This is a genomic window from Pedobacter sp. (assembly GCF_041645105.1).
GTDB lineage: Bacteria > Bacteroidota > Bacteroidia > Sphingobacteriales > Sphingobacteriaceae > Pedobacter.
This window is the reverse complement of the sequence record NZ_JBAZQQ010000001.1, coordinates 288,357-403,699: the sequence shown is the minus strand read 5'-3', so window position 1 is coordinate 403,699 and position 115,343 is coordinate 288,357. Positions and strand designations below refer to the sequence as shown.

Genomic DNA, 115,343 nt, shown 5'->3' with positions numbered 1-115,343 from the left:
AGAGCAAAATCAAGTTCAGTAATCAAAAATGAGTTGAAACTGGATGCCGGAATAAGGCATGAGTATTATAAATATAATCAGTTAGGGATGTATAAAGACAGAACTAACTTTTATAATTATACCTCAACTTTTCAAAATATAACTTTGCTGGGCTCTGCTGGATATAGATTTAGTAATCGTATTGACTTAAATGTCGATGTAGAACAGATATTTCAAGGCAGGAATATGGGCGACTTCCTTTACGAAGCTAAAAGTAATGTATTGCTGAGTAATAAAGTAGGAAGGGTAGTATTGGGAGGGTATTTTCAAAACAAGTCACCTGAAGAAATATACAACAGATATTTCGGTAACCATTATAGCTGGCTTAACGATTTCGACCGGACCAAAACGGTTAACTTATCGTTTAAGTATCTGAATGATAAGTTGAAATTGGATGCTACCGCAAATTACTACTTGATTACCAACTACCTGTATTTTAAAAATAGAGTTACAGATGCAAATACAAGCAGTGTAGATAGCATTACCATTATGCCAGCTCAGGTTAACGGAAGTATCAATCTATTGAAGATTGCAATAGGTAAGAAGTTCGAGTTCGGCAGGTTCAATCTGGAGAGTTATATCGTATATCAGAAAACAGATAATCCATCTATACTACGAACTCCAGAGTTCTATACATTTAATACCTTTTATGTTAGACAAACCTTTTTCAAGGCACTTAAGACTCATGTAGGTTTTGATGTGCGTTACAATACGCCGTATAAGAACTATTCATATTCTCCGGCTTCAAGTCAGTTTTATGTAGGAAACAATACCCCATCTGGTTCAACACCAATTGTTGATGTCTGGGTAAAAGCAAGCCTAAGAAAAGCGAATTTGTTTGTAAAATGTGATTACGTGAATCAGGGCTTCCCTAGTAAAGGGTATTATACTATCAATCAGTATCCAATGCAAGACAGAATGCTGTTCAAATTCGGTGTGCAGTGGAATTTCTATGATTAGGTCTTCTGAGGTTTCTTTTTAGCGGCTGGAAACAATACATTATTCAATATCAATCTGTATCCCGGAGAATTCGGGTGCAGGTTTAAATCTGTAGGAGGATCGCCAACTGCATGCTGGTAATCTTCAGGATCATGTCCACCATAAAAAGTAAACTGACCTTTCCCAATCTCGCCATTTAGGTAACGTACTTCTTCGGCTCCTTTGTTTTCACCCAGTACAGTAATACTAGGTTTCACCAAACGCTTTCTAAAAGCTGTAGTTTGTCCCATGAATCCTTTAATAACCTTATCGTGGTTCTGAGTGAGCATAGTTGGTACAAGATCCCATTTGGCCGAAAAATCAAATAAGGTAAAGTAATCGTTATCCTCTTTTAATGTCCTGGTCTGGGTCACATCAATATCCGAGAACTCATAATTAGAAGGATTCAAGTCGAGCTGGAAATCTTTAAAAGCAAAAGTCCTGTTAAAGTTAAGTTTAGCCTGTGCCTGTGCGTCAGCAGGATCACCATCAAACATTCTTTCACAGATGTCAATCCCGTCAGCACTTAAAGCAATGTCAAAGCTGTCAGTCCCAGAACACATGGCAAACAAAAAGCCTCCTCCTGTACAAAACTCTTTTATTCTTTTTGCAACTGCCAGTTTCATTTCAGATACCTTTTTAAACCCATTGCGCTTAGCTGCAGCTTCCTGATTTTTTACATCTTCCCTGTACCATGTCGCATTTCTAAAGGAACTCCAAAAACGACCATATTGCCCGGTAAAGTCTTCATGGTGCAGGTGTAGCCAATCGTATCCCGAAAGTTTATCTTTCAATACCTCATCATCATAGATTATATCGTAAGGTATTTCAGCGTAGGTCAGCACAAGTGTTACGGCATCATCCCATGGTAATTTGCTTTTTGGAGAATATACAGCCATTTTAGGAGCTTTTTCCAATTTTACCATTTCCATATTAACCTGGGGATCACTGATTTCGTTAAGAATAGAAGTCACTTTGCCGTCAGGAAGTACCTGATAGGATACTCCACGGGCTTTACATTCATCTTCCACAATTTTATTATACTTAATTAAAAAACTGCCACCCCTGTAGTTTAGAAGCCAGCTCACGTCTGCCTGTTGTTTTATCCCCCAATAAGCAAGGCCATAGGCTTTGAGGTGGTTCTTCTGATCCTCATCCATATATATAAGAATAGACGACGCTCTAAGGCCAACGCTAAGTAACAAGAAAAAAAATAAAAGACTTAATCGTTTTGAATTCATAAAGCAACTTATGGAACGAATGTACTTATATAACGGTATAAAAAGAAGGAAATTATGAGAGATTAACGATGTGCCATTTTGATAAATTAGTATTGTTTTCAAAAAAAAGTATGGGATTTAGGAATTTTCAATTACTTTTATGCAAACGGTTGCATAACTTGCAATCGGAAGCTTAAAACCAACAACGTATAAATAAAACCAACACTGAGCATATGTATTTATTAGGCCTTGATATTGGCACATCTTCTATAAAAGCATCTGTGGTCGATGCAGTTACCCAAAAAAGGATTGCAACCGCTCAATACCCTGAAGAGGAAGCAGAAATTAAATCACTGAAACCTGGATGGGCAGAGCAGTCGCCTGAAGGTTGGTGGAATCATGTTATTAAAGCAATCTCTAAAGTAACAGCAGAGAAAGGCTTTAATCCTGATGACATCAGTGCCATAGGTATAGCCTATCAGATGCATGGACTGGTATTGGTGGATAAAGATCAAAACGTTTTAAGGGATAGTATCATCTGGTGTGATAGTCGCGCTGTAAAACTGGGTGATCAGGCATTTAATGCCATAGGTCAGGAGCATTGTTTACAAAGTATGCTCAATTCTCCAGGAAACTTTACCGCTTCTAAATTGGCATGGGTAAAGCAAAACGAGCCTGAATGTTACCAAAAGATTGATAAAGTAATGCTGCCTGGCGATTTTATTGGTATGAAACTGACTGGAACAATCACCACCAGTGTGGCAGCTTTGTCAGAAGGTGTTTTTTGGGATTTCCAAAAGGATGAACTATCAAAAGAATTGATGGATTATTATGGCTTTGATGAAAATCTAATTCCAGAGATAAAACCTTTGTTCTCAGTGCATGGGGCACTTACAGATAAAGTTGCGAAATTATTGGGATTGAAAGCAGGAATTCCTGTAGCTTACAAATCAGGTGATCAACCAAATAATGCATTGTCACTCAATGTACTTAAACCGGGTGAAGTCGCTTCAACAGCAGGGACATCAGGTGTAATTTATGGAGTTAGTGAAGACCTGACCTACGATTCGCAATCACGTGTAAATACATTTGCACATGTAACCTATTCCAGCAAAAAGAAACATACCGGAGTGTTGTTGTGTATCAATGGTACAGGAAGTATGTACAGATGGGCAAAGCATAATTTTGCACCTCATTTATCATATACTGAACTTAATGAGCTGGCTGCAACAGCGCCAATTGGTAGTAAAGGATTAAAAGTATTGCCTTTTGGCAATGGCGCTGAGCGTATGCTTAATAATAGATATACAGGAGCTCAGTTATTGGGTATCGATCTTAATCTGCATACTCAGGCAGATATTTTTAGAGCCGTACAGGAAGGCATCGCTTTCTCATTCCGTTACGGACTAGACATTATGCGTGAGAATGGGATGCAGCCAAAAGTAATCAGGGCCGGAATGGCCAATCTGTTTTTAAGCGAGCTATTTACACAGACTTTTGTGGATGTAACCGGAATCCCGGTAGAGCTGTATGAAAACGACGGCAGTGTAGGAGCTGCATTGGGGGCAGGAATCGGAGCTGGAATTTACAATAGCCCTGAAGAAGCATTTACTAAACATGAGCTGATCAGGTATGTAGAACCACAAAATACTGAAGCATATGAGCCGATATATGCGCAATGGAAAGAACTTTTAAACAAAGCATTATAATAGACCTAATAACATATTAAACATGACAAAAGTAGTAACAGGAGAAAAAGAGTTTTTTAAGGGAATTGACCAGATCAAATACGAAGGCTTGCAGAGTGATAATCCTCTTGCTTTTAGATGGTATGATGCCAATAAAGTAGTGGCCGGAAAAACTATGAACGAGCATTTTAAATTTGCTTGCGCATACTGGCATTCATTCAATGGAAACGGTGGCGATCCATTTGGAGGAGCTACACATATATTCCCATGGGATGAAAAGAAAGATGCTGTGGAAAGAGCAAAGGATAAAATGGATGCTGCATTTGAATTTATTACCAAAATGCAATTACCATATTATTGTTTCCATGATGTGGATGTTGTTGATTATACAGACGATATTGCCGAAAATGAGCGCAGACTGCAGACGCTGGTTGAATATGCAAAAGAGAAACAAGCCAGTAGTGGTGTGAAATTGCTTTGGGGAACAGCCAATTTGTTCAGCCATAAGCGTTATATGAATGGGGCTTCTACCAACCCTGATTTTCATGTGCTGGCTCATGGTGCAGCTCAGGTTAAAGCCGCATTAGATGCTACAATTGCATTAGGTGGAGAAAATTATGTTTTCTGGGGAGGAAGAGAAGGGTATATGAGCTTGCTGAATACCAATATGAAACGTGAACAAGAGCACTTGGCTAAATTCCTGCATACAGCTAAAGACTATGCGCGCAAACAAGGCTTTAAAGGTACTTTCTTTATTGAGCCTAAACCATGTGAGCCATCTAAACATCAGTATGATTATGATGCAGCGACGGTTAAAGGTTTTTTACAGGAATATGATTTGCTTGCAGACTTCAAATTAAACCTGGAAGTAAACCATGCTACTTTGGCTGGACATACTTTCCAACATGAGTTACAAGTTGCTGTTGATAGCGGATTGTTAGGATCAATAGATGCAAATCGCGGAGATTATCAAAATGGTTGGGATACCGATCAGTTTCCAAATGACATCAATGAACTGACAGAAGCTATGCTCATCATATTAGAAGGAGGCGGTTTACAAGGAGGTGGAGTGAATTTTGATGCTAAAATCCGTAGAAACTCTACTGATATGGCTGATTTGTTTTATGCGCATGTGGGTGGAATGGATATTTTTGCACGGGCATTGGTAACTGCTGATGCTATTCTTCAGAAATCAGATTATAAAAAGATTAGAACTGATAGGTATGCTTCGTTTGATAGCGGTAAAGGAGCCGAGTTTGAACAAGGTAAATTGAGTTTGGAAGATTTAAGGAATTTTGCTGCTGATCATGGTGAGCCTGAAGTTCGTAGCGGAAAACAAGAGTATTTGGAAAATCTAATAAATCGTTATATTTAAAGCCTTAAATAAATCAAAAACCTAACCTAACCAATTAAATGAAAGCCAATATTCTGGATACCAAGGATTACATCGTATTTCTAGTTTACTTTGTAATTGTCGCAGCCTACGGGCTGTACATTTACAATAAGAAAAAGTCCGCAGCTAGTGGTTCACAAGATTACTTTCTAGCCGAGGGTTCTTTAACATGGTGGGCCATCGGAGCCTCTCTGATCGCTTCAAATATTTCTGCAGAACAGTTTATTGGGATGAGTGGTTCAGGCTTTAAAATGGGCCTTGCTATTGCTACATACGAATGGATGGCTGCAGCTACATTAATTGTAGTAGCAGTTTTCTTTATACCGGTTTACCTGAAAAACAAAATATCAACCATGCCGCAGTTCCTTCACCAAAGGTACAACGGAACGGTAGCTATGATTATGGCTGTATTCTGGTTGCTATTGTATGTAGTAGTTAACTTAACTTCAATTCTCTACTTGGGCGCATTGGCAGTGAGCAGTATTTCTGGTTTCAGCCTTGAATTGTGTATGTATGCCATTGCAGCATTTGCTATTATCATTACCCTGGGCGGGATGAAAGTAATTGGTTATACGGATGTAATTCAAGTGTTTTTCCTGATTCTTGGTGGTTTGGCAACAACATATCTTGCTTTAAGTCTGGTTTCTGAGCATTATGGAACATCTGGCATCTTGGAAGGTTATAGTCTTATGACAGAAAAGGCATCGGAGCATTTCCATATGATTCTAAAACCAGAAAATGAGAATTATATTGACTTACCAGGGTTGAGTGTGCTGGTTGGAGGTATGTGGATTGTAAACCTGAATTACTGGGGATGTAATCAATACATCACACAGCGTGCATTGGGTGCAGATCTTAAAACTGCACGTGCAGGTATCTTATTTGCAGCGTTTTTAAAACTGTTAATGCCGATTATCGTAGTACTTCCAGGTATTGCAGCTTATGTACTATACAAAGATGGAGCTTTCCAAACCGAAATGCTACAGAACGGAGAGGTGAATCCAGATAGAGCGTATCCTGTATTGCTTAATCTTTTGCCAGCCGGATTAAAAGGGCTTTCGTTTGCAGCATTAACCGCTGCGGTTGTAGCTTCACTAGCTGGAAAAGCAAATAGTATTGCAACGATCTTTACACTCGATATTTACAAAAAGGTACTTAAACCAGAGGCATCTGAAGTTAACTTGGTTAGAACCGGTAAAATAGCTATCGTTGTATCTATGATTTTAGGTGTGCTGATCGCTCCACATTTAGGTATCGATAAAAAAGGTGGTTTCCAATACATTCAAGAATATACAGGTTTCGTATCTCCTGGTATCTTCGCGATGTTTATCCTGGGCTTCTTCTGGAAAAAATCAACCTCAAATGCAGCGCTTTTCGCTACAATAGGTGGTTTTGGTTTATCGTTACTACTTAAGTTTTTACCGGGCATGACAGATCTTTCCTGGTTGTCGGAAGTAGGATTTGCTGTTAAAAATTCAGTAGGTATTTATGAAATTCCATTTATAGATAGAATGGGCTTTGTATTTATATTCTGTATTGTTGGTATGATCATTATCAGTTTAATAGAGAATAAAGGAGAAGAAGATCCTAAAGGTCTTGAAATTGATGCTACTATGTTTAAAACAACTACTGCATTTGCAGTGGGGGCCTTAATTATAGTTGGACTACTTGTTGCCCTTTACAGCGTATATTGGTAATCTTAAAACATCATCTTTAAGAAAGATAATCTAAGAGCCTGAATCATCATATGATCAGGCTCTTTGTAGTTTGATCGTTATTAGCCGCATTCCGGTCTAAACATATTTTTATTATAATTGTACAAAATAGCTATAGCCACATCTTGAAAAAGAAAACAACGATTTACGATATTGCCAAAGAACTGAATATCACAGTGTCAACAGTATCCAGAGCACTTAGTGGTTTTCCCGCAATCAGCGAAACAACGAGGCAGATGGTAATTGAGACTGCGAAAAAGCTGAATTATAGTCCAAATAAATTGGCCTCTGCACTAAAGTCAGGTAAAACATTTATTGTAGGTGTTATTGTGCCAAGTGTGCAGGCTCACTTCTTTGCATCAGTTATTCATAGTATAGAAAAGGGGTTAAAAGACAGCGGCTATCGGATTATCCTTTACCAGTCTAACGAGTCTGTAGAAAACGAAATAAATGGAGTGAAGACTTTGCTGGAAGCACAGGTGGATGGGATTATGGCATCAATATCCTTAGAAACTACTGATGTTTCTCATTTTCAGGAAATCATAAAACAGAATAAACCACTGATATTATTTGATAGGGTCAGCACAGAATTAAAAGTGCCAACGGTTACATTGAACGATTTTAATGCTGGTTACCTGGCTACTCAACACCTGATTGATCAGGGCTATAAGAATATAGCGTTTGTAACTACTATGCATAAGGTCAAGATATTCGATGATCGTTTAGAGGGGTTTAGAGCCGCAATGAAGGCAAACAATCTACCTGTAAATGAAGAACAACTTATTCTCGGTGGACTTTCTATAAAAGATGGTAGATATGGTGCGGGCAGGCTACTACGTGGAGACAACCTGCCTGATGCGATCATTGCCGGAGATGACTTTACGGCTTTGGGTGTAATAAAAAAATTAAAAGAAGTTAATCAGGTACCACCGAAGATAGGAGTAATCGGTTTCTCAAACGAAGCATTTTCTGCTTACATCACGCCAACCCTGTCTACCGTAGATCAGCACCCTAATCAAATGGGACTTGAATGTGCGGACATGTTTTTACAGATGATTAAACAGAAAAACCCAAATGACGGTATTCGTAATGTTGTTCTGGAACCAACCATTGTAGAAAGGGAATCCACAGGACTGCCTTTACTATCCGATATTAGCATCGATTAAAACATTCCTGGGAATAAAGAAATGCTTTAATGTTCTTGGATTGGTGTACACATCTGAGTTGATTTCGAATACCTCATAGATGTTTTTGGTATTTAAGACCTCTGCAACTGTTCCATCATACCACTTTCTCCCATTTTTAAGCATAATGATCCTGTCAGCATATTGTGCTGCCAGGTTTATATCATGTAAAATACTAACGACCATAAAGCCGCGTTTAGTCAACATTTTGGCAATAGCCAGGGTTTGCTGCTGGTATTGTAAATCCAGACTGGCCACTGGTTCGTCCATCAATAACAATGCATTTGGTACATCCCAGATCTGAGCAAGTACCCTTGCTAATTGAACTCGCTGTTGTTCACCTCCCGATAAGCTGAGGTAAGAGCGTTCAGCAAGGCTTGTAATGCCTGTCAACTCCATTACTTCAGTACAGATTTCATTGTCGCCTATGGATGGATTATTACGGTAGTGAGGATATCTGCCCATCATCACAATTTCCTCAACAGTAAAGGCCATGTTTACAACATTCTGCTGGTTGAGTACAGCACGTTTTAACGCGAGAGCTGAAGATGAATAGGTGCCAAGTTCTTTTTCATGCAGCTTTACACTTCCAGAAGATGGAGGTCTGTCGCCACTTAACAAACGGAATAAGGTCGACTTCCCAGCGCCATTCGCACCTAATATAACCAGCAATTCTCCTTGTCGCAAGCTAAAAGAAATGTCTTTTACCAATGCCCGCTTACCTACCTTAAATGTTAATGAATCTGCTACCAACATGTTATAATACGAGTTTCTTTTTGTCTTTAATTAAAATATACAAGAATAGAGGTGTGCCTAGCAGTGCAGTGATTACTCCAATAGGTAATTCTATAGGTGCTATAATTGTTCTGCAAAGCATATCGGCCAGGGTAAGCATTAGTGCACCTAACAGGGCAGAAGCAGGAAGCACGTGTTTATTGTCTACCCCTATGAGTAATCTGATGGTATGTGGTACCAACAAACCTACAAAGCCAATGATTCCTGATACAGCAACGGCAGCCCCGACCGCCATAGTAGCCAAAATCACTACATTTCTTTTTATGGTATTGACTTTCAGTCCCAATTGAGCTGCCTGGTTTTCTCCAAGTGCAAAAGCATTTAATGCCTTGCCCATCCGTGGTAACAGCAATACCGGAATGATGATAAAAGGAAATACGGCCATAATATTTTCCCAGGTAGCACCTCCTAAGCTGCCAAGCATCCAGAAGGTAATGTTCCTCAATTGCTGATCATCAGCTGCAAAGGTGATTAAACCTGTAAGGGCTCCTGCAAGTGCATTAATTGCAATTCCTGCCAATAGCATGGTCGCCACATTTGATTTTCCATCTGTGCGAGAAATCTGGTAGACAATAAGCGCTGCAATACCAGCTCCGCCAAAAGCTCCGAAAGCAAGAAGGTAATAGCCAAGGATATTACTTAGTGCAGTCAGCAAACTGATTTCAAGTACAATAATGATAACTGCCATCAAAGAGGCACCAGCAGAGATGCCTATTAGCCCAGGTTCAGCAAGTGGATTTCTGAAAATGCCCTGGATTGCTGTGCCGGATATCCCAAGCGCTGCACCAACCAGTATACCAAGTAAAACTCTCGGAATACGCACGATATTCATGACCCCCTCAAATTGAACTGGGATTTCCCTGCCGCTAAATAGTCCGATCTTTTTACCAAGAATAACCATTACGTCTGTTAAAGGAATTTTTACTGCCCCCAGACTCATGGAAAAGGCTGCTGCAAGAATTAATGAAAGCGTTAATGACAGATATAATATAAACTTCTTATTTACCATTTACTATTCAATTCACTAATAGCCTCTCCTAATCTCGCAGAGAAGTTAATCAGCAACTCTCCGTTCATTTCTATAATCTTTTTATTTTTTCCGGCATTGGTTAACATTACTCCAGGCATTTTTAAAATGCTGTTGATGCCCCCTAAACTCTTATAACCAAAATCAAACATCAGAATGATATCAGGATTGGCATTTACAAGCGCCTCGGTAGTATATGGCTTAAATTTAGAAAAACCCTGAGCAGCATTTTTTCCACCCGCCAATCTGATGATTGCGTCCATACTGGTGTCTTTGCCGGCAACCATCATTACTCCGGTGCCACGGGCATATAAAAATAATACTTTAGGTGATTTAGAATTCTTCTTTACATCAGCCAGGGCTTTGTTAATACTGATCTCTGTTTGTTTTGCCAATTGTTCTCCTTTGGCAGGATTCCCTAAAGCTGCGGCAACTTGTTTGATAAAGACCGGAGCCCCTTTAGCACTGAATTCTTGTTTAATAATAACTACTTTAATCTTCGCAGATTTCAATTGATATTCCAGTGATTTAGAGATTGCATTTTCAGGAGCAAGAACCAGATCAGGGGCAAAGGATATAATTCCCTCTGCAGATACTGCACGGTCTTTACTTACTTTAGGTAATTTATTGATGTAAGCAGGGTAAGTACTGGTTACATCTACCGCTACAATCTGAGCACCATAGCCTAAAGCATCTACTGTTTCAGTAAGTGCGCCACTTAAAGTGATAATACGTTTTTGTGCCTTGCCGGATATATTGAATCCTAGTATTAATGAGAGTAAAATAACTACAAGCTTTTGCATATTAATGTGTTTATGTTCATAATTTCTTTTACAAAGGAAGGTTTATTTAAAACCATTCCAAATAATTTACAATTGTTTAACGGATTTGGTATAATTTATTATTGCTGTGGGTGATTTCTTATTCTATCTTTTTGTTTTTCTGTAATCAATTGTTCTCAAGTCTTTTATGTTGAATTGTTTTATGGCAAAAAAGACAAGGTTATCATCTCTAATTCCATAAAAACATCCCGATTCCATTAAAATATTCCCGAAATGGTTAAAAATTATTACAGGATTGTTGCTTTTATCACGACAAATGTAAGCATATTTGCAGTCTTATTTAGACTGATTAAAAATAAATGCAGTAGTAATAATGTTTCAAACAACAATTTTAAAATGGCAGTTTCTGTTGGTCTTCATCTTTGTAGCCAGCTCAGCAATTGCCAATAATATTAAAGCTGGATTGACGGGACTGGTTGTTGATGAAACAGGTAAACCTCTTAAGGGAATTACAGTTGTTATGCAACCAGATTATAAAAAAGCGGTTACTGATGCTCAAGGTAAATTCTCTTTTGATGGTAAGTTGTATACTGGGACTTACACCTTAAATATCAATGCTATTGGTTTCAAAAAATATGAACAAGAAGTAAACATTGAGGATAATAAGATTTTGACTTTAAACATCCAATTACAACGCGGAGATCAGGAGTTAAATGAAGTGAGTGTGAATGGGCTTCACCGTAATCCGGAAAATTTCATCGATATGACCCGAACTGCCATGCCATCAAAAATAATTAGCAGACAGGAAATAGAAATGATGGGAAGCCGAAGGCTTGATGAGGTTTTAAAAGAGCAGACAGGTTTGGCTATCGTTAACGATATAGGCTCTGGAAGCAGAGCTGTAGGTCTACAAATGCAGGGCTTCGACAGCGGTTATACCATGATTATGATTGATGGACAACCAATGGTTGGCCGCAATAATGGGAACTTTGATCTTTCACGTATTACCGTATCTAATATAGAGCGGATTGAAATCATCAAAGGTGCTTCTTCTTGTCTGTTCGGAAGTGAAGCCCTGGCAGGGGTAGTTAACATCGTAACCCGTAAAAACATCAATTATCCCCAGGGAATGGCTGCCCTACGCTATGGGAGTTTCAATATGCTTGATGCTACTTTGGAAGGTGAAACCCCATTCGCAGGTAAAAATGGTTCGGTTTATTTATCTGGTAACTATTACCGTACGGATGGATTTAATGCCAACCCATATCTCGATGAGGGAAAAACCGCACCGCCATTTGAAAGTTTTGCATTTCAGGGGAGAGGACGTTATCTGTTAAGTGATAAAAGCACTTTGAGCTTTAATGGAAGGTATGTTACAAGATATTCTGATAATTATATCTCTTATGGTGCGCAACCATCTAAAGATGTATTGGATGAGCAGGATCTCAATGGTTCAATTGCTTTAAATAATAATTTCAGTAACGGATTCAGCTTAAAAAGCCAGTACTACTTAACCCGCTATAAGACAGCACAGGATATTACAGATTTAAACAGCGGATTTGTTATCCCCGGTAATCGTTTCGAGCAATATGTCCATAGAGCCGAAGTACAGGCTGTTAAACAGGTATCAGATGCAGTTGAACTTACTGGAGGTGCAGGTGCGGCTTATGAATCATTAGATAATACTGCTTACAGAGGCTCAAAAAGTATGACCAATTATTTTGCCTATACGCAAGCAAATTGGCAGCTTGCTCCGCAATTTTCGGTTGTTGCCGGTGCAAGATATGATTACCATGACAAATATGGCTCAAAAGTTAATCCGAGTATAGGATTGGATTATCAGCTGTTTGACAATTTCAGGCTTAAGGCTGCGGTGGCTACGGGTTTTAAAACCCCAAATTTTCAACAGTTATACCATGCATTTACGAATCTCCAAACAGGATATACCGTTTTGGGAGCTGAAGAATTCTGGTCTGAAATAAAAATATTGCAGGATGCCGGACAGATTCAGAATGTCTTTCCATCGGCCCAAAATATCGGGGAGCTTAAACCAGAACGTTCTGTTTCATATAGTGGCGGATTTAACTATAGTCCCACGAGAAGTTTAAAGTTCGATGTGAATATATTTTATAATGACATGAAGGACTTTATTAACTACGAGCAGGTGGCAGTTAAAACAAACGGACAACTGATTTATTCTTACAACAACATCGCCAATGCATATACTACCGGAGCCGAGATAGGTTTAAGTTGGTTGGCTACCAAATCACTTTCCTTATCGGCAGGTTATCAGTTGCTGTATGCTATAGATAAGGGTGTAATAGATTCGATAAAAAATGGTACTGGTTTGTACAACTCTATATATGATACGGATCTTAATAAAGTACGACCATCAACACGTAAGGACTATTTTGGGCTGAACAATCGTTCCCGCCATATGGCTAATGTGAAGATCAGTTATGCTCATGAACCGTCTGGTATTACAGGAACTTTCAGGGTAAACTATCGTAGTAAGTATGGTTTTTCTGAAGATAATAAAGCAAATAATTTCCTTGATCCTTATGATACCTATGTACGAAGCTTTTTTTTGCTGAATGCATCGGTACAGAAATCATTTTACAATAAGCGTTTACAGGTTCAGCTGACGGCCGACAACCTGATGAATTACCGCGATCAGCTCATGCCTGCACAGCATGGTAGGACCATTCTGGCCGGTTTGAGCTGGAGGTTTTTTAAACAGGAAAACTAAGAGAATTATGTTAATCAATAAATTAATAAAATGATGAAATCTAACTATTTAAAACAAGCATTAGTACTGGCTTTTGTAGCTGTGTTCAGCATTTCTTGTACTAAAGAAGAATTGAAACCTCAATTGGAAGATGGTAAAAGCACCGTGGTAAAAGATGTTGAAGGTGATGTCGGCAATACTGTTGGTGGAGGTGAGGCATTTGAAACGTTTTACTTCAGCTTTAAGACCAATAGTAAGGTAGGTAAAAGCAAGGTTCTTACTGCCGAATGGGACATCGCTTTTGCTAATGAATACAACTCCTATATATCACCAAATAGTGCTACGAATAACCAAAGTTTCGGTTATGGTGGTGTTGGAAAGGGAGCCTTGATGGTGGTAAACCAGGCTTATGATGCAATAAAGACAGCACCCTCTGATGCAGAATTTGCGAGCAAGGGTGTTAATACTTCGGGATTAGACCTTGGAGATGGAAATGGCTGGTATTTCTATGAAATGAATACTCATATCGCAATTCCGGTAAAAAACCGGACTTATATTTTAAAGACTGCTGATGGAAAATATGCAAAACTGCAATTGATCAGCATGTACAAAGGAGCCCCGGCTGTCGTGAGTGATATCAACTGGCCTGCGCCATATCTGACCTTCAGATACTTTGTGCAGGAAGATGGTAGTACAAATCTTTCAACCAAAGACTAAATCAATGTATTATATATTTTTTATCCATTTAACAATTAAATAATATGAACTATCTAAATTCAAAAACTATTAAAATTTTCAGTTTATTAATGCTGACGGCAGGAGTACTTTCGTCTTGTAAAAAAGATAAAGAACCTCAACAAGAAGAGCCTACTCATTATTATAAACTGGAGCGTATAGAAAACTTTGCGCCTGCTGTTACTGGAGCAAAGACTTTCTATTTCAATTTCGAAACTAAAAAAGAAATTGCAGAGTCACAGGTGAAGTCGGCCGATTGGGACTTGGCTTTTGGTGGTACAATGACTTGTATGCTTAGTGGCAATAATGGTAATGATGAAGCTAATTATGGGGTAGGAAGTACTGCTAAAGGTGGTATTCTTATATTAGAGAAACCATTTGAAGAAGTGAATGATGTACCTGCTGATGCGGATTTCAAGACCGGAAAGAATTTAATTGGTCTTGATGCAGAAGGAGTTTATGGTAGTGGAATAGGATGGTGCTTATATGACAGTAAAGGAACAATAAGGGGTGATGGTTCTGCAGATAAGCAACATGTGATTTATGCTATGCCAGAAAAACGTACTGTAATCATTCGCACAGCTAAGGGCGACTATGCAAAAATTAAAATGATTAGTGGCTATAAAGATGCTTTTACTGCAGATAAATGGTTCATGAATACACCTCACATGTTTTATACGTTTGAATATGTAGTTGTACCAAAAGGAAGTACCAAGTTTCAAATTAAATAACCTTATTTTAACCCATTAAATTTATAGATATGTTAAGTACCTCAATTAAAGAAGCGACCAAAGAAGCACACTTAAATCTTGAAAAAAAGGTAGTGCAAAAAATGAAAGCCATCCGTAGTGATGCAGACTATGCAGATTTTTTAAAGCATTTCTATGCTTATTTCAACCAGGTTGAAAAGGCTATCGCTCCATATATCACAAATGAATTATTACCAGATATTGCTGAGCGTCGTAATTCTTCTCATATCAAACAAGATATTGAAGAGTTGGGAGCAAATGTAAATGATCTGCCTGAAGCAAATGCGCCTCAAATAGATAATACCATCCAGGCTCTTGCAGCATTATATGTAATGGAAGGCTCAATCATGGGTGGACCAATCATCGTGAAAATGTTGGAGAAGTTTGGTATTACAAAAGGATTCTCATTTTTCTCTGGTTACGGAGCCGAGACTGGACAAATGTGGGGTAAATTTGTTGCCGTATTAAATGCTAATGCAAATAATGAGGAGGAAGAACAACAAGCAATTGCTACCGCTAATGAAACTTTTTCTAACTTCGGAGAAGTATTTGGTGAGGTAAGTGTAGCTTAATTTCATTATAATAAGATAGAATAGATACACTCCTATGAAGATAAAATCTAAAATAGAGGGGTCGGACGATTGGCTGTTTATCGAAGAAATAGCGGATAACTATACGCCCAATACCCCACTTTCAGAAAAGAGTGTAAATATTAAAAGTCTGCCTGCACAAAAGCTGGTAAATTATCAGCTTAGTGCAGGTGGGCTATTTCTCGTGCACTCTACCATGCAGTTTAATAGCAATGTAAAAGTATTCTCTGAGGTGGAAGGTGAAACCATTACTTCACAGTTTATTTTCTACGATACGCATCCTAATCCTGAGAAAAAGGATTTGAAAAATAATAGAAGAACAGGCAGCAGACATAATATCCGTTACATCCCTTCCATAAAAGGGAGTTATCCTATGGTGCCTGATATAGAGTATAAGTATTTCTTATTGGTGCTCTCAAAACCTTATTATTTTCATTTAATAAATCAGCATTCTCTGTTACATACAGATTTTGTGCGGGAGATTTTAAAGGGAAAATACACTTCTTTTTCTGCTAAAGATTTACCTGTGACCACTGAAATGAAACGGGTGATCAATGATATCTGTGAGTGCAAAAGAACAGGTGAATTAAAACGTATGCATACTGAATCGAGGATTTTGGAATTACTGATGCTTCAACTTGAACAAATGCAATCTGGTGTTGAAGAAGTTGATAAATATGTAATTAAACAGGATGACCTGCGTAAGCTTGAACATGCAAGAGATATTTTAGATGCACAATATACTTATCCCCCAACTATCATTGAGCTTTCAAAGCAAATTGCGCTAAATGAGTTTAAACTTAAAAGAGCTTTTAAAGAATATTTTGGAACTACAATTTATGGTTATGTAACAAGATTGAGGATGGAAGAAGCCCGAAGGTTGATTCTGGAAGAGAAAAAAACAGTAGGGCAGGTAGCCTCCGCAGTTGGATTTAATCACCAAAGCCATCTTACAGATGCTTTTAAACGCTATTTTGGGATTTTACCAAGCGAAATAAAGTTGAGCGAAGAATAGTAACTTTATTACATTAAACTCCCCAGCTCTGTTTTTGCATATCAGCGCAAATTTCTCTAAGTTTGCCCTCTACAAAAATTTTATCATGAGCAAAGCAATAATTAAAACAGATAAAGGTGATATGACCGTACAATTTTACGATCAGGATGCACCAAATACAGTTGCTAATTTTTTAAAGTTAGCTAAAGATGGTTTTTATAATGGCGTAACATTTCACAGGGTAATTCCTAATTTCGTTGTTCAAGGTGGTGATCCAACTGGTACTGGTGCTGGTGGCCCAGGTTATAAAATTGATTGTGAGCTAACAGGCGAGAACCAATATCATGACCGCGGTGTTTTATCTATGGCTCATGCTGGTAGAAATACAGGCGGATCTCAGTTTTTTATCTGCCATAGCAGAGACAATACTGCACACTTAGACAGAAATCATACTTGCTTCGGTAAAGTAGTGGAAAATGTTGATGTTGTAGACAGCATTAAACAAGGTGACAAGATTATAGGAATTGAAGTAATAGAAGATTAATTCTAATCTACTCAAAAATAGACAATATGAATTTAAGAGGAATTGTAGCAGTATCTGGAAGACCAGGTTTATTTAAACTTGTTGGTCAGAATAAAGCAGGATATGTTCTTGAAAGTCTGGATGCTCAAAAAGTTAAAATTGTAGCTAATATGACTACAACTAAACTTGCATCGCTAGAAGATATTACAGTATATGGTGAGGATGATGATTTAAAATTAACCGATGTTTTAGCAAATATGGTAGCCTCTAAAGGTAATGTTCCTGATGCAAAAGCTGAATCTGGTGTTTTAAAAACATTCTTCAAAGAAGTGGCCCCAGGTCATGACGAAGAAAAAGTTTATGCTTCTGATATGAAGAAAATCGTAAGCTGGTATCATATCCTTAAAGATCTTCCTCTGTTTACAGAAGAAGCTCCTGCTGTTGATGATGAACATGATACATTGAAAGCAGATGATAAATTAGATAAAAAACCAAAGGCTACGCCTAAGGCATCAAATGCAAAAGTGCCTAGTAAAACTACACAGCCAGCTAAAAAGGCTAATATGACCAGTAAAAAAGGCGTTTAATTAAGCCTGCATTTTTATAAGCTATTAAAAGGGCATCCCAAAAGGATGCCTTTTTTTATGGGCACAATTTTATAAATGTATATAAAAACCAGATGGATTCTGGTACTAAAGCCATATTGTAATTCGGATATAGTGTATGATAACTCTATATTTAATGTATAATGAATTCATAATAAATCCATGTATTTATGCTAAAACATGGACTTAACATGTAGGTACTATGAACTTACTATGGACTTACTATTTAGAATGACTAAAGAATTCATTAACTTGAGTCATTGATATTCTGGCTTTTGTCCGATTTTTGGTGTTTTTCGCTGGCGTTTAAACTAGAAACCAGATGGCTAAAAAAGCTATAATTGAGATAACGATAGCAATGATATAAGATAGCCGGTCTTTTTTACTATCAGTCTTGAATTTGTAGTTTCTTTTATAATCTCCGGGTAACATAATATCCTCCTTTTATTAAATGATGCTTGCGGAACATAATTTCCACAATGATTTTAAAATTATTCGTGATGGTAAGGTTCTCCTTTTAAAATGCTGAAAGCACGATAAAGCTGCTCCACAAAGAATAATCTAACCATTTGATGGGAGAATGTCATGTCTGATAGCGACATACTTCCGTTCGCTCGCTTATAAATGCTTTCATCAAACCCATAAGGCCCACCAATAATAAATACTAAATGTTGAACACTGCCAATCATTTGTTTGTTTAAATAATTTGAAAACGCAACAGAAGTATATTTTTTTCCTTTCTCATCCATTAAAATAACAGTATCCAGATTGCTGATCTGCTTATGGATCAGTTCAGCCTCCTTAGCCTTTTGCTGTGCCTCGCTAAGATTTTTTGTGTTTTTAATCTCAGGAATAACCTGCAGCGTAAAGCCAATGTAATGTTTTAATCTGTTCAGGTATTTTTCAATCCCTTCAATCAGGTACTTATCTTCTGTTTTACCTACAACCAGTAAAGTGATCTTCATTTATTTTATCTTTATCATCTAAACAATTCGTAACATCTCATACATACCGGGGTCAAAGTTTAAATGCCCCCTCAATTATTCAGGAATTCAAATATAATGGTAAATACAAAACATAGCATCTTAACCAGGTATCAAAATAACGTAGAATCACAACAAACAGTCATCAATCAGCTTAAACGGAAGCTAAATGGGATCTCTTTTTCAAGATTAGGGCTTTTTATTGCCGAAATCGCTATTGTTGCCCTGATCATAAATTTTGGTTTCGAATGGTTTTTTGCAGTTTTGGCTTTTCTGCCATTAGTATTGTTCTTGTTTCTTGTAAAGAAACAGGTTAAAGTACAAAAGGAATTGGTCTACGCTGAGAAACTGTTATGGGTTTATAAAAATGAGATAGCTCAACTTAAGGAAAGTAAGAATGGTTATAGTGACGGGACTGTTTATGCGGATGAGTATCACCCATATAGTTCCGATCTTGATATATTCGGCCCAGGCTCACTTTACTCGTTTGTTAACCGTTGTAATACACAGGAGGGGCTTGATATTCTAGCCAGAAGCTTAACCGAGCCAGGAAATCAGCAAGAAATTGAACAAAGACAAGAAGCTATTGCCGAATTAAAGGAACATATCGACCAGACTTTCCATTTTCGTGCGGAACTTCAAAATCATAAACCAGGACAACTAAAAGTTATTATCCGTAAACTTCAGGAGCAATTGCCGGAACAACTTGCATTCACACGTAAAGCCTCATTGCGTTTATATATAAAGGTTGTCCCTTTTATCATGATTGTCTTATTTGGTATGGGGATTTTCTTTGGTACCTGGGCATGGCAGCTTTTTGGAGTATTTGCTGTTATCAATATGGCCCTTACCTTTTTTAATTTTAAATCCATCAATCAGGTATATTATGGTTTTAGTGGGGAATCGGCAATGCTGAGCGCTTTTGCAGGTAGTATTAAGTGGACAGAAGATGTGACATGGAAAAGTAAGTATATTAAAAATTTTTTCACTCATAATACTCACCCAGTTCCAATCAGCAAACAGATCCGTAAGTTGTCGACAATTATACAGGCTTTTGATGCCAGATTGAACGTGATTGTAGGTGCTTTTCTGAATATTTTTATGGTGTGGGACATCCGTTGCTCTATATCGCTATGTAAATGGTATGATGAATCGGCTCAGGAGACTATTGAAGGAATGACCAGAATTAGTCGTTTCGAAGAACTCATATCTTTTGCAACACTAGCCTATAACCAGACCGATTGGAATTATCCTGTTATAATGCCATCATTTGAATTTAAAGCAACAGAATTGGGGCATCCGTTGATTCCTGAACAGGTAAGGGTGTTAAATACTTTTGAAGTTAAGGATGTGCCAACAGTGGATATTGTGACAGGTTCCAATATGGCAGGAAAAAGTACTTTTTTAAGAACTGTGGGGATTAACATGACATTAGCTTTTGCTGGTGCACCCATATGTGGCCAACAGATGTCATTGTCTATCTTTAAGGTGCTTTCTTATATGCGTATTAAGGATTCATTAAATGATCAGACTTCTACCTTTAAAGCAGAACTGAATAGGTTAAAAATGATTTTAGATGCCATACAGGCCAATCAGAATTCTTTTGTATTGATTGATGAGATGTTAAGGGGTACGAATAGTAAGGATAAATACCTGGGATCAAAGGTGTTCATCGAAAAACTGATTGAACAAAATACCCCTGCATTATTCGCAACGCATGATTTGCAGCTGTCAGAAATGCAGGAGGATTATCCTGAAAAGGTTCGTAATTATCATTTCGATATACAGATTACAGAAGGTGAAATGGAGTTCGATTATAAATTGAAAGAAGGACCTTGTAAAACCTTTAATGCAGCTTTATTATTGAAGCAGATTGGCTTATCATTAAATTGATTCTGCAAGTGTATATAATTCCTGATTTGTAAAATCAGGAATTATATGCTATTAATCCAAGTTGCTATTTTATGGAGTACAGCGGGATTAATCGTTTCTTCAATTTTTTCATATTCAGCCCCGTATCCGGTGATTGCTTTTTGAAATAAATGATTTAAGCCTTCCATCGGAACAATTTCAAAATTTTTGTTTCCTGCTTTTTCTAATCCGGCTTTAATAGCAGCAAGGTTTTCTTTGGCCGAGACTTGGTAGTCGAGCTTACCATTGATGGCCAATACCGGACATTGAACTTTAGTTAGGTATTCAGCAGGATCAAAAGCAATGAAATACCTGAACCAAGGCATTTTTAGACTGTTAATTGTTTGTTTGAAGTTTGCTTCTATAGCAGCACTGTCTGGCTTAACTATCGTTTGCTGACTCAATTCTTTACGATAGATTTGCTCAACCTCTGTTGATGCTTGATCAAGTGGAAGGTTCTTTGTGTTTTTAATTGTAGCAAAGATCTTTAAATTTATCGCTGCCTCTTGTGCTGCTTTAGCTGCTGACATACCTGATTGCTTCTGCAAACTTTCAAGTTGTTGAGTAAAAAGTTGGAATATAGGAATAGCAGGTGCAGCCATAGAAACAATAAATTTTACATTTGAATTGCGACTGGCAACCATAGGGGCAATCATACCACCTTCGCTGTGTCCGATTAGTCCAATGCTCATCTCTTTAAGCTCAGGGCGCGATAATATATATTTTACTGCAGCTTCTGCATCATCAGCAAAATCGGCTGAAGTGGCCATTTGGAATACGCCGGTCGATTTACCTACGCCGCGGTCATCATATCTGAGTACCGCAATCCCTTGCCGGGTTAACGCATCACTAAGTACAAGGAAGGGACGATGATTTAGGCCTGGTGATTCTTCATTTCTATCCTGAGGACCAGAACCGCTAATCAATACTACTATCTTACTGGCTTTACCATCGGCAGGTAAGGTTAATGTTCCTGCTAGCGTATGACCTCCATTGGCATTTGTAAAGGTTATCTCTTCTTGTTTGTATGGGAAGTCTTTAGGATCCTGAGGTCTTGGGCCGGATTTGACCAGTAAATTTGTATTGGGTTTGTTGCTTAGCGTTAAGGGAGCCCGTGTTGGCCCTTGTTCAAAAATCCCATTTATTTTGTTGCTGTCAGGCATAAATACACCTGTGTATTTCATTCCTATATTGGTAGCCTCAATGGTTAGAATATTAATCTCTAATGTTGTTTTACTGGTAGGCATACCTATAGCACGTTGATTAGGACTATCCATCTTTGTGCTGTATTCAGTTCCATTCTTTGTAATGTGAAACACCAGGGGTAACTGTAAACCTTTAAGGTTTAGGTTGCCATACCATGTGCCTACTGGTTCCTGAGCAAATAAAAAACTACTTATTAAGACTAAAGCTATGGTTGAATAAATTCTTCTCATGATCAAATTTAATATATAAGATGGTAATAGGAGTATGTTTCTGATGTTAAGTTAATTAAAATATTAAGGGTTTGTAAGTTTAACAGTAACTTCATAAATGATTAGCATATTGCTCATTATTAGGATATATGATCAAAGCATCTGATTTTGGGAATGATTTTTTATGGGGCGTAGCTACCGCTGCAGCGCAGATTGAAGGTGCAGCTGAGAGTTATGGCAAGGGTTTATCCATTTGGGATACTTTTTCCCGAAGATCTGGCAAGATTAAAAAGGGGCATCAGTTAACGACTGCTTGTGATTTTTATCATAGCTATAAGGATGATATTGCCCTTGTAAAATTATTGGGATTCAAGGTATTCCGTTTTTCAATCTCCTGGCCACGTATTTTGCCAACCGGAAAAGGGAAAGTAAATAAAGATGGGATTCTTTTTTATCATCAGGTGATCGACGAATGTTTAGCCCAAGAAATTGTACCCTATGTTACTTTGTATCATTGGGATCTACCGGATGCACTTGAGGATGAAGGGGGCTGGACTGCCTTCTCGGTAAATCATAGTTTTAATCAGTTTGTAAGATTGTGCGCAAAAGAATATGGCGATAAAGTAAAGAATTGGATTGTACTCAATGAACCTTTCGGTTTTACATCTCTGGGGTATATGTTAGGAGTTCATGCACCTGGCAAAACCGGGTTGACGAATTTCTTTTCTGCTGTTCATCATACGGCTATAGCACAAGCTGACGGAGGAAGGATATTAAGAGCAGAGGTTAAGGATGCAAACATAGGTACAAGCTTTTCATGCTCGGAGATTATCCCATATACAGAACGTGAATCAGATTTACTTGCAGCAAAGCGGGTAGATTGTCTGATGAATAGACTATTTGTTGAACCTCTGCTTGGAATGGGCTATCCTACGGCCGACTGGGAGGTATTGGAGAAGTTTTCTATTCAGCATTCGACTTGGAGACATACCGAACGCTTAACTTTTGATTTCGATTTTATCGGTATTCAGAATTATTTCCCCCTCACTATAAAGTACAATGCCTTTGTTCCGGTGGTACAGGCATGGGAGGTAAAAGCTAAAAGTCGGAAAAGGCCACATACAGCTATGGGTTGGGAAATCAATCCCAATAGCTTTTATAATATTATTAAGCAATTTTCAGCCTATCCAGGAATCAGAAATATAATGATTACAGAGAATGGGGCGGCCTATCATGACAAAGTAGTCGGTCAGAAAGTTAATGATCAGGAAAGAATAGATTATTTTCAACAGTATTTGGCTGGGGTGTTAAAGGCAAAGCAGGAGGGACTTAATATTACTGGTTATATGGCTTGGACATTGATGGATAATTTTGAGTGGGCCGAGGGTTTTAATGCGCGCTTTGGTTTGGTCTACAATGATTTTAAAACACAGCAAAGGATCATCAAGGATTCGGGGCTTTGGTTCAAAGATTTCTTAAATCGCTGATTTTTCCTTATATTAATGTCCAAGCACAGAAAGAATGGACAAGATCGTAGTATTTGAGACTTATTATAACCCTATTGAAGCCAATATTATAAAATCAAGGCTGATGGATAGTGGTGTGCAATGCTTTCTATCCGATGAGAATATGATTACCATTAATCCGCTATATACCCAGGCTTTGGGAGGGATAAAGCTACATTTGTTTGAGAAAGATGTGAATACAGCAAGAAGTATTCTTCAAGATGAAGATGTTCAGATTGCTTTAGGAGAAGCAACGGTAGATGTACCGGAATCTCAGAATAATGATATACAGAGTGATCATGTTTGTCCGAACTGCGGATCTTCCAATGTTGGTTATGTTCAGGCTACAAAAAAGCGTTTTAGTATCTTAACCATGATTGTGTCTATACTATTATTGGTTTATCCTTTTGCAGCTAAGAAAACCAATCATTGTTTTGATTGTGGATATGAATTTGAATAAAAAAAGGGGTTGCACTATGCAACCCCTTTTAATATAATCAGTTATTGATTAATCATTTTTCGCAGCAGCTTCTCTGCGAATTATGTTTAATGCACCACCTGCTTTAAACCATTCGATTTGCTGAGCATTATAGCTATGGTTAACAGAAATCTCTTCTTTAGATCCATCAGCATGGTTTAATACCAATGTTAAAGGAACATCTGGGGAGAAAGTGGTTAAGCCAATGATATCGATGCTATCATCTTCCTGAATTTTATCATAATCATCTTTGTTCGCAAATGTTAAACCAAGCATACCTTGTTTCTTAAGGTTGGTTTCGTGGATACGGGCAAAAGATTTTACCAATACTGCACGTACGCCTAAATGACGAGGTTCCATTGCTGCGTGCTCGCGGCTTGAACCTTCACCATAGTTTTCATCACCAACTACGATAGAGCCAATTCCTGCTGCTTTGTAAGCGCGTTGTGTTGCAGGTACCGGGCCATATTCGCCAGACAATTCATTTTTAACGTTATCAGTTTTATCGTTGAAGAAGTTTACAGCACCGATCAACATGTTGTTAGAAATGTTGTCTAAGTGACCACGGAACTTCAACCATGGACCAGCCATAGAGATATGATCCGTTGTACATTTTCCTTTTGCTTTGATCAACAATTTTAAGCCTTTAAGGTCGGTGCCTTCCCAAGGTTTAAATGGATCAAGCAATTGCAGCCTGTGTGAAGTTGGAGAAACAATTACTTGTACACCACTTCCATCCTCTGCTGGTTGTTGATAACCTGCATCCTCAACAGCGTAACCATTTACTGGTAGTTCATCGCCTTTTGGTGCATCCAGTTTAACCTGCTCACCTTTACTGTTGGTTAAGGTATCAGTTAAAGGATTAAAGCCAAGATCACCTGCAATAGCAATTGCTGCTACAATTTCCGGAGAAGTTACAAAAGCAAATGTATTTGGGTTACCATCAGCACGTTTAGCAAAGTTTCTGTTAAACGAGTGTACAATTGTATTTTTCTCTTGTTTCTCTGCACCAACTCTGTCCCACATACCAATACATGGTCCGCAAGCATTGGTAAAGATTTTAGCATTCAGGTCTTCGAAAGTTTTCAATAAACCATCACGGTTCGCAGTGTAACGTACTTGCTCAGAACCTGGGTTAATTCCAAATTCAGCTTTAGTTACCAAACCTTTATCAATCGCCTGTTTAGCAATAGATGCTGCTCTTGATAAATCTTCGTAAGAAGAGTTTGTACAAGAACCAATTAATCCCCATTCTACTTTAGTTGGCCATCCGTTAGCAGCGGCAACTTCTTTCATTTTTGAAATTGGTGTAGCCAAATCAGGAGTAAAAGGACCATTCAGGTAAGGCTCAAGCTCAGAAAGATTGATCTCAATCAGTTGGTCAAAATATTTTTCTGGTTCTGCATAAACTTCAGCATCACCTGTTAAATGTTCTTTTACTGTATTTGCAGCATCAGCTACATCAGCTCTGTTTGTTGCACGTAAATAACGCTCCATGCTCTCATCATATCCGAAAGTAGAAGTTGTTGCACCGATTTCAGCACCCATATTACAGATGGTACCTTTACCTGTACAGCTCAGGTTTTGTGCACCTTCACCAAAATATTCAACAATTGCACCAGTACCACCTTTTACAGTTAAGATACCTGCAACTTTAAGAATTACATCTTTTGGAGATGTCCATCCATTAAGTTTTCCTGTTAATTTAACACCAATCAGTTTAGGGAATTTAAGTTCCCATGGTAAGCCTGCCATAACATCACAAGCATCAGCACCACCAACACCGATAGCAATCATACCTAAACCACCTGCGTTTACAGTGTGAGAGTCGGTACCGATCATCATTCCACCTGGGAAAGCATAGTTTTCTAAAACAACCTGGTGGATAATACCTGCACCCGGTTTCCAGAAACCAATTCCATATTTGTTGGAAACTGAAGCAAGGAAGTCAAATACTTCTTTACTTTCTGTATTTGCTGCAGGTAAATCAATTTCTGCACCAAATTTGGCTGTAATTAAGTGATCACAGTGAACTGTAGAAGGAACAGCTACCTGTGGTCTGCCTGCCTGCATAAATTGTAACAAAGCCATTTGTGCAGTAGCATCTTGCATGGCCACACGGTCAGGAGCAAAATCTACATAGTCAACACCTCTGTTGTAAGAAGTATTCGTGTTTCCCTCCCAAAGGTGGGTATAAAGTATTTTTTCTGAAAGTGTTAAAGGTCTGCCTACTAATTTACGAGCCGCCTCTACACGGGGACCGAAGTTTGCATACACCTTTTTGATCATTTCTATATCAAAAGCCATATTTTTTAAAGATTACAGTCAGTAATAAAACAAACTAAATTAAACAATTTCTGACGGTTTTTTTGAGAATTGTTTAATTTAAAACAATTCTATGTGTGTTTTCTCATACATAAATCAAGAGGGTATCCGACACATCGGATACCCTCTTGATATTAATAACAAAATATGTGATTATTTGTTTCTTATTGTTTTGTAGAAATAGGGCTGAACTTTGTTAAATTGATTCCTTCTACAGCTACTTTGTATTCTTCTATACTCGGAATACGGCCTAAGATTGCAGAAAGAACAACTACTGGCGTAGAGGCCAATAAGGACTCTCCTTTTTTACCATCTCTATCTTCAACCACACGACCTTGGAACAAGCGTGTAGAAGTAGCCATTACCGTATCACCTTTAGCTGCCTTTTCTTGGTTACCCATGCATAAGTTACAACCTGGGCGCTCCAGATACATGATATTCTCATATTCGGTTCTTGCCGTGCCTTTAGGTAATGCATCGCTGAATTCAAATCCAGAATACTTTTGGAGGTATTCCCAATCGCCTTCTGCTTTTAATTCATCGATGATGTTGTAAGTTGGAGCAGCCACAACCAATGGCGCTTTAAATGACACTGTGCCAGTTTTTTGCTCTACATTTCTCAACATTTGAGAAACGATTTTTAAGTCGTCTTTATGTACCATACAAGAACCTACGAAACCAAGGTCTACTTTTTTATCGCCACGATAGAAAGTTAAATCCCTTATGGTATCGTGGGTATAGCGTTTAGAAACGTCTGCATTATTTACATCCGGATCAGCAATCATTGGTTCTTCAATCAAATCCAAATCAATAATTACTTCCGCATAGTATTTTGCATTATCGTCTGGCATTAGAGCTGGCTTAATACCAGTTTTAATTTCTTCGATACGTTTGTTTGCTTTATTAATCAATCCTTGAAGCACTTGGTTATGGTTGTCCATCCCCTTGTCTATCATGATTTGAATACGGCTTTTAGCAATCTCTAAAGATTGAATTAGGGTATCATCCAGAGAAATACAGATAGAAGCCTTTGCTTTCATTTCTGCTGTCCAATCGGTAAATGTAAAGGCCTGATCTGCTAATAATGTACCTATGTGTACCTCGATGATACGACCCTGGAATACGTTTTCACCATCAAATTGTTGCAACATTTGCAATTGTGTAGCATGAACAACGTCACGGAAATCCATATGTTGTTTCATCTCGCCTTTGAATGTAACTTTTACCGATTCGGGAATTGGCATGGAAGCCTCACCAGTTGCCAATGCTAACGCCACTGTACCAGAATCGGCACCGAAAGCTACGCCTTTAGACATACGAGTGTGTGAGTCGCCACCGATAATGATTGCCCATTCGTCAATTGTGATGTCATTCAATACTTTGTGAATAACGTCTGTCATTGAATGATATTCGCCTTTAGGATCACGAGCAGTAATTACACCAAAGTCATTCATAAATTTCATCAATTTAGGAATGTTTGCCTGTGCTTTTTTATCCCAAACAGACGCAGTGTGGCAACCTGATTGATAAGCCCCATCAACAATTGGAGAAATAACTGTAGCAGCCATCGCCTCTAATTCTTGAGCAGTCATTAAGCCTGTTGTATCTTGAGAGCCAACAATGTTTACTTCTACGCGAACATCAGAACCAGCATGTAAAACTTTACCAGGAGTTAGGCCTACAGCGTTTCTGTTAAATATTTTTTCTGCAGCCGTTAAGCCTTGACCTTCGATAGATACTTCTTTCGCTGGAGCAAATACTGTTGGCGCTTCGATGCCTAAAGTTCTCGCTGCAAAAGTTTGAATTTTTTTACCAAATACGATAGCATAAGAACCGCCAGCTTTGATAAATTCCATTTTTTGAGGAGTCAGTGCTTTTGAAATATTAATCAGCTCTTGATCTCCATTGTATAATTTCTGAGTCTTCGTATTGATCGTAAGAACAGTTCCGGTTTCGATAGAGTAAACTTCCTCTAAAATTGGCTCATCTTTTTCATTACGAACGACATTACCATTCTCGTCTGTTTTCTTTACCCAGTTTTTAAGGTCGATACCGATACCACCAGTTACATCAACAGTTGTTAAGAAAATTGGAGAAATACCATTGGTACCCCCAACAATTGGAGCAATGTTTACAAATGGGATATAAGGGCTAGATTTTTTTCCTGTCCAAAGTGCTACATTGTTCACACCCGACATACGTGAAGAACCCACACCCATGGTGCCTTTTTCAGCCACCAACATCACACTTTTATCTGGGTGTTGTGCTTGCAATGCCTGGATTTCCTCTTGAGCCTCGGGAGTGATCATGCACTTGCCATGCAATTCACGATCTGAACGCGAGTGAGCTTGGTTACCTGGCGACAATAAATCCGTAGAAATATCTCCAATACCAGCGATAAAAGTTACCACTTTGATTTCTTCTGGTACTTCAGGAAGTTTGGTGAAAAATTCAGCATTTGCGTAACTCTCCAATATTTCTTTAGCGATCTCATTGCCATTATTGTAAGCTTCTTTCAATCGATCTGTATCGGCATCGTACAAGTAAACTTGCGTCTTAAGAACATCTGCAGCTTTCTTAGCTTTATCTCCATTGTCAGCCAATGCGATGTCTAATAAAACTTTAATAGATGGTCCACCTTTCATGTGAGACAACAACTCGAACGCAAAATCAGACGTAATTTCTGCAACAACGGCTTCGCCTAAAATAATCTCTTTTAAAAATTGTGCTTTTACAGCGGCCGCTGCGGTAGTGCCAGGTAGGGTGTTGTATATGAAAAAATTAAGAGATTCTTCTCTGCTAAGATTGTTTACACTTTTGATTTGAGTGATGATTTCACTCAATAATTCAGCTCCATCAATAGGTTTAGGGTGAAGACCTTGAGCTTTTCTGTCTTCAATCTCCTGGATATAATCGTTATAAATACTCATCTTGGTTTGTTTATTTTTCTGCGAAAACTTTGCGGATCAAAATATCCACCAGTTCTTCACAAAAAGAATACTATTTTTGGCGTATTAACTCGTGATTTTTGGACAAAAAAACGAATTTTTTGTTTAAAACAAAAATAGCAAAAAACAACCTTTAAGTGCAATTTAGGCAGGCGATTAAGTAATTTGGAATCGTTCTAAATTGTGCTTATTGGATGTGAATCGTTCAGTGCTATAATGTTAAAAAACTGAAACCTTTATCAGTGAAATATTGTAGAAATCGTGGCAGTGCATATTCCAATCTATCGAATGCTTTTAAACTATCGTGAAAAACAACAATTGAGCCGCTGGTAGTGTGTTTAATTGCATTCCGATAACATTCCTCAGGAGAAAGATTGAGGTCGAAATCACCGGTGATGACATCCCACATAACAATTTGTAGTTTAGCGTTAGCAGTTTGAACTGGAAACTGACAATTGGAAATGGCCAACTGAATAAGTTTTATCTGTGATTTTTTTATCCTTCCATAAGGCGGACGGAATAAATTGGTTTGGGTCAATTCCTGACACATTTTAAAATTTTCAAGATAAGTCTTATCCTCAGTCTTCCAGCCTTTAAGGTGATTGAAAGTGTGATTTCCTACTTGGTGTCCTTCCTCTTTTAACTGTTTAAAAATATCAGGATGCTTCCTGATATTGTCGCCAATACAGAAGAATGTAGCCTTTGCATTGAAATCTTTTAAAGTTTTTAAAACAAAAGGTGTAACATCGGGGATGGGTCCATCGTCAAAGGTTAAATAAATAACTTTTTCTTTTCGGGTTTTATTCCATGTTAAAGAAGGGTAATACCATTTTAATAAAAATGGAGATTTGACCAGGTACATGTTCAAATGTAAGTTGTTTATCTTAATATTGTGAAAAAATTCTATGAAGACAGTCATCTCCTATAATACCTTTCCAAAGCTTCTTCTGGCTTTAACATTTGGTTTTGTCACCACTTTTGCACAAGAAACAGTTGCTCAGGAGGTGATTACAGTGCAGAGAGCAATCGAAATTACACTTCAGAATAACCTTCAGGTAACTAAGTCAAAATTGAACGAAGATTTAGCAGAAGAGAATTTAAAACAGGCGAAACTGGCCAGGTATCCGACTTTAAGTGCTGGAATTGATCAGGGGATGAGATGGGGTCGTAATAATATCAGCTCCGGAGTTTATGAAAATACACAGACTTATAGTATGAGCCCTGGAGTAAATTTTGGTGTCGATTTATTTGCTGGTTTTTCTAAACTCAACCAGATCAGGCAAAACAAAATCTTATTGGATGCAGGGAAACTTGGTACAGATAAGGTAAAGAATGATCTGATATTGCAGGTTGTGACGTCTTACATGGATATTTTATATAATAAGGATAGATTAAAAGCTGCAAAAGAACAGTTGGAAGTTGCTCGTAAACAATTAACTCAGCAGCAAGAGCTTTTGGAGGTAGGGAATAAAACACTGGCTGACCTGGCAGAGTCGAAATCGCAGGTAGCAACGGCTGAATTAGATGTTACTACAGCAGATAATGCACTGAATATATCCTTCATTTCTTTAGCCCAATTAATGGATATCCCCTCATCTACAAGGTTTCTTGTTCAGGCGCCTGATGTAGCTAAATACAGTCGTCCAACAAATGTATATGATGCTGAACAGCTTTATAAAGAGGTAATGGCAATTTTTCCTGATATCAAATTAGCAGCCTTACAAACCGAAGCCGCTAAAAAAGGAATTGATGTTGCAAAAGGTAATTTGTATCCTAGATTATCTTTTAGTGGAAGTTATGGTTCTTCTTATATTTATAGCTATAATTTACCGAGTTTTGATCCCAATAGAGCACCAAACATACCTCAGAATTTTCCATTTAAAACCCAGATAGAAAATAATGTTGGTAAAGGATTGGGATTGACTTTGAGCATTCCAATCTTTAATGGTTTGCAAGCCAAATCGAGTGTTAAAAAAGCAAGAATCAATTTATTGCAGACGCAAGCTGATGAGCAGATTACCAAAAATAATTTGAGTAAAATTATTTACCAGTCAGTAGCAGATTTAAAAGCTGCTGAAAGCACTTATGCTTCGGCTACCAAAGCATTTGAAGCGCAAAAGGAAGCTTTTTCAGTAATCGAACAACGTTATAATGTTGGATTGGTTAATTCTCTTGACTACAGCACTTCGCTAACTAAAAAGAATACAGCCGAGATCGATATGATCAGAGCACGTTATGACTTACTTTTCAGAGCTAAAGTGATTGATTATTATTTAGGTAAACCAATTGTTTTTTAACATCCATACAGATTCACATAATATATACAAGAATGAAATTAAAAACCATATTAATCATAGTAGGTGTTGTCATTGCCCTTCTTGGACTGGGAGTTTACACGGGAAAGATTGGAGGAGATAAGAGTGAGAAAGTAAGCACAGAAAAAGTTGCGAACAGAAAGGTTATAGAAACGGTTACCGCTAGTGGAAAAATACAACCTGAAACAGAAGTGAAGCTTAGCTCGGAGGTGTCAGGTGAGGTAACGGAGCTTTTAGTGAAAGAAGGCGATATTGTAAAAAAAGGACAATTGTTAGTTAAAGTCCGCCCAGATGTGCTTAAGTCGGGTTACGACCGTGCAGTTGCTTCTTATAGCTCTCAGAAAGCTAGTGTTGCAGGTGCAGCGCAAATGCTTAAACAAGCTGAAGCTAATTTTATAAATGGAGAAGTTACTTACAAGCGTAATGTTGAGTTGTTTAATAAAAAGGTAATTTCGGCTTCGGAATTTGATGCTGCCAAAGCAGCTTTTTTAACAGCAAAAACAAATTTGGGTAGAGCAAAAGAAGAGCTAAGTGCAGCTAAGTTTAACCTGGAGCAATCTGGTGCAAATGTACAGGAGGCAAGTGCAAATCTTGCTAAGGCTACAATATTTGCACCTGTTGATGGTGTGATTTCAAAGCTTTCTGTAGAATTGGGAGATCGTATTTTAGGTACAGTTCAAAATGCTGGAACGGAGATTATGCGTATCTCGAACCTTTCGTCCATGGAAGTAAATGTAGATGTGAACGAGAATGACATCAATAGGGTTAAGGTAGGCGATAATGCAACTATTGAAGTTGATGCATTTGCTGATAAAAAATTTAAAGGTACAGTTACTGAAATTGCGAGTTCTTCTAAAGATGTTGGTACTGCAACAAGTTCGGTAGATCAGGTGACTAACTTTGTTGTGAAGGTTCGTATTCTTGCCGAGTCTTATGATAAAATTACCAGTGGAGCTAAGGATCTTCCTTCTCCATTCAGACCAGGCTTATCGGCTACTGTTGATATCGAAAGTGATATGGTTGATGGTTTATCCATTCCTATCCAGTCTGTCTTTACAATTGACAAAAAGAAAGATGATAAGAAACCTGAAAATGATGATAGCCAGGATAAACAAAAAAGCAAGCTGACAGATAAAAAAATCAAGCAATATGTTTATCTGTACAATAAGGATGAAACTGTTAAACAAGTTGAGGTAACTACAGGCATTCAGAATGATCAGTTTATCATCATTAAAACAGGACTTAAATCTGGACAGGAAGTCGTGACAGGTCCATATTCTGCTATTCAGAACAAGTTAAAGGATGGTATGAAGGTAAAGAAAGTCTCTAAGGATCAGTTGTTTGCTGAGCCTGGTAAGAAGTAGGCTTTATCAATACTTTTTAAATGAGTAAATTAGTCCCGGTTTAAAACATTAAGCCGGGATTTTTTATTTATAATGTATGATACCTAAAGTCGCAATGATTGGTGGGGGTAGTTGGGCTACTGCTATTATAAAAATGCTCACGGATAACTTTTCTGCAAAAGAGATCTACTGGTGGATGAGGAATCCTGAAGCCATTTCACATCTTCAGAAATATAAGCATAATCCAAACTATTTAAGCTCAGTTGAAATCCGTGTCCCTGAAGACAATATCTCTAATGATATTGCTTTTGTTATTAAAGAGGCGGATTATATTATTCTGAATGTGCCGGCTGCTTTTTTAAAGGAAACGTTAGAGCATGTCACACCTGATCAGCTTCAAGGTAAAAAGATTATATCGGCAATCAAAGGTATTGTGCCGGAAGAAAATCAGATCATTGGTGAATTCCTTCATCAAAAGTATGCGGTGCCCTTAGCGGATATTGTAGTGATTAGTGGCCCTTGTCATGCTGAAGAAGTAGCTTTAGAGAAATTATCTTATCTAACAATTGCTTCGATAGATGTTGGCTTAGCTGGTTTTTTTGCCAATCTCTTAAATACAAGATATATCAAAACGAATGTTTCTGATGATATTTTTGGGACGGAATATGCTGCTGTGCTGAAGAATATTTATGCTGTGGCCAGTGGTATTTGTCATGGTGTTGGTTATGGTGATAACTTTCAGGCGGTATTAATTTCCAATGCTATTCGTGAGATTAAACGGTTTGTAGATGCAGTTCATCCTATTTCCAGAGATATCATGGAATCAGCTTATCTTGGCGACTTGTTGGTAACAGCATACTCGCAATTTAGTCGTAATCGAAATTTCGGGAAAATGATTGGTAAAGGTTATACAGTGAAGTCGGCCCAGTTGGAGATGAATATGGTTGCTGAAGGTTATTATGCTGTAAGCTGTATGCATTTCATTAATAAGAAGTATAAAGTTGATATGCCGATCAGTCGTGCAGTGTACGCTATCCTATATGAAAAGCATTCGCCTCAGATTGAAATGCGTCTACTTACCGAGCAATTGAATTAAACGCAAACAATATCTTGTCTTCTATTGTTATCTGGTTGATATTAAAATCATTTGACTATGAAAACAAAGTATTTTTTAGGGTTATTGGTCTTGGCTATTTGTGCTTCACTAAGCTTTAATGTAAGTGCACAGGAGAAGAAAAAAGAGACTGAAGTAGGTAAGGCATTAGATCATACCGGAAAAGCAATTAGTAAAACAGCCACAAAAGTTGGGAATAAGACTGCAGAAGTAGCTGTAAAAGGTACAGCAAAAGTTGCAGATCAGACTTTTAAAGGTAAAATGGCTCCTGATGGTTCCGATGTATATATTGATGGTAAAAACAAAAAGTATTACATCAATAAAAAAGGTGCAAAAGTTTATTTAGAGGCATCTCAGATTAAAACAAGACCTATAACAAAAAACTAAATAGGGGTAAAAAAGAAAAGCCTCCGGAATTTCCGGAGGCTTTTTAGTATGTATTGATTGCGATTAAGATCTACGTCTTCTGTCTCCGCCGCCATATCCGCCTTCGCGTCTGCCAGCACCAGCACCAGATCTTTCTTCACGGCTTCTTCCAGAGAAATCTCTGAAACCACCACGATCTCCGCCTTCACGTCTGTTTCCGCCACCATAGCTTTTGCGTTCACCGCCTTCGCGTCTTCCGCCGTATCCGCCTTCACGACGACCACCGCCAGATCCACCACGACTACGACCACCGCCGCCACCATCGCTATCAGATGTTTTTTCGATTCTTACACCGCGGTTGTTAAATTCAACACCTTTAAAGTTGTTGAATAAAGATTCCACAGATGCATTTTCAACTTCGAAGAATGAGTAAACACCTTTAAGGTCAATTTTACCAATTCCTTTTCCGCTGATTTTACCGTTGTTGCATACAAATGATAATAAATCACCTCTTGTGAAATCATCAACAGAACCAAGGTTTATGAACAGACGAGTATAACCTTCGCTAGTTCTTGGGCCTCTTTCTCCGCGCTCACCACGTTCTCCACGCTCACCTCTATCGTCAACATTGTTCAGATCCGGTGCATTTTTGTAATACTCTAAAAAGCGGTTAAACTCTAAAGAAGCAAAACGTTTGATCACTTCATCTTTGCTTAGTTCAGCAAACTCATCCATAATGCGCGGCATGTACTGCTCAATCTGGCTTTCGTTAACTTCTACATTGTGAACTTTGTGTACCAAAGCAAACAATTGTTTTTCACAAACATCAAAACCAGTAGGAAGAGTAGCTTTAGTAAACTGTTTTCCAATGATTCTTTCAATCTGACGGATTTTACCTAACTCTTTTGAGTTTACGATACAGATAGAGATACCAGTTTTTCCGGCACGACCAGTACGGCCACTACGGTGGGTATAACTTTCAATTTCATCAGGTAAAGAATAGTTGATTACGTGAGTAACGTTGTTTACGTCGATACCACGAGCTGCAACATCAGTAGCAATTAATAATTGCATGTTACGTTCGCGGAAACGTTGCATTACTTTATCACGTTGTTGTTGAGATAAATCTCCGTGTAAAGCATCAGCATTGTAACCATCTTTAATCAAGTGTTCAGCAACATCTTGTGTATCCAATTTAGTCTTACAGAAAACTACTGCAAAAATTTCCGGATTGAAATCCACGATGCGCTTTAAAGCAGCGTATTTATCTCTTGCGCGTACTGTATAGTACTCGTGTTCGATATTTACGTTACCAGTGTTTTTGGTACCCATGGTTAACTCAACTGGTGAGTCCATGTAGTTTTTAGCTATTCTTCTTACCTCAGGAGGCATTGTAGCGGAGAATAACCATGTTTTTTTATCGTCAGGTGTAGTAGACAAAATATCATTAATGTCTTCCTGGAAACCCATGTTCAACATTTCGTCAGCTTCATCAAGAACTACAAACTTCACGTTACTGAAGTCTATAGCCTTACGGCCAATAATGTCTAACATGCGGCCCGGTGTAGCCACTACGATTTGTACACCGTTTCTAATTTCACGCAGCTGCTGCATAATGTTTGCGCCACCGTAAACGGCAACGACATTTGCACCACTGATGTTTTTTGAGAAATTCTTGATGTCGCTAGTAATCTGCAAGCAGAGCTCTCTGGTTGGGCATAAAATTAATGCCTGAGGCTTATTGCTCTTGAAGTCTATCAATTCTAACAGCGGCAAACCAAATGCGGCTGTTTTTCCTGTTCCTGTTTGGGCCAAACCAACAAAATCGTTATTGCCCTCTAACAGCACAGGAATACTTTGTTCCTGAATAGGTGTTGGATTTTCGAAACCTAAATCCTTTACAGCATTAACAACGTCATCACTTATCCCCAATTTACTAAATGGGTTTATCATGTATTATAATTTATTAAGCCGCAAAGGTAAGTTTAATTTTTGGTATTTTATTTATATGTAACTAAATAAAAATCAATCAATTAATTATCTGAGCCTGTCAGCCGACTTCAATAATTGCTCATCTTTCTTAATTCCGCTTATTGCAAGCATTGAAAAAATGATAGCAATTAAAGGCAAAAATGTCCCGGGTTCAGGAGATATTCCTGCCATCCCACCAGGTAATTGCTGCGTATTGATGCCACAAAGTACACTTAATGCAATAATTATTAAAATAGCTACCAGGATTACCTTTTTTTGCATACTCCTGTTTCTGAATAGGAATATACTGGCAAAACAAAATAATGCAGCTGCAATATTTAGCGCCATTGGAACAATAGATATTTCTGTTTTTATACCTTCAGCAGTTCCTACTTTTACATGTTGATGCAGACTAGTAGTATAAATGCGGTACTCTATATTGTCAACAGTTTTTGTTAACAGAGGTAAAAATAATAAACAAATCAACGTCAAAGTCGCCAATAAAAGCCATATAGATTGTACTCTTTGTATCATATCAGTTCAATAATTTCAACAAATATATCAAAACAGAGATACTTACCAATCCGATATCCGATTAAAAAGATAATTTTGTAAGATTGAACATGCAACGGTATTTTATCGAATTGTCGTACGACGGCACCACTTATCATGGTTGGCAAATACAGCCCAATGCATTTACTGTACAGGAATGCCTTGACAAAGCTTTATCAGTTTATTTCAGGCAGCCCATTGTTACGATGGGCTGCGGACGAACAGATAGCGGGGTGCATGCAACGCAGTTTTATGCACATTTTGATTTAAATATTGAAGTTCCCGCAGTAGAAGGAAAGCCTGTTGCTAAAGTGCCGGATCCTCTAAATGCTGTTACAGGGATCAATTCATTGCTACCTTACCAAATATCGGTAAAACGGGTATTTGAAGTAGAGAATGAAGCTCATGCGCGATTTGCTGCTACACAAAGGGCTTATCATTATCATCTCCATTTTCATAAAGATCCTTTTAAATTAAATCGTTCTTGGTTGTATAAAGGGAAACTAGATATGGAAGCAATGAATGAAGCTGCAAAGCTTTTATTGGTACATACGGATTTCTCCTGTTTCAGTAAATCTCATACGCAGACTTTTACGAATAACTGTAAAGTAGTTGAAGCTTACTTTCAGGAAAAAGATGAAGGTTTGTTATTTACCATCAGGGCAGATCGTTTCTTGAGAAATATGGTTCGGGCCATTGTTGGTACTTTGGTGCTGGTCGGTAAAAAAGAATTGAACCTGCAGCAATTTCAAGAGATTTTAGAGAGTAAAAACCGAAGTAGTGCCGGACAATCTGTACCTGCTTGTGGTTTGTATTTAGTAAGTGTTGTTTATCCTTTTGTGAAATAAAAATGTCTAAAATAACTGGTGATGCATTTAATGTTAGCTTATTGAAAAGAGTTTTTCAATATGTAAAGCCTTATCGCAGAATCTTTATTTTATCTATAATCTTAACCATATTACTGGCACTGATTGCCCCCGCAAGACCTTTTCTTATTCAGCATACTTTGGATAATTACATTATGAAGGGGCATTATAATGGTTTGCTAACGATGACCATTCTGATGCTTGTTTTGTTAGTGCTACAGGCTGGAATACAATTTAGTCACACACTACTCACTAATACTCTTGGGCAGTCTGCCATTCGTGATTTGCGGATTAATGTATTTAATCATATTTCTAAATTGCGTTTAAAGTACTTCGATAATACCCCGATCGGACAGTTGATTACGCGTACTGTTTCTGATCTTGAAACCATTGCCGAGATTTTCTCCGAAGGTTTAATTGTCATTATTGGTGATATTTTGATGGTAATTGTGATTATTGGGGTGATGGTTTATAAAGACTGGGCGCTAACCCTGGTTGTTTTATTGCCAATGCCTTTATTGATTGTAGCTACCTCCATTTTTCAAAAAGCTATCAAATCTGCTTTTCAGCAAATCCGTACTGAGGTATCTAACCTCAATACTTATTTACAGGAACATATCTCTGGGGTATCAATCATCCAGTATTTTGCGAGAGAAGAGCAGGAGTATAAGAAGTTTGTAAAGATTAATGCCCGTTATCGCGATGCAAATATTCGTTCTAACTGGTACTATTCTATATTCTTCCCGGTTGTAGAGATCATCTCGGCCATGTCATTAGGCCTGTTAGTTTGGTACGGCTCAAGAAGTATATTAGCTAAACCTTTGGATGTGACTCCTGGAATTATCGCTGAGTTTATTCTATATATCAATATGCTGTTCCGTCCAATTCGTGAACTCGCAGATAAATTCAATACCCTACAAATGGGGATGGTAGGGGCTGAGCGTGTTTTTAAAGTTTTGGATACAGATGAGTTAACGGAAAATAAGGGTTCTTTTGTTCCTGAAAAAATGAAAGGGGCAATTTCCTTTGACCAGGTATGGTTTGCCTATATTGATGAGAACTATGTGTTAAAGAATATTTCCTTTACTGTACCGGCAGGAAAAACGATTGCATTGGTCGGTGCTACCGGGGCAGGTAAGTCATCCACTATTAACATCTTAAATCGTTTTTACGAAATCCAAAAAGGAGAGATCAAGATAGATGGAGTTAAAATTCAGGATTATGAGCTAAATTATCTGCGTAGGAATATCGCCACTGTTTTGCAGGATGTATTCCTGTTCTCTGATACCATTTTTAATAACATTACACTTAATAACCCTGACATAACAATGGAAGAGGTAGTTGATGCCGCTAAGAAAGTAGGTGCTCACGATTTCATTGAACGTTTACCTGGAGGTTATCATTATAATGTGATGGAAAGAGGAGCTACGCTTTCTGCTGGACAGGCTCAATTGATTTCTTTTATCCGAGCATTGGTTTATAACCCATCTATTTTGGTATTGGATGAGGCTACGTCTTCAGTTGATACTGAAACTGAAATGCTCATTCAAAGGGCGATTGAAAACTTGATGCAAGGTAGAACCTCTATTGTAATTGCCCATAGGTTGTCGACTATTCAGAAAGCAGATCAGATTTTGGTACTGGATAAAGGCGAAATCAAGGAAATGGGAACCCATCAGCAATTGCTTAAATTGGATGGTTATTATAAAAAGCTGTATGATTTGCAATTCAACTCTACCGGAGTAGAAAAATAAACAAAAGGGGTTCGTAATAGAACCCCTTTATATTAATTCATGCGTGCTGCAGGAATTGATTTTTTACTCAGATTTTCAAGTCCGATAGCATAGCTGTCGAATTCTGCATTTAATTGCGCAGTTAAAGCTTTTTTAGCCTCCTCATTACCTTGTACCTTTGCTCTCCACATTACACTTGTTTTGCTGTCCTTAGCTTTAATGAATATGGCATATTCAGCTGATTTAATTCCTTTAGGCAGATGCGTATCAGAAAGACTTATTGCAATTAGCTTATTGTGTGCTTCACTTTGTGTAATGTTTTCAAAACGATTTCCTCCGTTTGAAAAGGTTATTTTCCTAGACATGGGGAATTTCGGATCTACAACCTCTATGGCACTTACATAACCATTTGAGGCTTTTTGCAATTGTTCATTGCTAGTGAAAATGTCCCATACCATATCCATTTCCATATTGATTTCAACATTTTTTTCTACATCCCATTTTACTTTTTGAGCGGCAGCCATTTGGGCATAGCTTCTAGTTGCAGATAAACTGGTCAGGATTAATAATGATAATAATATCTTTTTCATTTTGATAAGGTACTTAATTGTTACTTGCCAAATATTTTTTCAAGGGCTTTATCTAATGATTCGCCACGAACGTTTTTCTCAATGATGTTTCCTTCTTTATCAACAACTACCAAGTAAGGGATGCCGCTGAATAGATAAGATGCCATTACAGGTTTAGATTCTTTAGCATTGATTTGTGGCCATGTCATTCTCTCTTCACTCATTGCCTTTTTCCATGCATCTTCTTTAGCATCTACTGATACAGCTAAGATTTCCAATCCTTTATCTTTATATTTTTTGTATACTTCTTTTAAGTGAGGGATTTCCTGACGACAAGGACCACACCATGAAGCCCAGAAATCAATAATAAGGTATTTACCTTTGAAGTCCTTTGGACCCCATTTTTTACCGTTAACATCTGGGAAAGAAAAATCAGGTGCTTTTTGACCATTAGCAATTTTAGCTGTTTGGGCCATGTTATCCAATATTTCTTTTTTCTTTGCTTTAGCCTGAGTTAACCAAGGGTATTTTTTAATCAGGTTATCAAGAGTTGACATCAGCAATTCACCATCTCTTTTCCAGCTTAAGCCATTCAATGCATAAAGTACAGATGGTTGGTCTTTGTACTTATTGATTAGATATTTGGTTCTGATGTCTCTATCTACATTGATTCTGTCAAATCCTCCTTTGGCGTGATTGATCCATAATGTATCCTTAGAAAGACCAGCTTTGTATTGTTCTTGACCAACCGCAATCATGCTTTGGTAGTTCAGATAGCTTACCAGGTTTACATCATTAATCACATCATTCTCTGCTGATGTATTTTCCATATAAATGTATGGTGGGTTTTTGATTTTCATCTTAGCCGTGTCAATACCTCTTACATTTACGTGAATGTTGTCTTTATTAGCCCAGAAATCAATGCGGTCAAAATAATATACACGTACCTGGTAAAAATCTGGTTTGTCTGCAGGAACCTTAAATGAAAAGCTATTTTTAGCATCTAAGGTAGTACTGTCAATTGCCACGAAAGCCCTTTTGAACCCTTCACCTACGTATTTGCCAAGGTAAATTGGATATTTTTTTTCTGTATCTGGAAACTTAACTGTTCCGGTGAAAGTTACGGTTTTTCCTTTTTGGGCAAAGCTGCTGCTTACCATTAATAAGACGGCAACTGCCAGTGTTAAACCTTTTTTAATCATGGTGTTTTGTTTATTTATTTAAGTTAATTTTTAGTCTTTTTATTATTTAGTCTTTCATCATTGGAGGAGTCATCTGCTTTTTTTGCATAGCCTCTTTCCTTAAGTCCTTTGCCTTGTTGGCCATTGCTTCTGCCTCTGTAGTTTTACCCTGTTTTTTAAATATTCTTTTTCTTAGGTCGGCCAGTTGGATACTTGTGAAAAGGTCAGTATTATTTTTCTCTAATTGATTAGCCCATTTAGCAGCTGTATGGCTATATTTTAATGGCGCTGCGGTAACCACATCATTTGCTGCCGTTACTACAAAACCAGGTTTACGAGGGAAACTGTTATCGGCGAGTATTGACTCCACTTTTGCTGTGAACCTATCCCATTGCTTTGCAGCAGCAAATTCAATCAGGTCTAATTGTGCAAGCATGGTCGCAGCGTTAGGTGTAGGTTTAGCTTGTATTCTTCTGATGGCAGTAGCAATTTCTTTAGCTTCTTTCAGATTTGTGTTTTTCTCATAAGCACTTTTCACTCCATAAACTGACATATTTAAGCTGCGTTCGAAATACATGTTTACTTTAGCTACATCATATTTCTTTTCCAAATCGGTTTTGTGTGTATATAGATAGGCAAAAGCTTTTGAGGATGGGTTGCTCAGATATTTTAATGCTAATTCCCAGTTCTTTTTATCTAGTAAAGAAGATTCTGGTAAACCATCAAAATATGTTTTGGCAACAGTACCCATTTTGCCAGCTTCATAAGCCTTTTCCAATGCTTCCATATATGCAATGGCAGTTGTTTCGGAATGATCCCCAGCGTTAAATTTCTTAGCAAGGCCAAAAGCAGTGCTTTCAGGGTTCAAGGCTTTAGCAGCTTCTGTCATGAATTCATTGGCGGGCATGCTACCTACAATTTTGTGAACCACTTCTCCATCAGCATTGATAAATAAGTAAGTAGGGTAGGCACTAACCCCATACTGATCTTTTAAAGCAGGTCCTTCACCTTTTTCCATGTCGTATTTAACATTTAAAAAGGTTTGGTTGAATAGATTTGCTACGCTGTCGCGGGTAAAGACATCCTTTGCCATCATTTTACATGGGCCACACCAGCTGGTATAAGCATCAAAGAAAATGATCTTATTATCTTTTTTAGCGGTAGCCAATTGGGTTTTCCAGTCAGCTTCTTTAAATGAGATTTCCCGGTTTTGAGCTATGGCTTGTAAGCTGGTTAAGCAAGCAATTCCAATAAGTAGTTTTTTCATATTGATGGGTTTTGTGAGTTGGAACTGAATTTATTATCCCGGACCTAAGAGCAGTCCGGGATAATATTTTTACTATGGATTTGGTACCAGATTTGGGTTCTTCTCAATTTCTCCTGGGGGCAGAGGGTAAACCACACGTTTATCATCGGCTTTAATAGTTATTGGAGCGTTATTGAAATAGTCCGTATAATTTCTAGTCATGTCCATCCCATTTCTGAAGTAATCATAAGACGAATGTCCTTCCCATGCTAATTCCAGTCTACGTTCATTTAAGGCAGCTTCAAAAATGCTCATGTTTGCAGTAGCAAGTGTTGTGGTTGTCCACTCTGGTGCTGTAGCTCTGGTTCTAACGGCATTAAGAGCGATTAAAGCATCATTGTCATGTCCTAGTTTAGCAGATGCTTCAGCTTTGTTTAAATACATTTCGGCAATGCGAATGTATGGTGTTCCACTTCTGCTCTCTGGGCTATACACGAAACCACCTGGAGGATTAATTTGCTCAAAATTGAATTTTTTGATTGTATTCCTGCTTTTATCTGTAGTAGTTACCCTTTTGTCGTTCTCTATTGTAATGAAGTTTTGCCTTAAATCAGTAGGGTTCTGTTTTAAAATAGCCATGTAATCAGATGAAGCTCCATATTCACCGAAATTTAAGTTTCCAAATACGTCTCTTGGTGTCAGGAATTCATTAATTTGGTTACCATTGGAATTATCATGTCTGAAACTGAAAATAGCTTCCTTATTGGTTTTACTGTCTACGGCAAAAGAATTGCTATAAGCTGATCCTTGTAAAAGAGTATATTTATTGGAAGCAATAACTTTATCTGCGAATTCAATAGCTTTGGTGTTATAATCTATCTGTGGGTTAACAGGTGTGCCGCCCATATAAAGGTATACGCGTGATAATAATGCCCATGCTGTTTCTTTACTGGCATAGTTGTTTGGTTTGACTTGAGTCATTAAAGCAGCTGCTTTCTCCAGATCAGAAATGATCTGCTCATAAACTTCCTTAACTGTATTGCGAGCCGGTGCATAGTCATTAGGGATTATAGAATTTAAAGAAAGCGGTACAGCAAGTGATGTTTCGCTGTTCTGATAATATGGACGACCATATACCCTTACCATGTTAAAATACGCCATTGCACGAAGGAAATAGTTTTCTCCTTTAATCTGATCGTAGGCTGCTCCCTGTCCTTCTGGAATGGCATCAATAACTTTGTTTGTGCCAAATACAATACGGTAAGACATCCTCCAAAATGCAGTAGTTGGGCCCTGACTAGGTGAATTTGTAAAAGTATAAGCATCATCTCTGGTTTGTGGATAAGCCCGTACAACAGCATAAAGATTGTTCCCTTTTAGTTCACTTAAATTGTACCAACTCAATGCATATTGTGCATCTCCGGCTGACTTAGTTACCATAAGGGCATAATTGCCATTGGTAGCCATGGCTAATCCATCAAGTGTACTTAAAAGTTCAGTGTCGGCTTTATCATTAAATGGTCTGATGTTTTCATTGATTGCTTTCTTGCAGCTAAACAAAACCATTGCTGCAAAGCCTATATATATGGATAGTATGAATTTTCTTTTCATTGTCTGCTTCATTAAAATGTTAACTGTACGCCCAATAAGTATTTACGGCTGGCACCATATCCCGCACTGATTCCATAGCTGTTGGTGTCTCCAGCCAAACCACCCTCAGGATCAACCCCAGTGAATGATTTTTTGGTAAAAATGTACAGGTTGTCTCCACTCAGGTAAACACTTGCTCTGTTTAATTTGGCTTTGTTGATCAACTTATCAGGAAGCGAATAGCTTAATCTTACATTACGTACTCTGATATGACTGGCATCTTCCCAGTACCTGGAAATATATTGTGTCCCAGCTCCATCAGTACGGCCACGATAAATCATGGGTTCGGTAGCTTTATCTCCTGGTTTTTCCCAGATTACCTTTCCGTGTAAAGGCTTGATTTGATTGTATCTTAAGACATTATTGCCCTCTGAAGAGAAATAGGTATTTGCGGAGTTGTTATATACCAGATAATCAGCTGCAAAGTTTAGTAATACAGATAGTTCAAACCCACGGTAACCAAAGCTGTTGAGCATGCCACCATAATATTTAGGGGTGGTAGTACCTATGTTCTGACGTTGAGCATTATTAGCTTCTCCACTTAGTCCAGCTGTTATAGCATCAACTGTGTTAACGATTGTGCTTTTATATTTGTTTGTGGCGGGATCAAATTCTAAACGTTCAAACTGAGGTGCACCTGTTTGCTCATCTACTCCTAACCATTTATAAGCAGCAACATCTGCTATATCAGCCCCTTCTTTTAGTATACCTGCATATCCGTAAGAGATGTTGCCTCCATATAGTTTGGTTAATTTGTTCTTGTTAAAGGTAAGGTTCATGCTTGTTTCCCAAGTAAATTCGCCGGTAAGGTTTTTGCTGGAAAGTACCAGTTCCATACCTTTGTTTAACATAGCTCCAAAGTTTTGATATTGACTTGGTACACCAAATAATGATGATACTGCAACTCTTTGAAGTAAGTCTTGATTGTTTTTTCTGTAGAAATCAGCAGAAAAGGTTATCCTATTGAATAAACCCAAATCAATTCCCAGGTTGGTTACATATGCACGTTCCCATGTGATCTGTCTGTTTCCGAGCTGATTGATAACAGCAGCAGGATCACCTCCATACTGGTAATTGAAATTATAAAAGCTTTCTGTTAAAAAGTCTTCACCGGCAACTTTACCACTGGTACCGTAACTACCTCTTAGTTTTAAATTGGTCAGGTACTTGTTGCCACGTAAAAATTTCTCATTTGAGGCGAGCCAGGCGCCACTTAGTGAATAGAAATGTCCAGCTCTATTGTCTATCCCGAAATTGGTAGAATAGTCCATACGGTATGATGCATTTGCAAAATAGCGGTCGTCATAACTGTAGTTACCTTCGGAGAAAAGTGAATAAGATGCCCTTGAAAAACGTTCTCCACTGAATGATTTGCCACTATAGGTATTCCATACTTCTGATGCTGCAGAAGGAACTTTTACACCTGTCGGCATGTTTTTTACAGCTAATGCATTATATTCAGAGTTGTTTTCGTTGTATTCAAAACCAGCTAAACCACCTACGGTATGTAAGTTAAATTGCTTGCGTGCTGTAATGAGGTTGGAAGTCATGAAAGAATTTGAACTGTTTTTCCTTTGCGCAAGTCTTCCTTTGTCAGCTGTCCCTGTTAGGGATAAGCGGTCTTCGTAATTGTCGTTATTCGTAAACGAAGTGTTGTAGGAGTTGTTAGATGATAAAGTTAACCAGTCGAACACTTTGTATTTAGCAGAGAATACACCAACTAGCTGTTGAGATTTTGTGATGTTACTATTAAATGGTAAATCATAAACAGGGTTCTGGTAAGTGTTTGATAATACGTCTGCTCCTAATATTTTTTTAGGTGTGCCATCTTCATTGTACATGGTAAACCATGGCAATAGATAAAGTGGTGTAATTCCACTGATTGGACTTTTATTACCTTCATCAAAAATGGCGTTAACATTAGCAGTAATGCTAAGTTTTTTTGTTATATTATGATCAAGGTTCAGCTTGAAACTGTTTCTTAAAAGATCATTGCCTTTTAAAGGGCCTTGCTCGTCAAAGCGGCTTGCTCCAAAATAATAGCGTGTTTTATCTGTTCCACCAGATAAACTTACATTTACTGCTTTGTTTGTGGCATCACGGTAAAGTTCGTTATTCCAGTTTGTATAGGTGTCTAATAAAGAAGCTGCAGGTAAATATTTTGCTAAGTAGTCGTTTTCTGTTAAACCTTCATTTTTAATCTTAAAAGAGTTTATTAACATTTTACGCTGATAATCGTACAGCTCATGACTGTTCATGAATTCAAGATTGCCCTTGTATCGCTGACTGATACCAATTGTGCTGTTAACATCAAGTCTAGTTACACCTGCAACCCCCTTTTTGCTGGTAATTACCAATACACCCTGACTTGCGCGCGAGCCATATATAGCTGTCGAAGCAGCATCTTTTAATAAAGTAATACTTTCAATATCTGTTGTTGAAATGATGTCAGTAGGGTTTGCTACGTCAGCATAAATAATTCCATCAACTACAACTAAAGGGTTAAGGTTATTGGTTACACGACCAGTTGTACTACCTTGAATGGGAAGAGTCCCTTGTCCACGTACTACCAAAGAAGGCTTGCTGTTTGGGTCGCCTGAAGGTTCTGTAATATACATGCCAGCAACTTTCCCCTTTAATAGAGCGATTACGCTATTACTCGTCACACCTTCCAGTTGTTTAGCACTGAAAGTCTGTAAGGCCCCTGTAACTTCGCTTGCTTTTTTAGTGCTGTAGCCAACTACAACAGCTTCCTGCAGTTGCGCGATGGCAGGATTTAATACAATATTGATGTCTGAATCATTGCCAGCTGTAACCACCTTTTCTATACGCTTGCTTTCATAGCCTACATAAGTAAACAGGATACGGTAAGTGCCTGGAGTAAGATTTAAACTGAAGTTTCCGTTTTCGTCTGTAGTGGTAACATTATTTGTTCCATCAATTTTAACGGATACTCCTGGAAGCGGGCTTTTACCATCTGTAACTTTTCCACGAATCGGTTTTCTGGCTTCAGAAGAACTTGTCTCTGTTTTAGACTTTATAATAACCGTTTTGTTTACAATTACAAAAGTTAGCGGTTGATTACTTAATGTTTGCTGCAAGGCTTGGTCAACACTTGCATTTTTTAGTGAAATGTTAATTTTTGAAGCATTGTTCCTTAGTAAGTCTATTTTGTAAAAAAAAGAGTAGCCACTCTGTTTTTCGATTTTTTTAATAACACTTTCTATGCTTGCATCTTTTTCGATCAAGCTAATACTTTGGCTAAATGCAATTGCATTCGCCTGAAAACTTATGATTAGTAAGCATATAATTAATTTCATGACCCTTAATGCGTCTAAAATTTTATTCATATTTTTGTTAGGTTTCGTCGTAGCTATTCCGGTTCTCTTTTTTAAGAGATTCAGTATTGGTTGTACGATCTGGTTGATAATTTAATGTGGTCTATCAGGATTCATTTTTTATTTACCTGGAACATTTATCCGGGAGTGGTCGAAACACTTCCGGTTTTTTTATACAGGTAAAATCTTTTTAGTTACGATTTTACAATAAGCGTTCTCCCTTCTATTTTTAAGTTAATACCATTGAGTTCAAATATTTTTAATAATTCAGTGAGGTTTTGATCTTTAGGAGCTTTAAAGTGGAAAAGATCGTTAGGAGAGCGTCCCTCAAAAACAACATCGATGTTATACCAGCGAGATATTTGTCTCATGATGCTGCCAAGATCAGACTCGTTGAATTGAAAGTAGCCATTTTTCCAGGCTACAGCCTCCTCGGTGTCTACCGTTTGTACTTTCAAAGTGTTGTTGTTTAAAATAGATTGTTGACCCGGTTTTAATATGGATGATGTATGATCTGTTAATAAGCTTGTTACTCTTACGGCTCCCTCTAATAAGGTGCTTCTGGTCAGGTTTTCATCCGTATAACTATTGATGTTGAAGTGTGTGCCCAATACTTCAACTTCTTGTTTATCCGTTTTTACGATAAAAGGCATTTTTATATGCCGTTCATCTTTTATTATTGATGTAACTTCAAAATATGCCTCGCCTGTTAATTCAACCTTGCGTTGATCTTTGCCAAATAGTATTGGATATTTTAAAGACGATGCTGAGTTAAGCCAGATTTTACTTCCATCAGGTAGATTTACCTGATATTGCCCTCCACGAGGTGTTGTAATCGTATTGTAAGTCAGTTCAGTTGGGACTGCGTTTTTTGTGTTATGGTCAGTAATGTTGTAAATAAGTTGACCATCAGCTGTCTTGGTGATTTTTATACCTGTTTGTTCTGCCAATTCTCCATTTGTAGCACTGTCAAGGTTAATTATTGTACCATCGGCAAGTGTTAATGTTGCTTTGTTTGTCCCTGCTTGAATGTTTGCTGTGTCAGCCTGGGAGATATGATTATTCTTTTCTTTTTGATAGAAATACACACCTGTTGTAATTATCGCAACCATTGCTGCGATTGCAGTAATGTAATGATAGATAGAGATCTTTTTTGTAGTAGCTTTTGGATGTTGAGATAAGATGTTCTCCAGTATATGATCTGCCTGAGGAAAGTTAAGCTCTTTTGTACTCAGATTATCCCAGGTGCTATCTAATAAGCTTCCCATGCTATGACTATCCGGATTTTCCGCTATCATTGATAGAAATTCTTCCCGTTCCTCTTTAGTGCAGGTGTCATCAACGTATTGTTTGTACAAATGTTCAAATCTGGTATTCATGGGTTATTGTTTAAGCTCCCTTTATTATAAGGACCCATAGCTAAGCGGGTAGGAGTAACGGGAATTAAAAAAAATAAATATTACCGAGATTCACTTAGTAACGTCATCAGAATAACAACGATTCCAATGTCGGTATGTGTACTCACGTAATTGCGTAGAAAACGCAACGCGTGTTGCATATGTGTCTTTACGGTTAGTTTGGAGATGTTCAGTCTTTCAGCAACCTCATCATATTTTAATCCTTCCTGATGGCAAAGCATATAAACTAGTTTTTGCTGAGCCGGCAATTTCTCAATTGCCTGATTTAAGATTTTTTCGGAGTCTTTAAATATGATATATTCTTCAGTTTCATTATGATCTTCCTTGAAATCATCTCTCATCATCCTGCTCGTTTTAGTTTCAAGGGCTATTCTACGTAATACTTTTAAGGTGTGATTCTTAGTGAGTACGTTTAAATAGGCATCAAGATTTTTAATTTCGTTCAGTTGCTCTTCAAGTTTCCATATTTTTACAAATACTTCCTGAACAATTTCTTCGGCAAGATTTTCAGATTTGATAATTTTTAATGCGTAATGATAGACTTTGGGGCTGTACCGATGAAAAATAATACCGAAAGCATGCGCGTCACCTATAGAAATTTGGTGTAAAAGAGATTTTTCGTCATTAAAAGTCGCTTTTGTTTTGGATGGTATCATTTTATCTTTCAGCTCATCTGAACCGAATTTCTTCCCCGATGTAAAGATAAAAAAATATGTATGCACTACAAAGATGGTGTGGTGACTTCCTGTTTTTTTACAGGCGTTTGTCTTTAAATCAAAAAGCCAGGATCAATGATCCTGGCTTTTTGATTTAAAGAATAGCATTTATTGTGTAGCGAGTTCTCTCTTCCTTTTCATATGCCTTTCAAGGCTTGAACCAGTATAGTGATCATGCTTTCTTAGTTCATTGATATTTATACGGAGCTGCTGACCTTTCCGCCATAAAAAACCACCTGCTGTAAGTGTATGTCCATTTACTGCCAGATGGATATTAGTGTTGTCTACCAGTGTTTCTCTTGCAGCAGCTACACAGTTTTTATACGTTTTTATCCAGCGTCCATCAAGGTCATACTGGGATATTCCTGATCTGCTGAGGGTAATTTTTGGGTCGACTGTAATCTTCTTTCTGATTACTTTACTCCATATAAAACCGCCATAAGTCATTCCTCTGCCGTTGATTACATTTCTGATTCCATTTTTATGGACTTTAACAGCTTTGGCAGCTTCTACTGTATTTGTATAGGTTTTAACCAGGTTGCCTTCAAGGTCGTACTGGCCTATGATGTGTTGCTGTTTTGCAAGAGGAGAGTGTCCGTACCATCTTTCTTTTAGCATAGATTTCATGTCGAGTTGAGGCTCATTTCCACGTCTCCACAAGTATCCGCATGCTGTAACAACTTTTCCTGTATCTCTTGCGGCAATTGAAATATAACCTTGAGCTGTGTTCATCGCTTCGGCTGCAACCCTTGCATTTGAATAAGTCTCGATCAGTTGACCAGTTAAAGAGTATCGGCTGACGTTGTATGTGCCTTTAGCATTTTTTGTTGCTTTTATTTTTTCACGACTTTTTTGCTTTGATTCTTCGCTGAATTCGGGGAAGAAGCTTTTTCTTCTTCCTGAAGCAATCATCCTTGCTGCTTTATCTTTTGGTGTGCCTAAAAGAAGATTTTCGGCTTTTAAGTTTAGATTATTCCCGTCTTTAGGGAATACCAGAAGTTGTTTGTTGTTAAGGTCAAATGGTGAAACAAAGCAGTAATAAACAAGCCTGGCTACACTTAGGTAATGTCTTTTGTTGCCGGCAGATAATGTTATTCCGGCATATTTTGCAGAATCTCCTGTTTGCAAGTTCTTGCTTTCGGAAATTATTGTCTTAATGATCATGCCTGGTTTTTTCCTGGCTATACCTTTCTTATCGATGGAGTTTTTCTCCAGTCTACGCACTCTCCCTAGATTAGAAACCTCATATGGTGCATCCAGTTTTGGAATTGGAGCCCATAGTTCACCCGGAAGAGCATCGGGTAAAAGATTTTCGTGTGGATAATTCATATTTGGCATATTGGATGTAAATATATTATTTTAAGGCACTTGTGCGGTTAATTTTATTTCTTTTTATTTTCATTCTTCTCGGAGTCATAACATTTGAACCATATTGCTTATTTATACTTTATTAACGCTGTAGTTCTAAGTTTATTTTTTTTCATAATCAGAAATGACACGAAAGAAACAGGATTTTGAAAAACTTGCTTTTTTTGTATTAAATAAACTCGATACAGGGGTTGAATAATGAGGCGATTCTGAGCTAAAATATTGTGTTTTTGTGAGTGAGTTAATTTTATTTTGAGTTTCTAAGAAGAAATGCGTTTAGTTTCTGTTTTTTTTAGGGTCATTTTAGTGAGCGATATAGAGAGTTGAGTCGTTGTTTTGTTTCTATTTGTAAATATGGGTTAAATAAAGCAGTATTTAAAATTTTTTTGCTGTTATTTGTAGGTAAAGTTAAGCTTTGGTGACGTTTATTGCGTTGATTGGAGGTAATAAGCTGTGTTATATGGTCAACAAGAGAATATTAAAAGTCGGATTGGACTCGGCTGCTCCATTTCCGATGCATTCAGACTATAATTCTGGAAATTTTGAAGGATTTGAAGTCGATTTGCTTCAGGCTATTACTCGTCATCTGAATTTAGAAGTTCAATATGAAGTGTCCTTATGGTCTACTATTCTTGAGAAATTGTTTAAAGGTGAACTTGACCTCATTTGCTCTGCAGTAACTGTAACCTCGTCTCGTGAGCATATTCTTGAATTTAGCAATCCTTATTTATATTTTAGATTATGTGCTGTTGTAGGTCAGCAAGATGAGTATTTAACAGTTCAACATTTTAAAGGGAAGACAATTGGAGTAAGAGAGGCAACGGAGGCAGAGAAATATGTCAGGGCTAAATTTCCTGCTAATAATATAGTATATGCTGTTACAAATAAGGAATTATATAGAAAACTACAGGCTGGTAAAATTGATTTGTTAATTGATGATTCTCCGATTGCAGGTGGTTTCTTGCAAAATAATAAAAAGCTTAAAATAGGAATGTTTCTCCCTAAAACAGACTCTTCATATGCAATCGCTATGAAGAAGGGGGATGTTGCCCTTAAAAACCAGTTTAATGAAACGCTAAGCCTTCTTAAAGAAAATGGGACATATCAGCAGATTTACAAGAAATGGTTTAGTGAGATTCAGTTTTAGTCATCATTTACTACTACAGTAATATCTTTATCTAGCTTAATGCTATGTAATACCTTTGTCTTTTCGCTATAAACAATTACTTTATTTTCATCCAGGTATTGAACCAATCGGTAAGGTTCGGAAATCTGAACATATCTCCACTGTGTGTAGAACTGGTCCTGTATACTTCGCTCGTTTGGTAAGAAAGTAATTATTGCCTCTATATCAGTTGCTTCGCTAATAAAGAAGCTGCTGCTGGTTTGAAGTGCCTGTTTACCATTTTCGGTATCAGCTAGTTCTTTTAATACCAGTTGTCTGAGTTCCGATGCGGGGCGAGTAGGATTTTTATTGATTACATCTACAATGAGATTGTTTACGGCATTCTTGTTTTTAAGAAGTTTGCCGTTTCCAATGGTTAGTATTTTGAAATAGATTTTTAATGGTTTCATAAAGTAAACTGCTTATCGCATTGCTGTTGTCAAATATATAAAACTTCCGCTCTTTAAATATCTGGTTTTTTGCTCTGCAATTGCTAAAGCTTATGTTGCTGATGTCATAGGGAAATTTTCTTCGGTAATTTATGTGCTGCGTATAGCTGGAAGTTTTATCAGTCCTTGAATGGTAGATTGTCGGTGATGTATTAATGGTAATTGTTTGATTTATACCAGATACAAGGGGCAAGAAAATGATTCAATAGGAATAGTGCTAATAAATTTAATAAAATTTGGATTGCATTTGACAATCCATTTCAATTAGCTTAGATTTGCACAAAAAAATAAAGATACATGAGTGTTTTAGTAAATAAAGATTCAAAAGTTATTGTTCAGGGTTTTACTGGAAATGAGGGTACTTATCATGCTTCTCAAATGATCGAGTATGGAACTAATGTTGTTGGCGGTGTAACACCGGGCAAAGGTGGACAAACTCATTTAGATAAGCCGGTGTTTAATACCGTAAAGGATGCAGTTGATAAGGCTGGCGCAAATGTATCTATCATTTTTGTTCCACCTGCATTTGCTGCTGACGCAATTATGGAAGCTGCTGAAGCTGGGATTAAAGTTATTGTTTGTATTACTGAAGGTATTCCTACTAAGGATATGATTCAGGTTAAAGAATATATTTCTGACAGAGATTGCCGTTTAATAGGCCCTAACTGTCCTGGTGTAATCACTGCAGATGAAGCTAAAGTTGGTATTATGCCAGGTTTTATCTTCAAAAAAGGTACAGTAGGTGTCGTATCTAAATCAGGTACTTTAACTTACGAAGCTGTAGATCAGGTTGTAAAAACCGGATTAGGTATCACTACAGCAATCGGTATTGGTGGTGATCCAATTATTGGAACAACTACCAAAGAAGCTGTTGAATTGTTAATGAACGATCCTGAAACTGAAGGTATCATCATGATTGGTGAAATTGGTGGTGGAATGGAAGCTGAGGCTGCCCGTTGGATTAAAGATAACGGCACTAAGCCAGTAGTTGGTTTTATTGCTGGTCAGACTGCTCCTCCGGGACGTAGAATGGGGCATGCTGGTGCAATTGTTGGTGGTGCTGATGATACTGCTGCTGCTAAAATGAAAATTATGGCGGAATGTGGTATTACTGTTGTAGAAAGTCCAGCTGAGATTGGTGCTGCAATGGCTAAACTGTTAAAGAAATAATTACATATAATAAGATCTTCTTGTATAATTTAAAAGCTCCGGTGATATTATTTCATTGGAGCTTTTTGCTTTTATTACAAAAGGGTGATGCGTATTTTGCTTTTTCATAAACCAAAAGGCATTTTACAACGTATATTGTATAAGCTAATGGATGCAGTTATGAATAAGTCTATTAATAAAGTGTTTTTGCTTTCCGCTGTGTTGGTTTTAATGCAGTTTGTGGCCTGTGCTCAGCAACCCAAAAAAGCAGATACAAAAAATACAACAAAGAATATGGAATGGAATAAATTAACAAAAGAAGAAGAAGATGTAATTGTACGTAAGGGGACTGAATATCCGGGTACAGGGAAGTTGCTGAATAATAAGGAGAAAGGGGTGTATGTATGCAAGCGCTGCCATGCTCCTTTGTATCGTTCTGAGTCTAAGTTTGACTCCCATTGTGGATGGCCAAGTTTTGATGATGAGATTAAAGATGCAGTTTTGAGAATCCCTGACGCCGATGGCATGAGAACTGAAATTGTATGTGCAAATTGTAAAGGACATTTAGGACATGTTTTTTTGGGCGAAGGTTTTACAGCTAAGGATACACGTCACTGTGTGAACTCAATTTCCATGGAGTTTGTGCCTGATAAGAAATAATCTATTTTATTATGATATTTTTATTTGCCCGATGATAAATTGTCGGGCATTTTTTGTTTTTACGGACTTAGTTTACTTAAGTTTGCCAGCTTACCAACTCTAAAAAATATGAAGTATTGTTTATTGTTATGTGGTATGCTAATTTCTTTTATGGGTTTTTCCCAGAATATTTCAGATGACCTGGCTTCTAATGATGCTCCGGATTCATCAGTAGCAACCTCATTCAAACCATCTTCTAAATTAATCTCAAAAACAGTTTACGCAACATATTACCATCGCAAATTTGAAGGTCGAAAAACGGCAAGTGGTGTTCGGTATCGAAAAGCAAAGATGACAGCTGCACATATGAAGCTTCCTTTCGGAACTATTGTGACAGTGACAAATCCTGCAAATGGAAAATCGATAGATGTTGAAGTAAATGATCGTGGTCCGCATTCTAGAAAATTCAAAATAGATCTTTCTGAAGCTGCAGCAAAATCGCTCGGTATTTTTGGGAAGGGAGTTGCAAAGGTCGAAATCAGTTATCTTCCTGAAGAAGATTAGTGATTTTAACTTTAACTGTGTTATAGTCAGTTTCTTGAATTTATTAACACTGTTTTTTCAGATTTTCTATCCTTAAAAAGAAATAGATAACAAGTTTTTAGGGTAATTAGTGTGTCAATTTCTCCTTTTAGTGTTGATAAAAATGCCCGCTTGTTAACAACTATTGCTCGCTTATCAGTGGCTTGTACTTTATATTTGTTTACATAAAGTTCTTTAATAAACCACTCAGGATTTTTTTAATAAAGCTGTAATATTTAGTTGTTTAGGGTTGTGCGAGGATAAGATGTCTTTTAAACTTTTACAATTGAGTATGGCTGTTCTGGCTGCTGGGTTTATTGAAGCTTTATGAATCAATTTATCTTTTACCCTATTAACACAGCTGCTTATGCAAGAAGAAGAAGTATTATTAAAAGAAAACAAAGACAGATTTGTTCTTTTGCCGATTAAATACCCTGAAATCTGGGAAATGTATAAGAAGAGTGAAGCGAGTTTTTGGACTGCTGAAGAAATCGACCTTTCTGATGACCAGAAGCATTGGGATAACCTGAATGATGGGGAAAGGCATTTTATTTCTAATATTCTTGCTTTTTTTGCTGCCAGCGATGGTATCGTTAACGAAAACCTTGCGGTAAACTTTATGAGTGAAGTGCAGCTTCCTGAGGCTCGTTGCTATTATGGTTTCCAGATCATGATGGAAAACATACACTCTGAGACATATGCTCTATTAATTGATACTTATATTAAAGATCCTGAGGAAAAAGATAGATTGTTCAATGCAATTGAGACTGTCCCTTGTGTAAAGAAAAAAGCAGAATGGGCATTACGTTGGATAGACAACGGTAGCTTTGCAGAACGTTTGGTAGCTTTTGCCGCTGTTGAAGGGATCTTCTTTAGTGGTAGTTTCTGCTCTATCTTCTGGTTAAAGAAACGTGGTTTAATGCCTGGACTTACCTTTAGTAATGAGCTAATTTCAAGGGATGAAGGTTCGCACTGTGAATTTGCTTGTCTGCTTTATGGTATGCTTAAAAATAAACTGAGCGAAGAACAGGTTCATGGAATTATCAAGGATGCCGTTGAGATTGAAAAAGAGTTTGTTACTGATGCATTACCTGTTGCGTTAATTGGAATGAATGCCAAATTAATGTCTCAATATATTGAGTTTGTAGCCGACAGATGGTTACAGGAACTTGGATATAGTAAGGTATACAATGCGACCAACCCTTTTGACTTTATGGAAATGATATCCCTTCAAGGTAAGACCAACTTCTTTGAGAAAAGAGTAGGTGATTATCAGAAAAGTGGTGTGTTGACTTCTGCTGAAGATAAGGCTGCGGCATTCTCATTAGATGATGACTTTTAGTACTTATCAGTTTTAGACGATAAGAAAATAACAAAAATTATAATTTGGTGCCTCTGTTGGATTAGCAGCTCTGAAACCCAGTACGCACTATAAATACCTGAAAAATATGTTTGTAATAAAAAGAGACGGCCGCAAGGAAGCGGTAAGATTCGACAAAATAACGGCTCGGATAGAGAAGTTATGCTATGGTTTTAATGCGGAACTCGTAGATCCAATAGATGTTGCCAAGAAGGTAATTGAGGGGTTATATGATGGTGTTACGACCTCTGAATTAGATAATCTTGCCGCTGAAACCGCAGCTTCTTTAACTACAAAACATCCTGATTATGCATTGCTTGCTTCTCGTATTGCAGTGTCTAACCTTCATAAAAACACTACCAAATCGTTCTCTAAAACGATGGAATTGCTGTATCGTTATATTGATCCGAAAACAGAAAAATCTGCTTCTTTAATTGCAGATGATGTTTGGGAAATCATTGAGAAAAACTCAGATATTCTGGATAGTACAATTATATATGACAGGGATTTTGGTTTTGATTATTTCGGGTTCAAAACTTTAGAAAAATCGTATTTATTAAAGGTTGATGGTCAGATTGTAGAACGCCCCCAACATCTTTTCATGCGTGTAGCGGTAGGTATTCACAAGGAAGATATCGATAGTGCTATTGAGACTTACAACCTGATGAGTGAGCGTTGGTTTACTCATGCTACGCCAACATTGTTTAATGCTGCTACTCCTAAACCTCAGATGTCATCATGTTTCTTATTAAGTATGCAAGATGATAGCATCGAAGGTATTTATGATACTTTAAAACAAACTGCTAAAATTTCTCAAAGTGCTGGTGGTATTGGTTTAAGTATTCACAATATCAGAGCTACTGGTTCTTATATTGGTGGTACTAATGGTACGAGTAATGGAATTGTACCAATGTTGAAAGTATTTAACGATACTGCTCGTTATGTTGATCAGGGTGGTGGTAAACGTAAAGGTGCCTTTGCAATTTATTTAGAGCCTTGGCATGCTGATGTTTTCAGTTTCTTAGACTTACGTAAAAACCATGGTAAAGAAGAATTGCGTGCGCGTGATTTGTTCTACGCGCTTTGGATTTGTGATTTGTTCATGAGACGTGTGGAAGAGAATGGCGATTGGAGTTTATTCTGTCCACATGAAGCACCAGGATTAGCCGATTGTTTTGGTGAGGAATTTGATGCTTTATATGAGCGTTATGAAAAAGAAGGCCGTGCACGTAAAACAGTTAAAGCTCAGGAGTTATGGTTTGCTATATTAGATTCACAGATTGAAACTGGTACACCTTATTTATTGTATAAAGATGCTGCTAATAGTAAATCGAATCAGCAAAATCTTGGTACCATAAAAAGCTCTAACCTTTGTACTGAAATTATAGAGTATACTTCTAAAGATGAAGTTGCTGTATGTAACCTGGCTTCATTAGCTTTGCCCAGGTATGTTATTAACGGAGAATTTGATCATCAAAAATTATATGATGTAACCTATCAGGCTACCATTAACCTGAATAAAATTATAGATTATAACTACTATCCTGTAGAAGAGGCTAGAAATTCTAATATGCGCCACAGACCTGTTGGCTTGGGTGTTCAAGGATTGGCAGATGCATTCATTTTAATGCGTTTACCTTTTGAAAGTGAGGGGGCAAAGATTCTGAATAAAGAGATCTTTGAAACAATTTACTTTGCTGCGATGACAGCTTCCCATGATTTGGCAGTTAAAAATGGTCCTTATCAAACTTTTGCGGGTTCTCCATTATCTGAAGGTAAGTTCCAGTTTGATCTCTGGAATGTAAAACCTGATAGCGGTCGTTGGGATTGGGAATCTCTCCGTGAGAAAGTAGTTAAGGATGGTGTATACAACTCTTTACTAGTTGCGCCAATGCCTACTGCTTCAACATCTCAGATTTTAGGTAACAATGAGTGCTTTGAGCCTTATACTTCTAATATTTATACAAGAAGGGTATTGAGTGGTGAGTTCGTTGTTGTGAATAAACACTTGTTAAAGGATCTTGTAGCTTTAGGATTGTGGACTCCTGCTATGAAAGACAGAATTATTTTAGCTAATGGTTCTATCCAGGACATTGCTGAGATTCCAGATTATATCAAAGAATTATATAAAACGGTTTGGGAAATTAAAATGCGTAGTATTATTGATATGGCTGCCGATAGAGGTGCCTATATCTGCCAGTCGCAATCACTAAACCTGTTTATCAATGCACCAAATACTTCAAAACTGACTTCAATGCATTTCTATGCCTGGAAGAAAGGATTGAAAACTGGAATGTACTACTTGCGTACTCAGGCAGCTTCTCAGGCAGTTAAATTTACTGTAGAGAATCAGGCTGGTAAAAATATGGAACCGGTAATTCCGGAGCATATTGAGCAAAGTGCTGAGGAGATTGTAGAAGGTCCGGTTTGTTCAATGGAAGAGGGCTGTATTAGCTGTTCAGGATAAATTGTTGAGCAGAATTTGAAATATAAAGAGTAAGGAGCAATTCTTACTCTTTTTTGTTTTAATGTATTTACAAAATGAATGTATTGATTCAAGGCTGCGCGGGCTCAGGCAGCCTGAAGGGACTGCAAACCAGACAAGGCCTTCATCAACACATTGCAATTTGTTTGCAAAACGCCAAAGCAAACTGCAGCTGGATTGTGTCTTAACATTGCATCTTGTATCTTTGTTCTTTAATTCTTATTCTATTATTCTGCAAATGGCAAAACACGAAATCATACCATGCGAACGTTGTAACACTTCAATAGAGTGTAAGGCCAATTCGTATACGAAATGCCAGTGTAGTGTGGTTCATTTAGATTTGAATGAAGTACAGTACATTAGCGAGTTGTATGATGGATGCCTTTGTGCCAAATGTTTGTTTGAGCTACAAGGAGAATATAGGGATAGTATCGCCTCATAATTACCGTTTTACTGGGAAGAGGCATCTTATGATTACTTGAGTCCGTATTTTGTTTTTTTTGGCTAACTTTGCACGAAATTATTTGTTGATAAAGAATGGCTAAAGTACAGGTTGGATTGGTACAGATGAGTTGTACCAGTAATAAGCAAGAAAATTTAGATAAAGCAATTTTAAAGGTTAGAGAGGCAGCAGCAAAGGGTGCACAAATCGTTTGTCTGCAGGAACTTTTTACTTCTCTATATTTTTGCGATGTTGAAGATTATGATAACTTCAATTTGGCTGAGGCTATTCCCGGCCCATCTACAGATGCTTTGCAGGTTGTAGCAAAGGAATTAGGTGTAGTAATTATTGCTTCTTTATTTGAGAAGCGTGCAGCAGGGCTGTACCATAATACTACTGCAGTTTTAGATGCTGATGGTAGTTATCTTGGTAAATATCGTAAAATGCATATCCCGGATGATCCGGCTTTTTATGAGAAATTCTACTTTACTCCAGGTGATTTAGGGTATAAAGTTTTCCAGACTAAATTTGCTAAAATTGGTATATTGATCTGTTGGGATCAATGGTATCCTGAAGCTTCTCGTATTACAGCATTGAAAGGAGCGGAGATTATGTTTTATCCAACTGCTATTGGTTGGGCAACAGATCAGGATGAAGAAACAAATAATGATCAATATAATGCATGGCAAACCATTCAGCGTTCACATGCTGTAGCGAATGGTGTTCCTGTAGTGAGTGTAAATCGTGTTGGTTTTGAACAGGATGGAGCTATGAAGTTTTGGGGCGGAAGTTTTGCTGCTAATGCACAAGGCAAACTGCTTTATTTAGGTTCACATGATCAGGAAGAGACGGAAGTGGTAGAATTGGATTTATCTGAATCTGATTTCTTCCGTAAGCACTGGCCATTCTTAAGAGATCGTAGAATAGACTCTTATCAGCCAATTACAAAAAGGTTTATTGACGAAGATTAAGAGAACGTTTAAGATTTAGAAATGTCATCATTTAACGAAGTAATATTTAACAGCAGCCCTAAAAAGGGGGGATATCGTTTTCCTGCTGAATGGGTAAAGCATGAAGCTACCTGGTTAAGCTGGCCACACAAGGAAGCTTCCTGGCCTGGTAAACTGGAAACTATATATGAGCCATATTGCCAGTTCATTAAGGTAGTGGCCAAAGGTGAAAAAGTAAGAATCAATATTAATGATGAAGCCACAAAAGCTTTTGCAATTGCAGAATTGGAAAAAGTAGGTGCTGATTTTAGTAATATTGAGTTCTATTTGAACCCAACAAATGATGCCTGGTGCCGTGATCATGGGCCTGCATTTTTATTAAATCCTGAAGGTACCGAAAAGGCTGTGGTTGATTGGGGTTACAATGCCTGGGGCGATAAATATCCTCCATATGACCTGGACGATGTGATCCCCACTAAAATAGCAAAGCATTTTGAATTGCCTTTATTCAATCCTGATATTGTAATGGAAGGCGGTGCGGTTGAGTTTAACGGAGCTGGTACGATTTTAACAACTACAGCTTGTCTGCTAAATGAAAATAGAAATCCACATTTAACTAAAGAGCAGATTGAACAGTATTTAACTGAGTTTTATGGTGCTGAACAAGTATTGTGGTTGGGAGATGGAATAGTAGGTGATGATACAGATGGTCATATTGACGATATTACCCGTTTTGTGAACGAAGATACTGTATTGACTGTAGTAGAAAGTAATCCATTGGATGAGAACTACCTATTACTTCAGGAGAACCTGGAAACGCTAAAAACAATGCGATTATTAAACGGTAAACCTTTGAATATAGTGGAGTTGCCTATGCCTTCGCCTGTTATTTATGAGGATACTAGGCTTCCTGCTTCTTATGCAAATTTCTATATTGCAAACTCTGCAGTTGTTGTTCCTACATTTAGGGATGTTAATGATGAGAAAGCTTTAGAGATTATCAGAAGTGTATTCCCTGATAGAAAAGTAGTAGGAATAGATTCAACAGATATTATCTGGGGATTGGGAAGCTTTCATTGTTTAAGTCAACAGGAACCAGCAATAAAGAAATAAATAGATCATAACTAAACATATATGAAGTTACTAGAAGGAAAAACAGCACTGATTACAGGTGCTTCTAAAGGAATAGGCCGCAAAATAGCGGAAAAATTTGCTGAGCAAGGAGCCAACGTGGCTTTTACTTACTTATCATCCGTAGAAAAAGGACAGGCTTTGGAACAAGAGCTACAGAGCTTTGGTACTAAAGTGAAAGGCTATCGTTCTGATGCTTCTAAATTTGATGAAGCAGATCAGTTGATCAATGATATCGTTGCCGATTTTGGTACTTTGGATATTGTTGTGAATAATGCTGGTATCACGAAAGACGGTTTATTAATGCGTATGAGTGAGGAAAACTGGGATGATGTAATCAATGTGAACCTTAAGTCTGTATTTAACGTGTGTAAGGCGGCTTCTAAGGTAATGATGAAAGCACGTAAGGGTTCTATCATCAATATGAGTTCTGTTGTCGGTGTGCAAGGGAATGCAGGTCAGGCAAACTATGCAGCTTCTAAAGCGGGTATCATTGGGTTTTCAAAATCATTGGCTAAAGAATTGGGTTCACGTAATATCCGTACCAATGTTGTAGCACCAGGTTTCATCCGTACGGAAATGACTGATGTATTGGATCCTAAAGTTGTTAAAGGTTGGGAAGAAGGTATTCCTTTGAAAAGAGCAGGTGAAACTGAGGATGTGGCAAATGTTTGTGTATTCCTGGCCTCAGACATGAGTTCTTATGTAACCGGACAGGTATTGTCTGTTTGCGGAGGAATGTTATAAAGATTTTTTCTATTAATAAAGGCGCTCAATTGAGCGCCTTTATTATATTATATCATTTCTAATTTTATTACATATTTACCTTTGATTTGCTTGACAGATGGTACTTCTTTATGTTTTTCGAAATAGGAATATCCAGGCTGTAAGTTTTTCCAGAAAGCTACTTGCCCTGGGTACTGGGCAGCATATTTTTTTAGGTTGATATCAGTCATTTTAAAAGGGAAGATGTGTACAGGAATTTGTTGCTGACCATTATTTCTGGCTTCTACAGCCAATACATATACTTCTTTAATCTTTTCATCCGTTAATGGAATGCAACCGATGGTAACACGGTCACCGTGAATGTAGATGTCGTTTCCAGGGTTTTCGTTACCACTTCTTTGCAAATCAACATTGTTTGGGTAGTTTACTCCTAATGATAGGTAAAAATTACTTTTAGGATTAAACACGTTGATATTATAAAACCCTTCTGGAGTCTGCTTGTCCCCCTGTTTTACCTTTGGTCCGAGCGTACCTGAATGTGCACTGAAATTATAAGTTTTAAAGAGTTTGTATTTTTTCTGAGGCTTATTCTGTAGCCAGACTTCCAACTTTCCTTCGCTTTTGTAAGCTAGAATGTACATATTAAAGGCTCCTTTTATAGCTTCATTTGATAGTTCTTTCTTAAGGATATTCCATTTTTGATCATAAGCAGTCCGTACCCTTTCGAATTTTAATTGCTGATCTTTAAAACTAGATTGTGCCAGGGCTGAGGTCGTCATAGTAAATAATAAAATGAATTTTAGAAAGCCTTTCATATTTTTTCGTAATAGGTAGAACAAACTTAAATAAAATGGCTAGCAGTTTATTTTAAATTTTAGCATCTTTATCCAAATACATATATGGGCGATTCTTTTAACGGATATACTATTTTATTGTTACTGGCTGCTTTGCTGATTGGGCTGGTATTTGCATGGTTGTTATATCGTAAAACACCCCAGCTTGATAAAAGATTGCGCTATGGACTGGCTACTGCTCGTGTTATTGTCATAACTTTAATTGGCTTTTTGCTCTTTGCTCCCTTGATTAGAAGCGTTTCTTATAAGCCCGAGAAACCTATTATCTTAATCGGTCAGGATAACTCATTGTCTGTCGGCAACATTAAACCTGGGAACTTTAAGCAGCAACAGTACGAAGAAAAAATGCGACAGCTGGCTGCAGAATTGTCCGACGAATATGATGTAAAGATTTATAGTTTTAGTGATAGTATAAAAACCGGTTTTGATTTTTCAAATAATGGGATGCTAACCAATGCAGCTCAACTAATTTCGAAGTTGAATGATGAATACATGAATAGAAATGTTGGTGCTGTAATTTTGGCTTCTGATGGGATATTTAATCGGGGGGGAAGTCCACTTTATGATCTGAATAAGCTAAAGGCGCCTGTATATACTATTGCAATGGGGGATACTATCCCTAAAAAGGATTTGTTGATTGCCAATGTAAATCACAATAGTCTGGTTTATTTAGATAATGATTTTACAATCGAAGTACAGGTCCAGGCATATGAGGCTAATGGTGCAGAAAGTATACTCTCTGTAATCAAAGATGGGAAAAAGGTTCAGGAGGAAAGAATTTCTATAAACTCTAATGCTTTTGTAAAGAATATCCCTGTTAAACTTAAGGCTACAAAAGTAGGCTTGCAGAAGTATACTATACAATTGAGTCCGATAGGGAATGAAATTTCGGTAAAGAACAATACACAGCCTGTTTTTATAGACGTAATTGATGGGAAGCAGAAAGTGCTGATAGCTGCTGCCTCTCCTCATCCTGATATTACAGCGCTTAAACAAGCTATAGAACTAAATAAGAATTTTGAAGTTAAGGTATCATTTGTAGACGATCTGAATACTATAAAATTGAATGATTATGGCTTGTTAATTTTGTATCAACTACCCCTGACTTCAAGCGACGCTGCTGTATTTCAGAATCAATTGAAAGCAACAAATGTCGCCGTCTGGTATATTTTGGGTGCACAAAGTAATTTGAATTTGTTTAATCAGTTTCAGAAACAAATAAATATTAGTGGGAATACGAGCACTATTCAGGAAACATTTAGTGTCTTGAATACCGGCTTTACTGCATTTGATTTAGATCTTATGATGGTTAAGCAAATTGAAAATTTTGACCCTTTGTCGGCCCCACTTGGTAAAGTGTTAATAAACGGGAATAGCTCGGTAGTATTAAAACAACGTATTGGGAAAGTTAATACAGATTATCCACAGTTGTTCTTTATGCAGGATGATGGCCGTAAAACTGGTTTTTTAATAGGTGAAGGACTATGGAGATGGAAACTTTCAGAGGCTGGGGAAGCTCAACAGGGAACTAACGTTTTTAATAGCCTAATCTCAAAAACAGTTCAATATTTATCTGTTAAGGATGATAAGAGAAAATTTAAAGTTTATACTACAAAAAACACCTTTGAGGAAAATGAAAATATAATCCTTAATGCGGTGTTGTATAATGAAAGTTATGTTCCAGTAAATACGCCAGACGTGAATGTGCTGATTAAAAATGAAGCAGGTAAGGTGTATAAGTTTCTGTTCTCCAGAACTGATGCTGCCTATCAGCTGGATGCGGGAACATTGCCGGCGGGAAATTACAGTTATGTGGCCAAGACCTCTCTCGGTAATACCTCCCATACCGCGCAGGGTATGTTTTATATTAATTCTATGATTGCTGAATACCAGCAAACTGTAGCCAATCATCAATTGCTAAATACAATGTCGGCACAGACAGGAGGAAAAATGTTTATGCCACAGGATTTGTTAAATCTCAAGGATGCCATTAAAGGCAACGAGCAGATTAAAACATTGACTTATGAAGACCGCAGGTACGAAGAATTGATTAATTTTAAATGGTTGTTTGCATTGATTATGGCATTACTCACTATAGAGTGGTTCTTCCGTAAAAGAAGCGGTGAAATTTAGTTATATTAAGGCTATGCAGATTGATACAATGGAAACCATTGAAACGCTTGGAACGATTGCATTTGCAATTTCGGGAACCTTTGCAGCTATGGAGCGGAGATTAGATCCCTTTGGTGTGCTGATCATTGCTTTTGTCACCTCTATAGGGGGAGGAACTGTTCGTGATCTTTTGATTGGCGATACCCCTGTAGCATGGATGAGAGATGTGAATTACTGTCTGCTGATTTTGGTTACAAGCTTAATGACCATATTTTTTAAGACTCATATTAAAAAGTTTAAGGTTACCCTTTTTCTATTCGACTCCTTAGGACTTGGCTTGTTTACAATGCTGGGTATTCAAAAGGGGATTATGTTTGGACTGAGTCCAGGGATATGTGTCGCATTAGGTACTATCACAGGCTGTTTTGGTGGGGTAATCAGAGATACCTTGCTCAACACCATTCCTTTAATTTTTCATAAAGAAATATACGCTACGGCTTGTATTTTAGGAGGGATATTATTTTATGCTTTAAAGTATTTTAATCTTAAAGACGATGTAGCAACTATATCGGTTATTGCCTTTATATTTTTGCTTAGAGTAGTAGTTGTTCGCTTTAAACTTGCTTTACCAAAGTTTAGCTATTAGTTTTTTGGAGCTTCTTTAATGATCACAAAGACATCTTCATTGTCTTTTTTCATAAAGTATTTTTCTCTCGCAAATTTTTCAGCAGTGTTTAAATTGGTGTTCAACTCGTTCAGATCTTTTTTAACCAGAGAGATTTCTTTTACATAGAAGTCTTTTTCTTCTTGAAGTTTGTTTACTTCTGATCTGTATTCATATTGAGAAACCATATCATTTCTGTCAAAAAATAGCATCCATACTGCAAAAGCTGCTACAGACAGAAAGTATTTATTACGTAGAAGATCAAATATGCGATTCATAATAATCAAAGATATAAAAAAGAAGATGATTTTTTCTTTAAGCAGGATGCAAAATAAAAAACCTCCTTGTAATTGGATCACAAGGAGGTTTTCTGTAAAAAAAATGGTATAAATTATTTTATAGCATATTTAAAGTTTTTGCCAATAAATCTTGCGGCGCCACCTAATTCTTCTTCAATACGTAATAACTGGTTGTACTTTGCAATCCTGTCAGAACGTGAAGCTGAACCTGTTTTAATCTGTCCACAGTTTAAAGCAACAGCAAGATCTGCGATAGTTACATCTTCAGTTTCGCCAGAACGGTGAGACATTACAGAAGTATAACCATTAGTTTGTGCTAATGAAACTGCATTGATGGTTTCAGTTAAAGAACCAATTTGGTTTACTTTTACTAAAATAGAATTTGCAGTATCAGAGTCGATTCCTGTTTGTAGTCTTTTCACATTCGTTACAAACAAATCATCACCAACAAGCTGAACACGGTCACCGATTTTCTCAGTTAACAATTTCCATCCCGCCCAGTCATCTTCGTGCATACCATCTTCAATAGAGATGATTGGATATTTTTCAGTTAAAGAAGTAAGGTATTGAGCTTGCTCCTCGCTGCTGCGGATAGCGCCTTTATCTCCTTCAAATTTAGTGTAATCGTATTTGCCATCTTTATAAAACTCAGAAGCTGCACAGTCAAACGCTAAAGCGATTTGCTTACCTGGAGTATATCCTGCTTTTTCAATTGCTTTTAAGATAGTCTCAACAGCATCTTCAGTACCTTCAAAAGTTGGTGCAAAACCACCTTCATCACCTACAGCTGTAGAAAGACCTCTATCGTGTAAAATAGCTTTTAAGTTATGGAATACTTCAGTTCCCCATCTTAATGCTTCAGAGAATGAAGAAGCACCAACCGGCATAATCATGAACTCCTGGAATGCGATAGGAGCATCAGAGTGAGAACCACCATTAACAATGTTCATCATTGGAATAGGTAGTGTATTTGCATTAACGCCACCGATATAACGATATAACGGTTGACGACTCTCTTGAGCAGCAGCTTTAGCAACAGCTAAAGAAACACCTAGAATTGCATTTGCACCTAGTTTTCCTTTATTTTCTGTTCCATCTAATTTGATTAGTAAGTTATCGATTGCAACTTGCTCAAATACATCCACACCTCTTAATTCAGTAGCAATGATATCATTTACATTGGCAACAGCTTTTAAAACGCCTTTACCCATATATACAGCTTTGTCATTGTCGCGAAGCTCTACTGCCTCGTGAACACCTGTTGAAGCACCTGAAGGTACTGCAGCACGACCAAGAATGCCATTTTCTGTAATTACATCTACTTCAATTGTAGGATTGCCACGGGAGTCAAGTATTTGCCGCGCATGAACATCGATTATTAAACTCATTTTTATCGGTTTTTATTAGTAAAATGGTCTTAGTGTATAAAGTACAATTACTAAGACAATATCCAAAGGTATAATAATTTTTAAATTATAAGCAAAAAAGGGCTGTAATTACTTACGGCCCTTAAGTTTAATGTTTTTATTTATGATTAAGCAGTCTCAGAATCAGCTGCAAAAAATGCTTTATATACTATCCCTGCTAAAATTGCACCTGCAATGGGAGCTACCCAGAATAACCAAAGTTGACCTAAAGCTTCACCACCAACAAAAATTGCCTGACTGGTACTTCTTGCAGGATTAACAGAAGTATTGGTTACAGGGATGCTGATCAGGTGGATTAGGGTTAAGCATAAACCAATTGCCAATCCTGCAAAGCCCTTTGGTGCTCTGCTATCTGTTGAACCTAGTATGACCAATAGAAAAATAAAGGTCATAACCACTTCACATACCAAGGCTGCTACCATGCTGTATTTACCCGGAGAAAGGTCACCGTAACCATTACTGGCAAAACCACCAATGGAACTTCCATTTCCAGTAGCAATCACATATAAAATCCCGGCTGCGACAATACCACCTAAAACCTGCGCTATAATATAGCCAATAAGATCTTTGCTTTCCATCCGACCGGCAATCCAGCAGCCAACTGAAACTGCCGGGTTCAAGTGTGCCCCTGAAATATGTCCGATTGCGTAAGCCATTGTTACGACAGTTAATCCAAATGCCAGGGCAACACCTAAAAAGCCGATACCTGCGTCCGGATAATTACAAGCCAAAACGGCACTTCCGCAACCGCCTAGTACCAACCAAAAGGTACCAATAAATTCTGCTGCTAATTTTTTCATAAGTAGAAAGTTGTTTGTTAGTTATAGGTTGAATTCATTAATTTATATAATGAATTTAACTACAAAAATCTAATTATCCTAATGTGAATATTTAAGCAGTAAAGAATGTTATTCCCACTTAAACACTTTAACAGCAACGGCATAGATGCCAATTCCCCAAATGGTCATAATCAGTATCTGATGTTTTACGTCCCATAAGCCAGCACCCTCAAAAGCAACTTTTCTCATTGCGTCATTCAGGTAGGTTAGAGGTAATGCTCTACTGATAGGTTGTAACCATGATGGAAAAGCATCGATAGAAAAGAAAGTCCCTGATAATAAGAACTGAGGTAAGGTAATAATATTAGAAATGGGAGGGATGGTACTTTCACTTCTGGCAACTCCTGACACGACAAAGCCAAAGCCCATAAAAACTATCAAACCCATAATAGAGAGCAGCAACATATTTAATACTGTTACCGCACCATTGATCAATGTGAATTCAAAAAAGAAATGTCCAAGAAGGATGATAAAAAGCGCACCTAACAATGCAAATCCTATCCTGGCTATTCCTTCGCCGAATACAATGCTGGATCTACGTACTGGTGTTGCAAAAAAGCGTTTAATAACCAGATTCTGACGTAGATTAAAAAATACAAATGCTGTTCCAAATACCCCTGTACTCAACAACGAAAAGCCTAGCTGTCCTGGGAGTATAAAATCTATTGTGCGGTATACACGCCCCTCAACAGTACTTTCGTGTAATTTTGCGATAGCAGGTTCTGTGTTTTGGGTATTGATGGTATAAAGCATATCATGCAGTACAGATTTAAAAATACTTCCTTTGTCGATAGAAGCAGAAGTATACTTAACATCGGCAAGATAGGCAGGTTTGCCTGCCTCATTCCTTTGTACAGATATCACAGCGTCAATTTGCCCTTTTTCTAAACCTGTTTTTATCTCCTCAGGAGTCTTGTCAATTAATACGTGTACAAGGTTGTTGCTTTCCAATGCATTTACAACTGGATTATCCAGGTCTGAGCCAGGCGCAATGGCTACATCGACTTTTACACCTCCACCGCCTAAAAATCCAAATACAAGGATAAAAATCAGGGGAAATGCAAGGGTGAATACCACTGCAGAAGGGCTCCGCATAATGGAACGAAAACTTGCTTTGGCAAGTGCTAGTGTAGCTTTAGTATGATTGTAAGGTTTACTCATGTTTATTTTAATTATCCTCCCGCCATTCTTTACCGGTAAGGTTGATGAAAACATCTTCCAGATTGGCTTTTTTAACTTCCTTTTTTCTTTCAAAACCACTGTTTACCAACTTGTCTATTAAATTGTCAGGTGTATCCAGGGCTATGATTTCTCCACGTTCAACAAATGCCACTCGATCACATAATTGTTCAGCTTCATCCATGTAATGTGTGGTGAGCACAACCGTTGTTCCATTGTTTCTGATATGGATAATCAGATCCCATAAATTGCGACGTGCCTGTGGATCAAGTCCTGTAGTAGGTTCATCAAGAAAGATGATTTTTGGAGAATTGATAAGTGTGGTGGCAATAGAAAAACGTTGCTTTTGTCCACCAGAAAGTGCTTTGTATTTAGCTTTTGCCTTATCCTGAAGGTTTACCTTCTCTAACATTTCCATAGGCTTAATGTCAACCCCATATAAGCCGGAGAACAGTTCCATTAGTTCTACAAGGTTTAAGTTTGGGTAATATCCGGCAGCTTGTAGCTGTACACCTATGATCCTTTTGATTTTATTAGCTTCTTTATCTACAGAAAAACCATCAACAGTGATTTCACCTGAAGTTTTCTCACGCAGGGTTTCAATAATTTCTAAAGTTGTGGTTTTTCCGGCTCCGTTTGGGCCGAGGAGTCCAAAGATTTCATTTTCATACACCTCAAAGCTAATGCCTTGAACTGCGGTGAAATCTTCATATTTTTTTACCAGGTTTTTAACACTGATAATGGCATTTCTATTGTCCATGTTATAAATGTAAGAAGGTTCGGCCAAATAGAAAATGCTATTTTGCCAAACCTCCTAAAATGTCTGTAATATGATATTTTGATCAGGTAAAAAGAATTACCAAGTCAGTTCACCATTAATCATATCGATGAAGTCATCGAACAAGTAACGAGAATCATGTGGGCCTGGAGAAGATTCAGGGTGATATTGAACCGAGAATGCTTTTTTACCTTTTACACGAATACCTTCAATAGATTTATCGTTTAAATTGAGGTGTGTTACTTCTACTTTATCTGATTTTAGAACCTCATCTGGAATTACTCCAAAACCGTGGTTCTGAGAAGTTACTTCGCAATGATTTTTAATGATATTTTTAACAGGGTGGTTTAAACCTCTGTGTCCGTTAAACATTTTCATTGTTCCGATACCATTTGCTTCAGCCAACAACTGGTGCCCTAAACAGATACCGAACATTGGTTTATCCGCAGCTAAAATGCTTTTAACAGTTTCAATTGCATAAGGCATTGCCGAAGGATCGCCAGGGCCGTTTGAAATGAAGTAAGCATCAGCGCCCCATTTTTCCATTTCTTCGAAAGTTGTTTTAGCAGGGAATACCTGTACATAAGCATCTCTCTTTTCAAAGTTGCGTAAGATATTCTTTTTGATTCCAAGATCAAGGGCTGCAACTTTATATTTAGCATCCGGAGAACCGTAGAAGTAAGGAGTTTTTGTAGAAACCTGTGAAGACAATTCCAGACCATCCATTGATGGAACTTCAGCAAGCTTGCTTTTTAACTCTTCAAGATCAGTAATTTCAGAAGAGATAATAGCATTCATTGCACCTTTATTTCTGATGTGACGTACCAATGCACGAGTATCAATATCAGAAATACCGACAATGTTTTCATCCTGAAAATAATCCTGGATAGACTCAGAAGCTTCCTTACGACTAAAACCGATGTTGTAGTTTTTACAAACCAGTCCTGCTATTTTGATACTATCTGATTCGATTTCTTCTCTGTGTATACCATAATTTCCGATATGGGAATTGGTAGTTACCATAATCTGTCCGAAATAAGAAGGATCTGTAAAGACCTCCTGGTATCCTGTCATTCCTGTATTGAAACAGATCTCGCCTGTGGTTGTGCCTATTTTTCCGGCAGCTTTACCATAATATACGGTGCCATCGGCAAGTAACAAGATAGCTGGTAACTTGGTGTAATTAGTCATTGTAGTTATAATCAGAAATAATTGGTGTAAAAAAAGAGAAAAATGAGGATTTGACTACGGTTTTAAACCCGATTACGTTGTTAACAAAAATGCTGTTAAGTAACTCATTCATTTCGGAGTACAAAGGTATGTTTTTACAGTGTTTTATTCAAGATTTTTTTGAGATTTCCTAAAACTATTATAATCTAGGCAGATAATAGCCATCAGAGTGTTTCATACCAAGTATAATATCAATATAATTTTCAATAAAAATCCCTTTACTTACGGATGTAAAGACTAATTTTGCTCAACAAAAAACTATAAAAGTATGTCGGTAAATAAAGAAGTAAAAAGAATCACTACTCATATATTACAGGAGATGAAACAACGTGGAGAAAAAATCTCTATGTTAACTGCATACGATTATTCTATGGCTACGATTCTCGACGATGCAGGTCTGGATGTATTGCTAGTGGGCGATTCAGCTTCTAATGTTATGGCAGGTCATGAAACCACACTACCCATTACATTAGATCAGATGATTTATCATGCACAGTCAGTGGTTAGAGGAGCTTCCCGCTCTTTTGTAGTCGTAGATTTACCTTTTGGTTCATACCAGGGTAATTCTAAAGAAGCCTTAAACTCTGCAATACGTATCATGAAAGAATCTGGTGCACATGGTGTAAAGTTAGAGGGTGGAACAGAAGTAGTTGATTCTATACAACGTATTATAACCGCAGGTATTCCGGTAATGGGGCACCTTGGACTTACCCCTCAATCTATATATAAGTTTGGTACCTATACCGTAAGAGCTAAAGGTGAAGCTGAAGCAGAGAAATTGAGAACCGATGCCCTGGCATTGCAGGAGGCAGGTTGTTTTGCAATAGTACTGGAGAAAATCCCAGCGTCATTAGGTAAAGAAGTTTCGGAGAGTCTACATATTCCTACTATTGGCATTGGTGCTGGTGGCGATTGCGACGGACAGGTTTTGGTTGTAAATGATATGATTGGATTGACAAAAGGATTTAAACCTCGTTTTTTACGTCAGTACCTTGATTTATATGAAGGAATAAAAGAAGCGGCGCAATCTTACATCAGAGATGTTAAAGGCAATGATTTTCCAAATGAAAAGGAGCAATATTAATAATGCCTGTAACAGATAAGGACATACTTTACGAAGATAATCACCTGATTGCCGTGATGAAAAGGGCAGGAGATATTGTACAGGTAGATGAAACTGGTGATGAACCATTGGATGAGCAAGTTAAAAAATACCTTGCAATCAAATATAATAAACCCAATAGTGCATTTCTGGGGGTTGTCCACCGATTGGATAGGCCTGTGAGTGGCGTTATACTATTCGCTAAAACAAGTAAAGCTCTGGAAAGAGTAAATGCATTATTTAAAAACCGGGAGGTTAAAAAGACTTATTGGGCTGTAGTACGTAACAGACCTGCAAAAGCATCTGGAACGTTAGTTCATTGGTTGATTAAAAATCCACAAAAAAATGTAGTAACTCCTTATAATACAGAGGTGCCTGGAAGTCAGCGTTCTGAATTGAGTTACAAGCTTATTGGCGAATTAAATGGTTATTACTTAATTGAGGTAGATCCTTTAACTGGTCGTTCTCATCAGATTAGAGTACAATTATCAACCATGGGCTGTCCGATTGTAGGGGATAATAAATATGGTTATCCTCGCGGTAGCCGTAAAGGCAGTATTTGTTTACATGCCAGAAGACTACAGTTTATTCATCCGGTTAAAAAGGAGCCGGTAAACATATTTGCAAAGCTGCCAGTAGATGGTTTTTGGGAAAAGTTTGAGGGATTTTGATAAATCCCTTTTTAGTTTTAGCTCTTACAAACAAAGAATCTGAGTAATTATGTTTAGTCGCAATTCGTTTTAGTGAATACCATAGCTGGACTAAATTTTAAAGTGGAGCGGTCTTTAAAAACCATTTTACCTCCTTTTTCCATTACTTCTCCATAGCCTTCGTAAATATTACCATCGACTCTTTTTACAAATACAACTTCCCGTATTGATCTCATACCTTCAGAATCAAATGTATATTCAGCAATAATGGTATCACCTTTCATTTCACCAGCAATTGTTCCTGAATTACGATCTTTTTCAAATAAATTGTAATTAAGATTCCCGGTCAGTTCTTCACCTTCTATGTTTATTTTAAGGGAAGCTGTATCCCTGTTTTTAATATATTCATAACAATCACTACTGCTTGTTTTAGGAGTTGAAGCTGTAAAAGTAGTATCACGTGCTATGATCTCGGTAGTGTCACTAGCCACCTTAGATTTGTTTTCATTAGTGCATGAGGCAGCTATCATTCCAATTAGTGCTAATGCGTAGATCGATGATTTCATTTACTAGGTTTTAGGATGAATTTTTATTATTTTTTATCAAATGACAACAAATTACTTAATTATTTGTTTCAAAAACTGAGCTGTAATTGTATTTAATTCAGAAATTATATATATAATTGGTTAGCTGATTCGTCGATTTAACGTATCATTGCTTAGTAAAAAAACTTAAAACGTGGAAAATAGTACCTCACAATCTGATTCTTCAAACCAACTTCCATTTTATAAACGTAAAGCATTTATTTATCTTTCAATAGCTTGTATCGCCTTAATAACTACTGGGATAGCTGCCATGTTTCATAAAAATTATCCTGGTGTAAAACTAAAAGATATAGCTGCAGAGTTGATCAATAATGATGTGCCTCCAGGAGGAAACAGGGCTGTTTTGACGATAGCAAGTGGTAGGACGATTGTTCTAAATGAGGCCGCAGATGGTGATTTAGGAGAAGAATCAGGCTTGATATTCCGTAAAACTGGAAATGGCGAGTTGATGTACGAAGCCAGCCCTGAAGTTACAGGAAATCTAAATGAAGATTTCCATACGATTACGACGCCCAAAGGAGGAACTTATCAAATAACCTTGCCAGATGGGAGTAGGGTATGGCTGAATGCCGGATCAAGACTTACATTCCCGCTAAACCTTGTTCACAACAAGGAAAGGAGAATAGAAATAAGTGGCGAAGCTTATCTTGAAGTAACAAATGGAGCAATGCACCCCTTTCGTGTAAGTACAAACCATCAGTTGATAAAAGTCTTGGGTACGCATTTTAACATCAATAATTATACTGATGATCATATTGCAAAGACAACACTTCTTGAGGGTAGTTTAAAGATGAGAGCATTTGGAAAAGAAGCGACCTCATCAGAAGATGTTATTCTAAAAGCCGGACAACAAGGGATTATAAAACGGGGGGATATAAATATAGTTAGGGCCGATACCGCTGAAGTATTAGCCTGGAAAAATGGGCTGTTTATATTTAAAAATGAACCTTTGGAAAGTATCATGAAAAGTATTTCTCGCTGGTATGATGTAGACGTGGTTTATCAGGATATTGATACCAGTAAAACATTTGATGTAAAGATCTCTCGTTTTGAACATGTATCGAAAGTATTAAGCTTGTTGGAAAAGGCAGGCGGGATACATTTTAAGATGGAACCCGGAAAGATTATAGCAATGAAATAACCTAAAAATACCCCGATGCACGAACAGTTTGAAAAGCTTTTTCGGGAACATTATCAAACGCTGTGTTATTATTCCAATATCGTTATTAAAGATATGGAAGCGGCAGAAGATGTGGTGCAAGATGTTTTTGTTAAATGTTGGACAGCAATTCAGGCTAATACCCTTGAAATTCAGCAAGAACATTATTTATATCGTTCAGTTAAAAATGCCGCCTTGAATTATGTAAAAGCACAAAAGATACGGCAGAATTATGCAGAGAACTATGGGGCTACACATACCGAAGCCGACGCAGGAAGAGATTCATTAGTTGCAGAGGAAACAAGACAGAGGATAATGGATGCTATTGACCAGCTCCCTCCGCAATGTAGAAAAGTGTTTCTACTTTGTGTATTGGAAGATAAAAGCTATAAAGAAGCTGCGGCCCAACTAGACATTTCTATAAATACAGTTAAAACACAAATGACCAAAGCTTTTTCTACCCTTAGACCGCAACTTAAAGATTTAACTTTCCTTGTTTTCTTCCTTTAATTCCTTTGGAAAAAGAATAATATAAAATATTTCAAATAAGCATCACCCTTTTTTTTTGTTGAGTTGTCATGGTAGTATATGGAGCAGATGGATAGCAACAATAAAGCGCGTATAAAGGAACTAATGGTTAGGAGTATAACCTCAGGAATGTTAACTCCTGAGGAGGAGCATGAACTTAACTCCTGGTTAGCTTTAGACTTAAAAAATCAGCAGGAACATGATGATCTTGTTGCAGTAAAAAGGCTATTTGAAAATAAGGGGACAAAAAAACCGGACACTGATGCTGCATGGAGAAAAGTAAAACAACAGCTTGTTGAAGCTCCTGTTCATCTATTAATACCTAAAAAATCATTTTCGTTTCTTAATTATGCGGCATCAATATTATTGGTAGTTGCAGTTGGACTGGTAATTTATACCACTATAATTAAAGATCAAAAGCAGAATCTTACGGCTCAGATTATTCATCCAGGAGGAAATCGGGCAGAACTTGTACTTCCTGATGGAAAGCGGGTGAGCTTGCAGAATAGAGCTACGATTGACATTTCAGGAGGTGAAAATTTACCGGTAGCCACAAATAATGGAAAGATGCTGGTGTATAATACCAATTCCGGGCAAGAAGGTTATCATAAACTTATTGTTCCGGATGGCGGGCAATATGAAATTATTTTACCTGATAAAACTCATGTATGGGTAAATTCAGGATCTGAACTTACTTATAGGGTTGATTTTAGTCATGCAGCTATAAGAGAGGTAAAGCTAACTGGAGAGGCCTACTTTAAAGTAGCAAAAGATAAAAAGCATCCTTTCATAGTTAAGACAGATCACATGGATGTAGAAGCCGTAGGAACAGCATTTAATGTTTTGGCTTATAAAGGAACAGGCTATGCCGAAGCAACTTTGGTAGAAGGTATTGTTAATGTGAGCGATAAGCAGGGGAATAAACAGCGTATGCTTGCCGGTTCAAAAATCAGAATTGGGAGTCAAAAGCCAAGTATATTACCAGCACTTAAACCAACCGCTTTAATCTATAGTGATTACGCATGGAAGGATGGAGTTTTTGTGTTTGATAATATGCCGTTGGAGCAAATAGCAGAAAGGTTTAGCAGGTGGTACAATATAAAAGTTGTATTTACGAATGCTGAGGCAAAAGCATTACGCTTTACGGGGTCAATAGAAAAGAATAACACACTTAATACTTTACTTAAACTTATCGGAACATCAACCAATGTAAAGTTCGAGATCCGAAACGAAACATTGTATATCACGAAATCTTAATACTTAATCAACTAACCTTTAATTTATGAACCAAACTTTTACTAAAAGTAGGCGTATAGAGCGCTTATTAAAACTTGGCAGGTTGTTTTTCCTGCTATACCTCATTTTTATTTGCACACTGCCTGTAAGTGCATTTGCACAGTCGGGGAAATTTACCATTTCAGAGAAACAGATAACTGTTCGCGAACTCTTCAGAATAATGAAAGAGCAACAAAAAGGTTTAGATTTTTTCTATAGCAATGATGAATTCAATGCAGCTAAGAAAATTGATATTAATGTATCAAATGCTACACTTGATGAGTTGATGAAAATTATTCTTGCCAATAAGTATACTTATGAGCTTATAGATAATCATTTGGTGATTAAGCCAAGGGTTAATAACCTAAAGGTGCAAAAAGATGCTGATCCTCATAATATAGGCGGTATTGTTACAGATAAAGATGGACGAGGAATTCCAGGGGTAGTGGTAAAAGCAAAACTTGCTAAGACAATTTCAGCTACAGACATAAATGGTAAGTATGTAATACATGTGCATGATAATGATGTGTTGGAATTCACCTATGTTGGTTTTGAAAAGCAAGAACTCAATGTTAATGGAAAATCCAGGTTAGATGTCTCTTTAAAAGAAGATGTAGCTTTTTTAAATGAGGTAGTGGTAACTGGATATCAAAGTTTGCAACGTAAAAATACAACGGGGGCATATTCGGGATTAAATTTAAAGGACATTGAACAGCGAAATAATGTAACGCTAGATCGTTTACTGGAAGGAACGATACCGGGATTAAGTGTGTATAAGGGAGTAAATGGTGCAAATGATTTACAGATTAGAGGAGGTAGCTCATTGCGCTCAGGAACTCAACCCCTTTTTATTATTGATGGTTTTGCCAGTACCATCCAGCCTGATATTAATGAAATTGAAAATATAACAGTACTAAAAGATGCTGCAGCTGCGGCTATTTGGGGTTCGCAAGCAGCAAATGGAGTCATCGTCATCACCACAAAAAAAGGAAAACAGGGTAAAATACAGGTTAATTATTCAGGAAATACAAGAATTACCAATAGGCCTGATTATGGCCAATTGAGACGTGCTGATGCACCTGCAATAATTGACTACCAAAAGGAACAATATGATAAGTTTTATATCATGGCTCCCATTTTTGATGGAAGTCCTTCTGGATATTCTCAATCTATTGGAATTTTTAATGATTTTGATCGTAAAGACATCACTTTAGAGGAAAGAGATGATCGCTTAGCAAAGCTTGCTGGTTTATCTAACAGAGATCAGATTGACAATCTATTGTTACGCCCAAGTGTAAGCCAAAGTCACTTCTTCTCTTTGTCTGGTGGTTCTGATAAAATCCAAAGCTTCTTATCTGGGAACTATAAATCAGATAAATCTGGATTTAAGGGGAATGACGCAGATGCATTTACCATCAGTAATAGAAATACCTATAATGTAACTGATTTTTTAAGCCTTCGTACAGATCTTTCTGCCACTTATACCTCTAGAAAATCTGGTTATTCAGGTATAGAGTCTGCAACCCGTAGCTTATTGCCATACCAAATGCTATTGGATGAAGGAGGGAATTACGTTTATGATTATTCGGATTTTAATAAGATTGAAAATGACCGGCTTATGGGGTTAGGGTATTTGGATAATGGATTCAATTTATTGGAGGAGAACAACATCGCTAATAATAAAACTTCCGGCTGGGGTTTAAAAACAAGAGTTGGAGCAGATTGGAAGATTGTTAAGGGTTTAAGTTTATCGAATGACTTTATATATGAAAAAACAACATCGGACAATAAGAATTTGAAAAATAAGAATAGTTTTTATGTACGTGATCTGGTCAATTACATGAGTTCTACTGATGAACAAGGGGATCTAGTTAATGACAATATACCATACGGTGATATTTTGGATTTAGGTACTGCAAATTATAAAAACTATGCCTTCCGTAATCAACTTAATTATTCAAATACATTTAAAGGAAAGCATTATTTGAATGTGATTGGAGGTTTTGATTTACGAAAAACGGTATCACAGACTAGTCTGGTGAGACAATTGGGATATAATGACGATCTACTAACTTCTCGGAATATTGATGCGGCTAAACTAGCTTCAGATGGAATAATATGGTGGTATGATGATCAAAAGCATAACTATTATGCAGATTCTTATAACGCTTTTACTTTTGTAGATAACCGGGAATATTCTTTCTATTCTACTCTAGCTTATACTTTTGATGATCGTTATACTCTCAGTGGAAGCTATAGAACTGATCATTCTAACTTATTTGGAGCTGATCCTAAGTTTAGAAAAACGCCATTGTGGTCTGTTGGCGGACAATGGAATATTAGTAATGAAGAATTTTTTAAATCAGAATTGTTTTCAAACCTGGGTTTGCGGATGACTTACGGTTTAACAGGGAACTTTGATCGAAACACTCAATCTACCACATTTTTGGTTGCAAGAAGATTTTTTAATAATGTTATAAATGATAATGTAGCTCGTTTAGATACACCTCCAAATCCTAAATTAAGGTGGGAACGCTCTAGAACCTTTAACTTAGGTACTGATATAGGCATGTTGAAGGGACGTATATCAATTTCATTGGATTATTACAGAAAGTATAGCTATGATTTACTAGGAAGTCAGGATCTTGACCCGACAGTTGGAATGACCAGTGCAAGTGTTAATGCTGCTAACATGGTTAATCAGGGGATCGAATTGGCATTAAAAGCAGACATCATCAGAACACCTGACTTTAGTTGGATTAGTAATTTGAACCTGGGATACAATAAAAATAAGGTAACTTTTAATAGGATTACTGATGCCAATCCCGCAATTAACCGCCCTAATGGAACAGTTCCTTTTCTAGAAGGTTATGCCCGTGAGTCTGTTTGGAGTTATAAATGGGCTGGTTTAGATCATGAGGGACGTCCTCAGGTGTATGATGCTGATGGTAATAAAATTTATGAGCCTGTTGAAGGCTCATTGATCTACAGTGGAACAGCAAGACCTAAATTAACAGGAGGTTGGAGCAACACTTTTAAGTACAAAGGCTTTGATGCCATGGCATTTCTGGTATTTAATTATGGACATGTGGTACGTCGTGAAATGCCTGATATGTATGGGTATGATTGGAGTGGTGCTTATAATAATCAAATTGCTCAACGCTGGCGTAAAGCCGGGGATGAGTTGATTACAGATATCCCCGCAATTCCTGAAATGCAATATTTAAGTGATTATTATGGTAGAGCTGCAACTAGATCCACCAATAGTATCATTGACGCTTCATTCATACGTTTACGAGAAGTGCAATTTGGATATAGTTTTAATAGTAACTTGTTAAAATCCACACCATTTAAATCAATTAGAATCGTGGCACAAATGAACAATCTGTATTTGTTTAAAAAGAATAAATACGGGATTGATCCTGAAGCAGTAATTGGTACAGATTCAAGATCGAGGGTCGCATCCATATATGCATTGCCTGAGCCAGTTACCACCACATTTGGAATTAATATAGGTCTTTAATTATTTCAATTTAAAAATGAAAACATCAATATACATAAAGATTAAAAGATATAGTTTTCTTTTATTTTTTGCTGCAACTACATTTTCTAGCTGTGAGAAATTTCTGGAGGTAACACCAAAAGGAAAATTCATTCCTAAATTTATTCAGGACTATGAAGAACTCTCTTCTAATCCTTCTTATTCCAGTAATAGTAATGCAATGCTAGAAAGATTATCTGATAATATTTTTCTTAGGGATGATAGGATTAAAACTTCATTAACGCAGGCGACTACTAAAGCCTACCAATGGATGCCGGAGTTTTATTTATCTACAGAAACTGATAGTGGCTGGGATCCTATGTACAATAATATTTTTAATGCAAATATCATTATTGAGAACGTAACAAAACTGGATGATGGTACTGAAAAACAACGTAAAGAGGTTTTAGGTGATGCGTATTTTAACCGTGCTTATGCCTACTGGTGTCTGGTGAATTTGTATGCAAAAGATTATAATGCAGGAAAAGCAGATACAGATTTGGGTGTTCCACTGATTACGGTTGCAGATCTGGAAGCAAAACCTACAAGAGCAACTGTTGCTGCGGTATATGAATTGATTTTGCAAGATTTATTGAAAGCTAAAGATCAATTACCTGATGAAGCCAAGAATGTCTATAGAAATGACAAAACAGCTGCATTTGCACTATTGGCAAGAGTCTATCAAAGCATGGATAATTTTCCCGGAGCAAAAAAATATGCCAATATGGCTTTAGCATTAAAAAGTACTTTGTTAGATTATAATACGCTAAAATTTAAAGATCCTTTAAAACCACTTGCAGGCATAAATGGCAAGCCTCTAAATCACCAGCATCCAGAAATGATTTCACTTAAAACTACTGGTTTTGCAAACATTTTAAGAGATCATTCTATTTCTCCTGAATTTTTGAATCTACTTGGTACTAAAGATTTACGTTATGTATTTGGCTTTACTACATTGGATAGGAATGGAAAACCTAACCCTGATATTTATCCACTATATATTCCTTCAGACCTTAATTTTAATATTGGTGTTCCTGAGATGATGTTGATCTCTGCAGAGTCTGAAGCTCGTGCTGGTCAGATTGCTCCAGCACTTAAATTATTGAATGATTTAAGAAAGAAGAGGTTTACAGAAGATGATTATGCAGATTTGACAGCATCTACATCGGATGAGGCGTTAAAATTAGTGATTGAAGAACGTAGAAGAGAACTATTTGGTAAAGGCTTGCGTTGGTTTGATATGCGAAGATTAGATAGTGATAGTCGTTTTAGACGTACTTATACCCGTGATAATACCGCTGCATCTTATAAGCTGGAAGTTGGTTCTAATATTTTTGTACAACAAATTCCGGGAAATGTAATGAAAATCAATCCGGGAATTCTTCCAAATCCAAGGTAATTATGTTTAATAGTAAAAGTATTGCTGGCACATTCGCATTGTTATGTTTTACAATTACAATTGCTTTTGCCCAAAAAGGATATCAGATAAAAGGAAAGATGGCTGGTCTAAACCAGCCATCTATGGCCTATCTCTATAGCTTTGATCAGGGAAGGAAGCTATTAGATAGCACTACAGTAATCAATGGCGAGTTTAGCTTTCAAGGGAAAGTAAATCATCCGCTATCAGTATCCATACAAATTAAGAAAGTAAGGAAATCATTGTCACTATTCCTTGAAAATGAGCAATACAATGTACTGATGTATCCTGATTGGAAAACTAAGGACAAAGTAATCGGAGGAACTGAAATGGGGATACAAAGAGCATATGAAGCAGAAAGTGAAGTCTTAAATACCAAACTACAGGAATTGTCCCTCCGATACGAAAAGTTGCCCAAAGAAGAAAGAGTAAAAGAGGGGGAAGAGATGAATGTGCTAAATGACCAGCAGATGGAAATAAAGTATAAATACATCCGTAAGTATCCAGCATCATTAGCAATGCTCCATGTGATGCGTCCACACTTTGATGTGATGAACCTGAAACAACTGACAGAAATGAAAGCACTTTTTTCTCCATCATTGGCTTATTCAGATGTTTATACAAAGCTAACCGATCAGTATAATAAGAAAAATGCCGCTTCTTTGGTAGGGAAAACAGCCCCTGATTTTAGTATCAAAGATTTATCAGGAAAGAGTGTAAAACTATCTTCATTACAAGGTAAATATGTGGTGGTCGACTTTTGGGCATCCTGGTGTACACCATGCAGGGCAGCTAATCAGAAAATAAAACCTGTTTATAATAAGTACAAAAACAAAGGCTTCGAAATCATTTCTGTTTCTATGGATGATAAAAAGAATCTTTGGCAGGCTGCGGTAAAGAAGGACGAATTACCCTGGCTTCAGGTATCGGAGCTAACCGGCATAAAAGATTCTCCAGTCGCAAGTCAATATAGTGTATCAAGCTTACCAACAGTTTTTCTTTTGGATAAGTCAGGAAAGGTGATTGCACAAAACATTTCGGAAAAAGAGTTGGAAGAGATTTTACATACAAATTTAAAATAAGAGCGATTGATCATGAGAAAAATACTATTGGGTTTCAGCCTTCTGCTGGCCTTAACTGCCAATGCACAAATTAAAAAGGTAACCATTCAGGGAGAGATACAAAACCTTGGGAATAATGAATTGGTGCTGTTAAATGTTGACCAGAGTGTTATCATGAAAACCGAGGCTCATAATGGTAAATTTAAAATTGTAGCAGATATGGAGATCGGAGACATGCGGTATTATTATTTGCATGCACCATCTTTGGGTAAGCTAGGTCCTTCTATGAATAGACCTGTGATATCTTTTTTTGTATGTAGTCCTGAAATTGAAATCCAGGCAACAGTTAAAGAGAAAAATATGACGTTAACTAAGCTTAAGGGTTCGTCATGTAGTGATGAGTATAATAATATATACGATAATTTAAAAGCGAATAAAGCTATTGAAGCTGCGACTAAGCCCTATAATGAGGCGTTCAATTTGTATAATAACGTAGCGAAGACTCCTGAAAATATGGCGAAATTAAAAGCTGCGGGAGATAAACTGGATAAATTATTCAAGCAAAAGCAAGAGGAAATAACGGCACTTATTCCAAAACATCGTAAGAGTATGCCTGTAGCGGTGATGGCAAGTTTATATACCATGTCTACTGACGATGTCCCAAAAATGGAAACCTTTTTAAAAGAGTTTGATCCTTCTATTCAAAACTGCTATTATCTGAAACAGATTCAGCAAAAAGTAAACAGGTTAAAGTCAATTGCAGTTGGACAGCAGGCTCCGGATTTTGAGTTGAAAGACCTGGATGGAAAGCTTGTTAACTTAACCTCTTTTAAGGGTAAGTACGTTTTGTTAGATTTTTGGGCTAGTTGGTGTGGGCCATGCAGGAAAGAAAATCCTACAGTAGTAAAAGCTTATGATAATTACAAAGCAAAAGACTTTACTGTACTAGGGGTGTCGTTAGATGCTAAAGAAGCAGATTGGAGAAAAGCAGTTCAGGAAGATGGAATGCCATGGGTTCAATTATTAAATGATAAGAAAGCTGCGGTAAATAGTTTGTATGAGATTAAGGCGATTCCGGCTAACTTTTTAATAAATCCCAAAGGAAAAATCATTGCGACGAATTTAAGAGGGCCTGCATTGGAGCAGGCGCTTGAGAAATTTATAAAATAGAACAGGCTAAACTTTTAAAAATAAACGGATGATTAAGATCAAAATATTGATGTCACTTTTATTGTGGCAGGTAGCAGTTTATGCTCAGACTCCTGCGTCAATCTTATTAAAAAATGCGACTATTATTGATGGTGATGCGAATGTGAAGCCGTTTAAAGGCTCAGTGCTGATTAAAGAAGGAAAGATTTATTCAATATCTGCTGCTGTGCCGAAAACAATTGATGCAAAAACCAGAGTGATAGATTGCACAGGTAAATTTATTACTCCTGGCTTGATGGATTCACATGTGCATTTAGGAACAGGTGATTTAACAGATCTTAAAAAGGCATATGCTACAACAGACAGTATCATGAAAAATCTGTTGCTTCATGGTATCACTACAGTAAGAGATATGGCAGGTAATGCGCCTTTCCTTGCTGAGTGTAAAAAGAAAGTTCAGGAAGGTAAGGTGCCCGGACCTGATATGTATTATGCTGCACAATTTGCTGGACCTGGATATTTTGCGATGATGGGTGCGGGTAGAAAAGGTGAAGAAGATTTAGGTAAAACTTCCTGGTATCGGTCCATTAGCTCCAAAGCAGATGTAAAACCTGCGATTGCAGATGCAAAGAAAGCAGGTGTTACAGGAATAAAAATATATGCAAGTCTTAGCAAAGAGCTAATTCGTGAAATTACCAATGAAGCACATCAGCAAGGATTATTGGCCTGGGCTCATGGTGCTATATTCCCATCCAAGCCAATGGATGTCGCTCAATCTAATGTAAATAGTATGTCGCATGCCAATGATCTGGTTTTTCAGCAGATTAAAGGCGATACGATTGAAATAGGCGCAGCATGGGCGCAACTATATAAAGGATTAAAACTGGATACTAATGTTCGTGACCAGATGTTATCGGAAATGAAAAGGCGTGGTACTTTTTTAGACCCAACTGTTTTCCATGCAGAGAATAACAAGATGGTGAATGCAGCACTGATTACCCGTCGTGCAAATGAGTTAGGAGTTAAAATTGTAGCTGGAACAGATTGGATTTTTCCTTCAAAGAATGAAAGTGTTCCTTTGCTGGATGAAATGAAACTATTAGCAGTTAAATGTGGAATGTCTAATCTTCAGGTAATTGAAGCAGCTTCATTAAACGGTGCTTTGGTGACAGGACTAAAAGACAGGGGAGTAGTTCGTGCAGGAAAAAGAGCAGATCTATTGATTCTCAATGCTGATCCGACTAAATCTCTGGAAACCTTTGATCAACCGGAATTTGTAATCCAGAAAGGCAAAATAGTTAAAAAGTAAAATACTTATAAAAAAGAAGCGGGAATAACCCTACCGGTCATTCCCGCCCATCTAAATTAACGCTCTCAAATATATAGACGCTTAATAAAGCATATTATTGTATGCGGTTAAATATTTTTTTAATCTAATGTTTATCATCATAGCGTTTAAAATAGCCACACTCTTTTAAAGCCTCCTTATAAAACTGGGTATCATTGTACTGACTCTTTAAAGTAGAGAAATATTTTCCAAAGAAAACGGGTTCAATATCTACATTCCAATAGCCTGCGTTTGCATTTTCCGGTTTATTATAAATCCTGTTATAACTTTCATTGCGTTCACACTTGCTTGCCATAAAAACACACTTTGCTTTCTGCTCCTTAGTTTTAGCCGCATTGGCTGCCATCAGGTAATACTTCTCAGAAACTTTATTCGATAACAACATCGATCTGAAAGCACTTGGCAATTCAAACGGTGTTGAACCTTCGGCTTGCATTGTTTTAGCCATATAAAATGATCTGGCATTACCATAAAACGTAATGTTATAAAAAGCATTGCCAAGTAATAGCGCATTATTATAGACGTTTTTACCTTGCTTTATTTCAGCTTTCATACTTTGTATGGTTTTTAATAAATCAAGACTATATATGTCTTTGCTTTGTTTCTTCGCATGGTCACAATCATGACAATCATTTATCCTTATATTAAAAGGGTTGGCGGGCATCAAGAAGCCCTCACTATCGGATTTTTCCATCATCATTATGGCCTCATCAATTTTATCCTGATAAGCAAGAACTAGTGCCTGGTGGTAATAAAGGTCACTCGTACTGAAAGGGTAATAACGAAGCATAGCCTGTTCAAAAGGTGTTTTCTGTTCTTTTTGCAACAACACTTTCATCTGCTCTATTCTATTATTATTTGTATAAAAGTCATTATAGCTTTTAAAGGCGTTTGCTTTAACAAAATCTCCCTGCTTTTTATATAGTTCAGAAATCTTATCAATACTCTCGTTTAATGCTTTGTAAAATCTCAAAGATGGAACACTATCCTTCTCTATTTTAAGATCCGAAAACCAATTTAAAGGCTCCATAATTTGGCTCTCGACCTTAGCATCAATTTTTTTAAGTTCATTTACATATAAAGTCCAGTCTAGTATTTTGTATTGAGCAAGAATAAGTTTATCTCCTTTGGGAAGTTGCTTTTTAGCGGCATTATAAAAACTTCTTGCTGCTGCATAATCATTGTTCATCACTTTTAAATGTCCTGCAGCCATGTTCCAGAAGTAGGGTTTGGCAGTATTGTTTTTTAATGCGATGTCACTTATTAAAGCTGTATTTTGTTTTAAGCTTTCTTTTATTGCTGAGTCAGGTTCTGTTTGATAAAGATTTCCAAGAAGATACTCTGTTTTATTTACAACCCTAGCCAATAGTAGGTCTAGCTTTTCTGATTTTGGGTCTAATTTGATGATTTCTTGGATGGCCCTTTGCGGGTCATAATGTATACCTAGTAAATGCCATAACGTAACTTTTTCGGCTGTGCTTTTTGCTAAGTCCAGAGTCTTATTCCAATCTTTTTCTTCTTGCGGACGAAAACTCCATTCTGCTGGTATTTTAGTTTCCCAGGAATAGTTATAGCACAAGCTATTGAGGTAGTTCGATTGTGCATAGTCCTCTTTTTTATAATACCATCCTGCAACATAACCTAAAGTACGGTAGTACATCATGTTTTTTGGAAAAGTATCTTTATAGCTGTTAAATATGCTCAGTGTTTTTGAAGTCTGGGTTGATACATCAGCATTTCCCTTTTCTAAGAAGTAATAATACCTGACCATTTGAAACCATAATCTTTGTTTAATAAATGGGTCTTTTACATTTTTAAAACGCTCCATCATAGGTTTTTCCAGCTTAACAGATGGAGCTTCGGGGGCTTTAAGGTCCCAGTAATAATTATCATCTGCAGTTGCAAAAGCTTCAGCAGATTTAGCTAATAACAAATAGTCGAAAAAAGCATTGGCCTTTTTGCTGTCTAACTTTAAAGATCTTAATTGTGGCATTTGATCTGGAAGCACTGCTATTTTTCCTTTAATGTTATCATACACCGAATCAATACCCTTATAACTAGCTTTGGTTAACAGATATTCCAAAGATTTCTTATCAACCTTTTTCTTAAAGTAAGTGTACCAGTCGTCGATATTTACATTGTTAAACCGAGTATTACTTGTTACAAAAGGATAGGTTTCGCCGTAATAAGAAATATATTCGGCATAAAAGAAAGGCGTATATTCTTTAGATACAAATGCTTCCGGACTAAAACTCGAATATTCATAATCATAGCCATAGTCGGCACATGCCCATACTATTCCCCCACCTGCAGTTAGGCCAACGAGACTAAAAATAAGCAGAAATTTCTTTGAAATCCTGTGCTTTAAATGCTGATAAATTGAGATTGCCCAGCTCATAGTAGATGATTGTTCTTTTTTCATTTTTATTAAGATGAGCGGCCAGTTGTTTTGCCGCCTGTTGTAGTAATACTTTATTTGTTTCTTCCAGTTTAAAAAGATCGCCCGTTTTTACGTAAATACCACCAGTAAAAAAGGAGCGTATAGCTTTGTAAGAGTCTTTTTGCTGCATTGGACTAAAATTCTCTGTGTTACTTAATTCAGCCCGCCCCATTTTTCCATATATCTGAATTATTTTATGATCCCTGATCTGTAATGCCCATGAAAATACAGGTAATGCAATATCCAAAGGCAAGAGATAGTTATTTAAACTATTCACATATTTCGCTGCATCTGCCGCATTATAAATAGAATTAGGTGCACTTAAGTCTGCTGATAATTGTCCCATATTGTAAAACATAAGAACACCACGATCTGCTGGAGGCACTCCGGTTTTAAACTGGTATTTTACCTGATGCAGCCTGATGGTTACTTCTAATGTTTTCTTGTTGAGCGCTTTCAATGAATTTAAAAAATTAAAATACTTGTCCTTTGTGCCCAAGGTCCAATCGCAATCTATTTGTATGGTTTTATAATTTATTCCATGTTTAAGTGCAATGCGACTAATAAGATCATTACATTTTAATGCAAGACTATCGACACCATATTGGTGTAATTTTTCAAAAGTCTGATTAGTAATGAATACAACTGGGGTAATTTCAAAGGAAGACGCTTTATCCTTAAAGCTAATAATGGATTCGGGATAAGGGTTTTGTTTTTTGTTATTCCATTTAATGTCAAAAAAACGAGCGTAGAGCTTATTGGATGTTGTTGTTTTAAGTAAGTTATCTTGCTTTTCATCCAAGTTAAAACTCTGTTTCCAATAATAAAAGGCAGTTGTTGTATTCTGTGTTTTGTTACAAGAACTACAAAAGACTGTTATAATAATCAGACAGAATATCGTAAGAATGCGTAAAATAGATGGGGCAATAACCATATTTGAAAATGCATCAATAACTTCGCCAAAATGCTTCAATTTATGCTCTTATAGAGGTGCTTTTCTAATGTTTTTACTTAAAGAACTGAAATGTATTCAGTTGAGTGAGGGTTTTATAAAGAAAATGACAATTGTAATAATAACTCGTATATGACTAGATATTGTATTATTTTTGCGGCGAAATAGGGAAATAAATGCCAAAAAAAATAATAAGGAAACAATACCGCAGAGCGAGGTACATTTTATACCGTGAAACATTGATAGATGCGAAGGAGCATGTACTTACTTTTATTGGATCATTTGTAGGGATTGGTTTAATAGGACTGCTAAATAGTCAATACTTGGTAGCCAGTGATAATTTATTCCTGATTGGGTCATTCGGTGCTTCGTCTGTGTTGGTATATGGACTTGTGAATAGTCCACTAGCTCAACCTCGTAATCTAATTGGTGGACATGTATTGTGTGCTATAATTGGAGTTACAGTTTCTAAACTTATCTCAAATGAAGTTTGGCTTGCTTGTGCGTTAGCCGTTTCTTTATCCATCGTAGCCATGCAAATCACCAAGACTCTGCATCCGCCAGGTGGCGCTACTGCATTAATTGCAGTTACAGGTGGAAAAAAAATAGAAGAGCTAGGCTATCTGTATGTTTTGTCGCCGGTATTGACTGGTGTACTCATCTTATTTGCAGTCGCATTAATTTTTAATAACCTAAGACATAGAGAATATCCGTCAAAACCTATATTAAAAAGAAAGCGGCCAATAAGAAAAGCCGCTGTATAAAATATCTATTCCATTTTCTTTATCCCCATGGCATACTGAATGCCACCGAGTAAGTGCTGTAAAAAAAGCGGGTCGCTATATGACTCTTCAACATGTCCGAGGGCAGTAACAAATGAGCGTCCGCCATCAAAATCATGGTACCAGGACATTGGGTGCTGAGGAGCATTTTTACCGCCTTGGTAACTGCTTTCGTCAATTGTAATCAATACTTTAATGTCTTTGTTGATATCTTTGAAGTTATACCATTCATCTTTTTTTATCCAGTTCTCAGGTAAGTGTTTTGTGGAAATTGTATTTCTGTTTACGACGTTTAGCGTTGCTACTTGAACCTTTGGGTGATTTACAAACCATGCACCTGCAAGTTTACCATACCATGGCCAGTCGAACTCTGTATCAGTAGCTGCATGTACTCCTACATAGCCTCCACCATTTTTAATGTATTTTTCAAAAGCAGTTTGTTGTTCATCATTTAACACATCACCTGTGGTGTTTAAGAAAACAACTGCTGCATATTGTTTCAGGTTTTTAGGAGTGAATTTTTTAGCATCAATAGTTGTATCTACTTCGAATTTGTTTATCAAACCCAATTTTTGAATTGCAGCTACACCGACTTTAATAGAAGAGTGATGAAAACCGGCCGTTTTAGAAAAGACAAGAATCTTTTTTTTCTTGGCGCTTACAGGGGCTGCGAAAAATACAACTAGTAACGATACAGTTAAAAAGAAGGTTAAAATCTTTGACATACTTTATTTGGTTTCTGGCTAAGTTAGTAAATAATACTTTTTTATAATGGCTGATAATTTTATAAAAGCTAGTTTTTGCTGAAACGAACTGCTAATCCACCATAAAAATTACGTTTTGCTGCGGCATTAAAGAAACGGCCACCCATTGCATTAAGGTCATTACCCAGGCTGTAGCTTTCATTCAAAAGATTGTCTGCACCTATAAAAAGTTCAATAGGGGTTTTACCGATGCGAAGGTTTCTCCAGCCAATTTTTGCTTGTAAAAGGTGGTATTTCTTCGCGTAAACTGTATTCGCATCATTGAGGGGTATTTGTGAAGTAAAGTTATGCTGCAAAAAAGCATAGAAGTCCTTGGGGAATTGTACGTCTATACTGCTCACTAAAACATTTTTAGGTACTCCTGTTAGGTTGTTGCCTGAATAATCGGCTGTTTTAGCTTGGTATTCGTCGAATTTAAAGTGGCTTAGGGTATAGGCATTGCGGAATTGCAGTCCTCTTACAAAGTTTGAAGAGTTGACAGGAATTGCCCAGAAAGCTAAGGTGCTTTCTAATCCCCATTGTTTAGTTCCTCCAGCATTGATGAAATAATCTGAGCCACCATCGTTTGTACGAATTACGATAGCATTTTTGAGGTTGTAAAAGAATCCTGTAAGATCAATATAAAGTCTGCTGTTTAAAGTCTTATATTTCAGCCCTGTTTCATAATTCCAGCCCTGTTCAGGTTGTAAGTCTACATTGATTACATTGTCTGATGCCCTTACTTCAGATAGAGTAGGTGGGGAGTAGCCTTTACTTACTGATGCCCTTAATGATAAACGTGGATCAACCAGATAAGATAATGCAGCTCTTGGTACAAATTGAACATTAAAGTTGTTAGTTTTTTTTGCAACTACAACAGGAAAACTACTCTCATATCCATAACCATAAAAATTAGCACTGCCCGATAGTTCTAATAACCACTTTTCAAAAAAATCTGCAGTAAAATGTGCAAAAGCAAAATTAGATCTTGCCTTTAGTTGATCAGCAACTGTAAGGTCGCCCCGCAGACTTGAATTGTTTGCATAATTGTCGAAATCTGTTGAAGTTTGCATACTTTCTACACCAAGATTGAATTTCAAATTTGCATCAGTTAAACGTTGTTGATATTCAACATATGACCTCAAACCTATGGTAAACTCTTTACGCTCTTCATAATTTGTGATAAAAGGGTTTTTAAAGTCAGTATATGTAGAAAATACGGTTAGTACATGTTTAAATTTCTCATTGATCTGCCAATCATGAGAAATACCTCCATATATTGTTTTACTATAAATTCCCGCGTTCTGCTCAATAGCACTTTTAAAAATACCACCTGCAGGCCTTGATAATTTAGGGTTTAAAGCATATTGTTCAGCAGTTAATCCTCCAGGGGTGTTATAATGTAAATCAGAATAAAAGACCAATGCCTTTAAAGCTGCATTTTTGGCATAATCCCATTTGTGAGTAGTCTGGAAATATTTACGATCCATTCCGCTATGGTCACGGTAGCCATCGCTACGCTGATAAGCCTGAGTGATATTAAAACTGTACTTATTGAATCGCTTATTTAAAGATAGGTTTTCCCTAAAGGTTCCATAAGAACCACCTTCAAGTTTTAGGCTTAATGCAGTGCTATCAGGGGTGCTGCCGGTCGACTGGACCAATATCACCCCACCAGAGTTGGCACCAAAGATATTCCCATGAGGACCTTTTAATACCTGAATGCTTTGAGTTGCCGATACATCTAATGCATTAAAATAAGTATTGCCACCAGCATCTGTTAAAGGAAAATCATCAAAGTAGATCTTAACATTTCTAATGCCGAAAGGAGAACGTAATAAACTTCCCCTGATGGATAGCCTGTAGCTGCCAGGAGAGCGCTCTTCCATACGGACACCAGAAATGGTGTTTATTACTGATACAAAAGAACCATTAGGTTGCTTTTCTAGATCTGCTTGATTAATCAAACCAATGGAGCCGGTCGACCTCAATAAAGGTTCCGTAGAAAAATATGGCCGAATTACTACTTCTTCAAGTTTTCTTGTTGTGTCTTGCTTAGTCTGGGCAATGCTTAAAAAACAAAGCATTGTGAAACAGGCGGTAAAAAATGTTTTCATCTAAAGCAAAGCTAAAATTTACCTTGAGAAATACATACAAAGAATGTGGCTATTTACTATCGCAATGTTAGCATATTTAGTCAATTCTCTCTTACTATGGTCGACATTTTCAATCTGCTCATATGAATTGTTGTACTGATTTTAACCGATTTATAACATTTTAATGGCTTAAAATTCATCTGTTTATTATATCTTTAGGCGATTTTAACAAAAGCAAGTTGTCATAAACTCCAGCTTTTATTTTCATTCATTAATCGTATTTATAAAACATTTATAAAACATGTCAAACACATCAAAAATTATCTATACCAAAACAGATGAAGCGCCAATGTTGGCAACATATTCCTTCTTACCAATTGTACAAGCCTTTACCGCTTCGGCTGGTATTGATGTAGAAAGCAGAGATATCTCTCTTGCTGGTAGAATTTTGGCCAACTTCCCTGAGTTTTTAAAAGAAGATCAAAAGATTGGAGATGCATTGACAGAATTAGGCCAGCTGGCAACTACGCCTGAGGCTAATATTATAAAATTGCCTAATATCTCTGCTTCTATTCCTCAATTGGTTGGTGCGATTACAGAATTACAATCACAAGGATTTGCAATCCCTGATTATCCTGATAATGCACAGACTGAAGAAGAGAAAGCAATAAAGGCGAAATATGCAAAGGTTTTAGGTTCGGCTGTTAATCCAGTATTACGTGAAGGTAACTCAGATCGTAGAGCACCTAAAGCGGTTAAAAATTATGCAAAAGCTAACCCGCATTCAATGGGTGCATGGTCTGCAGATTCCAAAACAAAAGTTGCAAGTATGACAGAGGGCGACTTTTATGGTTCTGAGAAATCAGTAACTGTTGCTGATGCTACTCAGTTTAAAATTGAATTTGTTGCTGCGGATGGTGCAGTAACTGAATTGAAAGGTTTGGCTCCTTTAAAAGCAGGTGAAGTGATTGACAGCTCTGCACTGAGCCTTTCTGCTTTAAAAGCATTCGTTGCTAAGGAAATTGCTGAAGCTAAAGCTGCAGGTGTCTTATTATCTGCACACTTAAAAGCAACAATGATGAAGGTTTCTGATCCTATCATTTTTGGAGCTATTGTAGAAGTGTATTTTGCTGATGTATTTGCTAAATACACGGAACTTTTTGCAGAACTAAACATCGATACTAGAAATGGTTTAGGTGATGTTTATGCTAAAATTGCAGGAAATGCTAAGCAGGCTGAAGTTGAAGCTGCTATTGCTGCTGCAATTGAAAATGGCCCTGATTTAGCTATGGTTAATTCTGATAAAGGAATTACCAACTTACATGTTCCTTCAGACGTAATTGTTGATGCCTCTATGCCAGCAATGATCCGTACTTCCGGACAAATGTGGAACAAAGAAGGTAAATCACAAGATACTATCGCATTGATTCCTGATCGTTGTTATGCTGGTGTATATACGGCTACAATTGATGATTGTAAAGCACACGGTGCTTTTGATGTAACTACAATGGGTTCTGTGCCAAACGTAGGTTTAATGGCACAAAAAGCAGAAGAATATGGTTCTCATGATAAAACTTTCCAAGCTACTGCAAACGGCACAATCCGTGTAACAGATGCTGAAGGTAAAGTTTTCTTTGATCAGAAAGTAGAAAAGGGCGATATCTTCCGTATGTGTCAAACTAAAGATGCACCGATTCAGGACTGGGTTAAACTAGCGGTGAACAGAGCACGTTTGTCTGATACACCAGCGGTATTCTGGCTAGATGAGCAAAGAGCACACGATAGAGAAATCATTGCGAAAGTAAATAAATATCTACCTGACTTCGATACGAATGGTTTGGATATTCGCATCCTTTCTCCTGTTGAGGCTACTAAATTTACATTGGATAGGATCCGTAAAGGTCTAGATACGATCTCTGTAACTGGTAACGTTCTTCGTGATTATCTGACGGATTTGTTCCCGATTCTTGAGCTTGGTACTTCAGCAAAAATGTTGTCTATCGTCCCATTAATGAATGGCGGTGGTTTATTTGAAACAGGAGCTGGTGGTTCTGCACCAAAACATATTGAACAATTTATTCAGGAAGGTTATTTACGTTGGGATTCATTAGGTGAGTTTTTAGCTTTAGCCGTTTCTTTAGAGCATTTGGGACAAACTCAAAACAATGCAAAAGCATTGGTACTTGCTGAAACTTTAGATGTAGCTACAGAAAAATTCCTTGCTAATGATAAATCTCCAGCACGTAAAGTAGGCCAAATTGATAATCGTGGTTCTCACTTCTACCTAACGTTATATTGGGCTGAGGCATTGGCTGCACAAGCAAAAGATGTAGCATTGCAAACTAGATTCACTCCTTTGGCAAAAGTATTGGCAGAGAATGAAGCTAAAATAAATGAAGAATTAATCGGAGCACAAGGAAAGCCACAAAATATTGGTGGTTATTATAATCCTAATGATGAATTGGCTGCTGCGGCAATGCGCCCAAGTCAAACATTGAACACTGCTTTGGCAAGTTTATAAGGTAATTTATAATTACCTGTTTAAGGAGGGGCTGGTCTAAGGACGTAGCCCCTTTTTATTTGAATGGATTTTAATCTTTTTATTTTTTAACAAAAAACATTTGTAACCCTATTTTGGTTGTATTAATAAAACTTACCATTATGATGACGGGCGAAAATAATCAGGAAAGTACTCCTAAAGCAGATGATAAACTTCATTCGATGGGTTTAGGGGAGACAAAGGACTTTGAAAATTTATCTTTTGATAAAGATAAAAATAGCTTTGAATTTGATGTGAAAGGCAAAGATACGGAATATGACCATCCACTTCCTTATGATACCTCAGCGCCCAATGGTGAGGATAGTATCTCTACCTATGATGAATCCAATCCTTATATCGGATCGGAATATGACAATATAAAAGAGATAAACGAACGGTTAGATGGGGCAGGTATGCGCATAGATAATTCTGGAGAAAGTGTTGTTTTGAGTCCGGAGGATGAAATCTTATCACGTACCGCTGAAGACGATCGGGACGACCTTGATGAAGAGGGCTATCCGATTAATGACAAACCAGGAAAATAACTTATGGGTTCACATCAAGGTTGAACCTTCTGCGCATTTCTTCCAGTTTAGGGTTTTTCTCTACCAGATATTGGTATTTCTCTGTACTGGTGTATAGCCTGTTTACTACCTCTTTAACAACCTGTTTTGTTTTAATGTAAATGCTGAAGTTTTTAAGCCTTGGTCTTAAAAAGTTAAGCAAATCAATCATCTCATCTTGTAACAGGTCTTCTTGTAATTTATGCTCAATATGTACCATGATTTCTTCCTGGCTTTCAAGGATAGGAGCTGAGGTACTCATCAGTGTGTAAATATTGATCTTATTGGCATCCTTTACCATATTGGTGTATTGATTCCAATAGAAAGTCAGTTGTTCCAATGTAAAGGACTCACGGTCGTCACCAGTAATGTATTTTGGCTCATCACCTTCTCCTCCTTCTGCTTTTTTTTCTATCCCATTTAAAGACGGGATTAAGGTTGCAGCTTTATTCTGTATTGAGGCTGATAAAGGCTGTAATGCTATTTTTCCGGATGGTGGTGCTGTTCTTTTAGGAAGTGGTATGCTTGCTGATGGAGCAACAGCAGGCTTTGTTTCAGCTACAGTTAGTGATGGTGTTTGAACTAGAGGCTGACTTGGTACAGGAATGCTAACACTAGAATGAGGTTGATTTGATATAGTATTACTTGTTGCTGGAACAGAATCAACAGAACTTACATTAGTTTTTTTTTTAATCTGATCTGTGTCAGTTGCGTTGTTGTGTGGTTGGCTGGCTAGCTGAAGTACCGAGGGGATATGGCACATTTTAATCAGGGCCATTTCTACCTGCAAACGCTGGTTTTTACTGTTCTTGTAATTCAGATCGCATTGATTAGCAAGATTTAAAGCTGTAAGAATAAACGATGCAGATGTTTGCTGGCTCTGGCTGATGTATTTTTGTTTGATACTTTCGCTAACTTCTAACAGCTTGGTGGTTTGAGGATCTTTTGCAACCAATAGATTTCTGAAGTGACTAGCCAATCCATTAATGAAATTGTTGCCATCAAAACCATTATTTAATATTTCATCAAACAATACTAGTGAATTACTTACATCAGCGTTATTGAGGTAATCAGTAAGTTTGAAGTAGTAATCATAATCCAGGATATTAAGATTGTCGATTACCGATTTATAAGTTAGGTTTTTATTGGTATAACTTACAATCTGATCAAACATAGATAACGCATCTCTCAAACCTCCATCTGCCTTTTGTGCAATGATGTGAAGTCCGTCTGCTTCTACAGCTATGTTTTCGCGTTGTGCGATTTTATTTAAGTGACCTGAAATATCATCTACCTGAATTCTGTTAAAATCAAAGATCTGACAGCGGGATAATATAGTTGGTAATATTTTGTGCTTCTCGGTTGTTGCTAATATAAAAATAGCATAAGAAGGTGGTTCTTCAAGTGTCTTTAGGAAAGCATTGAATGCATTTGCCGAAAGCATGTGAACCTCGTCAATAATGTAAATCTTATATTTTCCTGCTTGTGGCGGTATACGTACCTGATCAATAAGACTTCTGATGTCGTCAACTGAGTTATTGGATGCAGCATCAAGCTCATGAAAGTTAAAGGAATGACCAGTCTGAAAAGAAACGCAAGACTCACAAGTACCACATGCTTCTTGTTCGGCGGTTAAATTCGTACAGTTGATCGTTTTTGCAAGAATACGTGCGCAGGTCGTTTTACCGACACCTCTTGGCCCGCAGAATAAAAAGGCCTGTGCCAGTTGATTGTTCTTTATAGCATTTTTTAAAGTGCCTGTAATGTGCTGCTGTCCAACTACGGTTTCAAACGTTGCCGGGCGGTATTTACGGGCTGATACTATAAAATTTTCCATGCGTCCACGAAATTAGAAATTTTTTATGGAGCTAGGGTAATTTGTGGGAAAATAAAATGCGCAAACTGCCTTTCATTTTTTGTGAAATGGATACTTTAGGCTAAGTTTAGCAAAAAATTCGAATTTAAAAATTATGAAACGCTTTCTCACTGTGGTGCTTATCGCATCCCCTATACTTGGTTTTTCGCAAAAGAATTTCGACAAAGGATATGTGGTGACAAAATCAAACGATACTTTAAGAGGATTTATAGATTATAAAGAGCGAAAGAAAAATCCAACTACATTTGATTTCAGGTCAGCCATGGATGGCAAAATCCAGACTTTCACCTCAAATAATTGTAACGCTTATGGTATTGATGAAGCGGAGTCGTTTGAAAGCTTTGTGGTAGATATTACAATGGGTGAAACGGATATTGATAGATTGTCAAATGTTCCAGATCTTTCTTCAAGAACAGACACTGTATTTCTAAGAGTATTGCAAGCCGGTAAAAATGTAACCTTGTATTCTTATGTTGATGATGTTAAGGAACGCTTTTATCTGAAGTCTAAAAATGGAACGCCCTCAGAACTCATCAGGCGCGTATATATGCAGGAAGAGGGCGTTAAAAGAGTTGTAAATGGGAATCAGTATATCAGACAATTGCTTGATGTGATGAGGGAGTCTAATCCTGGAATTGCAGTTGATCAAGAAAAGTTATCGAAATTGGAATACAATGAAGATGCGTTGTTGGAATTGGTTGCTGAGATCAATCAGCAAAAGTTAACTAAGTCTAAACATAGTAGCAGTAGGTTTTTTGCCGGCCTGGCACTGAACAGGAGCTGGGCAAGTTATTCAGGAATGCATGATTTTGCGAGCCCGACGGCAAAGGTAAAGGTCTCATATCTACCTATGCTGACAACTGGTATAGATATATTTTTCAATCCGGTAATTGGAAAGTTGCTATTTAGAACAGAGTTGTCTTTACAAATGAGTAAAAATGAAATTGCACTTCATCGGGGAGATGATAACTACAGGCATTCTTTTGATCAGTTTCTTGCCGTGATTACACCTCAGGTTATATATAATATGTATAATGCCGATCATTTTAAGGTGTTTGCCGGAATTGGAGGTGGTGTGAATTTTATGTTAAACCGCAATGATGAATATGTAGCGTTAAATACGGTTAGGGGTGAATCCGATGTGCTTAAAAACCCGTTAAAAATGGAGGCCGTTAATTATTCTTTTCAGGGAATCGTGGGAGTGGTTTTGAATAAAAAGATAGAGATTTCGGCGGGATATAGTCCATATATGCCGATCAGCAATTATGGCGTTTTTAATATTAATGTAGAAAGGATGAGACTTGGGGTTAATTACTTGTTTGGTAAAAAGTAAACTTTTAATTCCATATTGTAAGGAAAAGTGTCGGTATTGTTACTTTAAAACTGACTTCAATTCTTTTCTGTATTCGGATGCACTTTTACCAGTAAACTCTTTAAATAGCTTATTGAAATGGCTGAAATTATAAAAACCACTTTCGTAACTAATATTTGCTATGCTGATTTGTTTTTCAGCTAATAGTTTGGCGGCATGTACAATGCGGTACTCATTTACAAACTTGGTAAATGTCTTTTTAGTAGTTTTTTTGAAATACCTGCAGAAAGATGGGGTAGTCATGCTGGCCATTTCTGCTACTTCAGCAAGAATGATTTCTTCATGGAAGTGGTCTTTTACATAATTAAAGATCATGTTGATTCTGTCATTGTCCTGGACCTGAGTTTCCATTGAGAAACCTGACGCATTTAATATCATATAATCCTTCGCGCTTTCCAGTTCTTTTAATACTGTTAACAAGGTGAGCAACCTTTCAAAAGGTTGTTGATTATCCATCATCTCAATACGCTCTCCCACGGCATTTTTTGTTGCAGCGCCAAAGGCAATACCTCCTTTAGCTTTGTTAAACAATTCGGGAAGGTATTTTGTCTCCTGTAGGCTTAAGAATTCTGTCCCAAGGAAATCCGGTTTCATTTGAATAACTGTTTCATTCTTATTGCCCGTCCTATCATCTGTAAAACCACAATGTGGAAGGTTGCTGCCGATAAGTATTAAATCTCCATCTGTATAATAAGAAAGGTGACTTCCAATCTGTCGTTTCCCCGAACCACCGTTTACAAAGACCATTTCAATCTCGGGATGGTAATGCCACACATGTGATTTGTTATTTAGCTTTTCAGCATACTTTGAATAATAAAACGAGCTTCCGAATGAGGATTCGATGATTTCGAAGCCCGGCTTGTTGGTTTTTATCTTCATTTTTCCTTCTCTCAGTGTAAATAAAATAGGTGTATTCTCTTTTTGGTCTTTATGAAGGGTAATATAGCATAGATATGTGGATATATGCAATAAGACTTTCATTTTAATGTGGGGTAAATTTGTATCATAAAGTAATTAAAACAGTTAGTTATGAAAAGTTTTATTAAAATCAGTTTGATCGCAGCATTATTAATGAGTTCTGTTGGTCTGTATGCAAGTGATGGTGAGTTTTCGTTTAGCATTAAACGTGTAAACGATAAGACTGTAACTTTTGCTATGAATGAAACGCAGGTTGTTGATGTGGCTATTTATGGTGCCAACAACGAAGCCTTGTATGAAAAGAAATTAAATGCAAAGAAGGGAACATCTAAAACTTATGATCTGAGTTCTCTTCCGAATGGAAATTATACCTTTAAACTATTGACAGAAGCACAAGCTACTGAGTATAAAATAGAAATTAAAGGAGATAGTGTTTTGGTTTCTGAGCCAGTAATCCTTAATATGCTTAATCCAATCTTAACTAAGATGGATGATGTTTTAGTATTAAATGTTGAAAACGCTCCTAAAGGACCTATCGAAGTTGAGATTTTAGATCAACATAGTGGTCAGTTATATCAAAAAGTTTTTAAAGGAGGCTCAACTTTGGTTAAGAAATTTGATGTAGCACGTGGATATGCAAGAGAGTTGACTTTTATCATCAGGTCTGCAGATCAGGTTGTTACCAAAACGGTTCAAATGTAATTGCATGTAGTATTTGGTTAGTACTTATAAAAGGTTGCCCTTTACAGGGCGACCTTTTTTGTTGTTGACTGTTTTATAGTCATTTGAAAATATGGTTAATTAAAATTAATTTTGTCCTGAATTATAAACCAAATTAAATGAAACGCTTTCTCATTGGCCTCTTGTGTACTATTCCTGTATTGAGCTTTGCTCAAGCTAATTTTCAAAAAGGATATGTAATTACCAATTCAAAAGATACGCTTAAAGGGTATATTGATTATAAAGAAAGGAGTAAGAATCCTGTAAATGTGGATTTCAGAACTTCATTAAATAGCAGTACACAAACATATAGCCTGGGGAATTGCGCAGGGTATGGCATTGATGATATAGAGCATCAAAGACGTTTTGCTGTAAATGTTAGTATGAGTAAGATCGATGTTGCCAATTTGAGTTATGGTCCGGATTCCTCATTCACAAGAAAAACAGTATTTCTGAAGGTGTTGCAGGATGGGAAGAATTTGACTCTTTTTTCCTATGAAGATGATGTGAAAGAACGCTATTATATGATGAGTAAAGATCATCAGGAGCCTGTTGAGTTGATTAGAAATACATACTTAAGCACAGTCAAGACAAATGCTATAGTAAATGACAATATGTATGTCAGGCAACTGTTGGCTCAAATGATGAAGAGTAATCCAGGTAGGCCCATTGAAGAAAAAGATGTTTCCAATTTGGAATATACAGAAAGGAAATTGTTGAAATTTGTTTCAGCGATTAATAATCAAGAACCTCCTAAGTCTAAATACAAAGGGTTCAGGTTTTTTGCCGGTGCAGCTCTTAGTGTAAGCTCAGCTAGCTATAGGGGACTGGGGGAGCTTGCAAGTGAGGATGCTATATCTAAAATTTCTTACTCTCCAATGTTAAATGGGGGGATTGATCTTCTTATAAATCCTGCAATCGGGAAACTGATTTTTAGAACAGAAATATCGTTTATGATGGATAAGTATGGAGTGTCAGTACCTGACTATATAGGCAACAGCAGAAGCCATACTTTTGACCGTGCTTCTCTTGTATTAACTCCTCAGTTTATTTACAATATATATAATACCAATAAATTAAAGTTTTTTGCAGGATTTGGCGCGGGACTTAATTTTTCAAAAATCAGTAATAATAAGATTGTGGTTACAAGAGACTTGGACAAGACCATTCTCCTTCAGAACAGTGATAGGGAAATCAATAAGTTTAACTACTCTTTACAACTCAGTACTGGTGTTGTGTTGAACAAAAAAATTGAAGTATTTGCGGGATATAGTCCAAAAGCTCCAATAACTGATTATTATTCTGTGGCACTAAGGGTACAGCGGCTTGCTTTTGGTGTTAATTACTTGTTTGGTAAGCATTAAAACATTTGATTATTAGAAATTTATTGTTACTTTTGCATCCCGCATTAAGAGCGGATTAATTAAAAAACAAATAAATAACAATGAATCAGTACGAAACTGTTATCGTTCTAACCCCGTTGTTGTCAGAAGAAGTTGCTAAAGAGGCTATTGCCAAATTCAGCAAAATCATTACTGACAGCGGAGCCGAAATTGTTCAAGAGGACAATTGGGGTTTGAGAAAATTAGCGTATCCGATTGAAAAAAAAGCAAGCGGATTTTTCCACCTTACAGAGTACAAATCTTCAGGTGAATTAATTAACAAGTTGGAGTTAGAGCTTAAACGCGATGAGCGTGTATTGCGTTTCCTTACCATTAGATTAGACCGTCACGCGGTTGCATATAATGAGAAAAAACGTAGTGGAGCTTTTAACAAAAAACCAAAACAGGAGGTTGCAGGATAATGGCTAAAGATCAAATACAATATGTTACTGCTCCAAAAGTGGACGATAACAGAAAAAAATATTGCCGTTTTAGAAAAAACGGAATCAAATATATTGATTACAAAGACGCAAACTTCTTGTTAAAATTCATCAATGATCAAGGTAAATTATTACCTCGCCGTTTAACTGGTACTTCATTGAAATTTCAACGCAAAGTGGCTCAAGCGGTTAAACGTGCACGTCACATTGGTTTGTTACCTTTTGTTGCTGACCAATTAAAATAGGAGCTGAGAGATGGAAATTATTTTGAAACAAGATATCAAATCCCTAGGGGAAAAAGATGATATCGTTACTGTAAAGCCAGGATATGGTCGTAACTACTTAATCCCTCAAGGATTTGGTGCTTTGGCTACTCCTTCAGCTAAAAAAGTATTAGCAGAAAACTTAAAGCAAGCAGCTTTTAAACAAGATAAAATTAAGAAAGATGCTGAAGGTATCGCAGAACGTTTAGCTGAGGTTAAATTGTCTATCGGTGCTAAAGCTGGTGAAACAGGTAAGATTTTTGGTGCAGTAAACACCATTATGATTGCTGACGCTTTAAAACAAAAAGGTTTTGAAGTTGATCGTCGCCGTATCACTTTCGAAACTGAACCTAAATTTGTTGGTGAATATGTTGCCAACTTAAACTTACACAAAGAAGTGAAAGTTAAAGTTCCTTTCGAAGTTGTAGCTGAGTAATCTTCTTACAAAGATAAAAAAAAGGCTTTCCGGATTCCGGGAAGCCTTTTTTTTATGCCTTTTTATTACCTTTGAGCGATGGCACAAAAGAAACGTTCGAATAGTAAATCAAAGCAATCTCTTACTAAAAGAATATCATCAATAGTAACCAGAATCTTTCTATGGTTTTTGCTGGTTAGCGTCCTCTGGGTGCTGGCGTATCGCTTTATTAACCCTCCGATTACCTTACTCATGGTATTGCGTAATATAGAACGTAAAACTGATGGTAAGGCTTTTAAATTACAAAAGGAGTGGGTTGATTTTGAAGATATGTCCGACAACATGAAACGGGCTGCTGTTTCGGCTGAAGACCAGTTGTTCTTAAAACACATAGGTTTTGATGTAAAGGCTATCGAGAAGGCTTTTGCAACGAACAAAAAAGGCAAAAAGATTAAAGGTGGTAGCACCATTTCGCAGCAAACAGCAAAGAATGTATTCTTATGGCCGGGCCGTTCTTGGGTGCGCAAAGGGTTTGAAGCCTATTTTACTTTGCTTATAGAAATGCTGTGGAGTAAGGAACGTATTCTAGAGGTATACCTGAATGTAATTGAAATGGGGGATGGTATATATGGTGCAGAGGCCGCTGCACAAGCTTATTTCAGTAAATCGTGTACCAAGCTGACGCGCTCGCAAGCTGCATTGATTGCTGCCTGTTTCCCGAACCCAAGAAGATGGACTCCCAAAAAGCCAACAACATATATCAAACACCGTCAGTATCTGATCATGAAAAACATGAAGAGATTGGGGCCTCTGGACTTCTAAGAAAAATAACCTGAAAAACTGAAACTACTATAGCTTTGAAAAGACTTTGCTATGCCAACTCTCTTCAAAAGTTGTTTCCCACTTATTTTGAAATTCATCTAGGTTTTGTACAAGGTTGTTGAAAACAATAGTTTTTGGTCCAACTTTATTAATACTTACCAGAGTTTCAAAGTCTTCTTTATTGGTCACAATTACTTTGTCGTCTATTTTATAGGCGATGTTAAATCTGTCAAACAAATCCACATTGTAAGTTTGCTCAATATCTTTGATTACACGAACCGAAGCATCGATTGAGCAACCCGTAACACCCGCATTCGCTTCATCAACTGTAAATACAATAAAGAATTTATGTACAATTTCTGCTTTTGCTTTTAATTGGTGACCATGTGCTTTCCACTGAGATGTGAAGTCGTCCAGTTTTTGTTGTATAGCTGGAACTTCGTCATTTGTAAATGGACGGTTACTTTGATAGATCCAAATTTTAGATTGTGGAGAAAAACTCATAGGTCAAATTTAATAAATTATTTAATTTGATGCAGCTAAATTTTTGACGTCATGAATAAGTTTACATTAGGCTTAAGAATGTTCCTCTCTATCTTGTTTTGCTTGATCTTGACGGCTTTCAGTACTGCTTCATTGATAGATGAGCAAATGATCTATATTCAGAATAAGCTTGTTGAACATCATGATAGTGAGCATGGGGCAGAGCAGATCCAACGCTATCAGCTTAATGTTACCAACACCGGATTCTGTAGGTACAGACGTTACTATGCTAGTGGAAAAGTAGAATACTTTTCTTTCAATCTGGCAAAATTTAAAGACCTGGATTATTACGGGACGGATAAAAATGGGCAATTATATTTGCGGACGAGTGGCGAGAATGTAATTGTGCAAACTTATAAAGATAAAAAAGGAGGGGATGTTGACAGTATGGCAACCTATATGATGATCCCACTAAAAAATATTGAACCTCAGGACCTCGTAGATTTATCAGAGCGACTGATTAAAATGAATGCACTGCTGCTGGCTCAAAAATAGAGTAAACTTCCGTTTCCTGATAGCGGGAGGCCACAATAATCTCTGTGCCATTTGCATGTTGAGTAAATAGATTTGATACAAGTTCGGGACAATTGTTGTCTTTTGATAAGTGAGAAAGAAGCAGATGACTCATAAAAGGAGGCTTATGGCTTTTAAAGAGCTCCAATGCCTGTAGATTTGATAAATGTCCTTTTCCACCACTAATGCGTCTCTTTAAAAAATATGGATATGCACTTCTCTGCAATAGCTCATCATCATAATTAGCTTCAAGAAACGCAGCATGACATTGCTTAAAGTGAAAAGTAAGTTGTTCACAAGCAGCGCCTATGTCTGTAAATATACCAACTTTTGTCTCTCCAAATGATACAACGAAGCTACATGGCTCAGAGGCATCATGTAATTTGGAGAAATTAGTAACCAGCAGCTCTCCTATCTGTACCTGTGTATTAATTTGTAAATTCCGAATGAGATCCGCCCTTAAATTAAATCTGCAGGCTGCCAGTGTGCCCTGATTAATGTAAATAGGTAGATTATATTTTGCTGCGAGCGTACAGAGTCCTTTTATGTGATCTGTGTGTTCATGAGAAATAAATATGGCCTTTACTTTTTGCATAGAAAGGCCAAGACGTAACATCCTTTTTTCTGTTTCCCGACATGATATGCCGGCATCAATCAGTATGGCCTCTTCGTGGTTGCCTACATAGTAGCAGTTTCCGTTGCTGCCGGAATTTAGGGATGATATAAAAAGAGGATTACAATCCATTTGCTCTTGCAGTGATTTCTGCTATATCTAAAACTTTAACATTCTGATCTTGATCTTTCATTTTAACACCATCATTAAGCATCGTCATGCAAAAAGGACAAGAAGCAGCTATAATCTGAGGTTGAGTTTCAAGGGCTTCTTCAATTCTTTCGATATTTATATCCTTATTACCTTTTTCCGGTTCTTTGAACATTTGAGCACCACCGGCACCACAGCATAAACCATTAGATTTACAACGTTTCATTTCTACAAGCTGTGCATCAAGGGCTTCAAGCGCTTTTCTTGGAGCTTCGTATACATCATTTCCACGGCCTAAGTAGCAAGGGTCATGATAAGTAATCTTTTTACCTTTAAAACTTTCCCCGCCTTCAGCCTTAAGTTTACCCTCGTCAATCAGCTGTTGTATCAGTTGAGTATGATGAATAACCTCATATGTACCTCCCAATCCTGGATACTCATTTTTTATGGTATTGAAACAATGGGGGCAGCCTGTGACTATTTTCTTGATATTATAACCGTTAAGTACTTCAATGTTTGTCATAGCCTGCATTTGGAACAGAAACTCATTACCAGCACGTTTTGCAGGATCTCCAGTGCAGCTCTCTTCAGTGCCCAATACTGCATATTTCATACCTACATGATGTAATATTTTGCAAATATCGCGTGTGGTTTTCTGTGCTCTTTCATCATAACTACCAGCACAGCCTACCCAGAATAAGATTTCTGGCTCTTCGCCTTTTGCTATCATTTCGGCCATTGTTGGCACGGTAAAGTTTAATTGCTCACTCATTTTTTGATCTTTCAGCTTTTGTCTTTAAATCTTTGCTCTTTAATCCTTGTTCTTTCTTCTCTGGTTCTTTAGTCCTGCTTCAGTAATGCTAACCCACTAATCTTGCTTAGCCCAGTTAAACCTGTCGGCCGGCGAATATTTCCACGGTGCACCATTGTTTTCTATATTGCCCAGCATTGCATTAATACTGGCTGGCGACTGCGATTCCTCCATTACAGCATATCTTCTAAGCTCTGTAATGATAGCCAGCGGGTCAATGTTAATAGGGCAGGCTTGTGTACACGCATTACAGCTTGTACAGGCCCAAATCTCTTCTCGACTGATATATGTGTCGATTAAGGACTTGCCGTCGTCAAATCCAGTTGCTTCCTTGTCTCCTGCTTTAACTGCTTTATCAATATTTTTGCCTACCTCTTCCATTCTGTCACGTGTATCCATCATGATTTTTCGAGGAGACAGGAGTTTACCCGTAATGTTTGCCGGACATACTGAAGTACATCTGCCACATTCTGTACAAGTATAAGCGTTCATGAGATTAACCCAGGTCAGATCATTCACATCTTTTGCTCCAAAACGCCCAACTTCTGCTTCTGCAGGTGTAAATGAGGGATCAAGCATTGCTTTAACTTCATTGGTTACACTTTGCATGTTTGTAAATTCTCCTTTTGGCTCCAGGTTGGAAAAGTAAGTATTGGGAAAAGCAAACATGATATGAAAGTGCTTAGAATAAGGCAAGTAGTTTAAAAAAGCAAATATGCCAACAATATGGAACCACCAGCAGCCTCTTTCAATGGCAATCAGCGCAGCTTCAGTATTTGGTAAAAGGTTTTGTAAGAATTGACTAACAGGGAATGCTCCGTATGCTGCATAATGTCCTGCGCCCATGGCTTGCAGTTTTGCATCTGCAGCATTCATGGTTAAAAACGCAGTCATCAATAATATTTCGGTAATGAGGATGTAATTGGCGTCTGATGTAGGCCAGTTTTTCATTTCTACCCCACTAAATCTTTTCAGTTTGATGATGTTTCTTCTGATTAGGAAGATTACACAAGCCAACCATACACCAAGGGCGAGGAATTCAAATGATCCGATTAGAACATTGTAAAAGATTCCTAATCCACCAAATATGCGATGCGTACCGAAGATACCATCAATCATAATTTCCAGTACTTCAAGATTAATGATCACGAAGCCTGCATATACTACCAGATGAAGTAGAGCGGGTATGGGACGAAAAAACATTTTTGTTTGTCCGAATGCTACTTTTAGCATGGTCATAAGTCTTTTCTGAGGCTGATCCGACCTGTCTACCGCTTTTCCAAAACGGATATTGCGGATAACCTTTTTTAAGTTATAGCTAAATAGAGCTATTGCAGCCAGCGTAAGGGCTATGAATAGGATTTGTGACACCATTTTAAATTCTATCTTATCGTTTGCTAAGTTAAAGTATTTCACTTAAAACAAATTACTATGCATGCATATAATAGGGAAATTTATTGTGTATTCAGATAAAAATGAACTATTTTAAAATATTTTCAAAAAAGATTTTAATCTTCGAAGAAAGACACTACATTTGCACTCCCAACCGAGGGGAACATATTTAAGAAGTATGTTAAATAAGATGGTACGGTAGCTCAGTCGGTAGAGCAATGGACTGAAAATCCATGTGTCGCCGGTTCGATCCCGGCCCATACCACTGCAAAAAGCTTCAGAGAGATCTGAAGCTTTTTTGTTTTATAGCATTTTTGTTGTTGATCCGTTTTGTTAACGTATAGGTGTCAGTTTATCACTACCGGCCTTTTTATGAAGCAGGAAAGAAACCTGGATGTCATCATCCTCAGTCTGGGCATGAATGGCAGACAGATAATCTTTATACATTTCGCTCGTTGGCTGTAAAGCAAGCACTTTTCCACCTGCATATAGCACCATTTTAAAATCTTTCAAGGGTAGAATCTCCCTTTTTTCACGGACTGTGCCGCTCATTTCGTCCCAGCGTTCTTTGGAATCTGTGGGAGTAACCCAGTAAAAGGCTTTTGCCAGTTCCACTTCTTTATCATACATCAACGATGCATAAGCATTCTCATCTTTTTTTATCAGTACATTTCTGAAATTGTTATATGCTGCAACCGCTTCTTTCAGTAATTCATCTTTATTCTCTTTACTCAGGTTCTCGGAATTTTTCCATCCTTCTAACTGATAAGGAATTTCTGCATCAAAATAGCCTTTAAATTCAAAAATCTTTTGCCCGCTGTCCAGAAAATTTTCTGTTCCCGGTTTATTAGAGGTACTGAATTCAAAAACTTGTTTATAGGTTTCTGTAGGAGCATCAGGGGCATGGTGAATCACTTTGATCTTAAATTTAGAAGCATCGACAAGTTTCGGTGACCAGCTTTGGTCTGAAAGCTGGGGCGGAAACAAGCGTATGATAATTTCCTGTTTTCCACTTGTTAATATATGATCATTAATTGGGATACGCTGCTCATTGGCACTACCCGATAACAAATAGCGGTGCAGGGGTACGCCATTGATTAAAATTTCGTAACCACAGGCATCCTGACTGAATTCTACCTCATAAAAGGGGTTATAATTGTATGTCTTTACCTGCTTATAAATATCCAGCATTTTCTGATCCATCTTTACCTGACTTTTAATAGTTGTACCTGATGATTGTTTTTGCTGGCAGGAAGCCAGGCCCGACAGTAATACTAAGCTTGATATAATTAGTGTTCTCATTTTAATCCATCTGGTTTTTCCGTCAATAGCAGTAGTAAATGTAATTCTTTCTTCTTTGGTCTAAGGTGCCGATCTAGTTAATTCTTAATTTTTCTGGCTAAAAAACGTCGGTGGTTTTTCTTTAGATCTTCATTGAATTCCTTGTTGATGAGCTCATCATTGATCTCTATATGATCACTTTTATATTGCCGGCCAATTTCTTTCTCTCCGGCTTCAGCGAGTTGGCTGAACGTATTAGTAACAAAATATCCGTTTTCTTTTTTTCTGGGAATTACCAAATTGGGCAGAGATTCCAGATAAACCTTCCATTTTCCTTCCTCTTTGCTTGCATACAGTACCTGAACATAATCCAGTGTTGCCTGTGGATCCTTATCCTGATTAAGTAACAATAAGTATCCTTTATCATTACTGCTGTTCAGAAAAATCCGGTCATCGATTTTCCATTCACTGGTCTTAAGGAATTGGACACCTTCAATACCTTGGGCGAGCCAGGAAGTCAGGATCTGGCTGGCTGCATTTTTTACTTCTTTCTGTGCTGTGGCATCCATTTCAGTTTTCTTCTCAGCATCCATATTTGTACAACTACCTACCGTACCAAACAGAAACAACATTCCTATAGCAATTAATACGTATTTAATCATATTGTTCTGGTAAAATGTATGACTGCACATGCTTGTAGAACTCTAACAACAAATCTACAGCCAAACCTTATCTGGTAGAATCATTCGCTGCAATAAACGGTATAATGGATGCTATTTTTGAACAGCATCCGGAATTGAAACAGCCTGAAACAGAGCTTAGCCTTTTATCCACAGCGTATTTTCAGGCAAAGAAAAATAAGTTTGAGGTGGAAGACGATCTTTTTGTTTTTAACTAGCTTTTGGTCTGGTGACGGGTTCCTAAGGATCTTAATCTTATCTTACTTAAGTATTACTAAGGCTTTTTTAGGGCTAATGGCCCTAGCAAGGCCCTAGTAACGCCCTAGTAATGCTCTAGTAAAGCTATGGTAATAAAAGCATGTCCTTTGTCTGTCCTATACTGGGATACGTTTACAATAAAAGTCTTGTTACTACTACTTGTTTAAATCTAATTTTAAGGGTTTTGATTTCCCGTCAATGGTTAATACCAAATCAAGCATTCCTTTTGCATAATTATTCCCTTTTTTTTCAGTAAGTGTAATTTTCGGTGCTTTGTTCCCCGTATAAGGATAAACTACACTGATAAAAAAAGCATTATTACTATTGGTCTTACCATTCTCAAATACCAATGCTGGTCTAGATAGTTCTTTTCCATACTGATAAGAAACTTTACCTTCTTCTTCTTTTAACTCTGTTTTTTGAGGAATTAAGCATTGAATAAGCAGGTTGTTGCCATCACTATAATTGGTAAAAACTTTATTTGTCTTTTTGTCGAATTGGGAATTACTATCTTCTTTTAACTGATAATGTATGCCAAGAGTACCTGTTTCAGAACCTATTGCCTGATCTACAATTACAAAATATTTCTTATCTACAAATAGAACACTACGACGATGGTCTAAATTAGTGTAACTTGGATTTGTATAGGTGAGTACATCCAGATCTTTACTTGTTGTCCATTTGTTTTGTTGAGCTTTAGTGATCAACATATTTTGGTTATTCAAAGTCATGGTGCTATGCACGCGAGTTTGACGGAACCAATTTCGTTGTTTCATAATCTCCTTATCTCCACTATAAACAAAGCAACCCGCATCAGGTGTAAAGTTTCTTCCATTTACCCAAAGTTCAAAAGTCCCGTTATCAGGTTGGGCATGAAACTCTCCCGGAGGGCTAGCCTTAAGCATCATAATGGTAGAACTGTTATCCCATCCGTTTCGGAATGTATAAAACCCAGCATTACTTAAGGCATTAGAAAACCAGTTTGGTTTATCACCTTTTTTACCATCAGTCGCAAAGTATTTGATAAATTGGTTTTCGGGAAACAGTTCAGACCATGCAGTAAATTGCCTTAGCCTAAACTCTTTATTTGTCCACCAGGAATCTCCGAACATCGGTTGATTATAATTAGGAAAGGTGATGTTGACAAAGGCCAATGCCATTTTTTCTACCGTTTGCTTATAGCTTGCCGGAAATTCATTTTCCAAACCAGCTTTTTGAGCCCCTTTAAAGGCTTTTGCAAAAATATCTATAGCAGCAGCATGATATACAGGAGATAGTTCAAATTGGACACCATCAGCATATACCTGTTTTTTTATTTCGGAGTTCAACACATCAATTCCACTTTTTCGCCATTCTGAAGCATCTAAAAGTTCAGGGAATGAAGCACCGGCAAATAAAGCTCGTTGGGCTTCAAATAAACGGTGGTTACCTTCTGCTGCATAATTACTTGGTAAATAATCAGCTTGTTGCTGGTAGCTGTTTAAGACAACCATCAGGAAGGCGGGTGTAAAATGAGGGGAATTGATGAAAATACTTATAGTGGGTACTAAACTTTGCACTCTGTCGGATACTTCTAATGGTCTCCAGGCAAAGCGATCATTATCAGCTGATAAGCCCAGAGGATTCTTTTTTACCCAATCTTCAAATTGAAATACCCATTCTTTAGCATATTTTTCGTCTTTAGTGCTATGATAAGTTAAAGCCATTGGTAGCCACCATTTTACTCGGTGTAGCTGCCAGCGAACTTCATTGTCTTTAACAGGCCATAATTGCCAGTTGATATTCTTCCCAAAATCAAAAAAGCCATAGCTTTCCTGGGTTTTAAAAAGGTGTTTCAAAGCATTGTCTGCAGTTTCAAGGATTTTCGCATCAAGTGTACCAGTGGTATCAACCGGAACTTCAAGATTACTGAAGTCGGGGTTTCTTGAGCCTAGTTTAGTTTTGTAATACTGTAACAGCGCAGCTGCGGCATCTTCGTATTTAGCTGCCTCTACAGCAGTTTTAACTTTTTCGAGCCCCTGATAATTTAAGTTTATTGCCTTAAAACTCTCTTTGGTGATTGTGTTTTGTGCTTTTGAAGCACCAATCTGTAAGTATAGCACACATAAAATTAATAAGGATCTTAAATACATATTTTCGATTGCTTTAAAGCGCTAAAGACTTGTTCAATTATAATTGTTGTATGATTTTTTTTGTTTTTCCATCAATTGTAAGGGTGATATTCAATTTGCCGGTTGCATAATCGTTACCAGAGTTTTCCTTTAAACTAATTGTAGGGGCTTTGTTACTAGAATATGGGTAGATAATGCTAATAAACGACTTAGGGTCTCTATCTTCTTTCTGTTGTTCAAATGCAAATGCCGGACGTGATGTCTCCTTTTGATATTCATAGGATACAAAACTTTCCTCTTCCTTTAATTCTGCTGACTTATTAAATGATTGTATTAACAAGTTATTATTGTCATTGTAAGTAGTATAAATAAGGTTATTAGCGCGATCGAAAACAGGTTTATTATCTTCTTTTAAATTAAAACGGATATCAAGTTTACCTGTTCCATCGCCAATTGCGCGGTCTATGATAATAAAATAGCTTTTATCTATAAAAAGAAATGTACGTTGGTGTTGAAGGTTGACATAACTCGGATTAATATAACTTAGGATATCAAGATTATCACTTGTTTCCCACTTTATTAGCCGAGCATTATTCTCAATGTTATTGTTGTTCAGCGTAAGTGTTTGATGCGCTTTAGTACTACGGTACCAATCACGTTTTGAATTTTCCTGGCCGCCAACGTTTGCATATACAAAACTCCCTGCATCAGGAGTGAAAGTGCGTCCCTTTATCCATAATACAAAATTACCATTGTCAGGCTGAGAGTGGAATCCAGCTGGTGGACCTGCTTTAATTTGCATTACGGTCGAATTTGTATCCCATCCATTTCTAAATGTATAAAATCCTGCATTTGGCAAAGCACTTGAAAGGTAATCTGGTTTATGACCACGAGCACCGTCTGTAGCATAATACTCAATTACCTTATTTTCAGGAAATACTGCTACCCAGTCTTTATAGCTCTTTAACATTTGTGCTTTATTAGTAATAAAAGCATTTCCAAACAAAGGGAATTGATAATCTGGGAACGAATATTTACCAACAGCCAATACCATTTTTTCTACATGATTGCTATATGTCTTTGGAAATTCTCCCGCTATACCGGCTAATTGGGCAATGCGCAAGGCATCTAAGAAGATTTTAATGGTTCCAATATGATATCCAGGCGAAAGTTCAAATTGCATGCCGTCTGGTAATACTTGCTTTTCAATTTCTGTATTCAATACCTCAATTCCACTTTTTCGCCAAGATGTTGCACCTTTCAATTCTGGAAAGTTACTTCCTGCATACATTAAATGTAGTGCTTCATATAAACGATGGTTACCTATATCTGTATAGTTTGCCATCACATAATTCGCCTGTTCGTTGTACGAATTAAGAAACTCCATTAAGAAAGACGGAGTAACATTTGGCGACTGTAAAAATAGATTAAAAAGGCCACTCCAATGATTCAGTCTGAATGAAACAACAAATGCTTTCCAGGCATATTCTTTATCATCGGAATAAGCACCTTGTTTGTTTTTTCTGATCCAGTCTCTAACCTGAAAAACCCACTCTTTAGCATAGGCTTCATCACCAGTACTTCTATAAACAATGCCTAAGTTTTCCCAAAATGCAGTTCTATGCAAAAAAGTAGTAAGTAGTTGATCTTTCACCGGACGATATTGCCAGTCAATATCTTTACCATAATCGTAAGTTGGATAGCCTTTGTGCGGTTTAAATTTGTGAAGCAATATATTATCTGCCAATTGTTTTGTTTCAGCATTTACTTTTTTGCCTTTGAATTTTATGAAGTCATCGCTATTAAAATTAAGATGGCGAACTGTAGTTCGTGCACGGTAATATTGTAACAATGAAGAGGCTGCTGCTTCGTATTTTGTAGCAGATACTGCTTTTTTGACATTCTCTAACCCTGGCTGATCTAAATTGATGTTAGCAAAACTTTCTTTATTTAGCTGTTGCTCCTGTGCATAGGATGTAAACGCTAATGTCGAAATAGCTGCACCAATAAATATTCTTTTTAATAAAATCATAGAAGGGTATGTTAGAGTTTTGTTATTGCAGCATATCTTTTTAAGGCTTCAAGATAATAATAGTCGGCATAGTCCAGAGGTGTATCTATTTCAGAGTTATATAGAAATGCACCCACACTGTGCTTTAGAATAAAGAAGTTGTTTTCGCCTGGTTTTGCTAAATAGGCATCAGATGATAAAGATTTCAAGATATCTTCTGCGTATTTGAAATACTTCTGGCCATCTTTCACTTGTGTGCTCAGGTTAAGGAGTGCCGAAGCAATGACTGCAGCTGCCGAAGCATCTCTAGGAGCTTTTTCCTCAACATCTAATGCATTGTGAACATCAAAATCCCATACAGGTACTTTATCTTTCGGCATTCTTGGGTGGTTCATAATGAATTTTGCTATGTTTTCTGCCTGAGCTAAAAATGTTGCATTTTTAGCATTCTCATTACACATCGCATATCCGTAAAGGGCCCAGGCCTGACCGCGTGCCCATGCTGATTCGTCCGTTACGCCTTGATGTGTCCTTTTAGCAATAACATTTCCAGTTTTAGCATCATAATCTATAACGTGATAAGAACTGTAGTCCTTTCTAAAGTGATTTTTAATAGTAGTTAATGCATGGGTATTTGCTGCATCAGCATAAGCAGGTTTTTTAAATTGACCTGATGCCCAATACAGATATTCCAGGTTCATCATATTATCAATAATAACAGGGAAATGCCACCATGAAAAATCCCATGAACGGATAGCGCCAACTTTAGGGTTAAAACGATTATAAAGGTTCTGTGCGCCATCTGCAAGGGCTGGTAAATAGGTTTTGTCACCCGTAATTCTATATGCATTGCCGTATGAGCAATACAACATAAAACCAACATCATGCGTATCTTTAATATATCTTACAGAATCTAAAGCAAGTGTAAAACGTTTTGCCTGGCTCGCCAGATCTTTATCACCAGTGAGTTCATAGCCATACCAAAGTGATCCTGGAAAGAAACCGGTAGTCCAATCTTTGTAGTTGGCTAATCTCACTGATCCATCTGGGTTTGTGGAACGAGGGTTTTGTCCAGGGCTGTATTTATTACTGGCTTGTTTCAACTGATAATTGATCACATCAGTTGCTTTTTTTAGCCATGGCGCAGGTGTTTTGTCCGTTTGAATAGATGCATGTCCATTAAATGCAATAGCCACTGCCACTAGTAAAATGCTTAAAGTCTTTTTCACGTTTATTATTCCGGTTAAAATATTCTCAGTTTGTTAACGAAAGGTGAAATTAATGTTTACTATCTCCACTGAGTTTT

Annotated in this window: 98 protein-coding genes and 1 tRNA gene (1 of these 99 only partly in view); 56 read left to right on the top strand and 43 right to left on the bottom strand. The window is 37.3% G+C overall.

The window, feature by feature from the left end:
- Positions 1–999, top strand: partial view of a putative porin gene (locus tag WC623_RS01635; protein ID WP_372847785.1) — the 3' portion only. It extends 1,026 nt beyond the left edge of the window; only the last 999 of its 2,025 coding nucleotides appear in the window; the start codon falls outside the window, past its left edge; the stop codon is at positions 997–999.
- Here the strand turns inward: WC623_RS01635 and WC623_RS01630 are convergent.
- On the bottom strand, positions 996–2,177 hold the full coding sequence (locus WC623_RS01630; protein WP_372848966.1) for an asparagine synthetase B: 1,182 nt from the start codon (positions 2,175–2,177) through the stop codon (positions 996–998). The genes WC623_RS01635 and WC623_RS01630 overlap by 4 nt on opposite strands.
- Positions 2,178–2,470: 293 nt before the next feature.
- On the opposite strand from WC623_RS01630, the gene WC623_RS01625 reads away from it, so the two are divergent.
- The 4 genes from WC623_RS01625 (at position 2,471) to WC623_RS01610 (ending at position 8,199) form a co-directional block, all read left to right on the top strand.
- Entirely contained in the window at positions 2,471–3,946 is a 1,476-nt protein-coding gene (locus WC623_RS01625) for a xylulokinase (protein WP_372847784.1), read from the top strand.
- Positions 3,947–3,968: 22 nt separating this feature from the next.
- A complete protein-coding gene (gene xylA / locus WC623_RS01620) occupies positions 3,969–5,300 on the top strand; it encodes a xylose isomerase (RefSeq protein ID WP_372847783.1) in 1,332 nt (443 codons plus the stop codon).
- A 38-nt stretch (positions 5,301–5,338) separates the two neighbouring features.
- Positions 5,339–7,015: a sodium/sugar symporter gene (locus WC623_RS01615; protein WP_372847782.1), complete on the top strand. Its 1,677-nt coding sequence runs from the start codon at positions 5,339–5,341 to the stop codon at positions 7,013–7,015.
- Positions 7,016–7,158: 143 nt separating this feature from the next.
- Positions 7,159–8,199 carry a LacI family DNA-binding transcriptional regulator gene (locus WC623_RS01610; RefSeq protein ID WP_372847781.1) on the top strand — a complete coding sequence of 347 codons (1,041 nt, stop codon included), beginning with the start codon at positions 7,159–7,161 and terminating at the stop codon, positions 8,197–8,199.
- On the opposite strand, the gene WC623_RS01605 is transcribed toward WC623_RS01610, so the two are convergent.
- From WC623_RS01605 to WC623_RS01595, 3 genes are read right to left on the bottom strand one after another with little or no spacing between them, the layout of a single operon-like run.
- Positions 8,176–8,973, bottom strand: a complete 798-nt coding sequence (locus tag WC623_RS01605) for a heme ABC transporter ATP-binding protein (RefSeq protein WP_372847780.1) — start codon at positions 8,971–8,973, stop codon at positions 8,176–8,178. The genes WC623_RS01610 and WC623_RS01605 overlap by 24 nt on opposite strands.
- 1 nt (position 8,974) lies before the next feature.
- Positions 8,975–10,021: a FecCD family ABC transporter permease gene (locus WC623_RS01600; RefSeq protein WP_372847779.1), complete on the bottom strand. Its 1,047-nt coding sequence runs from the start codon at positions 10,019–10,021 to the stop codon at positions 8,975–8,977.
- Positions 10,015–10,842 carry a hemin ABC transporter substrate-binding protein gene (locus tag WC623_RS01595; RefSeq protein ID WP_372847778.1) on the bottom strand — a complete coding sequence of 276 codons (828 nt, stop codon included), beginning with the start codon at positions 10,840–10,842 and terminating at the stop codon, positions 10,015–10,017. The genes WC623_RS01600 and WC623_RS01595 overlap by 7 nt, the downstream gene beginning before the upstream one ends.
- 352 nt (positions 10,843–11,194) lie before the next feature.
- On the opposite strand from WC623_RS01595, the gene WC623_RS01590 reads away from it, so the two are divergent.
- From WC623_RS01590 to WC623_RS01560, 7 genes are all read left to right on the top strand, one after another.
- Positions 11,195–13,570, top strand: a complete 2,376-nt coding sequence (locus WC623_RS01590) for a TonB-dependent receptor domain-containing protein (protein WP_372847777.1) — start codon at positions 11,195–11,197, stop codon at positions 13,568–13,570.
- Between the two features lie 30 nt (positions 13,571–13,600).
- The gene (locus WC623_RS01585; RefSeq protein WP_372847776.1) at positions 13,601–14,266 is read left to right on the top strand and encodes an HmuY family protein; all 666 of its coding nucleotides are present in this window, start codon (positions 13,601–13,603) and stop codon (positions 14,264–14,266) included.
- A 44-nt stretch (positions 14,267–14,310) separates the two neighbouring features.
- Positions 14,311–15,015 carry an HmuY family protein gene (locus WC623_RS01580; RefSeq protein WP_372847775.1) on the top strand — a complete coding sequence of 235 codons (705 nt, stop codon included), beginning with the start codon at positions 14,311–14,313 and terminating at the stop codon, positions 15,013–15,015.
- A 29-nt stretch (positions 15,016–15,044) separates the two neighbouring features.
- Positions 15,045–15,605 (top strand): biliverdin-producing heme oxygenase, encoded by a 561-nt coding sequence (locus WC623_RS01575; protein WP_372847774.1) that lies wholly within the window; start codon positions 15,045–15,047, stop codon positions 15,603–15,605.
- A gap of 34 nt (positions 15,606–15,639) precedes the next feature.
- Positions 15,640–16,638: a helix-turn-helix transcriptional regulator gene (locus tag WC623_RS01570; protein ID WP_372847773.1), complete on the top strand. Its 999-nt coding sequence runs from the start codon at positions 15,640–15,642 to the stop codon at positions 16,636–16,638.
- Between the two features lie 85 nt (positions 16,639–16,723).
- On the top strand, positions 16,724–17,161 hold the full coding sequence (locus WC623_RS01565) for a peptidylprolyl isomerase (RefSeq protein ID WP_349784378.1): 438 nt from the start codon (positions 16,724–16,726) through the stop codon (positions 17,159–17,161).
- 26 nt (positions 17,162–17,187) lie between these two features.
- Positions 17,188–17,727, top strand: coding sequence for a DUF5606 domain-containing protein (locus tag WC623_RS01560; protein ID WP_372847772.1), 540 nt, complete (start codon positions 17,188–17,190; stop codon positions 17,725–17,727).
- Positions 17,728–18,236: 509 nt separating this feature from the next.
- On the opposite strand, the gene rlmH is transcribed toward WC623_RS01560, so the two are convergent.
- Complete coding sequence (gene rlmH, locus WC623_RS01555) at positions 18,237–18,710, bottom strand: 23S rRNA (pseudouridine(1915)-N(3))-methyltransferase RlmH (RefSeq protein ID WP_372847771.1); 474 nt, start codon at positions 18,708–18,710, stop codon at positions 18,237–18,239.
- Positions 18,711–18,806: 96 nt separating this feature from the next.
- On the opposite strand from rlmH, the gene WC623_RS01550 reads away from it, so the two are divergent.
- Entirely contained in the window at positions 18,807–20,621 is a 1,815-nt protein-coding gene (locus WC623_RS01550; protein WP_372847770.1) for a DNA mismatch repair protein MutS, read from the top strand.
- 41 nt (positions 20,622–20,662) lie between these two features.
- On the opposite strand, the gene WC623_RS01545 is transcribed toward WC623_RS01550, so the two are convergent.
- Entirely contained in the window at positions 20,663–22,075 is a 1,413-nt protein-coding gene (locus tag WC623_RS01545) for an alpha/beta hydrolase family protein (RefSeq protein WP_372847769.1), read from the bottom strand.
- 128 nt (positions 22,076–22,203) lie between these two features.
- On the opposite strand from WC623_RS01545, the gene WC623_RS01540 reads away from it, so the two are divergent.
- The gene (locus WC623_RS01540; RefSeq protein ID WP_372847768.1) at positions 22,204–23,541 is read left to right on the top strand and encodes a GH1 family beta-glucosidase; all 1,338 of its coding nucleotides are present in this window, start codon (positions 22,204–22,206) and stop codon (positions 23,539–23,541) included.
- A gap of 34 nt (positions 23,542–23,575) precedes the next feature.
- Entirely contained in the window at positions 23,576–24,019 is a 444-nt protein-coding gene (locus tag WC623_RS01535; protein ID WP_372847767.1) for a putative signal transducing protein, read from the top strand.
- Between the two features lie 48 nt (positions 24,020–24,067).
- Here the strand turns inward: WC623_RS01535 and WC623_RS01530 are convergent, their stop codons facing one another.
- The 3 genes from WC623_RS01530 to WC623_RS01520 form a co-directional block, all read right to left on the bottom strand.
- Positions 24,068–26,344: an aconitate hydratase gene (locus WC623_RS01530; RefSeq protein ID WP_372847766.1), complete on the bottom strand. Its 2,277-nt coding sequence runs from the start codon at positions 26,342–26,344 to the stop codon at positions 24,068–24,070.
- 182 nt (positions 26,345–26,526) lie between these two features.
- Positions 26,527–29,292: a bifunctional aconitate hydratase 2/2-methylisocitrate dehydratase gene (locus WC623_RS01525; RefSeq protein ID WP_372847765.1), complete on the bottom strand. Its 2,766-nt coding sequence runs from the start codon at positions 29,290–29,292 to the stop codon at positions 26,527–26,529.
- A 229-nt stretch (positions 29,293–29,521) separates the two neighbouring features.
- The gene (locus WC623_RS01520) at positions 29,522–30,172 is read right to left on the bottom strand and encodes a polysaccharide deacetylase family protein (protein ID WP_372847764.1); all 651 of its coding nucleotides are present in this window, start codon (positions 30,170–30,172) and stop codon (positions 29,522–29,524) included.
- Between the two features lie 43 nt (positions 30,173–30,215).
- Here WC623_RS01520 and WC623_RS01515 point away from each other — a divergent pair, with 43 nt between their 5' ends.
- The 4 genes from WC623_RS01515 to WC623_RS01500 all read left to right on the top strand — a co-directional run bounded on the left by WC623_RS01515 (position 30,216) and on the right by WC623_RS01500 (position 34,469).
- Entirely contained in the window at positions 30,216–31,607 is a 1,392-nt protein-coding gene (locus WC623_RS01515) for a TolC family protein (RefSeq protein WP_372847763.1), read from the top strand.
- A 32-nt stretch (positions 31,608–31,639) separates the two neighbouring features.
- Complete coding sequence (locus WC623_RS01510) at positions 31,640–32,989, top strand: efflux RND transporter periplasmic adaptor subunit (RefSeq protein WP_372847762.1); 1,350 nt, start codon at positions 31,640–31,642, stop codon at positions 32,987–32,989.
- Positions 32,990–33,065: 76 nt separating this feature from the next.
- A complete protein-coding gene (locus WC623_RS01505) occupies positions 33,066–34,064 on the top strand; it encodes an NAD(P)H-dependent glycerol-3-phosphate dehydrogenase (protein WP_372847761.1) in 999 nt (332 codons plus the stop codon).
- 57 nt (positions 34,065–34,121) lie between these two features.
- Positions 34,122–34,469 (top strand): hypothetical protein, encoded by a 348-nt coding sequence (locus WC623_RS01500; protein WP_372847760.1) that lies wholly within the window; start codon positions 34,122–34,124, stop codon positions 34,467–34,469.
- A 63-nt stretch (positions 34,470–34,532) separates the two neighbouring features.
- Here WC623_RS01500 and WC623_RS01495 read toward each other — a convergent pair whose 3' ends face one another.
- Positions 34,533–36,401 (bottom strand): DEAD/DEAH box helicase, encoded by a 1,869-nt coding sequence (locus WC623_RS01495; RefSeq protein ID WP_372847759.1) that lies wholly within the window; start codon positions 36,399–36,401, stop codon positions 34,533–34,535.
- An 84-nt stretch (positions 36,402–36,485) separates the two neighbouring features.
- Positions 36,486–36,953 (bottom strand): DUF4293 domain-containing protein, encoded by a 468-nt coding sequence (locus WC623_RS01490; RefSeq protein ID WP_372847758.1) that lies wholly within the window; start codon positions 36,951–36,953, stop codon positions 36,486–36,488.
- 89 nt (positions 36,954–37,042) lie between these two features.
- On the opposite strand from WC623_RS01490, the gene truA reads away from it, so the two are divergent.
- Together truA and WC623_RS01480 are read left to right on the top strand one after the other, a co-directional pair.
- Positions 37,043–37,819, top strand: coding sequence for a tRNA pseudouridine(38-40) synthase TruA (gene truA / locus WC623_RS01485; protein ID WP_372847757.1), 777 nt, complete (start codon positions 37,043–37,045; stop codon positions 37,817–37,819).
- A gap of 2 nt (positions 37,820–37,821) precedes the next feature.
- A complete protein-coding gene (locus WC623_RS01480; protein WP_372847756.1) occupies positions 37,822–39,591 on the top strand; it encodes an ABC transporter ATP-binding protein in 1,770 nt (589 codons plus the stop codon).
- Positions 39,592–39,623: 32 nt separating this feature from the next.
- Here the strand turns inward: WC623_RS01480 and WC623_RS01475 are convergent, their stop codons facing one another.
- The 8 genes from WC623_RS01475 to WC623_RS01440 form a co-directional block, all read right to left on the bottom strand.
- Positions 39,624–40,160 (bottom strand): hypothetical protein, encoded by a 537-nt coding sequence (locus tag WC623_RS01475; RefSeq protein WP_372847755.1) that lies wholly within the window; start codon positions 40,158–40,160, stop codon positions 39,624–39,626.
- 20 nt (positions 40,161–40,180) lie between these two features.
- Positions 40,181–41,341, bottom strand: coding sequence for a TlpA family protein disulfide reductase (locus WC623_RS01470; protein ID WP_372847754.1), 1,161 nt, complete (start codon positions 41,339–41,341; stop codon positions 40,181–40,183).
- Positions 41,342–41,387: 46 nt separating this feature from the next.
- Positions 41,388–42,587, bottom strand: a complete 1,200-nt coding sequence (locus WC623_RS01465; RefSeq protein WP_372847753.1) for a thioredoxin family protein — start codon at positions 42,585–42,587, stop codon at positions 41,388–41,390.
- A 72-nt stretch (positions 42,588–42,659) separates the two neighbouring features.
- Entirely contained in the window at positions 42,660–44,177 is a 1,518-nt protein-coding gene (locus WC623_RS01460) for a RagB/SusD family nutrient uptake outer membrane protein (RefSeq protein ID WP_372847752.1), read from the bottom strand.
- Positions 44,178–44,188: 11 nt separating this feature from the next.
- A complete protein-coding gene (locus WC623_RS01455) occupies positions 44,189–47,566 on the bottom strand; it encodes a SusC/RagA family TonB-linked outer membrane protein (RefSeq protein WP_372847751.1) in 3,378 nt (1,125 codons plus the stop codon).
- 182 nt (positions 47,567–47,748) lie between these two features.
- Entirely contained in the window at positions 47,749–48,933 is a 1,185-nt protein-coding gene (locus WC623_RS01450) for a FecR family protein (RefSeq protein WP_372847750.1), read from the bottom strand.
- 80 nt (positions 48,934–49,013) lie between these two features.
- Entirely contained in the window at positions 49,014–49,694 is a 681-nt protein-coding gene (locus tag WC623_RS01445) for an RNA polymerase sigma-70 factor (protein ID WP_372847749.1), read from the bottom strand.
- A 102-nt stretch (positions 49,695–49,796) separates the two neighbouring features.
- Positions 49,797–51,017 (bottom strand): NUMOD1 domain-containing DNA-binding protein, encoded by a 1,221-nt coding sequence (locus WC623_RS01440; RefSeq protein WP_372847748.1) that lies wholly within the window; start codon positions 51,015–51,017, stop codon positions 49,797–49,799.
- 499 nt (positions 51,018–51,516) lie between these two features.
- On the opposite strand from WC623_RS01440, the gene WC623_RS01435 reads away from it, so the two are divergent.
- Positions 51,517–52,203, top strand: coding sequence for a substrate-binding periplasmic protein (locus WC623_RS01435; RefSeq protein ID WP_372847747.1), 687 nt, complete (start codon positions 51,517–51,519; stop codon positions 52,201–52,203).
- Here WC623_RS01435 and WC623_RS01430 read toward each other — a convergent pair.
- Positions 52,200–52,631, bottom strand: a complete 432-nt coding sequence (locus WC623_RS01430) for a hypothetical protein (RefSeq protein ID WP_372847746.1) — start codon at positions 52,629–52,631, stop codon at positions 52,200–52,202. The two genes, WC623_RS01435 and WC623_RS01430, sit on opposite strands and share 4 nt — an antisense overlap.
- A 336-nt stretch (positions 52,632–52,967) precedes the next feature.
- Here WC623_RS01430 and sucD point away from each other — a divergent pair, with 336 nt between their 5' ends.
- From sucD to fabG, 9 genes are all read left to right on the top strand, one after another.
- A complete protein-coding gene (gene sucD, locus WC623_RS01425) occupies positions 52,968–53,840 on the top strand; it encodes a succinate--CoA ligase subunit alpha (protein WP_349784417.1) in 873 nt (290 codons plus the stop codon).
- Between the two features lie 159 nt (positions 53,841–53,999).
- Entirely contained in the window at positions 54,000–54,479 is a 480-nt protein-coding gene (locus WC623_RS01420) for a methionine-R-sulfoxide reductase (protein ID WP_372847745.1), read from the top strand.
- Between the two features lie 108 nt (positions 54,480–54,587).
- A complete protein-coding gene (locus tag WC623_RS01415; protein WP_372847744.1) occupies positions 54,588–55,022 on the top strand; it encodes a septal ring lytic transglycosylase RlpA family protein in 435 nt (144 codons plus the stop codon).
- Between the two features lie 385 nt (positions 55,023–55,407).
- Complete coding sequence (locus WC623_RS01410; RefSeq protein ID WP_349784420.1) at positions 55,408–56,382, top strand: ribonucleoside-diphosphate reductase small subunit; 975 nt, start codon at positions 55,408–55,410, stop codon at positions 56,380–56,382.
- 106 nt (positions 56,383–56,488) lie between these two features.
- On the top strand, positions 56,489–58,867 hold the full coding sequence (locus tag WC623_RS01405) for a ribonucleoside-diphosphate reductase subunit alpha (protein ID WP_372847743.1): 2,379 nt from the start codon (positions 56,489–56,491) through the stop codon (positions 58,865–58,867).
- Between the two features lie 61 nt (positions 58,868–58,928).
- Positions 58,929–59,327 (top strand): cysteine-rich CWC family protein, encoded by a 399-nt coding sequence (locus WC623_RS01400; RefSeq protein ID WP_372847742.1) that lies wholly within the window; start codon positions 58,929–58,931, stop codon positions 59,325–59,327.
- Positions 59,328–59,422: 95 nt separating this feature from the next.
- Complete coding sequence (locus WC623_RS01395; protein WP_372847741.1) at positions 59,423–60,298, top strand: carbon-nitrogen hydrolase; 876 nt, start codon at positions 59,423–59,425, stop codon at positions 60,296–60,298.
- 21 nt (positions 60,299–60,319) lie between these two features.
- Positions 60,320–61,390 (top strand): agmatine/peptidylarginine deiminase, encoded by a 1,071-nt coding sequence (locus WC623_RS01390; RefSeq protein ID WP_372847740.1) that lies wholly within the window; start codon positions 60,320–60,322, stop codon positions 61,388–61,390.
- Positions 61,391–61,411: 21 nt separating this feature from the next.
- A complete protein-coding gene (gene fabG, locus WC623_RS01385; protein WP_121269277.1) occupies positions 61,412–62,155 on the top strand; it encodes a 3-oxoacyl-[acyl-carrier-protein] reductase in 744 nt (247 codons plus the stop codon).
- A gap of 47 nt (positions 62,156–62,202) precedes the next feature.
- On the opposite strand, the gene WC623_RS01380 is transcribed toward fabG, so the two are convergent.
- A complete protein-coding gene (locus WC623_RS01380) occupies positions 62,203–62,913 on the bottom strand; it encodes a murein L,D-transpeptidase family protein (protein WP_372847739.1) in 711 nt (236 codons plus the stop codon).
- Positions 62,914–63,033: 120 nt separating this feature from the next.
- On the opposite strand from WC623_RS01380, the gene WC623_RS01375 reads away from it, so the two are divergent.
- Together WC623_RS01375 and WC623_RS01370 are read left to right on the top strand one after the other, a co-directional pair.
- Entirely contained in the window at positions 63,034–65,121 is a 2,088-nt protein-coding gene (locus tag WC623_RS01375) for a hypothetical protein (RefSeq protein WP_372847738.1), read from the top strand.
- Between the two features lie 13 nt (positions 65,122–65,134).
- The gene (locus tag WC623_RS01370; RefSeq protein WP_372847737.1) at positions 65,135–65,746 is read left to right on the top strand and encodes a trimeric intracellular cation channel family protein; all 612 of its coding nucleotides are present in this window, start codon (positions 65,135–65,137) and stop codon (positions 65,744–65,746) included.
- Here WC623_RS01370 and WC623_RS01365 read toward each other — a convergent pair.
- The 6 genes from WC623_RS01365 to carA form a co-directional block, all read right to left on the bottom strand.
- On the bottom strand, positions 65,743–66,042 hold the full coding sequence (locus WC623_RS01365) for a septum formation initiator family protein (RefSeq protein ID WP_372847736.1): 300 nt from the start codon (positions 66,040–66,042) through the stop codon (positions 65,743–65,745). The two genes, WC623_RS01370 and WC623_RS01365, sit on opposite strands and share 4 nt — an antisense overlap.
- 113 nt (positions 66,043–66,155) lie before the next feature.
- Positions 66,156–67,451, bottom strand: a complete 1,296-nt coding sequence (gene eno / locus WC623_RS01360) for a phosphopyruvate hydratase (RefSeq protein WP_372847735.1) — start codon at positions 67,449–67,451, stop codon at positions 66,156–66,158.
- A 146-nt stretch (positions 67,452–67,597) separates the two neighbouring features.
- Complete coding sequence (aqpZ, locus tag WC623_RS01355; protein WP_372847734.1) at positions 67,598–68,290, bottom strand: aquaporin Z; 693 nt, start codon at positions 68,288–68,290, stop codon at positions 67,598–67,600.
- Between the two features lie 108 nt (positions 68,291–68,398).
- Entirely contained in the window at positions 68,399–69,490 is a 1,092-nt protein-coding gene (locus WC623_RS01350; RefSeq protein ID WP_372847733.1) for an ABC transporter permease, read from the bottom strand.
- A gap of 7 nt (positions 69,491–69,497) precedes the next feature.
- Positions 69,498–70,268 carry an ABC transporter ATP-binding protein gene (locus tag WC623_RS01345; RefSeq protein ID WP_372847732.1) on the bottom strand — a complete coding sequence of 257 codons (771 nt, stop codon included), beginning with the start codon at positions 70,266–70,268 and terminating at the stop codon, positions 69,498–69,500.
- Between the two features lie 96 nt (positions 70,269–70,364).
- Entirely contained in the window at positions 70,365–71,477 is a 1,113-nt protein-coding gene (carA, locus tag WC623_RS01340; RefSeq protein ID WP_372847731.1) for a glutamine-hydrolyzing carbamoyl-phosphate synthase small subunit, read from the bottom strand.
- A gap of 307 nt (positions 71,478–71,784) precedes the next feature.
- Between carA and panB the strand changes: the two genes are divergently transcribed.
- Positions 71,785–72,600 (top strand): 3-methyl-2-oxobutanoate hydroxymethyltransferase, encoded by an 816-nt coding sequence (gene panB, locus WC623_RS01335; RefSeq protein ID WP_372847730.1) that lies wholly within the window; start codon positions 71,785–71,787, stop codon positions 72,598–72,600.
- A 2-nt stretch (positions 72,601–72,602) separates the two neighbouring features.
- Positions 72,603–73,289, top strand: a complete 687-nt coding sequence (locus WC623_RS01330) for an RluA family pseudouridine synthase (RefSeq protein WP_349784435.1) — start codon at positions 72,603–72,605, stop codon at positions 73,287–73,289.
- A gap of 53 nt (positions 73,290–73,342) precedes the next feature.
- Here the strand turns inward: WC623_RS01330 and WC623_RS01325 are convergent, their stop codons facing one another.
- Positions 73,343–73,834 carry a hypothetical protein gene (locus WC623_RS01325; protein ID WP_372847729.1) on the bottom strand — a complete coding sequence of 164 codons (492 nt, stop codon included), beginning with the start codon at positions 73,832–73,834 and terminating at the stop codon, positions 73,343–73,345.
- Between the two features lie 172 nt (positions 73,835–74,006).
- Here WC623_RS01325 and WC623_RS01320 point away from each other — a divergent pair, with 172 nt between their 5' ends.
- The 8 genes from WC623_RS01320 to WC623_RS01285 all read left to right on the top strand — a co-directional run bounded on the left by WC623_RS01320 (position 74,007) and on the right by WC623_RS01285 (position 85,312).
- Entirely contained in the window at positions 74,007–75,014 is a 1,008-nt protein-coding gene (locus WC623_RS01320; protein WP_372847728.1) for a FecR family protein, read from the top strand.
- 15 nt (positions 75,015–75,029) lie between these two features.
- Positions 75,030–75,542, top strand: coding sequence for an RNA polymerase sigma-70 factor (locus WC623_RS01315; protein ID WP_372847727.1), 513 nt, complete (start codon positions 75,030–75,032; stop codon positions 75,540–75,542).
- 87 nt (positions 75,543–75,629) lie between these two features.
- On the top strand, positions 75,630–76,817 hold the full coding sequence (locus WC623_RS01310; protein ID WP_372847726.1) for a FecR family protein: 1,188 nt from the start codon (positions 75,630–75,632) through the stop codon (positions 76,815–76,817).
- A 25-nt stretch (positions 76,818–76,842) separates the two neighbouring features.
- Entirely contained in the window at positions 76,843–80,358 is a 3,516-nt protein-coding gene (locus tag WC623_RS01305) for a SusC/RagA family TonB-linked outer membrane protein (RefSeq protein ID WP_372847725.1), read from the top strand.
- A gap of 16 nt (positions 80,359–80,374) precedes the next feature.
- Positions 80,375–81,775 carry a RagB/SusD family nutrient uptake outer membrane protein gene (locus tag WC623_RS01300; RefSeq protein ID WP_372847724.1) on the top strand — a complete coding sequence of 467 codons (1,401 nt, stop codon included), beginning with the start codon at positions 80,375–80,377 and terminating at the stop codon, positions 81,773–81,775.
- Between the two features lie 2 nt (positions 81,776–81,777).
- Entirely contained in the window at positions 81,778–82,875 is a 1,098-nt protein-coding gene (locus WC623_RS01295; RefSeq protein ID WP_372847723.1) for a redoxin domain-containing protein, read from the top strand.
- A gap of 12 nt (positions 82,876–82,887) precedes the next feature.
- Positions 82,888–84,024, top strand: a complete 1,137-nt coding sequence (locus WC623_RS01290) for a redoxin domain-containing protein (RefSeq protein WP_372847722.1) — start codon at positions 82,888–82,890, stop codon at positions 84,022–84,024.
- A 28-nt stretch (positions 84,025–84,052) separates the two neighbouring features.
- Positions 84,053–85,312 (top strand): amidohydrolase family protein, encoded by a 1,260-nt coding sequence (locus tag WC623_RS01285; protein WP_372847721.1) that lies wholly within the window; start codon positions 84,053–84,055, stop codon positions 85,310–85,312.
- 124 nt (positions 85,313–85,436) lie between these two features.
- Here WC623_RS01285 and WC623_RS01280 read toward each other — a convergent pair whose 3' ends face one another.
- Together WC623_RS01280 and WC623_RS01275 are read right to left on the bottom strand one after the other, a co-directional pair.
- Positions 85,437–87,773 (bottom strand): hypothetical protein, encoded by a 2,337-nt coding sequence (locus WC623_RS01280; RefSeq protein ID WP_372847720.1) that lies wholly within the window; start codon positions 87,771–87,773, stop codon positions 85,437–85,439.
- Positions 87,679–88,764: a hypothetical protein gene (locus WC623_RS01275; protein WP_372847719.1), complete on the bottom strand. Its 1,086-nt coding sequence runs from the start codon at positions 88,762–88,764 to the stop codon at positions 87,679–87,681. Before WC623_RS01275 ends, WC623_RS01280 begins: the two co-directional genes overlap by 95 nt.
- Before the next feature lie 155 nt (positions 88,765–88,919).
- On the opposite strand from WC623_RS01275, the gene WC623_RS01270 reads away from it, so the two are divergent.
- Positions 88,920–89,507 (top strand): HPP family protein, encoded by a 588-nt coding sequence (locus WC623_RS01270; protein WP_372847718.1) that lies wholly within the window; start codon positions 88,920–88,922, stop codon positions 89,505–89,507.
- 5 nt (positions 89,508–89,512) lie between these two features.
- On the opposite strand, the gene WC623_RS01265 is transcribed toward WC623_RS01270, so the two are convergent.
- On the bottom strand, positions 89,513–90,250 hold the full coding sequence (locus tag WC623_RS01265; RefSeq protein ID WP_372847717.1) for a ThuA domain-containing protein: 738 nt from the start codon (positions 90,248–90,250) through the stop codon (positions 89,513–89,515).
- A 68-nt stretch (positions 90,251–90,318) separates the two neighbouring features.
- Positions 90,319–92,385: a TonB-dependent receptor gene (locus tag WC623_RS01260; protein ID WP_372847716.1), complete on the bottom strand. Its 2,067-nt coding sequence runs from the start codon at positions 92,383–92,385 to the stop codon at positions 90,319–90,321.
- A gap of 280 nt (positions 92,386–92,665) precedes the next feature.
- On the opposite strand from WC623_RS01260, the gene WC623_RS01255 reads away from it, so the two are divergent.
- On the top strand, positions 92,666–94,885 hold the full coding sequence (locus tag WC623_RS01255; protein WP_372847715.1) for an NADP-dependent isocitrate dehydrogenase: 2,220 nt from the start codon (positions 92,666–92,668) through the stop codon (positions 94,883–94,885).
- A 140-nt stretch (positions 94,886–95,025) separates the two neighbouring features.
- Positions 95,026–95,448 (top strand): hypothetical protein, encoded by a 423-nt coding sequence (locus WC623_RS01250; RefSeq protein WP_372847714.1) that lies wholly within the window; start codon positions 95,026–95,028, stop codon positions 95,446–95,448.
- 1 nt (position 95,449) lies between these two features.
- Here WC623_RS01250 and WC623_RS01245 read toward each other — a convergent pair whose 3' ends face one another.
- A complete protein-coding gene (locus WC623_RS01245; protein WP_372847713.1) occupies positions 95,450–97,303 on the bottom strand; it encodes a DNA polymerase III subunit gamma/tau in 1,854 nt (617 codons plus the stop codon).
- Positions 97,304–97,436: 133 nt separating this feature from the next.
- Between WC623_RS01245 and WC623_RS01240 the strand changes: the two genes are divergently transcribed.
- Complete coding sequence (locus WC623_RS01240; protein ID WP_372847712.1) at positions 97,437–98,675, top strand: hypothetical protein; 1,239 nt, start codon at positions 97,437–97,439, stop codon at positions 98,673–98,675.
- A 39-nt stretch (positions 98,676–98,714) separates the two neighbouring features.
- Here WC623_RS01240 and WC623_RS01235 read toward each other — a convergent pair whose 3' ends face one another.
- Positions 98,715–99,593 carry an AraC family transcriptional regulator gene (locus WC623_RS01235; protein ID WP_372847711.1) on the bottom strand — a complete coding sequence of 293 codons (879 nt, stop codon included), beginning with the start codon at positions 99,591–99,593 and terminating at the stop codon, positions 98,715–98,717.
- Positions 99,594–99,743: 150 nt separating this feature from the next.
- Here WC623_RS01235 and WC623_RS01230 point away from each other — a divergent pair, with 150 nt between their 5' ends.
- From WC623_RS01230 to mtgA, 6 genes are all read left to right on the top strand, one after another.
- Positions 99,744–100,334, top strand: coding sequence for a hypothetical protein (locus WC623_RS01230; RefSeq protein WP_372847710.1), 591 nt, complete (start codon positions 99,744–99,746; stop codon positions 100,332–100,334).
- 137 nt (positions 100,335–100,471) lie between these two features.
- Entirely contained in the window at positions 100,472–101,716 is a 1,245-nt protein-coding gene (locus WC623_RS01225) for an outer membrane beta-barrel protein (protein WP_372847709.1), read from the top strand.
- Between the two features lie 80 nt (positions 101,717–101,796).
- Positions 101,797–102,156 (top strand): 30S ribosomal protein S6, encoded by a 360-nt coding sequence (rpsF, locus tag WC623_RS01220; RefSeq protein WP_349784458.1) that lies wholly within the window; start codon positions 101,797–101,799, stop codon positions 102,154–102,156.
- A complete protein-coding gene (gene rpsR / locus WC623_RS01215; RefSeq protein ID WP_084291565.1) occupies positions 102,156–102,419 on the top strand; it encodes a 30S ribosomal protein S18 in 264 nt (87 codons plus the stop codon). The genes rpsF and rpsR overlap by 1 nt, the downstream gene beginning before the upstream one ends.
- A 10-nt stretch (positions 102,420–102,429) precedes the next feature.
- Positions 102,430–102,873: a 50S ribosomal protein L9 gene (gene rplI / locus WC623_RS01210; protein WP_349784459.1), complete on the top strand. Its 444-nt coding sequence runs from the start codon at positions 102,430–102,432 to the stop codon at positions 102,871–102,873.
- Between the two features lie 78 nt (positions 102,874–102,951).
- Positions 102,952–103,674 carry a monofunctional biosynthetic peptidoglycan transglycosylase gene (gene mtgA / locus WC623_RS01205; protein WP_372847708.1) on the top strand — a complete coding sequence of 241 codons (723 nt, stop codon included), beginning with the start codon at positions 102,952–102,954 and terminating at the stop codon, positions 103,672–103,674.
- 27 nt (positions 103,675–103,701) lie between these two features.
- Here mtgA and WC623_RS01200 read toward each other — a convergent pair whose 3' ends face one another.
- Entirely contained in the window at positions 103,702–104,178 is a 477-nt protein-coding gene (locus tag WC623_RS01200) for an ABC transporter ATPase (RefSeq protein WP_372847707.1), read from the bottom strand.
- A gap of 51 nt (positions 104,179–104,229) precedes the next feature.
- Between WC623_RS01200 and WC623_RS01195 the strand changes: the two genes are divergently transcribed.
- Entirely contained in the window at positions 104,230–104,712 is a 483-nt protein-coding gene (locus tag WC623_RS01195; RefSeq protein WP_372847706.1) for a hypothetical protein, read from the top strand.
- Here WC623_RS01195 and WC623_RS01190 read toward each other — a convergent pair.
- From WC623_RS01190 to WC623_RS01180, 3 genes are all read right to left on the bottom strand, one after another.
- The gene (locus tag WC623_RS01190) at positions 104,678–105,475 is read right to left on the bottom strand and encodes an MBL fold metallo-hydrolase (RefSeq protein ID WP_372847705.1); all 798 of its coding nucleotides are present in this window, start codon (positions 105,473–105,475) and stop codon (positions 104,678–104,680) included. The genes WC623_RS01195 and WC623_RS01190 overlap by 35 nt on opposite strands.
- Positions 105,465–106,265 carry a (Fe-S)-binding protein gene (locus tag WC623_RS01185; RefSeq protein WP_372847704.1) on the bottom strand — a complete coding sequence of 267 codons (801 nt, stop codon included), beginning with the start codon at positions 106,263–106,265 and terminating at the stop codon, positions 105,465–105,467. Before WC623_RS01185 ends, WC623_RS01190 begins: the two co-directional genes overlap by 11 nt.
- Positions 106,266–106,361: 96 nt before the next feature.
- A complete protein-coding gene (locus WC623_RS01180) occupies positions 106,362–107,678 on the bottom strand; it encodes a 4Fe-4S dicluster domain-containing protein (protein WP_372848964.1) in 1,317 nt (438 codons plus the stop codon).
- Between the two features lie 210 nt (positions 107,679–107,888).
- Between WC623_RS01180 and WC623_RS01175 the strand changes: the two genes are divergently transcribed.
- A tRNA-Phe gene (locus WC623_RS01175) sits at positions 107,889–107,961 on the top strand.
- Positions 107,962–108,029: 68 nt separating this feature from the next.
- Here WC623_RS01175 and WC623_RS01170 read toward each other — a convergent pair.
- Positions 108,030–108,998, bottom strand: coding sequence for a hypothetical protein (locus WC623_RS01170; protein WP_372847703.1), 969 nt, complete (start codon positions 108,996–108,998; stop codon positions 108,030–108,032).
- A gap of 77 nt (positions 108,999–109,075) precedes the next feature.
- Complete coding sequence (locus tag WC623_RS01165; RefSeq protein ID WP_372847702.1) at positions 109,076–109,639, bottom strand: hypothetical protein; 564 nt, start codon at positions 109,637–109,639, stop codon at positions 109,076–109,078.
- A 104-nt stretch (positions 109,640–109,743) separates the two neighbouring features.
- Here WC623_RS01165 and WC623_RS01160 point away from each other — a divergent pair, with 104 nt between their 5' ends.
- Positions 109,744–109,875 (top strand): hypothetical protein, encoded by a 132-nt coding sequence (locus tag WC623_RS01160; RefSeq protein ID WP_372847701.1) that lies wholly within the window; start codon positions 109,744–109,746, stop codon positions 109,873–109,875.
- 195 nt (positions 109,876–110,070) lie between these two features.
- On the opposite strand, the gene hepC (WC623_RS01155) is transcribed toward WC623_RS01160, so the two are convergent.
- From hepC (WC623_RS01155) to WC623_RS01145, 3 genes are read right to left on the bottom strand one after another with little or no spacing between them, the layout of a single operon-like run.
- Positions 110,071–112,047, bottom strand: a complete 1,977-nt coding sequence (gene hepC, locus WC623_RS01155) for a heparin-sulfate lyase HepC (RefSeq protein ID WP_372847700.1) — start codon at positions 112,045–112,047, stop codon at positions 110,071–110,073.
- Between the two features lie 37 nt (positions 112,048–112,084).
- Positions 112,085–114,058, bottom strand: coding sequence for a heparin-sulfate lyase HepC (gene hepC, locus WC623_RS01150; RefSeq protein ID WP_372847699.1), 1,974 nt, complete (start codon positions 114,056–114,058; stop codon positions 112,085–112,087).
- Positions 114,059–114,069: 11 nt separating this feature from the next.
- Positions 114,070–115,266, bottom strand: a complete 1,197-nt coding sequence (locus WC623_RS01145) for a glycoside hydrolase family 88 protein (RefSeq protein WP_372847698.1) — start codon at positions 115,264–115,266, stop codon at positions 114,070–114,072.
- Positions 115,267–115,343: the final 77 nt, after the last annotated feature.

What these genes read in the sequence shown, in the direction of transcription:
- WC623_RS01450 (WP_372847750.1), bottom strand. Translation starts at nt 48,933, where the DNA reads ATGAATACCAGATTTGAACATTTGTACAAACAATACGTTGATGACACC.
- WC623_RS01600 (WP_372847779.1), bottom strand. Translation starts at nt 10,021, where the DNA reads ATGGTAAATAAGAAGTTTATATTATATCTGTCATTAACGCTTTCATTA.
- WC623_RS01570 (WP_372847773.1), top strand. Translation starts at nt 15,640, where the DNA reads ATGAAGATAAAATCTAAAATAGAGGGGTCGGACGATTGGCTGTTTATC.
- WC623_RS01295 (WP_372847723.1), top strand. Translation starts at nt 81,778, where the DNA reads ATGTTTAATAGTAAAAGTATTGCTGGCACATTCGCATTGTTATGTTTT.
- WC623_RS01325 (WP_372847729.1), bottom strand. Translation starts at nt 73,834, where the DNA reads ATGAAATCATCGATCTACGCATTAGCACTAATTGGAATGATAGCTGCC.
- WC623_RS01190 (WP_372847705.1), bottom strand. Translation starts at nt 105,475, where the DNA reads ATGGATTGTAATCCTCTTTTTATATCATCCCTAAATTCCGGCAGCAAC.
- WC623_RS01550 (WP_372847770.1), top strand. Translation starts at nt 18,807, where the DNA reads ATGGTAAATACAAAACATAGCATCTTAACCAGGTATCAAAATAACGTA.
- WC623_RS01350 (WP_372847733.1), bottom strand. Translation starts at nt 69,490, where the DNA reads ATGAGTAAACCTTACAATCATACTAAAGCTACACTAGCACTTGCCAAA.
- WC623_RS01520 (WP_372847764.1), bottom strand. Translation starts at nt 30,172, where the DNA reads ATGTACCTGGTCAAATCTCCATTTTTATTAAAATGGTATTACCCTTCT.
- WC623_RS01615 (WP_372847782.1), top strand. Translation starts at nt 5,339, where the DNA reads ATGAAAGCCAATATTCTGGATACCAAGGATTACATCGTATTTCTAGTT.
- WC623_RS01605 (WP_372847780.1), bottom strand. Translation starts at nt 8,973, where the DNA reads ATGTTGGTAGCAGATTCATTAACATTTAAGGTAGGTAAGCGGGCATTG.
- sucD (WP_349784417.1), top strand. Translation starts at nt 52,968, where the DNA reads ATGAGTGTTTTAGTAAATAAAGATTCAAAAGTTATTGTTCAGGGTTTT.
- carA (WP_372847731.1), bottom strand. Translation starts at nt 71,477, where the DNA reads ATGACTAATTACACCAAGTTACCAGCTATCTTGTTACTTGCCGATGGC.
- WC623_RS01255 (WP_372847715.1), top strand. Translation starts at nt 92,666, where the DNA reads ATGTCAAACACATCAAAAATTATCTATACCAAAACAGATGAAGCGCCA.
- WC623_RS01530 (WP_372847766.1), bottom strand. Translation starts at nt 26,344, where the DNA reads ATGGCTTTTGATATAGAAATGATCAAAAAGGTGTATGCAAACTTCGGT.
- rpsR (WP_084291565.1), top strand. Translation starts at nt 102,156, where the DNA reads ATGGCTAAAGATCAAATACAATATGTTACTGCTCCAAAAGTGGACGAT.
- WC623_RS01400 (WP_372847742.1), top strand. Translation starts at nt 58,929, where the DNA reads ATGTATTTACAAAATGAATGTATTGATTCAAGGCTGCGCGGGCTCAGG.
- WC623_RS01590 (WP_372847777.1), top strand. Translation starts at nt 11,195, where the DNA reads ATGTTTCAAACAACAATTTTAAAATGGCAGTTTCTGTTGGTCTTCATC.
- WC623_RS01630 (WP_372848966.1), bottom strand. Translation starts at nt 2,177, where the DNA reads ATGGATGAGGATCAGAAGAACCACCTCAAAGCCTATGGCCTTGCTTAT.
- WC623_RS01460 (WP_372847752.1), bottom strand. Translation starts at nt 44,177, where the DNA reads ATGAAAAGAAAATTCATACTATCCATATATATAGGCTTTGCAGCAATG.
- rpsF (WP_349784458.1), top strand. Translation starts at nt 101,797, where the DNA reads ATGAATCAGTACGAAACTGTTATCGTTCTAACCCCGTTGTTGTCAGAA.
- aqpZ (WP_372847734.1), bottom strand. Translation starts at nt 68,290, where the DNA reads ATGAAAAAATTAGCAGCAGAATTTATTGGTACCTTTTGGTTGGTACTA.
- WC623_RS01285 (WP_372847721.1), top strand. Translation starts at nt 84,053, where the DNA reads ATGATTAAGATCAAAATATTGATGTCACTTTTATTGTGGCAGGTAGCA.
- WC623_RS01585 (WP_372847776.1), top strand. Translation starts at nt 13,601, where the DNA reads ATGATGAAATCTAACTATTTAAAACAAGCATTAGTACTGGCTTTTGTA.
- rlmH (WP_372847771.1), bottom strand. Translation starts at nt 18,710, where the DNA reads ATGAAGATCACTTTACTGGTTGTAGGTAAAACAGAAGATAAGTACCTG.
- WC623_RS01595 (WP_372847778.1), bottom strand. Translation starts at nt 10,842, where the DNA reads ATGCAAAAGCTTGTAGTTATTTTACTCTCATTAATACTAGGATTCAAT.
- WC623_RS01535 (WP_372847767.1), top strand. Translation starts at nt 23,576, where the DNA reads ATGGACAAGATCGTAGTATTTGAGACTTATTATAACCCTATTGAAGCC.
- fabG (WP_121269277.1), top strand. Translation starts at nt 61,412, where the DNA reads ATGAAGTTACTAGAAGGAAAAACAGCACTGATTACAGGTGCTTCTAAA.
- WC623_RS01395 (WP_372847741.1), top strand. Translation starts at nt 59,423, where the DNA reads ATGGCTAAAGTACAGGTTGGATTGGTACAGATGAGTTGTACCAGTAAT.
- WC623_RS01405 (WP_372847743.1), top strand. Translation starts at nt 56,489, where the DNA reads ATGTTTGTAATAAAAAGAGACGGCCGCAAGGAAGCGGTAAGATTCGAC.
- WC623_RS01165 (WP_372847702.1), bottom strand. Translation starts at nt 109,639, where the DNA reads ATGATTAAATACGTATTAATTGCTATAGGAATGTTGTTTCTGTTTGGT.
- WC623_RS01495 (WP_372847759.1), bottom strand. Translation starts at nt 36,401, where the DNA reads ATGATAAACCCATTTAGTAAATTGGGGATAAGTGATGACGTTGTTAAT.
- WC623_RS01625 (WP_372847784.1), top strand. Translation starts at nt 2,471, where the DNA reads ATGTATTTATTAGGCCTTGATATTGGCACATCTTCTATAAAAGCATCT.
- WC623_RS01465 (WP_372847753.1), bottom strand. Translation starts at nt 42,587, where the DNA reads ATGAAAAAACTACTTATTGGAATTGCTTGCTTAACCAGCTTACAAGCC.
- WC623_RS01415 (WP_372847744.1), top strand. Translation starts at nt 54,588, where the DNA reads ATGAAGTATTGTTTATTGTTATGTGGTATGCTAATTTCTTTTATGGGT.
- hepC (WP_372847700.1), bottom strand. Translation starts at nt 112,047, where the DNA reads ATGTATTTAAGATCCTTATTAATTTTATGTGTGCTATACTTACAGATT.
- WC623_RS01235 (WP_372847711.1), bottom strand. Translation starts at nt 99,593, where the DNA reads ATGAAGATAAAAACCAACAAGCCGGGCTTCGAAATCATCGAATCCTCA.
- xylA (WP_372847783.1), top strand. Translation starts at nt 3,969, where the DNA reads ATGACAAAAGTAGTAACAGGAGAAAAAGAGTTTTTTAAGGGAATTGAC.
- WC623_RS01265 (WP_372847717.1), bottom strand. Translation starts at nt 90,250, where the DNA reads ATGTCAAAGATTTTAACCTTCTTTTTAACTGTATCGTTACTAGTTGTA.
- WC623_RS01500 (WP_372847760.1), top strand. Translation starts at nt 34,122, where the DNA reads ATGAAAACAAAGTATTTTTTAGGGTTATTGGTCTTGGCTATTTGTGCT.
- truA (WP_372847757.1), top strand. Translation starts at nt 37,043, where the DNA reads ATGCAACGGTATTTTATCGAATTGTCGTACGACGGCACCACTTATCAT.
- WC623_RS01280 (WP_372847720.1), bottom strand. Translation starts at nt 87,773, where the DNA reads ATGAAAAAAGAACAATCATCTACTATGAGCTGGGCAATCTCAATTTAT.
- WC623_RS01455 (WP_372847751.1), bottom strand. Translation starts at nt 47,566, where the DNA reads ATGAATAAAATTTTAGACGCATTAAGGGTCATGAAATTAATTATATGC.
- WC623_RS01510 (WP_372847762.1), top strand. Translation starts at nt 31,640, where the DNA reads ATGAAATTAAAAACCATATTAATCATAGTAGGTGTTGTCATTGCCCTT.
- WC623_RS01515 (WP_372847763.1), top strand. Translation starts at nt 30,216, where the DNA reads ATGAAGACAGTCATCTCCTATAATACCTTTCCAAAGCTTCTTCTGGCT.
- WC623_RS01470 (WP_372847754.1), bottom strand. Translation starts at nt 41,341, where the DNA reads ATGATTAAAAAAGGTTTAACACTGGCAGTTGCCGTCTTATTAATGGTA.
- WC623_RS01380 (WP_372847739.1), bottom strand. Translation starts at nt 62,913, where the DNA reads ATGACGACCTCAGCCCTGGCACAATCTAGTTTTAAAGATCAGCAATTA.
- WC623_RS01440 (WP_372847748.1), bottom strand. Translation starts at nt 51,017, where the DNA reads ATGAATTATCCACACGAAAATCTTTTACCCGATGCTCTTCCGGGTGAA.
- WC623_RS01250 (WP_372847714.1), top strand. Translation starts at nt 95,026, where the DNA reads ATGATGACGGGCGAAAATAATCAGGAAAGTACTCCTAAAGCAGATGAT.
- WC623_RS01230 (WP_372847710.1), top strand. Translation starts at nt 99,744, where the DNA reads ATGAAAAGTTTTATTAAAATCAGTTTGATCGCAGCATTATTAATGAGT.
- mtgA (WP_372847708.1), top strand. Translation starts at nt 102,952, where the DNA reads ATGGCACAAAAGAAACGTTCGAATAGTAAATCAAAGCAATCTCTTACT.
- WC623_RS01330 (WP_349784435.1), top strand. Translation starts at nt 72,603, where the DNA reads ATGCCTGTAACAGATAAGGACATACTTTACGAAGATAATCACCTGATT.
- WC623_RS01315 (WP_372847727.1), top strand. Translation starts at nt 75,030, where the DNA reads ATGCACGAACAGTTTGAAAAGCTTTTTCGGGAACATTATCAAACGCTG.
- WC623_RS01580 (WP_372847775.1), top strand. Translation starts at nt 14,311, where the DNA reads ATGAACTATCTAAATTCAAAAACTATTAAAATTTTCAGTTTATTAATG.
- WC623_RS01505 (WP_372847761.1), top strand. Translation starts at nt 33,066, where the DNA reads ATGATACCTAAAGTCGCAATGATTGGTGGGGGTAGTTGGGCTACTGCT.
- WC623_RS01270 (WP_372847718.1), top strand. Translation starts at nt 88,920, where the DNA reads ATGCCAAAAAAAATAATAAGGAAACAATACCGCAGAGCGAGGTACATT.
- WC623_RS01410 (WP_349784420.1), top strand. Translation starts at nt 55,408, where the DNA reads ATGCAAGAAGAAGAAGTATTATTAAAAGAAAACAAAGACAGATTTGTT.
- WC623_RS01300 (WP_372847724.1), top strand. Translation starts at nt 80,375, where the DNA reads ATGAAAACATCAATATACATAAAGATTAAAAGATATAGTTTTCTTTTA.
- WC623_RS01290 (WP_372847722.1), top strand. Translation starts at nt 82,888, where the DNA reads ATGAGAAAAATACTATTGGGTTTCAGCCTTCTGCTGGCCTTAACTGCC.
- eno (WP_372847735.1), bottom strand. Translation starts at nt 67,451, where the DNA reads ATGAGTTTAATAATCGATGTTCATGCGCGGCAAATACTTGACTCCCGT.
- WC623_RS01245 (WP_372847713.1), bottom strand. Translation starts at nt 97,303, where the DNA reads ATGGAAAATTTTATAGTATCAGCCCGTAAATACCGCCCGGCAACGTTT.
- WC623_RS01195 (WP_372847706.1), top strand. Translation starts at nt 104,230, where the DNA reads ATGAATAAGTTTACATTAGGCTTAAGAATGTTCCTCTCTATCTTGTTT.
- WC623_RS01525 (WP_372847765.1), bottom strand. Translation starts at nt 29,292, where the DNA reads ATGAGTATTTATAACGATTATATCCAGGAGATTGAAGACAGAAAAGCT.
- WC623_RS01540 (WP_372847768.1), top strand. Translation starts at nt 22,204, where the DNA reads ATGATCAAAGCATCTGATTTTGGGAATGATTTTTTATGGGGCGTAGCT.
- WC623_RS01225 (WP_372847709.1), top strand. Translation starts at nt 100,472, where the DNA reads ATGAAACGCTTTCTCATTGGCCTCTTGTGTACTATTCCTGTATTGAGC.
- rplI (WP_349784459.1), top strand. Translation starts at nt 102,430, where the DNA reads ATGGAAATTATTTTGAAACAAGATATCAAATCCCTAGGGGAAAAAGAT.
- WC623_RS01375 (WP_372847738.1), top strand. Translation starts at nt 63,034, where the DNA reads ATGGGCGATTCTTTTAACGGATATACTATTTTATTGTTACTGGCTGCT.
- WC623_RS01170 (WP_372847703.1), bottom strand. Translation starts at nt 108,998, where the DNA reads ATGAGAACACTAATTATATCAAGCTTAGTATTACTGTCGGGCCTGGCT.
- WC623_RS01370 (WP_372847737.1), top strand. Translation starts at nt 65,135, where the DNA reads ATGCAGATTGATACAATGGAAACCATTGAAACGCTTGGAACGATTGCA.
- WC623_RS01180 (WP_372848964.1), bottom strand. Translation starts at nt 107,678, where the DNA reads ATGGTGTCACAAATCCTATTCATAGCCCTTACGCTGGCTGCAATAGCT.
- WC623_RS01430 (WP_372847746.1), bottom strand. Translation starts at nt 52,631, where the DNA reads ATGAAACCATTAAAAATCTATTTCAAAATACTAACCATTGGAAACGGC.
- WC623_RS01310 (WP_372847726.1), top strand. Translation starts at nt 75,630, where the DNA reads ATGGATAGCAACAATAAAGCGCGTATAAAGGAACTAATGGTTAGGAGT.
- WC623_RS01260 (WP_372847716.1), bottom strand. Translation starts at nt 92,385, where the DNA reads ATGAAAACATTTTTTACCGCCTGTTTCACAATGCTTTGTTTTTTAAGC.
- WC623_RS01545 (WP_372847769.1), bottom strand. Translation starts at nt 22,075, where the DNA reads ATGAGAAGAATTTATTCAACCATAGCTTTAGTCTTAATAAGTAGTTTT.
- WC623_RS01480 (WP_372847756.1), top strand. Translation starts at nt 37,822, where the DNA reads ATGTCTAAAATAACTGGTGATGCATTTAATGTTAGCTTATTGAAAAGA.
- WC623_RS01435 (WP_372847747.1), top strand. Translation starts at nt 51,517, where the DNA reads ATGGTCAACAAGAGAATATTAAAAGTCGGATTGGACTCGGCTGCTCCA.
- WC623_RS01345 (WP_372847732.1), bottom strand. Translation starts at nt 70,268, where the DNA reads ATGGACAATAGAAATGCCATTATCAGTGTTAAAAACCTGGTAAAAAAA.
- WC623_RS01240 (WP_372847712.1), top strand. Translation starts at nt 97,437, where the DNA reads ATGAAACGCTTTCTCACTGTGGTGCTTATCGCATCCCCTATACTTGGT.
- panB (WP_372847730.1), top strand. Translation starts at nt 71,785, where the DNA reads ATGTCGGTAAATAAAGAAGTAAAAAGAATCACTACTCATATATTACAG.
- WC623_RS01565 (WP_349784378.1), top strand. Translation starts at nt 16,724, where the DNA reads ATGAGCAAAGCAATAATTAAAACAGATAAAGGTGATATGACCGTACAA.
- WC623_RS01365 (WP_372847736.1), bottom strand. Translation starts at nt 66,042, where the DNA reads ATGAATCGCATATTTGATCTTCTACGTAATAAATACTTTCTGTCTGTA.
- WC623_RS01490 (WP_372847758.1), bottom strand. Translation starts at nt 36,953, where the DNA reads ATGATACAAAGAGTACAATCTATATGGCTTTTATTGGCGACTTTGACG.
- WC623_RS01160 (WP_372847701.1), top strand. Translation starts at nt 109,744, where the DNA reads ATGGATGCTATTTTTGAACAGCATCCGGAATTGAAACAGCCTGAAACA.
- hepC (WP_372847699.1), bottom strand. Translation starts at nt 114,058, where the DNA reads ATGATTTTATTAAAAAGAATATTTATTGGTGCAGCTATTTCGACATTA.
- WC623_RS01185 (WP_372847704.1), bottom strand. Translation starts at nt 106,265, where the DNA reads ATGAGTGAGCAATTAAACTTTACCGTGCCAACAATGGCCGAAATGATA.
- WC623_RS01305 (WP_372847725.1), top strand. Translation starts at nt 76,843, where the DNA reads ATGAACCAAACTTTTACTAAAAGTAGGCGTATAGAGCGCTTATTAAAA.
- WC623_RS01560 (WP_372847772.1), top strand. Translation starts at nt 17,188, where the DNA reads ATGAATTTAAGAGGAATTGTAGCAGTATCTGGAAGACCAGGTTTATTT.
- WC623_RS01420 (WP_372847745.1), top strand. Translation starts at nt 54,000, where the DNA reads ATGAATAAGTCTATTAATAAAGTGTTTTTGCTTTCCGCTGTGTTGGTT.
- WC623_RS01200 (WP_372847707.1), bottom strand. Translation starts at nt 104,178, where the DNA reads ATGAGTTTTTCTCCACAATCTAAAATTTGGATCTATCAAAGTAACCGT.
- WC623_RS01475 (WP_372847755.1), bottom strand. Translation starts at nt 40,160, where the DNA reads ATGAAAAAGATATTATTATCATTATTAATCCTGACCAGTTTATCTGCA.
- WC623_RS01575 (WP_372847774.1), top strand. Translation starts at nt 15,045, where the DNA reads ATGTTAAGTACCTCAATTAAAGAAGCGACCAAAGAAGCACACTTAAAT.
- WC623_RS01390 (WP_372847740.1), top strand. Translation starts at nt 60,320, where the DNA reads ATGTCATCATTTAACGAAGTAATATTTAACAGCAGCCCTAAAAAGGGG.